The sequence below is a fragment of the Streptomyces sp. NPDC048018 genome (genome assembly GCF_043202995.1).
Taxonomy (GTDB): domain Bacteria; phylum Actinomycetota; class Actinomycetes; order Streptomycetales; family Streptomycetaceae; genus Streptomyces.
Map to the genome: position 1 here is coordinate 170521 of NZ_JBIDBK010000006.1, position 114863 is coordinate 285383.

98 protein-coding genes and 1 tRNA gene (2 of these 99 only partly in view) are annotated in these 114863 nt (G+C 72.1%); 61 read left to right on the forward strand and 38 right to left on the reverse strand.

Annotation, left to right across the window (positions count from 1 at the left end):
* The 5 genes from ACGF1Z_RS24025 to ACGF1Z_RS24045 form a co-directional block, all read left to right on the forward strand.
* Positions 1-2100, forward strand: the 3' portion of a protein-coding gene (locus ACGF1Z_RS24025; RefSeq protein WP_393007213.1) for a type I restriction endonuclease subunit R. 1095 nt of this gene lie to the left of the window's left edge; 2100 of the gene's 3195 nt are visible here — the last part of the coding sequence; the start codon falls outside the window, past its left edge; its stop codon occupies positions 2098-2100.
* A gap of 226 nt (positions 2101-2326) precedes the next feature.
* Entirely contained in the window at positions 2327-3904 is a 1578-nt protein-coding gene (locus tag ACGF1Z_RS24030) for a protein kinase (protein WP_393007215.1), read from the forward strand.
* Between the two features lie 72 nt (positions 3905-3976).
* On the forward strand, positions 3977-6139 hold the full coding sequence (locus ACGF1Z_RS24035) for an AIPR family protein (protein ID WP_393007217.1): 2163 nt from the start codon (positions 3977-3979) through the stop codon (positions 6137-6139).
* Between the two features lie 24 nt (positions 6140-6163).
* A complete protein-coding gene (locus ACGF1Z_RS24040; RefSeq protein ID WP_393007219.1) occupies positions 6164-8296 on the forward strand; it encodes a UvrD-helicase domain-containing protein in 2133 nt (710 codons plus the stop codon).
* Positions 8297-8362: 66 nt separating this feature from the next.
* A complete protein-coding gene (locus ACGF1Z_RS24045) occupies positions 8363-9166 on the forward strand; it encodes a hypothetical protein (protein ID WP_393007221.1) in 804 nt (267 codons plus the stop codon).
* Between the two features lie 44 nt (positions 9167-9210).
* On the opposite strand, the gene ACGF1Z_RS24050 is transcribed toward ACGF1Z_RS24045, so the two are convergent.
* A complete protein-coding gene (locus ACGF1Z_RS24050) occupies positions 9211-9624 on the reverse strand; it encodes a PIN domain-containing protein (protein WP_393007223.1) in 414 nt (137 codons plus the stop codon).
* The gene (locus ACGF1Z_RS24055; RefSeq protein ID WP_142229897.1) at positions 9621-9884 is read right to left on the reverse strand and encodes a CopG family transcriptional regulator; all 264 of its coding nucleotides are present in this window, start codon (positions 9882-9884) and stop codon (positions 9621-9623) included. The genes ACGF1Z_RS24050 and ACGF1Z_RS24055 overlap by 4 nt, the downstream gene beginning before the upstream one ends.
* Before the next feature lie 192 nt (positions 9885-10076).
* Between ACGF1Z_RS24055 and ACGF1Z_RS24060 the strand changes: the two genes are divergently transcribed.
* On the forward strand, positions 10077-11336 hold the full coding sequence (locus ACGF1Z_RS24060) for a tyrosine-type recombinase/integrase (protein ID WP_393007225.1): 1260 nt from the start codon (positions 10077-10079) through the stop codon (positions 11334-11336).
* Positions 11337-11764: 428 nt separating this feature from the next.
* On the opposite strand, the gene ACGF1Z_RS24065 is transcribed toward ACGF1Z_RS24060, so the two are convergent.
* Positions 11765-11836 (reverse strand) — tRNA-Arg (locus ACGF1Z_RS24065).
* A 159-nt stretch (positions 11837-11995) separates the two neighbouring features.
* On the opposite strand from ACGF1Z_RS24065, the gene ACGF1Z_RS24070 reads away from it, so the two are divergent.
* The 25 genes from ACGF1Z_RS24070 to ACGF1Z_RS24190 all read left to right on the forward strand — a co-directional run bounded on the left by ACGF1Z_RS24070 (position 11996) and on the right by ACGF1Z_RS24190 (position 38149).
* Positions 11996-12550, forward strand: a complete 555-nt coding sequence (locus ACGF1Z_RS24070) for a response regulator (protein ID WP_393007227.1) — start codon at positions 11996-11998, stop codon at positions 12548-12550.
* A gap of 298 nt (positions 12551-12848) precedes the next feature.
* Positions 12849-13826, forward strand: a complete 978-nt coding sequence (gene nrtL, locus ACGF1Z_RS24075) for an ArgS-related anticodon-binding protein NrtL (RefSeq protein ID WP_393007229.1) — start codon at positions 12849-12851, stop codon at positions 13824-13826.
* 12 nt (positions 13827-13838) lie between these two features.
* Positions 13839-15230, forward strand: coding sequence for a diaminopimelate decarboxylase (gene lysA, locus ACGF1Z_RS24080; protein ID WP_393007231.1), 1392 nt, complete (start codon positions 13839-13841; stop codon positions 15228-15230).
* A gap of 199 nt (positions 15231-15429) precedes the next feature.
* The gene (locus ACGF1Z_RS24085; RefSeq protein WP_393007233.1) at positions 15430-16722 is read left to right on the forward strand and encodes a homoserine dehydrogenase; all 1293 of its coding nucleotides are present in this window, start codon (positions 15430-15432) and stop codon (positions 16720-16722) included.
* Between the two features lie 7 nt (positions 16723-16729).
* The gene (gene thrC / locus ACGF1Z_RS24090) at positions 16730-17800 is read left to right on the forward strand and encodes a threonine synthase (RefSeq protein ID WP_393007235.1); all 1071 of its coding nucleotides are present in this window, start codon (positions 16730-16732) and stop codon (positions 17798-17800) included.
* A gap of 259 nt (positions 17801-18059) precedes the next feature.
* A complete protein-coding gene (gene thrB, locus ACGF1Z_RS24095; RefSeq protein WP_393007237.1) occupies positions 18060-18977 on the forward strand; it encodes a homoserine kinase in 918 nt (305 codons plus the stop codon).
* A gap of 422 nt (positions 18978-19399) precedes the next feature.
* On the forward strand, positions 19400-21427 hold the full coding sequence (rho, locus tag ACGF1Z_RS24100) for a transcription termination factor Rho (protein WP_393007239.1): 2028 nt from the start codon (positions 19400-19402) through the stop codon (positions 21425-21427).
* A gap of 207 nt (positions 21428-21634) precedes the next feature.
* Positions 21635-22726: an LCP family protein gene (locus ACGF1Z_RS24105; protein ID WP_393007241.1), complete on the forward strand. Its 1092-nt coding sequence runs from the start codon at positions 21635-21637 to the stop codon at positions 22724-22726.
* 208 nt (positions 22727-22934) lie between these two features.
* On the forward strand, positions 22935-23159 hold the full coding sequence (gene rpmE, locus ACGF1Z_RS24110) for a 50S ribosomal protein L31 (RefSeq protein WP_309052006.1): 225 nt from the start codon (positions 22935-22937) through the stop codon (positions 23157-23159).
* A gap of 97 nt (positions 23160-23256) precedes the next feature.
* Complete coding sequence (gene prfA / locus ACGF1Z_RS24115) at positions 23257-24333, forward strand: peptide chain release factor 1 (RefSeq protein ID WP_393007243.1); 1077 nt, start codon at positions 23257-23259, stop codon at positions 24331-24333.
* Between the two features lie 39 nt (positions 24334-24372).
* A complete protein-coding gene (gene prmC, locus ACGF1Z_RS24120; RefSeq protein WP_393007245.1) occupies positions 24373-25218 on the forward strand; it encodes a peptide chain release factor N(5)-glutamine methyltransferase in 846 nt (281 codons plus the stop codon).
* Between the two features lie 34 nt (positions 25219-25252).
* Positions 25253-25900, forward strand: a complete 648-nt coding sequence (locus tag ACGF1Z_RS24125; protein ID WP_393007247.1) for an L-threonylcarbamoyladenylate synthase — start codon at positions 25253-25255, stop codon at positions 25898-25900.
* On the forward strand, positions 25897-26550 hold the full coding sequence (locus tag ACGF1Z_RS24130) for a protein-tyrosine-phosphatase (RefSeq protein WP_393007249.1): 654 nt from the start codon (positions 25897-25899) through the stop codon (positions 26548-26550). Before ACGF1Z_RS24125 ends, ACGF1Z_RS24130 begins: the two co-directional genes overlap by 4 nt.
* Positions 26551-26875: 325 nt before the next feature.
* Positions 26876-28123 (forward strand): serine hydroxymethyltransferase, encoded by a 1248-nt coding sequence (gene glyA / locus ACGF1Z_RS24135; RefSeq protein ID WP_393007251.1) that lies wholly within the window; start codon positions 26876-26878, stop codon positions 28121-28123.
* A gap of 107 nt (positions 28124-28230) precedes the next feature.
* Positions 28231-29529, forward strand: a complete 1299-nt coding sequence (locus ACGF1Z_RS24140; RefSeq protein WP_393007253.1) for an MraY family glycosyltransferase — start codon at positions 28231-28233, stop codon at positions 29527-29529.
* A 261-nt stretch (positions 29530-29790) separates the two neighbouring features.
* Positions 29791-30204 (forward strand): hypothetical protein, encoded by a 414-nt coding sequence (locus ACGF1Z_RS24145; protein ID WP_393007255.1) that lies wholly within the window; start codon positions 29791-29793, stop codon positions 30202-30204.
* 225 nt (positions 30205-30429) lie between these two features.
* Complete coding sequence (gene atpB / locus ACGF1Z_RS24150; RefSeq protein WP_393007258.1) at positions 30430-31239, forward strand: F0F1 ATP synthase subunit A; 810 nt, start codon at positions 30430-30432, stop codon at positions 31237-31239.
* Positions 31240-31329: 90 nt separating this feature from the next.
* On the forward strand, positions 31330-31563 hold the full coding sequence (gene atpE, locus ACGF1Z_RS24155) for an ATP synthase F0 subunit C (RefSeq protein WP_010474382.1): 234 nt from the start codon (positions 31330-31332) through the stop codon (positions 31561-31563).
* 41 nt (positions 31564-31604) lie between these two features.
* Entirely contained in the window at positions 31605-32150 is a 546-nt protein-coding gene (locus tag ACGF1Z_RS24160; RefSeq protein WP_365338264.1) for a F0F1 ATP synthase subunit B, read from the forward strand.
* Positions 32147-32962, forward strand: coding sequence for a F0F1 ATP synthase subunit delta (locus tag ACGF1Z_RS24165; RefSeq protein ID WP_393007261.1), 816 nt, complete (start codon positions 32147-32149; stop codon positions 32960-32962). Before ACGF1Z_RS24160 ends, ACGF1Z_RS24165 begins: the two co-directional genes overlap by 4 nt.
* Before the next feature lie 131 nt (positions 32963-33093).
* Positions 33094-34692 (forward strand): F0F1 ATP synthase subunit alpha, encoded by a 1599-nt coding sequence (atpA, locus tag ACGF1Z_RS24170; protein ID WP_365338260.1) that lies wholly within the window; start codon positions 33094-33096, stop codon positions 34690-34692.
* A gap of 20 nt (positions 34693-34712) precedes the next feature.
* Positions 34713-35630, forward strand: coding sequence for a F0F1 ATP synthase subunit gamma (locus tag ACGF1Z_RS24175; protein ID WP_393007263.1), 918 nt, complete (start codon positions 34713-34715; stop codon positions 35628-35630).
* Complete coding sequence (gene atpD, locus ACGF1Z_RS24180) at positions 35630-37069, forward strand: F0F1 ATP synthase subunit beta (protein ID WP_393007265.1); 1440 nt, start codon at positions 35630-35632, stop codon at positions 37067-37069. Before ACGF1Z_RS24175 ends, atpD begins: the two co-directional genes overlap by 1 nt.
* 113 nt (positions 37070-37182) lie before the next feature.
* Entirely contained in the window at positions 37183-37557 is a 375-nt protein-coding gene (locus ACGF1Z_RS24185; RefSeq protein ID WP_359523352.1) for a F0F1 ATP synthase subunit epsilon, read from the forward strand.
* Between the two features lie 145 nt (positions 37558-37702).
* The gene (locus ACGF1Z_RS24190) at positions 37703-38149 is read left to right on the forward strand and encodes a DUF2550 domain-containing protein (RefSeq protein WP_393007844.1); all 447 of its coding nucleotides are present in this window, start codon (positions 37703-37705) and stop codon (positions 38147-38149) included.
* A 117-nt stretch (positions 38150-38266) separates the two neighbouring features.
* Here the strand turns inward: ACGF1Z_RS24190 and ACGF1Z_RS24195 are convergent, their stop codons facing one another.
* The 3 genes from ACGF1Z_RS24195 to ACGF1Z_RS24205 all read right to left on the reverse strand — a co-directional run bounded on the left by ACGF1Z_RS24195 (position 38267) and on the right by ACGF1Z_RS24205 (position 42074).
* Positions 38267-40117, reverse strand: coding sequence for a glycosyl hydrolase family 18 protein (locus tag ACGF1Z_RS24195; RefSeq protein ID WP_393007268.1), 1851 nt, complete (start codon positions 40115-40117; stop codon positions 38267-38269).
* A 122-nt stretch (positions 40118-40239) separates the two neighbouring features.
* Positions 40240-40878: a response regulator gene (locus tag ACGF1Z_RS24200; protein ID WP_393007270.1), complete on the reverse strand. Its 639-nt coding sequence runs from the start codon at positions 40876-40878 to the stop codon at positions 40240-40242.
* Positions 40875-42074: a sensor histidine kinase gene (locus ACGF1Z_RS24205; RefSeq protein WP_393007272.1), complete on the reverse strand. Its 1200-nt coding sequence runs from the start codon at positions 42072-42074 to the stop codon at positions 40875-40877. Before ACGF1Z_RS24205 ends, ACGF1Z_RS24200 begins: the two co-directional genes overlap by 4 nt.
* 151 nt (positions 42075-42225) lie before the next feature.
* Between ACGF1Z_RS24205 and ACGF1Z_RS24210 the strand changes: the two genes are divergently transcribed.
* A complete protein-coding gene (locus tag ACGF1Z_RS24210; RefSeq protein ID WP_393007274.1) occupies positions 42226-42849 on the forward strand; it encodes a hypothetical protein in 624 nt (207 codons plus the stop codon).
* Here the strand turns inward: ACGF1Z_RS24210 and ACGF1Z_RS24215 are convergent.
* A complete protein-coding gene (locus ACGF1Z_RS24215; protein ID WP_393007276.1) occupies positions 42769-43341 on the reverse strand; it encodes a cob(I)yrinic acid a,c-diamide adenosyltransferase in 573 nt (190 codons plus the stop codon). The two genes, ACGF1Z_RS24210 and ACGF1Z_RS24215, sit on opposite strands and share 81 nt — an antisense overlap.
* Positions 43342-43956: 615 nt before the next feature.
* On the opposite strand from ACGF1Z_RS24215, the gene ACGF1Z_RS24220 reads away from it, so the two are divergent.
* From ACGF1Z_RS24220 to ACGF1Z_RS24230, 3 genes are all read left to right on the forward strand, one after another.
* Entirely contained in the window at positions 43957-44805 is an 849-nt protein-coding gene (locus ACGF1Z_RS24220; protein WP_393007278.1) for a 3-hydroxyacyl-CoA dehydrogenase family protein, read from the forward strand.
* Between the two features lie 193 nt (positions 44806-44998).
* Complete coding sequence (locus ACGF1Z_RS24225) at positions 44999-45322, forward strand: STAS domain-containing protein (RefSeq protein WP_031131104.1); 324 nt, start codon at positions 44999-45001, stop codon at positions 45320-45322.
* A 209-nt stretch (positions 45323-45531) separates the two neighbouring features.
* Entirely contained in the window at positions 45532-48192 is a 2661-nt protein-coding gene (locus ACGF1Z_RS24230; protein ID WP_393007280.1) for an ATP-binding protein, read from the forward strand.
* Between the two features lie 72 nt (positions 48193-48264).
* Here ACGF1Z_RS24230 and nucS read toward each other — a convergent pair whose 3' ends face one another.
* The gene (gene nucS, locus ACGF1Z_RS24235) at positions 48265-48936 is read right to left on the reverse strand and encodes an endonuclease NucS (protein ID WP_393007282.1); all 672 of its coding nucleotides are present in this window, start codon (positions 48934-48936) and stop codon (positions 48265-48267) included.
* A 240-nt stretch (positions 48937-49176) separates the two neighbouring features.
* Between nucS and ACGF1Z_RS24240 the strand changes: the two genes are divergently transcribed.
* Positions 49177-49569, forward strand: a complete 393-nt coding sequence (locus tag ACGF1Z_RS24240) for an SCO5389 family protein (protein ID WP_376632479.1) — start codon at positions 49177-49179, stop codon at positions 49567-49569.
* Positions 49570-49662: 93 nt separating this feature from the next.
* Here the strand turns inward: ACGF1Z_RS24240 and ACGF1Z_RS24245 are convergent, their stop codons facing one another.
* Positions 49663-50697, reverse strand: coding sequence for an LLM class flavin-dependent oxidoreductase (locus ACGF1Z_RS24245; protein ID WP_393007284.1), 1035 nt, complete (start codon positions 50695-50697; stop codon positions 49663-49665).
* A gap of 223 nt (positions 50698-50920) precedes the next feature.
* Between ACGF1Z_RS24245 and ACGF1Z_RS24250 the strand changes: the two genes are divergently transcribed.
* Positions 50921-51247: an ATP/GTP-binding protein gene (locus ACGF1Z_RS24250; protein WP_393007286.1), complete on the forward strand. Its 327-nt coding sequence runs from the start codon at positions 50921-50923 to the stop codon at positions 51245-51247.
* 38 nt (positions 51248-51285) lie between these two features.
* Here ACGF1Z_RS24250 and ACGF1Z_RS24255 read toward each other — a convergent pair whose 3' ends face one another.
* From ACGF1Z_RS24255 to mce, 7 genes are all read right to left on the reverse strand, one after another.
* On the reverse strand, positions 51286-52107 hold the full coding sequence (locus ACGF1Z_RS24255; protein WP_393007288.1) for an ABC transporter permease: 822 nt from the start codon (positions 52105-52107) through the stop codon (positions 51286-51288).
* A complete protein-coding gene (locus tag ACGF1Z_RS24260) occupies positions 52104-53192 on the reverse strand; it encodes an ATP-binding cassette domain-containing protein (RefSeq protein ID WP_393007290.1) in 1089 nt (362 codons plus the stop codon). Before ACGF1Z_RS24260 ends, ACGF1Z_RS24255 begins: the two co-directional genes overlap by 4 nt.
* A gap of 164 nt (positions 53193-53356) precedes the next feature.
* The gene (locus ACGF1Z_RS24265; protein ID WP_393007292.1) at positions 53357-54136 is read right to left on the reverse strand and encodes an ABC transporter permease; all 780 of its coding nucleotides are present in this window, start codon (positions 54134-54136) and stop codon (positions 53357-53359) included.
* Between the two features lie 3 nt (positions 54137-54139).
* Complete coding sequence (locus tag ACGF1Z_RS24270; RefSeq protein WP_393007294.1) at positions 54140-55108, reverse strand: ABC transporter ATP-binding protein; 969 nt, start codon at positions 55106-55108, stop codon at positions 54140-54142.
* A gap of 75 nt (positions 55109-55183) precedes the next feature.
* Positions 55184-56119 carry a cellulose-binding protein gene (locus tag ACGF1Z_RS24275; RefSeq protein WP_393007296.1) on the reverse strand — a complete coding sequence of 312 codons (936 nt, stop codon included), beginning with the start codon at positions 56117-56119 and terminating at the stop codon, positions 55184-55186.
* A 114-nt stretch (positions 56120-56233) separates the two neighbouring features.
* Positions 56234-60724 (reverse strand): polarized growth protein Scy, encoded by a 4491-nt coding sequence (gene scy, locus ACGF1Z_RS24280; RefSeq protein WP_393007846.1) that lies wholly within the window; start codon positions 60722-60724, stop codon positions 56234-56236.
* A gap of 213 nt (positions 60725-60937) precedes the next feature.
* Complete coding sequence (mce, locus tag ACGF1Z_RS24285; RefSeq protein WP_352076229.1) at positions 60938-61390, reverse strand: methylmalonyl-CoA epimerase; 453 nt, start codon at positions 61388-61390, stop codon at positions 60938-60940.
* 137 nt (positions 61391-61527) lie between these two features.
* Here mce and ACGF1Z_RS24290 point away from each other — a divergent pair, with 137 nt between their 5' ends.
* Positions 61528-62730, forward strand: coding sequence for an acetyl-CoA C-acetyltransferase (locus ACGF1Z_RS24290; protein WP_393007299.1), 1203 nt, complete (start codon positions 61528-61530; stop codon positions 62728-62730).
* A gap of 24 nt (positions 62731-62754) precedes the next feature.
* Positions 62755-63711 carry a methylmalonyl Co-A mutase-associated GTPase MeaB gene (meaB, locus tag ACGF1Z_RS24295; RefSeq protein WP_393007301.1) on the forward strand — a complete coding sequence of 319 codons (957 nt, stop codon included), beginning with the start codon at positions 62755-62757 and terminating at the stop codon, positions 63709-63711.
* Between the two features lie 105 nt (positions 63712-63816).
* Here meaB and ACGF1Z_RS24300 read toward each other — a convergent pair whose 3' ends face one another.
* The 4 genes from ACGF1Z_RS24300 to ACGF1Z_RS24315 form a co-directional block, all read right to left on the reverse strand.
* Positions 63817-64293, reverse strand: a complete 477-nt coding sequence (locus ACGF1Z_RS24300) for a MarR family winged helix-turn-helix transcriptional regulator (RefSeq protein ID WP_376632499.1) — start codon at positions 64291-64293, stop codon at positions 63817-63819.
* Positions 64294-64373: 80 nt separating this feature from the next.
* Positions 64374-65159: an AIM24 family protein gene (locus ACGF1Z_RS24305; RefSeq protein ID WP_393007303.1), complete on the reverse strand. Its 786-nt coding sequence runs from the start codon at positions 65157-65159 to the stop codon at positions 64374-64376.
* Entirely contained in the window at positions 65156-65806 is a 651-nt protein-coding gene (locus ACGF1Z_RS24310) for an AIM24 family protein (protein WP_393007305.1), read from the reverse strand. The genes ACGF1Z_RS24305 and ACGF1Z_RS24310 overlap by 4 nt, the downstream gene beginning before the upstream one ends.
* On the reverse strand, positions 65806-66444 hold the full coding sequence (locus tag ACGF1Z_RS24315) for an AIM24 family protein (protein ID WP_376632505.1): 639 nt from the start codon (positions 66442-66444) through the stop codon (positions 65806-65808). Before ACGF1Z_RS24315 ends, ACGF1Z_RS24310 begins: the two co-directional genes overlap by 1 nt.
* Before the next feature lie 107 nt (positions 66445-66551).
* Here ACGF1Z_RS24315 and ACGF1Z_RS24320 point away from each other — a divergent pair, with 107 nt between their 5' ends.
* From ACGF1Z_RS24320 to ACGF1Z_RS24350, 7 genes are all read left to right on the forward strand, one after another.
* On the forward strand, positions 66552-66896 hold the full coding sequence (locus tag ACGF1Z_RS24320; protein WP_393007307.1) for a DUF3817 domain-containing protein: 345 nt from the start codon (positions 66552-66554) through the stop codon (positions 66894-66896).
* Entirely contained in the window at positions 66893-67186 is a 294-nt protein-coding gene (locus tag ACGF1Z_RS24325; protein WP_046909184.1) for an MTH1187 family thiamine-binding protein, read from the forward strand. The genes ACGF1Z_RS24320 and ACGF1Z_RS24325 overlap by 4 nt, the downstream gene beginning before the upstream one ends.
* Positions 67187-67471: 285 nt before the next feature.
* On the forward strand, positions 67472-68194 hold the full coding sequence (locus tag ACGF1Z_RS24330; RefSeq protein ID WP_393007309.1) for a hypothetical protein: 723 nt from the start codon (positions 67472-67474) through the stop codon (positions 68192-68194).
* Positions 68191-68886: a DUF4166 domain-containing protein gene (locus tag ACGF1Z_RS24335; protein ID WP_393007311.1), complete on the forward strand. Its 696-nt coding sequence runs from the start codon at positions 68191-68193 to the stop codon at positions 68884-68886. Before ACGF1Z_RS24330 ends, ACGF1Z_RS24335 begins: the two co-directional genes overlap by 4 nt.
* A complete protein-coding gene (locus tag ACGF1Z_RS24340; protein WP_393007313.1) occupies positions 68883-69530 on the forward strand; it encodes a TetR/AcrR family transcriptional regulator in 648 nt (215 codons plus the stop codon). The genes ACGF1Z_RS24335 and ACGF1Z_RS24340 overlap by 4 nt, the downstream gene beginning before the upstream one ends.
* 72 nt (positions 69531-69602) lie before the next feature.
* Positions 69603-71432 (forward strand): glycosyltransferase family 2 protein, encoded by a 1830-nt coding sequence (locus tag ACGF1Z_RS24345; RefSeq protein WP_393007315.1) that lies wholly within the window; start codon positions 69603-69605, stop codon positions 71430-71432.
* Positions 71433-71435: 3 nt separating this feature from the next.
* Positions 71436-73397 carry a galactose oxidase-like domain-containing protein gene (locus tag ACGF1Z_RS24350; RefSeq protein ID WP_393007317.1) on the forward strand — a complete coding sequence of 654 codons (1962 nt, stop codon included), beginning with the start codon at positions 71436-71438 and terminating at the stop codon, positions 73395-73397.
* Between the two features lie 9 nt (positions 73398-73406).
* Here the strand turns inward: ACGF1Z_RS24350 and ACGF1Z_RS24355 are convergent, their stop codons facing one another.
* The gene (locus ACGF1Z_RS24355) at positions 73407-74423 is read right to left on the reverse strand and encodes a glycoside hydrolase family 6 protein (RefSeq protein ID WP_393007319.1); all 1017 of its coding nucleotides are present in this window, start codon (positions 74421-74423) and stop codon (positions 73407-73409) included.
* A gap of 74 nt (positions 74424-74497) precedes the next feature.
* Entirely contained in the window at positions 74498-75496 is a 999-nt protein-coding gene (locus ACGF1Z_RS24360) for a DUF5937 family protein (protein WP_393007321.1), read from the reverse strand.
* Positions 75497-75574: 78 nt separating this feature from the next.
* On the opposite strand from ACGF1Z_RS24360, the gene ACGF1Z_RS24365 reads away from it, so the two are divergent.
* The 4 genes from ACGF1Z_RS24365 to ACGF1Z_RS24380 all read left to right on the forward strand — a co-directional run bounded on the left by ACGF1Z_RS24365 (position 75575) and on the right by ACGF1Z_RS24380 (position 79603).
* Positions 75575-76912 (forward strand): MFS transporter, encoded by a 1338-nt coding sequence (locus tag ACGF1Z_RS24365; RefSeq protein WP_393007323.1) that lies wholly within the window; start codon positions 75575-75577, stop codon positions 76910-76912.
* 9 nt (positions 76913-76921) lie between these two features.
* Positions 76922-77431 carry a MarR family transcriptional regulator gene (locus ACGF1Z_RS24370; protein ID WP_365338185.1) on the forward strand — a complete coding sequence of 170 codons (510 nt, stop codon included), beginning with the start codon at positions 76922-76924 and terminating at the stop codon, positions 77429-77431.
* A gap of 66 nt (positions 77432-77497) precedes the next feature.
* Positions 77498-77830, forward strand: coding sequence for a DUF3817 domain-containing protein (locus ACGF1Z_RS24375; protein WP_393007326.1), 333 nt, complete (start codon positions 77498-77500; stop codon positions 77828-77830).
* Between the two features lie 72 nt (positions 77831-77902).
* Positions 77903-79603 carry a methylmalonyl-CoA mutase gene (locus ACGF1Z_RS24380; protein WP_393007328.1) on the forward strand — a complete coding sequence of 567 codons (1701 nt, stop codon included), beginning with the start codon at positions 77903-77905 and terminating at the stop codon, positions 79601-79603.
* Between the two features lie 145 nt (positions 79604-79748).
* Here ACGF1Z_RS24380 and ACGF1Z_RS24385 read toward each other — a convergent pair whose 3' ends face one another.
* On the reverse strand, positions 79749-80375 hold the full coding sequence (locus ACGF1Z_RS24385; protein WP_393007330.1) for a TetR/AcrR family transcriptional regulator: 627 nt from the start codon (positions 80373-80375) through the stop codon (positions 79749-79751).
* A 310-nt stretch (positions 80376-80685) separates the two neighbouring features.
* Between ACGF1Z_RS24385 and ACGF1Z_RS24390 the strand changes: the two genes are divergently transcribed.
* The 4 genes from ACGF1Z_RS24390 (at position 80686) to ACGF1Z_RS24405 (ending at position 84875) form a co-directional block, all read left to right on the forward strand.
* The gene (locus tag ACGF1Z_RS24390) at positions 80686-81651 is read left to right on the forward strand and encodes a tetratricopeptide repeat protein (protein ID WP_393007332.1); all 966 of its coding nucleotides are present in this window, start codon (positions 80686-80688) and stop codon (positions 81649-81651) included.
* A 601-nt stretch (positions 81652-82252) separates the two neighbouring features.
* Complete coding sequence (locus ACGF1Z_RS24395) at positions 82253-82906, forward strand: DUF6230 family protein (protein ID WP_376632535.1); 654 nt, start codon at positions 82253-82255, stop codon at positions 82904-82906.
* A 123-nt stretch (positions 82907-83029) separates the two neighbouring features.
* Positions 83030-83620, forward strand: coding sequence for a DUF6114 domain-containing protein (locus tag ACGF1Z_RS24400; protein ID WP_393007334.1), 591 nt, complete (start codon positions 83030-83032; stop codon positions 83618-83620).
* Positions 83610-84875, forward strand: a complete 1266-nt coding sequence (locus ACGF1Z_RS24405) for a hypothetical protein (protein ID WP_393007336.1) — start codon at positions 83610-83612, stop codon at positions 84873-84875. The genes ACGF1Z_RS24400 and ACGF1Z_RS24405 overlap by 11 nt, the downstream gene beginning before the upstream one ends.
* Before the next feature lie 85 nt (positions 84876-84960).
* Here ACGF1Z_RS24405 and pyk read toward each other — a convergent pair whose 3' ends face one another.
* The 3 genes from pyk to pta all read right to left on the reverse strand — a co-directional run bounded on the left by pyk (position 84961) and on the right by pta (position 89842).
* Complete coding sequence (gene pyk, locus ACGF1Z_RS24410) at positions 84961-86391, reverse strand: pyruvate kinase (RefSeq protein ID WP_393007338.1); 1431 nt, start codon at positions 86389-86391, stop codon at positions 84961-84963.
* 74 nt (positions 86392-86465) lie between these two features.
* Positions 86466-87764, reverse strand: coding sequence for an acetate kinase (locus ACGF1Z_RS24415; RefSeq protein WP_393007340.1), 1299 nt, complete (start codon positions 87762-87764; stop codon positions 86466-86468).
* The gene (pta, locus tag ACGF1Z_RS24420) at positions 87761-89842 is read right to left on the reverse strand and encodes a phosphate acetyltransferase (protein ID WP_393007342.1); all 2082 of its coding nucleotides are present in this window, start codon (positions 89840-89842) and stop codon (positions 87761-87763) included. The genes ACGF1Z_RS24415 and pta overlap by 4 nt, the downstream gene beginning before the upstream one ends.
* 269 nt (positions 89843-90111) lie before the next feature.
* On the opposite strand from pta, the gene ACGF1Z_RS24425 reads away from it, so the two are divergent.
* Together ACGF1Z_RS24425 and ACGF1Z_RS24430 are read left to right on the forward strand one after the other, a co-directional pair.
* Positions 90112-91137, forward strand: a complete 1026-nt coding sequence (locus tag ACGF1Z_RS24425; protein ID WP_393007344.1) for an ATP-dependent 6-phosphofructokinase — start codon at positions 90112-90114, stop codon at positions 91135-91137.
* A 291-nt stretch (positions 91138-91428) separates the two neighbouring features.
* On the forward strand, positions 91429-92619 hold the full coding sequence (locus tag ACGF1Z_RS24430) for a helix-turn-helix domain-containing protein (protein WP_393007346.1): 1191 nt from the start codon (positions 91429-91431) through the stop codon (positions 92617-92619).
* Between the two features lie 16 nt (positions 92620-92635).
* Here the strand turns inward: ACGF1Z_RS24430 and ACGF1Z_RS24435 are convergent, their stop codons facing one another.
* The 6 genes from ACGF1Z_RS24435 to ACGF1Z_RS24460 all read right to left on the reverse strand — a co-directional run bounded on the left by ACGF1Z_RS24435 (position 92636) and on the right by ACGF1Z_RS24460 (position 101025).
* The gene (locus ACGF1Z_RS24435; protein ID WP_393007348.1) at positions 92636-95536 is read right to left on the reverse strand and encodes a type 2 lanthipeptide synthetase LanM family protein; all 2901 of its coding nucleotides are present in this window, start codon (positions 95534-95536) and stop codon (positions 92636-92638) included.
* A 219-nt stretch (positions 95537-95755) separates the two neighbouring features.
* Positions 95756-95959 (reverse strand): DUF6229 family protein, encoded by a 204-nt coding sequence (locus tag ACGF1Z_RS24440; protein ID WP_393007350.1) that lies wholly within the window; start codon positions 95957-95959, stop codon positions 95756-95758.
* 645 nt (positions 95960-96604) lie between these two features.
* Positions 96605-97351, reverse strand: coding sequence for a tyrosine-protein phosphatase (locus ACGF1Z_RS24445; protein ID WP_393007352.1), 747 nt, complete (start codon positions 97349-97351; stop codon positions 96605-96607).
* A 161-nt stretch (positions 97352-97512) separates the two neighbouring features.
* Positions 97513-98121 carry a helix-turn-helix domain-containing protein gene (locus ACGF1Z_RS24450; protein ID WP_393007848.1) on the reverse strand — a complete coding sequence of 203 codons (609 nt, stop codon included), beginning with the start codon at positions 98119-98121 and terminating at the stop codon, positions 97513-97515.
* 145 nt (positions 98122-98266) lie between these two features.
* Entirely contained in the window at positions 98267-98977 is a 711-nt protein-coding gene (locus ACGF1Z_RS24455) for a response regulator (RefSeq protein ID WP_393007354.1), read from the reverse strand.
* Positions 98974-101025: an ATP-binding protein gene (locus tag ACGF1Z_RS24460; RefSeq protein ID WP_393007356.1), complete on the reverse strand. Its 2052-nt coding sequence runs from the start codon at positions 101023-101025 to the stop codon at positions 98974-98976. The genes ACGF1Z_RS24455 and ACGF1Z_RS24460 overlap by 4 nt, the downstream gene beginning before the upstream one ends.
* Positions 101026-101364: 339 nt before the next feature.
* On the opposite strand from ACGF1Z_RS24460, the gene ACGF1Z_RS24465 reads away from it, so the two are divergent.
* Positions 101365-102747, forward strand: coding sequence for a cation:dicarboxylate symporter family transporter (locus tag ACGF1Z_RS24465; protein ID WP_393007358.1), 1383 nt, complete (start codon positions 101365-101367; stop codon positions 102745-102747).
* Between the two features lie 167 nt (positions 102748-102914).
* Here the strand turns inward: ACGF1Z_RS24465 and ACGF1Z_RS24470 are convergent, their stop codons facing one another.
* Positions 102915-103793: an aldo/keto reductase gene (locus ACGF1Z_RS24470; RefSeq protein WP_393007360.1), complete on the reverse strand. Its 879-nt coding sequence runs from the start codon at positions 103791-103793 to the stop codon at positions 102915-102917.
* Entirely contained in the window at positions 103793-104686 is an 894-nt protein-coding gene (locus ACGF1Z_RS24475; protein ID WP_393007362.1) for an NAD-dependent epimerase/dehydratase family protein, read from the reverse strand. The genes ACGF1Z_RS24470 and ACGF1Z_RS24475 overlap by 1 nt, the downstream gene beginning before the upstream one ends.
* A gap of 44 nt (positions 104687-104730) precedes the next feature.
* On the opposite strand from ACGF1Z_RS24475, the gene ACGF1Z_RS24480 reads away from it, so the two are divergent.
* The 3 genes from ACGF1Z_RS24480 (at position 104731) to trxA (ending at position 106119) form a co-directional block, all read left to right on the forward strand.
* Positions 104731-105252, forward strand: coding sequence for an Lrp/AsnC family transcriptional regulator (locus ACGF1Z_RS24480; RefSeq protein ID WP_393007364.1), 522 nt, complete (start codon positions 104731-104733; stop codon positions 105250-105252).
* Between the two features lie 97 nt (positions 105253-105349).
* Positions 105350-105775, forward strand: a complete 426-nt coding sequence (locus ACGF1Z_RS24485) for a MerR family transcriptional regulator (RefSeq protein WP_393007366.1) — start codon at positions 105350-105352, stop codon at positions 105773-105775.
* Positions 105772-106119: a thioredoxin gene (trxA, locus tag ACGF1Z_RS24490; RefSeq protein ID WP_393007368.1), complete on the forward strand. Its 348-nt coding sequence runs from the start codon at positions 105772-105774 to the stop codon at positions 106117-106119. Before ACGF1Z_RS24485 ends, trxA begins: the two co-directional genes overlap by 4 nt.
* 171 nt (positions 106120-106290) lie before the next feature.
* On the opposite strand, the gene ACGF1Z_RS24495 is transcribed toward trxA, so the two are convergent.
* Positions 106291-107214 carry a squalene/phytoene synthase family protein gene (locus tag ACGF1Z_RS24495; protein ID WP_393007370.1) on the reverse strand — a complete coding sequence of 308 codons (924 nt, stop codon included), beginning with the start codon at positions 107212-107214 and terminating at the stop codon, positions 106291-106293.
* A gap of 135 nt (positions 107215-107349) precedes the next feature.
* Positions 107350-108597: a threonine--tRNA ligase gene (gene thrS / locus ACGF1Z_RS24500; protein WP_393007372.1), complete on the reverse strand. Its 1248-nt coding sequence runs from the start codon at positions 108595-108597 to the stop codon at positions 107350-107352.
* A gap of 610 nt (positions 108598-109207) precedes the next feature.
* Between thrS and ACGF1Z_RS24505 the strand changes: the two genes are divergently transcribed.
* Positions 109208-111448, forward strand: a complete 2241-nt coding sequence (locus ACGF1Z_RS24505) for a HelD family protein (RefSeq protein ID WP_393007374.1) — start codon at positions 109208-109210, stop codon at positions 111446-111448.
* Here the strand turns inward: ACGF1Z_RS24505 and glgB are convergent.
* Entirely contained in the window at positions 111435-113717 is a 2283-nt protein-coding gene (gene glgB / locus ACGF1Z_RS24510; protein ID WP_393007376.1) for a 1,4-alpha-glucan branching enzyme, read from the reverse strand. The genes ACGF1Z_RS24505 and glgB overlap by 14 nt on opposite strands.
* Positions 113718-114465: 748 nt before the next feature.
* On the reverse strand, positions 114466-114863 hold the 3' end of the coding sequence (locus ACGF1Z_RS24515; protein ID WP_393007378.1) for a maltokinase. Its footprint extends 952 nt past the window's final position; the window shows 398 of its 1350 coding nt (coding positions 953-1350); the start codon falls outside the window, past its right edge; the stop codon is at positions 114466-114468.

The following is a 114863-nucleotide window of genomic DNA, read 5'->3' on the forward strand; positions in this document are numbered from 1 at the left end:
GACCGCCGGAACCTGGACGCCCAGCTCCGCGAGACGGTCGGCGGGTTCTCACAGACCGACGGCCTGGTCGTGAAGATCGACGAGAAACACGGCGCGAAGAGCGAACAGCTCGCCCGCGCGCTCTCCCGTGACACCGGCAAGATCGTCACCGTCACCCTGCACTCGTTCCCCGCGCTGCTCGACTACATGAAGCGCCACCCGACGGAGCTCAGCGGCACGACCTTCGCGATCATCCTGGACGAGGCGCACTCCTCCCAGTCCGGCGACGCTGCCACCGCCGTACGCGCCGCTCTCCGCGAACTCGGCCTCGACTCCGACTCCGAGGAAGCGGGCGCCACCAGCGTCACCGTCACGGACAAGCTCAAGAAGAAGGCCCTGGAGCGCTCCCGGGCCGCGAACCTTTCCTACTTCGCCTTCACCGCCACCCCCAAGGCCAAGACCCTGGAACTCTTCGGGACCCCGGATACGGTGGACGGCAAGGAGGCGTACCGCCCCTTCCACACGTACTCGATGCGTCAGGCCATCGAGGAAGGCTTCATCCTCGACCCCCTGCGCAACTACGTCACGTACAACACGTACTGGAAGCTGGTGAACCAGAACCGCGACGAGGTCGAGGTAGACCCCTCCAAGGCGAACTCCCTCCTCGCCCGGTTCGCGCTCACCCACGACTCCACGGTCTCCCAGCACGCCCAGGTGGTCGTGGAGCACTTCGTCACCCACACCCGCGGCCGCCTCGGCGGCCGGGCCAAGGCCATGGTCGTGACGGCCTCCCGGCAGTCCGCCGTCCAGATGGCCCGCGCGATCAAGAGCTACATCAAGGACCGGGACTACGACACCAGGTATCCCGACCTGGGAGTCCTTGTCGCCTTCTCCGGCTCGCTCACCGTCGACGGCGAGGAGACCACCGAGCCGAAGGAGAACGGCGGCCTGTCCGAGAGCGCGCTGCCCAAGGCGTTCGCGTACACCCGAGCCGACGACAAGGCCGTCCAGGCCGGCGCGAAGGGCCAGCCGGAGTACCGGATCCTGGTGGTCGCAGAGAAGTACCAGACCGGCTTCGACCAGCCCTTGTTGACGACCATGTACGTCAACAAGACGCTGACGGGCATCGCAGCCGTCCAGACCCTCTCCCGCCTCAACCGGACCGCCGACCGCAAGTCCCAGGCCGACCTTGCCGTCCTGGACTTCGTCAACGATGCCGAGGACATCAAGGACTCGTTCCGGCCGTACTTCGAGGAGGCGAACACCCTCCCTTCCGACCCGAACCTCCTCTACACGGCCCAGAGTCGGGTCATGTCCGCGCCGATCGTCTCGGAAGCGGAGATGGACGAGTTCGCCGCCGCGTACTTCGGCGCGAAGGAGAAGGCCGCCGGATCACAGGCCGCGTGGGAGAAGCTGCACGCCGAGCTGTACCGCCGGCTCTCCCCGGCCGTGGCCCGGTACGAGGCCCTGCGCGACAACGACGAGGACGACGAAGCGGTCCAGACCGCGGAGGACTTCCGCGCCGACCTCAACGACTACGTCCGCAAGTACGGCTTCCTCGCCCAGATCGTTCCCTACCACGACCCCGACCTGGAGCGGCTGTACCTCTACGGCCGCTACCTCCTCACCCGGCTGCGCGGCAAGGCCGACGGGGGAGTGGACATCGGCGAGGTCGACCTCAGCCACCTGCGGGTGGAGAAGACCGGCGAGCACGACGTCTCGCTGTCCCCCGAGGGGGCGGCGACGATGCCGGGCTTCGGAGACGGCACGGGCGGCGCCAAGGACGCCGAGAAGTCGCTGCTGTCCGAGCTGATCGAGAAGTTCAACGCCAAGTTCGGCACGGACTTCACCGAACAGGACGTCATCCGTCCCTTCGAGGAGGCGAAGGCCGACCCCAAGGTCAGGAAGGCGGCGGTCGCCAACGACGACGTCGACAACTTCGGGAAGGTCTTCGACAAGGTCTTCGCCGACAAGATGGCCGACCACATCGACTCCATCGCCGGTCTCGGCCGCCAGTACTTCGGCTCCGACCGGAACTTCAAATCCAGTCTCGACCGCAGCGCCCGGCGCGCCGCTTGGCGGATGATCCGCCGCGAGGAGGGCGTGGAAGACGCTGCGTAGTTCTTGTCGGTACCTGCTGAGTCCTGTGCACCTCATCGGTGCACAGGACCGATGAGGACAGGCGATGTCACGACGCACAGACGTTTCTCGGCCAGATCTGACAGACCTTCCCCATCTCCCTGGACGGAAGATCAGCACCCCACCAGACTGGTCCTGACATGTCGGGCCGGCCGACACCACCTGGGGTACCACGTCGGCGACAGCAATACGACGGGGCGGGGGCACGGTGCCGCAGCAGGTGATCGCCGGGCGTTACGAACTCCTGGAGGAGCTCAGCCACGGCGGCATGGGCGATGTCTGGCGCGGCTATGACGCCGTCCTGGACCGGCCGGTCGCCGTGAAGCTCATCCGGGCCCAGGCCGTCACCTCGCCGCAGATGGCGGACGAGCTGGCCAAGCGGTTCCGGCGTGAGGCCCGGATCACGGCCCGGATCCAGCACCCTGGTGTGCCGCAGGTCTACGACGCGGTCCTGGACGACACCCATGACCACCTGTTCCTGGTCATGGAGCTGGTGGAGGGCGTCCCGCTGTCCGCCTACGTGGACCCGGCCCGGCCGCTGCCGGTGAGCTGGGCCGTGGCCGTGGCGGCGCAGGTGGCCACCGTCCTGTCGCACGCCCACGAGGTCCCCGTGATCCACCGGGACCTGAAGCCGGGGAACGTCCTCGTCGCCCACGACGGGACCGTGAAGGTCCTGGACTTCGGCATCGCGGCGATCCTGCGCACCGACGCGACCAAACTGACCGCCACTGGTAGCCCGATCGGGACGTCCCAGTACATGGCGCCCGAGCAGGTGCGGGGCGGGCGCGTCACCCCGCGGACGGACCTGTACGCGCTAGGGTGCGTCCTCCACGAACTGCTCGCCGGGCGGGCACTGTTCCAGGCGGACAGTGAGCTGGCGCTCATGTACCAGCACGTTACCAAGGACCCCACCCCGCTCAGACGGCTGCGCCCCAACGTGCCGGCCGCGCTGGAGGAACTCGTTCTGCACCTGCTCCGCAAAGCCCCCGAGGCGCGGCCCGTCGACGTCCAGGAGGTGTACGAGCGGCTCCGGCCCTTCTTGCCGAAGGCCGGCCAAGAGCCGGTGCCGGGCGAGACCGGCCCGGCCGGAGCCCCGGACCCGACAGGGCTGTTCCGCGACCCGTACGCGCCCCGCTCCCGGCCCCGGCCGGCGGTCACCCCGGCGCCTTCGGGAGAGTCGGCGCCCGCGCCCCTCCCCGTACCGGACGAACTCCGCGCGGACATCAAGGAGGCGTACGCGCACTCCGACGCCCTTCTCGAAGAGGAGCGGTTCGCGCAGGCCGCCGAGGTGCTGAGCGAGGTCATTGAACCGGCCGCCCGCGCCCTCGGCACCGAGAACCGGCAGGTGCTGGAGCTGCGGACCCAGCGGGCGGCGATTCGGTTGCTCGGCGGGGACTACCGGGCCGCACTGCCCGAGTTCACCGCGCTGGCCGACGCGTACGGCCGTATCGCCGGACTCGCCAGCGAGCGGGCCCGCGCCTGCCGGGCCCAGGCCGCCCGCTGCCGTGCCGAACTCGGCCAGGTGACGGAGGCGCTGTCGGCGCTGGAATCGGTGCTGGCTGTCGTCCGATCCGTGGACAGCGACGTCAGCGAGGAAGCCATCGAGCTGCGCCGTGACATCGGCATGCTGCTGCTCGCCCAGGGCCGCGCCGCCGACGCCCTCGTAGTCCTGGAACCGCTGCACGCCGACCTGAACGTCGTCTACGGGCCCACGGACGAGCTGACGGGCGAGGTCGCCGAGGCGCTGGCACTGATACGGCTGGATCCCGGCGGTCAGGAATCCTGAGCCCCCGACTGGGGTCTCGTGCACATCGCTGTGAGCGGCGAGGCCGTCGGCCTGCCGTGGGGAGGGAAAACCATGAAGGCGGAATCGGGCACCGAGCGCGCGACGAAGGTCGCCACTCAGGTGCGCCAGGTCGGCAACGCGCTGAAGAAGGTCTACGAGAGCCTGCTCGACGTCAGCGACCTGGCGCAGTACTCGGGTCAGGACTACGAGAACCGGTTGCTGTCCCGGGCGCTGACCGCGCAGGCCGTACGGATGGTCACCGGCTTCAGCCCCGAGGACGCGGCGGCCACCGTCATCGACGGACACGCCGACCAGGGCATCGACGCGATCGCCGTGGTCGAGGGCGCCGACCCGCACGTCTACCTCGTCCAGGGCAAGTGGAGCCCGGAGGGAAGGGCGGGCGCGGACCGCAAGGCGGTGCTCGAACTGCTCGACGGACTGCGCCTCATCGATTACGAGGAGTACGCGCCGTTCAACCCACGTGGCCGGCAGCTGGCCGAGTACGCCAAGTCCGTCATGAACAGAGGACCGGTGCCGGTCACTCAGGTCGTCGTCCTCATGCGCTCGGACCCGCCGGGCGAGGGCTTCACACAGGCCATCGCCAATGGGGAGAAGCAGTTCAACCAGTACGGTGAGGTGCTCGACCACAAAGTCATCCTGGCGCCCGAGATCTGGCGGTCGGTGCGGGACGACCAGGCCCCCGAACCGGTCGTACTCACCGCCGAACTGTTCCCCTGGTTCGGCATGGGGTCGGACGAGCTCTACGAGTCCTACCAGGGGGTGGTCGATGCCGAACAGGTGGCGGAGTGGGCCCGGAAGGGACCGGACCTCTTCAACCTGAACATCCGCAACCCCCTCGGCCGTACCTCCATCAACAACGCCTTGATGACGACGCTCACCGAGGAACCGGCGCACTTCTGGTACTTCAACAACGGCATCACGGTGCTGTGCGACGCGGTGGACAAGGCCGAACAGTCGACCCTGAGTCCCCATCGCAAGCCGATCAGGCTGACGCTGCACAACGCCAGCGTCGTCAACGGAGCCCAGACGGTTCGGGCCGTCGCCGACGCCCTCGCCCAGGACGCCGCCGCAGCCGAGGCCCGTATCAACGTGCGGATCATCGCGACGAACCGCGCCGCCCACTTCGCCAAGGAGACCACCAAGGCGACGAACCGGCAGAACAGCGTCGAGGCACGCGACTTCATCGCCCTCGACCCGGTCCAGGCCGCGATCATGGACGAGATGCGCGCCGAACTGGACCTGGAGTACGGCGTCAGGCGCAGCGAGCTGGACCCGCCGGAGGAGTCGGGCTGCTCGGTCGTGGAAGCCGCCTGCGCTCTCGCCTGCGCCCATGCCGACAGCCAGTACGCGGCCCGGATCGCCCTCTCGCTGGACCCCCTGTGGGAGCGGGGCAGTCAGGGTGTCTACGACGTCCTGTTCCGGCCCCAGCCGGGCGTCTACCTCCTGTGGAACGCGGTCCAGGTGCTCCGCCAGGTGCGCCGGAGCCTCCTCGACATCCGCAAGCGCTACCAGGGCCGCGGCGCGGCCCTCACGGAACACGGGACGTACTTCCTCACCCATCTGGTGTTCCGGCTGCTCGACACCGAGGCCATCGGCGAACCCGACCCCGAGCTGACCTGGGCCGAGGAAGCCACGAAGCGGACGAAGGACCTGCTGGAGCGGCTGGTGCCGATGACCATGGCAGCCATCGACGAACTGTTCACCGAACGCTCGCAGGTCCGCGCGGTCTGCTCCGATGTCGGTCGGAGCCGGGATCTCGCCGACCATGTGCTCGCTCGCATGGCCAAGGCGGACGGCGACATCGTCACCCCGGACACGTACCGGCGCGTCAATCCCCAGCGGAAGCGCCGACGGCCCAACGCGGTCCACGTCCTGGTGGACAAGAAGATCTTCGACGACGGCGAGCCCCTTGTTCTCTCCGCAGGCTACCCGCTGGAGGCGGAGGCGCTGCGGGACTGGCTCGCCCAGGATGAACGACGGGCACGAGCGACCTGGGTGAACCACCGCACCAAGCCGATCCTGTGGGCCGCCGACGGCAGGCAGTACTCCCCGTCCGGTCTGATCACCCGGATGTGGGAGCTCGCCGAGTGGGCGGAACGCCCCGTCGCCAACCAGGGCACGGCCCGGTGGTCCACCACGTCCGGGGAGACGCTCGCCGAGGTGGCCTGGCGTGTGCTCGGCGCCCTGGAAGAGCCGGACGAGACCGACGAGTAGGACCACCGGGAGAGACACTCCGCCATGCCCCGCCTCGCCTTCGACATCGCCTTCTGCGCCCAGCTCCCCAAACTCCAGGGCACGGTCCGCAAAGGAGTCTTCGACGCCTGGGAGAAATTCGAACGGCTCACCCTGGGGCAGCTGTTCAAGGATCCCGGCCTGAAGCTGGAATCCCTCAAGAACGCCCGGGACCCGCACATCCGGACGATCCGGATCGACCGCGGCACACGGGGGGTCGTGCTGGCACCCGACAGCGGGGACACGTACGTCCTGCTGCGGGTGCTGCCGCACGACGAGGCGAACGCGTGGGCCGTCAAGCAGAAGGCGAGCATCAACACGGTCAGCCGGGCCGTCGAGATCCGCGACATCGCCGTCCTGGAGGAGCTCACCCCGGCGTACGAGCGGACCGCCCCGGCCCCCGAGCAGCGGCTCTTCGCCAGGTTCTCGGACGGAGATCTCGCGGCCCTCGGCATCGACGGCACGACGCTGCGACAGGCCCGGGTCCTGACCACTTCGGAGCAGCTGGAGGCCTTCGCCCCGTTCTTCCCCCAGGACCAGCGGGAGGTGCTGGAGTACCTCGCCGCCGGGTTCACCGTGGAGGACGTGTGGCGCGAGGTGGTAGCGGTCAACCTGGCCGCCGCGGACAGCGCCGGGCCCGTGAACCCCTCCGACTACGACACCGCCATCCGGCACACGCGTACGCGCATCGCCCTGGTCACGGGGCCGGACGAGCTCCGAGAGATCCTAGAAAAACCCTTCGCCGCGTGGCGCGTCTTCCTACACCCGTCCCAGTACAAGGTGGCTTACCGGCCCTCCTACTCCGGCCCGGCGCAGGTCACCGGAGGCCCCGGAACGGGTAAGACGGTTGTCGCCCTGCACCGCGTGCGTCACCTGCTCGGTCATCTGCGCGACGGCGACCGCATCCTCCTCACCACCTACACCAACGCCCTGGTGGCCGCCCTGCGCGCCGGCCTCGCCGAACTCGTCGACGACGAGGCGCTCCGGGACCGGGTGGACATCATGACCGTCGACGCGTTCGCCGGACGGGTGCTGGCCACGTCACGCCGGCCCCTGCGTGCCGACGAGGAGTCGGCCCGCTGGCAGCAGGCCGCCCGGACCGCGGGCTTCACCGGGAGCCCGCAGTTTCTCGCCCAGGAGTACAAGCACGTCGTCCTCGCCCAGAACCTGCGCACCTACGAGGAGTACGAGACCGCCGAGCGTAAGGGGCGCGGCAGCGCGTTGCCGGCGACGGCCCGGCGGCCGGTGTGGCGCGCCGTCGAGGAGTTCACCGCCCGGCTGGCCTCCGACGGGCTGCGGACCTATCTAGGGACCTGCGCGGAGGCCGCGGACCTGCTGGAGCGGACCGGGCCGTGCTGTCGGCACGTCGTCGTCGACGAGGCCCAGGACCTGCACCCCGCCCAGTGGCGCCTCCTGCGCGCTGCCGCCCCGGCACGCCCGGACGATCTGTTCATCGCGGGCGACCCGCACCAGCGGATCTACGACAGCAAGGTCTCTCTGAAGACGGTCGGGATCAGGGTCGCCGGGCGGTCGACGAAGATGCGCAAGAACTACCGCTCCACGCACGAGATCCTGAGCTGGTCCACCGCGCTCCTCGTCGGACGCCCGTTCACCGAGCTCGAGGACGACGGCCGCCACGAAACCCTGCTCGGCTACCGCTCGGCCCTGCACGGGAGTGGCCCCGAGACCCATGCGGCCGCCTCGCACGACGTGGAGCTGACGGCGCTCGTCGCGCGCGTGCGTGGTTGGCTGGACGACGGCATTACCCCCGGTGACATCGGCGTGAGTGCACGCTTCAACCGGACCTGCGACCAGGTGACGGAGCGCCTGTCGGCGGCCGGCATCCCCGCTCGGCGACTGCGGGCGGACCGCCCGTCGACGGCGGACGCCGTGAACGTCGGCACCATGCACTCCTTCAAGGGCCTGGAGTACCGCTGCGTCGCGGTGGTCGGCGTCCATGACGGCGCCGTTCCCTATCCCAAGGCGGTGACGCCAGTGGACGTCGACCGACTCCAGCACGAGGCCGACCTGTTGGCGGAACGCTGCCTGCTGTTCGTCGCCTGCACTCGGGCCCGTGACGGCTTGTACGTGTCCTGGACGGGGGATCCGAGCCCTTTCCTGCTCACGACCGGGATGTGAGCGGCGACGAATTGGCCTGGTCCCGTAACGACCGAGCACGGAGTCACGACAAGACGAGGAGGAGAAATGGGCGAGCTCGCGGACCGCGTAGCGCGACTGGAACGTGATGTCACGGAGGCCCAAGAGGCGTTGCGAGTCGTCGCGAAGATCGACGAGGAGATCGAGAACGCCCTGGAAGAGATTGAGGGTGTGACCGAAGCACTCCTCAATCTCTCAGGGGAACTCGACGGAGAGATCGCCGATCACAACTATCCGGCCGTCGAGCGATGTGCCTATGACCTATGGGATCTCGTCGACAGTGAACAGGTGCGGCGGGCGGTCGACACAGTCGCGTTGTTGACCGCGGTACGCGACGGGCATCCTCTCCCCGCGGCGTCGGTGGACGGGCTGATGGACGGGCTGAAGGACGTCGAGGCATCGCACCCCACCCTTACTCAAGGGGCACTCGACCAAGAGTTTCAGGCGGCGATAGATCGGGCTCAGAGCGCCTGGAAAGATATTTACGACGACGGATCATGGGACAGCGAGGACGAGCGGAACGACCATCTTGCGGACCATATGCACGAGGCGAGGCAAGAGGCGACCTCCGACCGTGCGGCACGGGCGGGCCGCTTTCTGATGGAGCTCTGTGATTACCTCGCGGAGACGGTGTGGCCGGAGGTCACGCGTGCCCTTCGTCGAGCGGACATCGAAACAGTAGCCCGGGCCCTGAAGGAGGCCTCCCTGGCGGGGGAGACGGCTCCGGCGGTGTACAAGCTCTACGAGACCAATCTGTCGGTGCAGTACGAGTCCTCGCCGTACTCGCTGGGGGCCGCGGGCGAACAGTTGATGGCCTTCGAGTCATGGCTGGGGACAGAGGGCAGGGGCTGAAACAGCTGCCCGAATTCGCGATCGCGTTTCGCATGGTCAGGCGGTCAGACCTTGATCACTGTGACGCGTCCACCGCACAGGGCGATGAGGTCCTCGGGGTCGGAGGTGAGGATCGTGACCGGTCCGGGTGCGGCGAGGGCGGTGGCGGCGAGCATGGCGTCGATGGCGTACTTGTGGCCGTGCAGGCCGGCGTCGGCGAGGAGTGCGGCGGCGTGTCGGGCGATCGGTTCGGTGATCGGTTCGACGACGAGGCGGGAGAGTGTCCACTCCAGGGCCGGGCGGTTGATGCGGGGGTGGACCACCTCGACGAGGGTGGCCGCCGAGGTGATCACGCGCAGGTCATCGGCGCGGGCCAGGGCGAGCCAGGCGGTGACCGTGCGGTCGCGCAGGACGGCCTTGGCCAGTCCTTCGCTGTCGAGGACGAGGGTGCCGCCGGGGACCGCAGGGGAGCGGGTCACGCTGCGCTCGCCCCACGCTGGTTCTGCTCGCGCCGGGCCTCGGCGAGCTGGTCGCGCAGGGACTGGATCTCGTCGTCAGTGACGGGACCGTGCTCGGCCTCGGCGACGGTGATGAGTTCGTTGAGGTTGTCGCGTTCGATCTGGCGGGCGACGGCGGCGGCCACGTAGGCAGAAAGACCGGAGGGGCCGCTGCGGGCCTTGGCGGCTTCGGCGATGTCGCGCGGCATGGTGATCGAGTACTTTCCGGTGGGCTCGCTCATGCTACTTATCCTACCCTTCATCCTCCTGATGGGGCTCTCTTCGCTGGCACTGGAACCGCAGGCGGCACGTTGACCTGAAGAGAGGCGGTGGACGCCATGCGGAGTTCGGCAGGCCAGGTACGAAATGCACCCGGACGGCATGGGCCGAGGGTGGTGATGAAGCCCCGGCGGGGGACGGCGGTCGGCGATGGGATGGATGTCAGGGCTCTGGCCGACGAGCTCGGGGCCTCGTTGGTCCGGGCAGTCAGGGAAGCCGCCGCTGACGACTTCGGCCGGGTGAGGAGCGGGCGCGGTGCGACCACCATCAGCTGGTACGCCTTCGCGCTCGAATACCTGGAGGTGCGCTGGGGGCAGGTTTCGGCGAAGACCCGGAGTGAGACCAACGACGCCCTGTGCTCCCTCACCATGGCGATGTTCCGAAGGACGCGAGGACGGCCGGATGACGAGCTGCTGCGGCGGGCGCTGCGGAACTGGGCGTTCGTGATCCCCCGGCCCGATGCGCGCACCGCGCCCACGGAGGTGCGGCTCGCTCTGGACTGGGTCGCCCGGGCTTCGCGCCCCCTGGACGACCTTCTGGACCCGGTCGTGATGCGCTGCGTGCTGCAGGCTCTCCGGCTGAAGCGGGACGGCACGGTCGCGGCTGCCGAAACACAGCGACGCAAGCGCACGACGCTCGTGAACTCGGTGCGGTACGCGATCGAACTGGGACGGCTCCGCGCCGATCCCCTGGCCCACGTCAGCTGGCGCATCACCGAGACCGTCCAACAGGTCGATCCCCGTGTCGTCGTCAACCCTACGCAGGCGCGGAGCCTACTCTGCGCGGTCTCCTACATAGGCGGCTACGAGCGGGCGCGAGGGCGAAGGCTGGTCGGCCTCTTCGCCGGGATGTACTACGCGGGACTGCGGCCGGCCGAAGCCGTGGCCGTCACCCTGCCCGACTGCGACCTGCCCGCGACAGGGTGGGGTACCGCGGTCCTGCACGCCACCCGCCCCTCCGTCGGCAAGAAGTGGACCGACAGCGGACGGAACCACGACCTCCGCGGCCTGAAGAGCCGCCCACCGAGCGACACGCGTGTCGTGCCGCTTCCGCCCGAACTCGTCCGCCTGTGGAGGCAGAGCGTCGACACCTTCGGTACCGCGGACGGCGGTCGGCTGTTCTTCAACGAGAAGGGCGGCATCGTGGGCTCCAGCACGTACGACCGCGCCTGGCACGAGGCCCGCGAACTCGCCCTCCTGCCGGACCTGGTGGCGTCTCCCCTCGCCGTCCGCCCCTACGACCTGCGGCACTCGGCCCTGTCCACCTGGCTGAATGCCGGCGTAGACCCCACCGAGGTCGCCGAACGCGCCGGCAACAGCGTCGAGGTCCTCATGACCCGGTACGCGAAATGCCTCTACGGCCGTCAAGCCCTCGCCAACAGGCGCATCGACGCGCTTCTGGACGAATACGGGTGAGTGGCCGCCAACCTCCTCGCAGGCCACCATTGGCCCACGGTGATCTCATGCCCCGCACGTTCCCAGGTGCGCTGATGCCAGGGTGGGTCCGCGTCGTATCGAGGCAAACGACCAGGTCGGAGAGGTGAGACGCGAAGTGCAACGGCCCCACGTTCCGTACGTGGTGCCCGCCCTGGCGGGAAAGTCGCAGCTCACGGGGCATGAGATGGGGTTCTTCACCCCCTCCGAAGCTTTTCGTCCCGCGCATGTCCCGCGATGCCGATCGTGTGGGATCGGGCATACGGGACACTGTGCGTCCGGCGCCGTGAAGATCCAGGTCAGGGCGACGTCACGCGGAGCAGGAGCGGCAAGGTAGGCCGTTGCTGTTTCAGTCCCATGCGAAGAGGGCCTGACCGGCGTTTCCGCTGGTCAGGCCCTCTTTCCGGAAGTGCCCCCGGCAGGATTCGAACCTGCGCACACGGCTCCGGAGGCCGTTGCTCTATCCCCTGAGCTACGGGGGCGTCCGCCGCGTTCGGCGGCGACGGGTAGAACCCTACCAGCTCGCTGAGGGTGCCTGTGAACAGGTATTTCCGTGGCGTCACCAAGGGGCCGTTCCCTCGCACGGGTCAGAAGTGGGCAAAAGCCGGACGCGGCCCCTTCCGCCGACCTACTCTCGACGTGTGTCGGGCATGTCCGGGCGGGTGCTGGTTGTCGATGACAACCGGGTGATCCGCCAGCTGATCAGGGTCAATCTCGAACTCGAGGGGTTCGAGGTGGTGACCGCGGCCGATGGTGCCGAGTGTCTGGATGTCGTGCATGACGTCTGTCCTGATGTCGTCACCCTCGACGTCGTCATGCCCCGGCTGGACGGGTTGAAGACCGCCGCGCGTCTGCGGTCCGACCCGCGGACCAGCCATCTGCCGGTGGCGCTCATCAGCGCCTGCACCGAGTACGAGACGGACGGCGGCGGCGTCTCCGGGGTCGACGCGTTCCTCGCCAAGCCCTTCGAGCCGGCCGAGCTCGTCCGCGTCGTGCGTCAGCTCATGCACCGCGAACGGCGCGGGCGTCGGGACGGCGCGGCCGGGCAGGACGCCGGCGAGGAGCCGTCCGCAGGCGACGGCAGACACCGCGGCGGACATGACGGTGGCGGACGCGACGGCAGGAGCACGGACACTCGCGGGGCCGGCGCGGCCGGTAGCACCACCGGCGGTGGGCTTCCGCGTCGAGAGCCCTAGTCCAGAGTCCTGGTTCAGAGTCCTGGACCAGAGTCCTGGACCAGAGCCCTGGGCCAGGGCCGACGTCGTCCCACCGCCCGCGCTCCCCAACCTCACTTCCTCGTCTCCGTAGCCATAGCCCTCGCCGAGGCCGTCGCACCCATGTCCGGCCCCTCGCCCGGAGCCGAGGCCGTCTCACCCCCGCCCGGCTTCCACCCCACCCCACCCCACCCCCGCGCCCGGAGGCGAGGCCGGGCCAGCGCCCACATGCCGAAACCGGTTCGCGTTCGTACCCCCCTCCTCCCCTAGGCTTGGTCCCGTGACCCCCGCGGACCTCTCCCTCACCGTGCTGCACGCCGTGCGCCGTGCGGTCGACGAGGGTGCGCTGCTGGTCGACGTGCCCGCGCGGGTCAGGGTCGAGCGGCCTCGTGGCGGGGGTGTCGGGGACTACGCGAGCAGTGTCGCGCTCGGGCTGGCGCGGCCGGCCGGGCGGTCGGCGCTCGATGTCGCCGCGATCCTCCGGGAGCGGCTGCGCGACAGCCCCGGGATCCGGGCCGTCGACATCACCGGGCCCGGTTTCCTCAACTTCACCCTGGACGGCGACAGCGACCGCCGGGTGGTTGCGGACGTGCTCGCCGCCGGGGCCCGTTACGGCTACTCCGACGCCCTGGCCTCCACCCGCGTCCGGCTGTTTCCCGCCGACGAGCCCCGCGCCGCGCTCCTCGTCGAGACGGTGGTGCGGTTGCTGCGCGCGCAGGGGGCCGACGCGGCGGTCGCCGCCGGTCCCGGCGCCGAGCGGCTTGCGGTCGTGCCCGCGCCCGCGGACTTCCGTCCCGATGCGCTCGGGGACGACGCCGCTCGCTGGGCGCTGCTCCGGCCCGCCGCGCACGACCACGTGCTGCCGGGCGCGCCGCTGCTGGTCCAGCACGAGCGCAATGCGCTCTTCCGGGTGCGGTACGCCCACGCCCGGGTGCGCCGGCTGCTGCACAACGCCGCCCGGCTCGGGTTCACGCCCGCCTGCGCGGAGCACGTCGACGCGCCGCTGCTCCTCTCTCTTCTCGGCGACCACCCCGCCGTCCTTCTCTCCGCAGCGCGCCTGCGCGCCCCCGATCGGGTCGCCCGGCAGCTGGAGGCCGTCGCCGACGCGCTCCTCGCGTTCCAGCACACCGTTCTGCCCCTCGGCGACGAGAAACCCTCGGCCGCCCACCGTTCCCGGCTCGCGCTCGCCGAAGCCGCCGGGACGGTGCTCGCCGGTGGCCTCACCCTGCTCGGCATCAGCGCTCCCGACCAGATCTGAAAGACGCAGACCATGAGCCGTTCCGCACACCCCGCCGGGCCCCGTCACGCCGACGTCCTTCCCGAGGGGCACTACTCCGCCCCGCCGGCCGACCTCAACCGTCTCGACCCCAAGGTCTGGGCGCGGACCGTGCGCCGTGACGAGAACGGGGTCGTGACCGTCGGCGGGATGCCCGTCACCGAGCTGCGCGAGCGGTTCGGCACGCCCGCCTACTTCCTCGACGAGGACGACTTCCGCTCCCGCTGCCGTGCCTGGGCGGAGGCCTTCGGCCGGGACGCCGACGTCTTCTACGCGGGGAAGGCGTTCCTGTCGCGGGCCGTCGTCCGGTGGCTCGCGGAGGAGGGGCTGAACCTCGACGTCTGTTCGGGCGGCGAGCTCTCCACCGCACTGTCCGCCGGGATGCCGGCCGAGCGCATCGCCTTCCACGGGAACAACAAGTCCACCGAGGAGATCCGCCGGGCCGTCGAGGCCGGTGTCGGACGGATCGTGCTCGACTCCTTCCAGGAGATCGTCCGGGTCGCCCACATCGCCCAGTCGCTCGGGAAGCGGCAGCGGGTGCAGATCCGGGTGACCGTCGGCGTCGAGGCGCACACGCACGAGTTCATCGCCACCGCCCACGAGGACCAGAAGTTCGGCATCGCCCTCGCCGGCGGGCAGGCCGCCGAGGCCGTGCGGCGGGCGCTCTCCCTGGACGGGCTCGAGCTGATCGGGATCCACTCCCACATCGGCTCGCAGATCTTCGACATGGCCGGCTTCGAGGTGTCCGCGCGGCGCGTCGTGCAGCTGCTCGCCGAGGTGCGGGACGAGCACGGCGTCGAGCTGCCCGAGATCGACCTGGGCGGCGGGCTCGGGATCGCGTACACCAGTGAGGACGACCCCCGCGAGCCGCATCACATCGCCAAGGCCCTCACCGAGATCGTGACGCGGGAGTGCGAGGCCGCCGGGCTGCGGACGCCGCGGATCTCGGTCGAGCCCGGGCGCGCCATCGTCGGCCCCACCGCCTTCACGCTGTACGAGGTGGGGACGATCAAGCCGCTGGAGGGGCTGCGCACGTACGTCTCCGTCGACGGCGGCATGTCGGACAACATCCGCACCGCCCTCTACGACGCCGAGTACAGCGTCGCGCTGGTCTCCCGCACGAGTGACGCGGAGCCCATGCTGTCCCGTGTCGTCGGCAAGCACTGCGAGAGCGGCGACATCATCGTGCGCGACGCGTTCCTGCCCGCCGACGTGGCGCCCGGCGACCTGATCGCCGTGCCGGCCACCGGGGCGTACTGCCGCTCCATGGCGAGCAACTACAACCACGCCCTGCGTCCGCCCGTCGTGGCCGTGCGGGACGGCGAGGCGCGGGTCATCGTGCGGCGCGAGACGGAGGAAGATCTCCTGCGTCTCGACGTCGGGTGACGAAATAGTCGAGTGGTGCAATAGTCGAGTGATGGAATTCATGTCTCACGATCCGGACTCAAGGCGGAATCGGACGTCCGGTGAGTGAGACTGGTTCCCATCGTGGGGAAAGCGGAGCCTCTCCGCCCCCGAGACCGTGGAAGAGCGACCGTAGAGCCACGTGGTCTACGAGGTCGAGTCGTGCGAGAGACGAGGTCGGATGATGCGTACGCGTCCGCTGAAGGTGGCGCTGCTGGGCTGTGGAGTGGTCGGCTCAGAGGTGGCGCGCATCATGACGACGCACGCCGACGACCTCGCCGCGCGCATCGGCGCCCCGGTCGAGCTCGCCGGCGTCGCGGTCCGCCGCCCCGACAGGGCCCGCGGGGGAGTCCCGGCCGAGCTGATCACCACCGACGCGACCGCCCTCGTCAAACGCGGGGACATCGACGTCGTCGTCGAGGTCATCGGCGGCATCGAGCCGGCCCGCGGCCTCATCACCACCGCCTTCGAGCACGGCGCCTCCGTCGTCTCCGCGAACAAGGCGCTGCTCGCCCAGGACGGCGCGAGCCTGTACGCCGCCGCGCAGGAGCACGGGCAGGACCTCTACTACGAGGCCGCGGTGGCCGGCGCCATCCCGCTCATCCGGCCGCTGCGCGAGTCGCTCGCCGGCGACAAGATCAACCGTGTGATGGGCATCGTCAACGGCACGACGAACTTCATCCTCGACAAGATGGACTCCACCGGCGCCGGCTACCAGGAGGCCCTGGACGAGGCGACCGCGCTGGGCTACGCCGAGGCCGACCCGACCGCCGACGTCGAGGGCTTCGACGCCGCCGCCAAGGCCGCCATCCTGGCCGGGATCGCCTTCCACACCCGCGTGCGCCTCGACGACGTGTACCGCGAGGGCATGACCGAGGTGACCGCCGCCGACTTCGCCTCGGCCCGCCAGATGGGCTGCACCATCAAACTGCTCGCCATCTGTGAGCGGGCCGCGGACGGCGAGTCCGTCACCGCGCGGGTGCACCCGGCGATGATCCCGCTCACCCACCCGCTCGCCTCCGTCCGCGAGGCCTACAACGCGGTCTTCGTCGAGGCGGAGGCCGCCGGGCGGCTCATGTTCTACGGCCCCGGGGCGGGCGGCGCGCCGACCGCCTCGGCCGTCCTCGGCGACCTGGTCGCCGTGTGCCGCAACAAGCTCAACGAGGCCAGGGGCCCCGGCGAGTCCGCGTACACCCAGCTGCCCGTGAGCCCCATGGGCGACGTGGTGACGCGGTACCACATCAGCCTCGACGTGGCCGACAAGCCGGGCGTCCTCGCCCAGGTCGCGACGGTCTTCGCCGAGCACGGCGTATCCATCGATACGGTGCGCCAGCAGGGCAAGGACGGCGAGGCCTCCCTCGTCGTCGTCACCCACCGCGCGCCCGACGCCGCCCTCTCCGGGACCGTCGAGGCGCTGCGCAAGCTCGACACCGTGCGCGGTGTCGCCAGCATCATGCGTGTTGAAGGGGAGTAAAGGACCCATGACCAGCAAGGGCACCCACCAGTGGCGCGGCATCATCGAGGAGTATCGGGACCGGCTTCCGGTCACGGACACGACCCCGGTCGTCACTCTTCGTGAGGGCGGCACGCCGCTCGTCCCCGCTCAGGTCCTCTCCGAGCGCACGGGCTGCGAGGTGCACCTCAAGGTCGAGGGCGCCAACCCCACCGGCTCCTTCAAGGACCGGGGCATGACCATGGCCATCTCGAAGGCCAAGGAGGAGGGCGCGCAGGCCGTCATCTGCGCCTCCACCGGCAACACCTCGGCGTCGGCCGCCGCCTACGCGGTGCGCGCCGGGATGGTCTCCGCCGTCCTCGTGCCCCAGGGCAAGATCGCGCTCGGCAAGATGGGCCAGGCCCTCGTGCACGGCGCGAAGATCCTCCAGGTCGACGGCAACTTCGACGACTGCCTGACGCTGGCCCGCGGACTCTCCGAGAACTACCCGGTGGCGCTGGTCAATTCGGTGAACCCGGTCCGCATCGAGGGTCAGAAGACCGCCGCGTTCGAGATCGTGGACATGCTGGGCAACGCCCCCGACATCCACGTCCTCCCGGTCGGCAACGCCGGCAACATCACGGCCTACTGGAAGGGCTACACGGAGTACGCCGCCGACGGCGTCGCCGCCCGCACCCCGCGCATGTGGGGCTTCCAGGCCTCCGGCTCCGCGCCGCTCGTGCGCGGCGAGGTCGTGAAGGACCCGTCGACGATCGCCACCGCGATCCGGATCGGCAACCCGGCCTCCTGGGACTACGCCATCGCCGCGCGCGACGAGTCCGGCGGCTTCATCGACGAGGTGACGGACCGTGAGATCCTGCAGGCCTACCGCCTGTTGGCCGCTCAGGAAGGCGTCTTCGTCGAGCCGGCCTCGGCCGCCTCGGTCGCCGGTCTGCTGAAGGCCGCCGCGCAGGGCAAGGTCGACCCGGGCCAGACCATCGTCTGCACGGTCACCGGCAACGGCCTCAAGGACCCCGACTGGGCCGTCGCGGGTGCCCCGCAGCCGGTCACCGTCCCGGTCGACGCCGCGGCCGCCGCCGAGCGGCTCGGCCTGGCCTGAAATCAGTGCCCGGGTTCCCGGCCGGGTGCGGAACCCGATCAGGAACCTACATCGGCGCACAGGTTGGCGCGCGACACGCATCGTGCGCCTCCTGTGCGCCCTATGTCGCCACAGAACCTTCCTTCGATAGGCTGTAGCGAACCCGCCCACCCGCATATGCGCGGTGTCCTTGCCGTCGTCGCCCGTGAGGCGCGAACGGCCCCCGGGTTCCCCGTACTTCCTTCGAACCACCCCGCAAGTCAAGGAGAGTCATCGAGCGATGGCCGGTCCCGCGTTCCGCGCCGCCGCCGTAAGGGTGCGCGTTCCCGCCACCAGCGCCAACCTCGGCCCGGGCTTCGACGCCTTCGGCCTGTCGCTGGGGCTCTACGACGACGTCGTCGTCCGGGTCGCCGACTCCGGGCTGAACATCGACATCGCCGGAGAGGGCGCCGACAACCTCCCGCGCGACGAGAGCCACCTGCTCGTCCGCTCGATGCGCACGGCCTTCGACCTGCTCGGCGGGCAGCCGCGCGGCCTCGAGGTCGTCTGCGCCAACCGCATCCCGCACGGCCGCGGCCTCGGCTCCTCCTCCGCCGCCATCTGCGCCGGCATCGTCGCCGCGCGCGCCGTGACCATAGGCGGGGACGCCCGGCTCGACGAGGCGGCCCTGCTGGAGCTCGCCACCGAGATCGAGGGTCACCCCGACAACGTCGCCGCCTGTCTGCTCGGCGGCTTCACCCTCGCCTGGACCGAGGCCGGTGCCGCGCGGGCCATCAGGATGGATCCCTCCGATTCCATCGTTCCGGTGGTTTTCGTGCCCGGGAAGCCCGTCCTGACGGAGACCGCCCGCGGCCTGCTCCCGCGCAACGTCCCGCATGTGGACGCCGCGGCCAACGCCGGCCGCGCCGCCCTGCTCGTCGAGGCCCTGACGCGACGCCCCGAACTGCTGCTCGCGGCCACCGAGGACCGGCTGCACCAGGAGTACCGGGCCCCCGCGATGCCGGAGAGCATCGGCCTCGTGAACCGGCTGCGGTCGGACGGCGTGCCCGCGGTCATCTCCGGAGCGGGCCCCACGGTGCTCGCGCTCGCGGAGCCGGGGCAGGCCGACAAGGTCGCCCTTCTGGCGGGCGAGGGCTGGGCCGCGAACCGGCTCGACCTCGACGAGTCGGGCGCGAGCGTCCTGCCGCTCGCACCCTGACGGGGCCTCCCGCACGGTCCCTCCGAGCCGGGGACCGTGCGGACACGAGATTGCCGGTGACGGAGAGGGGGAATGTTTGTTGGAGCCGGTAGTGTTAACCTCAAGTCTGCACCCGACGTCTTTTGGCGCGGTGCTGAGTGTCCCCTTCCGGGACCACACATTCTTCCGGGAGCCTCCTCCACTGCCTGAGCAGCCTGCCTGAGCAGTTTCGAGCACGCTCCGGAACCGGCACGACACCCCTCGCTCTTCTTCTTGGTGAGGGCCGAGCAGGGGGCGCTCGGGCCGGACCCACAGCATTTCTCTCTCCGCCGTACCCGGCGGGACCACCGCCCCGACACGGTCCACCAAGCAGGGCCGCTGCCGGACAGCACAACCGGTCGCCGAGCCAGATGGCCGACGTCCGCTCCAGGGAAGGACCCTTCGTGAGCGACACCACCGATCTGATGGGCGTGACTGCCGACAACAGTGTCGACAACGCCGCGCCCGCCGAAGGTGCTGCCACTGGCACCACCGCACGGCGCCGCCGCTCCGGCACCGGCCTCGAGGGCATGGTCCTGGCCGAGCTGCAGCAGGTCGCGTCCGGCCTCGGCATCAGGGGCACCGCGCGTATGCGCAAGAGCCAGCTGATCGAGGTCATCAAGGAGGCGCAGGCCGGCGGCTCCGCCGCGCCCGCCGCCAAGTCCGGCGACACCGCCGAGACCAAGCCGAAGCGCCGCGCCACGTCGAAGGCGCGTACGGCCGACACCGCTGCCGAGGCCGCGCCGAAGGCCGAGAAGGCCGAGCCGGTGGCCCAGCAGCAGATCGAGATCCCCGGTCAGCCGGCCTCCGACGACGCCCCCGCGGGTGAGCGCCGCCGTCGGCGTGCCACCGCCCCCGCCGGTTCGCCGGAGGGCGTCGAGCCCAAGGCCGAGGCCGCGCAGGCCGTCAAGACCGAGGCCCGTACCGAGGCCCGGACCGACACGCAGGCCGACGCCAAGGCCGAGGGCGCCGTCGACACCGCCGAGGGCCGCGGCCGCCGTGACCGCGGCGAGCGGGGCGAGCGCGGTGACCGCCGCGACCGCCGTGACCGTCAGCGCGACCGCGGCAAGGGCGACGAGCAGCAGGGCGGCGGCCAGGGCGGCCAGCGCAAGGAGCGCCAGGGTCAGGGTCAGGGCCAGGGCGCCCAGGGCCAGCAGGGCGGCCCGCAGGCCGGCCCGCAGGACGACGACGACTTCGAGGGCGGGCGCCGCGGACGTCGCGGGCGCTACCGCGACCGGCGTGGGCGTCGTGGGCGTGACGACTTCGCGGCCGGCGAGCCGCAGGTCTCCGACGACGACGTGCTGATCCCCGTCGCGGGCATCCTCGACATCCTGGACAACTACGCGTTCATCCGGACCTCCGGCTACCTGCCCGGCCCGAACGACGTCTACGTCTCGCTCGCCCAGGTCCGCAAGAGCGGTCTGCGCAAGGGTGACCACGTCACCGGTGCCGTGCGCCAGCCGAAGGAGGGCGAGCGCCGCGAGAAGTTCAACGCGCTGGTGCGCCTCGACTCGGTCAACGGCATGGCGCCGGAGTCCGGCCGCGGCCGCCCCGAGTTCAACAAGCTCACCCCGCTGTACCCGCAGGACCGCCTCCGTCTGGAGACCGACCCGGGCGTGCTGACCACGCGGATCATCGACCTCGTGTCGCCGATCGGCAAGGGCCAGCGCGGTCTGATCGTGGCCCCGCCGAAGACCGGCAAGACCATGATCATGCAGGCGATCGCCAACGCGATCACCCACAACAACCCCGAGTGCCACCTGATGGTCGTCCTGGTCGACGAGCGGCCGGAAGAGGTCACCGACATGCAGCGGTCGGTCAAGGGCGAGGTCATCTCCTCGACCTTCGACCGCCCGGCCGAGGACCACACCACGGTCGCCGAGCTGGCCATCGAGCGCGCCAAGCGTCTCGTGGAGCTGGGTCACGACGTGGTCGTCCTGCTCGACTCCATCACCCGCCTGGGCCGCGCGTACAACCTCGCGGCGCCCGCCTCCGGCCGCATCCTGTCCGGTGGTGTCGACTCGACCGCGCTGTACCCGCCGAAGCGCTTCTTCGGTGCCGCGCGCAACATCGAGGACGGCGGCTCGCTGACCATCCTGGCCACCGCGCTGGTCGACACCGGCTCGCGCATGGACGAGGTGATCTTCGAGGAGTTCAAGGGCACCGGCAACATGGAGCTCAAGCTCGACCGGAAGCTCGCCGACAAGCGCATCTTCCCGGCCGTCGACGTCGACGCCTCGGGCACGCGCAAGGAGGAGATCCTGCTCGGCAGCGACGAGCTCTCCATCACCTGGAAGCTGCGTCGGGTGCTGCACGCGCTCGACCAGCAGCAGGCGATCGAGCTGCTGCTCGACAAGCTCAAGCAGACGAAGTCGAACGCCGAGTTCCTGCTGCAGATCCAGAAGACGACGCCCGGCGGCAGCAACGACTGACGCCGAGACGTCCGTCACAGCGCGAGACACGGATGCTGACCTTGTGACCTCGCCGTGACCTGCGCAAACGACTGCGCCCCCCGTGCCCGGCACGGGGGGCGCAGTCGTGTTCCGGGCCGTCGCTCGTCGAAACCCCCCAGGCTCCCGTGCAACCCTTTCGGGTGCTTTGCCGTCACACAAGGTGAACCATAGGGCTGAGGGAAGACGATGAGCGAGCAGAACAAGAGCGGCCGAATACGGGCCACCGGCCGCCGCCGCAAGCCGGTCGCCAAGGGCCGCCGCGCAGCGACCGCCGCCGCGTGGGGGGCCGCGGCGGTCGTCCTCGTCGGCGGTTCCGGGCTCGGGTACGTCTACTTCAAGCTCAACGGCAACCTCGAGGGCGTCGACATCAACGGGCAGCTCGGCAAGGACCGCCCGGAGAACGTCGACAACGGCTCGATGGACATCCTCGTCCTCGGCTCCGACTCCCGCTCCGGCGCCAACGGCGCGTACGGCAGGGACGAGGGCGCCGCCCGCTCCGACACCGCGATGGTCGTCCACGTCTACGAGGGCCACGAGAAGGCCTCGGTGGTCTCCGTCCCGCGCGACACCCTGATCGACCGCCCCGCCTGCACCGACGGCAAGGGCGGCACCGTCGCCGCCGAGCACCGCGCCATGTTCAACACGGCGTACGAGGTCGGCGGGCCGGCGTGCGCGGTCAAGACGGTCGAGGCCATGTCCGGCATCCGCATGGACCACTACATCGAGGTCGACTTCACCGGCTTCACGAAGCTCATCGACCGCCTCGGCGGCGTCGAGATCACCACGACCAAGGCCATCAAGGACTCCAAGAGCCACCTCGACCTCGAACCGGGCACGCACACCCTCGACGGCGAGCAGTCCCTCGGCCTGGTCCGCACCCGCAAGAGCGTCGGCGACGGCAGCGACCTCGGGCGCATCCAGCTCCAGCAGGCCTTCATGAAGGCCTTCATCGAGCAGGTGAAGAGCGTCGGCGTCCTCACCAGCCCCAAGAAGCTGCTGGACCTCGCGGACACCGCCACCAAGGCCATCACCCCGGACTCCGAGCTCGACTCCGTCAACGAGCTCATGGGCTTCGCCAAGGGGCTCTCCGGCATCGGAGCCAAGGACGTCCACATGGTCACCCTGCCCGTCGAGTACGACCCGCGGGACCCGAACCGCGTCGTGCCCCTGGAGGCCCAGGGCAGGCAGGTCTGGGCGGCCCTGAAGGCGGACCGGGAGATCCCCGCCTCGGCGACGAGGAACGCGGCCACCGGCCAGGCCCAGGGCCTCGTGAGATAGCCCCGGCCGATCCGGAAGCGATCCGCAGGCGGTCCCGAAGCGATCCCGGAGCGGTCCTGACGCTGCCCGGAATCGGTCAGGAATAGTTCCGGCCCGACCCCGGTTTTGGGAGATGCGGCCGGTCCTGGCAGACTGGTACGTCGGCCCCGGTTCACGCATGTGCATCCCGCACGGGCGACCCGGAGCCCTCCCGAAACTAGGAGACACCTTGAAGCGCGAGATCCACCCCGAGTACGTCGAGACCCAGGTCAGCTGCACCTGTGGCGCGTCGTTCACCACCCGTAGCACCCTGACCGACGGCACCATCCGTGCCGAGGTCTGCTCCGAGTGCCACCCGTTCTACACGGGCAAGCAGAAGATCCTCGACACCGGCGGCCGCGTTGCCCGCTTCGAGGCCCGCTTCGGCAAGGCTGCCGGCTCCGCCAAGAAGTAGCGAGCCACTGCGCCGGTCGTCGGCTGCCCCTGCGCGGGGTGGCCGGGACCGGCGCTTTGCCGTCCCGTAGCAACTGACGAAAACCCAGGAGCCCCCGATGTTCGAGGCGGTCGAGGAACTGGTCGGCGAACACGCCGACCTCGAGAAGAAGCTCGCCGACCCTTCGGTTCACGCCGACCAGGCCAACGCGCGCAAGCTGAACAAGCGGTACGCGGAGCTGACCCCGATCGTCGCCACCTACCGCTCCTGGAAGCAGACCGGTGACGACATCGAGACGGCCCGCGAGCTGATGCACGAGGACCCGGACTTCGCCGCCGAGGTCAAGGAGCTGGAGAAGCAGCGCGAGGAGCAGACCGAGAAGCTGCGGCTGCTGCTCGTCCCCCGCGACCCCAGCGACGACAAGGACGTCATCCTGGAGATCAAGGCCGGTGCCGGCGGCGACGAGTCCGCCCTGTTCGCCGGTGACCTGCTCCGCATGTACCTCCGCTACGCCGAGCGCGTCGGCTGGAAGACCGAGATCATCGACTCCACCGAGTCCGAGCTCGGCGGCTACAAGGACGTCCAGGTCGCCGTGAAGACCAAGGGCGGCAACGGGGCCACCGAGCCCGGCCAGGGTGTCTGGGCGCGGCTGAAGTACGAGGGCGGGGTGCACCGCGTGCAGCGCGTGCCCGCCACCGAGTCGCAGGGCCGCATCCACACCTCCGCGGCCGGCGTGCTCGTCACGCCGGAGGCCGAGGAGGTCGAGGTCGAGATCCACGCCAACGACCTGCGCATCGACGTCTACCGCTCGTCCGGCCCCGGTGGCCAGTCCGTCAACACGACCGACTCCGCCGTCCGCATCACGCACCTGCCGACCGGCATCGTCGCCTCCTGCCAGAACGAGAAGAGCCAGCTCCAGAACAAGGAGCAGGCCATGCGCATCCTCCGCTCCCGGCTGCTCGCCGCCGCGCAGGAGAAGGCCGAGGCCGAGGCCGCCGACGCCCGCCGCAGCCAGGTCCGCACCGTCGACCGCTCCGAGAAGATCCGTACGTACAACTTCCCGGAGAACCGCATCTCGGACCACCGCGTCGGCTTCAAGGCGTACAACCTGGACCAGGTGCTCGACGGTGAGCTCGACGCCGTCATCCAGGCCTGCGTGGACGCCGACTCCGCGGCCAAGCTCGCCGCGGCGTAACACCCCGTACAGCCCCCACCCGCACCACGGAGGACCAGCGTGAACCTGCTGCTTGCCGAGGTGGCCCAGGCCACCCAGCGGCTGGCCGACGCCGGCGTTCCCTCACCGCGTTTCGACGCCGAGGAGCTCGCCGCGTTCGTGCACGGCGTCAAGCGGGGGGAGCTGCACAACGTCAAGGACGTGGACTTCGACGCCCGCTACTGGGAGGCCATCGCGCGCCGCGAGGCGCGCGAGCCGCTCCAGCACATCACCGGCCGGGCCTTCTTCCGCTACCTGGAGCTGCAGGTCGGCCCCGGCGTCTTCGTGCCCCGCCCCGAGACCGAGTCGGTCGTCGGCTGGGCCATAGACGCCGTACGGGCCATGGACGTCGTCGAGCCCCTCATCGTCGACCTGTGCACCGGCTCCGGCGCCATCGCGCTCGCCATGGCCCAGGAGGTGCCGCGCTCGCGCGTGCACGCGGTGGAGCTCTCCGACGACGCGCTGGTGTGGACCCGGAAGAACGCCGAGGGCTCGCGCGTCACCGTCCACCAGGGCGACGCGCTGAGCGCGCTGCCGGAACTCGACGGACAGGTCGACCTGGTCATCTCCAACCCGCCGTACATCCCGCTCACCGAGTGGGAGTACGTGGCTCCCGAGGCCCGCGACCACGACCCGGAGATGGCCCTCTTCTCCGGCGAGGACGGCCTCGACACGATCCGGGGCATCGAACGCACCGCTCACCGGCTGCTGCGGCCGGGCGGGCTCGTCGTCATCGAGCACGCGGACACCCAGGGCGGCCAGGTGCCGTGGATCTTCAACGAGGAGGCCGGCTGGACCGACGCCGCCGACCACCCCGACCTGAACAACCGGCCGCGCTTCGCGACCGCCCGCAAGGCCACACCATGACCAGGCACGACGTGTACGAGGAGGACCGGGACTGATGGCTCGGCGATACGACTGCAACGAGGCGACGGACCGGGCGACGGGTCTGCGTGAGGCCGCGTCCGCCGTACGCCGCGGCGAGCTGGTCGTGCTTCCCACCGACACGGTGTACGGGATCGGGGCGGACGCCTTCGGCTCGGAGGCCGTCGCGGACCTCCTCGCCGCCAAGGGGCGGGGCCGCAACATGCCCACGCCCGTCCTCATCGGCTCCCCGAACACCCTCCACGGCCTGGTCACGGACTTCTCCGAGATGGCGTGGGAGCTCGTCGACGCGTTCTGGCCGGGTGCGCTGACGCTGGTGACCAAGCACCAGCCGTCCCTGCAGTGGGACCTGGGCGACACCCGCGGCACCGTCGCGATCCGGATGCCGCTGCACCCGGTCGCCATCGAGCTGCTCACCGAGGTCGGCCCGATGGCCGTGTCCTCGGCGAACCTGACCGGGCACCCGTCCCCGGAGGACTGCGACGCGGCGCAGGGCATGCTCGGCGACTCCGTCTCCGTCTACCTCGACGGCGGGCCCACGCCGGGCATCGTCCCGTCGTCCATCGTCGACGTGACGGGCAAGGTCCCCGTGCTGCTGCGTGAAGGCGCGCTTTCCGCGGAGGAGCTCCGGAAGGTGGTACCCGACCTCGAGGTGGCGAATTGACCGCCCCTGAGGGGCGTGGCATAGCGGGGCACGAGCACGACGGCAGTACCTTCCGCATCCTCCACGTCAGCACCGGCAACGTCTGCCGCTCGCCGATCACCGAGCGGCTGACCCGCCATGCCCTGATCGACCGCCTGGGGGACCCCCTGGGCGGCGGCCTGATCGTGGAGAGCGCGGGCACCTGGGGCCACGAGGGTGCCCCGATGGAGACCAACGCGGAACTGGTGCTCGCGGACTTCGGCGCGGACTTCAGCGGCTTCATGGGCCGCGAGCTCCTCGACGAGCACGTCATCCGTGCCGACCTGGTGCTCACCGCGACCCGCGACCACCGCGCGCAGGTCATCTCGATGGGCCACTCGGCGGGCCTGCGCACCTTCACCCTGAAGGAGTTCACCCGGCTCGTCCGCGCCATAGATCCGGCCACGCTTCCCGACCCGAAGGGCGCCCACGGCACGGTCGACCGCGCCCGCGCCCTGGTGCGCGCCGCCGCCGCTCTACGCGGGTGGCTCCTGGCCCCGTCGGCGGAGGCGGACGAGGTGAACGATCCGTACGGGGCCCCGATCACGTTCTTCCGCTCGATCGGCGAGGAGATCCAGCAGGCGCTGGACCCCGTGGTGACGGCCCTGACGGGGGTGCCGGCGCGGCGGTGAGGGTTCCGTCCGTGTTCGGCGGACGGAGTCCGGCGCAGCGGGCCGATGCCGGTGAGGCCCCCCGGGGCCGAGGCGTGCGAGGGGTGCGTCGGGAGTGGGGTTCCAGCAGGCGCTGGACCCGGTGGTGACGGCCCTGACGGGGGTGCCGGCGCGGCGTTGAGCGGGCCGCTCCGCCGCGCGGCGGAGCAGCCTCCTCAGGGTGTTCCCTGGGCGTCTCGGCGGGGTTTCCCGCCCCGGGTGGTCCGGGTGGGTCACTGGGGGAGCGGGGGCGGTTCTGCGTGCCTACAGTGGGTTTCTGGTCATACTCACCGCTCGGAGTGCCCCCATGCCCGTGACCGCGCCTCCCCAAGACGAGCTCGACGTCCTGCGCCGGCAGGATCCCCAGGTCGCCGACGTGCTGCTCGGTGAGGCGCGGCGGCAGGGGGACAGCCTGCAGCTGATCGCCGCCGAGAACTTCACCTCGCCGGCCGTGCTCGCCGTGCTCGGGTCGCAGCTCGCCAACAAGTACGCCGAGGGGTATCCGGGATCGCGCTACCACGGTGGCTGCGAGTACGCCGACGCCGTGGAGCGGATCGCCGTCGAGCGGGCGACCTCGCTGTTCGGGGCCGAGCACGCGAACGTGCAGCCGCATTCCGGCTCCTCGGCCGTGCTGGCCGCCTACGCCGCGCTGCTGCGGCCCGGGGACACCGTGCTGGCCATGGGGCTCGCGTACGGCGGGCACCTCACGCACGGCTCGCCGGCGAACTTCTCCGGGCGCTGGTTCGACTTCGTCCCGTACGGCGTGGACGCCGAGACGGGGCTCGTCGACTACGAGCAGGTCGCCGCGCTGGCCCGGCACCACCGGCCGAAGGCGATCGTCTGCGGGTCCATCTCGTATCCGCGGCACCTGGACTACGGGATCTTCCGCGACATCGCCGACGAGGTCGGCGCCTATCTCATCGCCGACGCCGCCCACCCCCTCGGACTCGTCGCCGGAGGGGCCGCTCCCAACCCCGTCCCGTACGCGGACGTGGTCTGCGGCACCACCCACAAGGTGCTGCGCGGTCCCCGCGGCGGGCTGATCCTGTGCGGGGCGGAGTTCGCCGAGCGGGTGGACCGGGCCGTGTTCCCCTTCACCCAGGGCGGTGCGCAGATGCACACCATCGCCGCCAAGGCCGTCGCCTTCGGGGAGGCGTCCACCCCGGCCTTCACCGCGTACGCCCATCAGGTGGTCGAGAACGCCCGCGTCCTCGCCGCCGCACTCGCCGCCGAGGGTTTCGCGCTGACCACCGGCGGGACGGACACGCATCTCATCACCGCCGATCCGGCTCCGCTCGGTGTCGACGGACGGTCCGCCCGCTCCCGGCTCGCCGCCGCCGGCATGGTGCTCGACACCTGCGCGCTGCCGTACGGGGACGGGCGGGGCCTCCGGCTCGGCACGGCGGCCGTCACGACCCAGGGCATGGGGGCGCCGGAGCTCGCGCGGATCGCCGCGCTGTTCACCTCCGCGCTGCGGGACGACGCGGAGGAGACGGCCCGGGTACGCGCGGAAGTACGCGAACTCGCCGGGCGATTTCCCCCGTATGGCAGCTGATGAGGACCCCTCCGCAACCGTTCGGGTCACCCGGGTGTCCTCAACCAGGGGGACGGCCCGGCTAGGGTGTGGGGCTGAGATGGCCAGCGATTCCTGTGGGGCAGCCCGTGCGTGATTACCTGCTGACGCTCTGTGTCACGGCCGCGGTGACCTATCTGCTCACCGGTCCGGTGCGGAAGTTCGCCATCGCGACCGGGGCGATGCCGGAGATCCGTGCCCGCGACGTACACCGAGAACCGACTCCGCGGCTCGGTGGCATCGCCATGTTCTTCGGCCTGTGCGCGGGACTGCTCGTCGCCGACCACCTGCAGAACCTCAGCAGCGTCTTCGAGCTGTCCAACGAGCCACGGGCGCTGCTCTCCGGTGCGGCCCTGATCTGGCTGATCGGCGTCCTCGATGACAAGTTCGAACTGGACGCGCTGATCAAGCTCGGCGCGCAGATGATCTCCGCCGGCGTGATGGTGATGCAGGGTCTGACGATCCTGTGGCTGCCGATCCCGGGCGTCGGCACGGTCGCGCTCACGCAGTGGCAGGGCACCCTGCTCACCGTCGCGCTGGTCGTGCTCACCATCAACGCCGTGAACTTCGTCGACGGCCTCGACGGCCTCGCCGCCGGCATGGTGTGCATCGCCGCCGCGGCCTTCTTCCTCTACGCGTACCGGATCTGGTTCGGCTACACGATCGAGGCGGCCGCCCCCGCGACCCTGTTCGCCGCGATCCTCATGGGCATGTGCCTGGGCTTCCTGCCGCACAACATGCACCCGGCGCGGATCTTCATGGGCGACTCCGGCTCGATGCTGATCGGTCTGATCCTGGCGGCCTCGGCCATCTCCATCACGGGACAGGTCGACCCGGACGCGCTGAAGATCTTCGAGGGTTCGACGAAGGCGGCCACGCACGCGGCCCTGCCGGTCTTCATCCCGCTGCTGCTGCCGCTGACCATCATCGCGATCCCCATGGCGGACCTGGTGCTGGCGATCGTGCGCCGTACGTGGAAGGGCCAGTCGCCGTTCGCTGCGGACCGCGGCCACCTGCACCACCGGCTCCTGGAGATCGGGCACTCGCACAGCCGTGCCGTGCTGATCATGTACTTCTGGTCGGCGCTCATCGCCTTCGGCACGCTGGCCTACTCGGTGCACTCGACGTCGATGTGGATCGTCCTCGCCGTGGTCTTCCTGAGCGCGGTCGGTCTGGTGCTGCTCCTGCTGCCGCGGTTCACCCCGCGAGCCCCGCGCTGGGCGGAGGCGGTCGTCCCGCCGCGCTACCGGCGCCGCAGGCCGGCTCCCGAACCGGAGCCGGCCGTCGAGGAGGAGAAGGTGCCCGTCCCGGCCGGGGTCAACGGGGCGACCGCCATCGGTCACCGTTCGCGGTTCTCCGACCGGAGTAAGGCCGGGGCGCGCGGTTGACGAAAGCCCCATCCGGGGCCAATACCCGACAACCCGCCTCGCCGGCGTGCACACACGCGCGGAGTAACTCTCACGTGTGACAGTTGGCACACCCTCTGAGTAAAGACCTATTCAAATAGTTTGTGATACGGTTCACGAGACCCGGCGCCAGTGCCGAAGGACCGTAGTGCGACGGTCCGTTGGCCCCGAGACCCACCTCGGACCGGGCTTACGCTCGTCCATGACGACACCATCGCCCCTCCAGCAAGCGGAGACACCGCCATGCCGTCCAACGACGCCCGCACCCTGCTGCTCACCGCAGTCCCCACCGCCGCCGTAGGCGCTCTCGCCACGGTCGTCAGCGGTGTGGTCGCCGGTGGCAAGGGCGCGCTCGGCGCCGTCGTCGGCACCGCGGTGGTCCTCCTCTTCATGGGTATCGGGCTGGTGGTTCTGCAGCGGACGGCGAAGAAGCTCCCGCAGCTGTTCCAGGCCATGGGGCTGATGCTCTACACGGTCCAGCTGCTGGTGCTCTTCATCTTCCTGGCCTTGCTGAAGGACACCTCGGCGTTCGACTTCAAGGCCTTCGCCTTCACGCTGCTCGCTACGACCATCGTGTGGGTCGCCGCCCAGGCCCGGGCCTACATGAAGGCCAAGATCATGTATGTCGACCCCGAGAACACGGGGTCGAAGTCGTGAAGGGTAGGGCCGGGATAAAGGCGCGTTCGGCTTCCTGCTATCGTCCGGTGCCAACTGCGGCACTGCGGGCGCGGGCATCCGAAGCGGCGCCTGTCCCAGCGCGAGGCTCGATGCCGAACCGCCGCCCCCTTATCCGTAAGACCAGTCCAGTGCCGACCCGCGGCTGCGTGCCGCGCCGACACAACGAGGTTGCCGTACCTATGCGCCACGCTGAAGGAGCCCGCGGTGAGTGCTGACCAGACGCTTGCCTTCGACCCGGATTGCCACATCTTCACCGGATGTGGCTTCCCGGCGCCGGGGCTGCACACGTTCATGTACGAGCCCATCTTCTCCGTGGGCGGCTTCGAGTTCACCAAGCCGATGCTGCTCGCCATCCTGGGCTCGATCGTGGTCGTCGGCTTCTTCTGGGCCGCGTTCAACAAGCCGAAGCTCATCCCGGGCAAGATGCAGATGGTCGGCGAGGCCGGCTACGACTTCGTCCGCCGCGGGATCGTCTACGAGATCATCGGCAAGAAGGACGGCGAGAAGTACGTCCCCTTCATGGTGTCGCTGTTCTTCTTCGTCTGGATCATGAACCTCTGGTCGATCGTGCCGGTCGCCCAGTTCCCGGTCACCTCGCTGATCGCCTTCCCGGCGGCCCTCGCGCTGATCGTGTACGTGACCTGGGTGTCGCTGACGTTCAAGAAGCACGGCTTCGCCGGCGGCTGGAAGAACATCCTGGGGTACGACAAGTCCCTGGGCGCGATTCTCCCCCTGATCATGCTGCTCGAGTTCTTCTCGAACCTGATCATCCGGCCCTTCACGCACGCGGTCCGACTGTTCGCGAACATGTTCGCCGGTCACCTGCTGATCGTGATGTTCTCGCTGGCCACCTGGTACCTCATGAACGGCATCGGCTTCGTCTACGCGGGCGCCTCGTTCGTGATGGTCATCGTGATGACCGCCTTCGAGCTCTTCATCCAGGCTGTCCAGGCGTACGTCTTCGTCCTCCTGGCCTGCAGCTACGTCCAGGGCGCGCTCTCCGAGCACCACTGAGCCGGCCCGGCGACAGCACCACCCACCCCTAACCACAGTCGTCCGGTGGCCAACCCCCACCGGGTCCTTGAAAGAGAAGGAAGAACCGGCATGTCCGCTCTCGAGACTCTCGCCGCTGTCAACGGAAACGTCGCCTCCATCGGCTACGGCCTCGCGGCCATCGGCCCCGGCGTCGGCGTCGGCATCATCTTCGGTAACGGCACCCAGGCCCTCGCCCGTCAGCCCGAGGCGGCCGGCCTGATCCGTACCAACCAGATCATGGGTTTCGCCTTCTGTGAGGCGCTCGCCCTCATCGGCATCGTCATGGGCTTCGTCTACAAGTAAGCCGGACCGACAGCCCGACCCTTTTTACGGAAGGCACTGATGTGAACGCTCTGCTTCTTGCGGAAGCGGCGGAGGAGCAGCCTCCGCTCATCCCGCATCTCGACGAGCTCGTCATCGGCCTGATCGCCTTCGTCATCGTCTTCGGCTTCCTCGCCAAGAAGCTCCTCCCGAACATCAACAAGGTTCTGGACGAGCGTCGTGAGGCCATCGAGGGTGGCATCGAGAAGGCCGAGTCGGCCCAGATCGAGGCTCAGAGTGTGCTGGAGCAGTACAAGGCTCAGCTCGCCGAGGCCCGCCACGAAGCCGCGCGTCTCCGCCAGGAGGCGACGGAGCAGGGCACCGCGATCATCCAGGAGATGAAGGCGGAAGGCCAGCGCCAGCGCGAGGAGATCGTCGCCGCCGGCCACGCCCAGATCGAGGCCGACCGGAAGGCCGCGTCCGCCGCGCTGCGTCAGGACGTCGGCAAGCTCGCCACGGACCTGGCCGCGAAGCTGGTCGGTGAGTCCCTCGAGGACCACGCCCGCCAGAGCCGCACCATCGACCGTTTCCTCGACGAGCTCGAGGAGAAGGCCGAGGCCGTCCGATGAACGGAGCGAGCCGCGAGGCACTGGGTGCCGCACGCGAAGCCCTCGACGCGCTGACCGACAACACGTCGGTCGACGCGGCGAAGCTCGCCGGCGAGCTGGCCGCGGTCACCGCGCTGCTCCACCGCGAGGTGTCGCTGCGCCGGGTCCTGACCGACCCCGCGCAGTCGGGCGAGGCCAAGGCCGCGCTCGCGCAGCGACTCCTCTCGGGTCAGGTGGGCGGCGAGGCCGTCGACGTGGTCTCCGGGATGGTCCGCTCGCGCTGGTCGCAGTCGCGTGATCTGGTGGACGGTGTCGAGGAGCTGGCGAACATCGCCGACCTCACCGCCGCCCAGAAGGCGGGCGTCCTCGACGACGTCGAGGACGAGCTGTTCCGCTTCGGCCGGATCGTCTCCTCCAGCCCCGGGCTCCGCTCGGCGCTGACGGACAAGACCGCCACGGCCTCCGCCAAGGGCGGGCTGCTGAGCAGCCTGCTGGGTGGCAAGGCGAACGCCGTCACCGAGCGCCTGGTCGTCCGTCTGGTGACCCAGCCGCGGGGACGTAGCCTGGAAGCGGGACTCGAGTCCCTGTCCAAGCTCGCCGCGGCGCGTCGGGACCGCATGGTCGCCGTCGTCACCTCGGCGGTGCCGCTGAGCGACGCACAGAAGCAGCGCCTCGGCGCCGTGCTGGCCAAGCTGTACGGCCGCCAGATGCACCTGAACCTGGACGTGGACCCCACGGTCCTCGGCGGGATCACGGTGCGGGTGGGCGACGAGGTCATCGACGGCACCATCGCCGAGCGCCTCGACGAGGCGACCCGGCGACTGGCCGGCTGACCTCGGCCACAAGTCAAAAAGCATCACCAGCGGCCCGGTTGGGCCGTGCAGAGATTGCAGAAGATTCCTGGGGGTCGGCCCCCAGACCCCTTAAGAAACTTCGGGCCCAACAAGGAGAGCAGGGAACCCAGATGGCGGAGCTCACGATCCGGCCGGAGGAGATCCGGGACGCGCTGGAGAACTTCGTCCAGTCGTACCAGCCGGACGCGGCCTCGCGCGAGGAGGTCGGCACGGTCAGCCTGGCCGGCGACGGTATCGCGAAGGTCGAGGGTCTTCCCTCGGCCATGGCGAACGAGCTGCTGAAGTTCGAGGACGGCACCCTCGGTCTCGCCCTCAACCTCGAGGAGCGCGAGATCGGTGCCATCGTCCTCGGCGAGTTCAGCGGCATCGAGGAGGGTCAGTCGGTGCAGCGCACCGGCGAGGTCCTCTCCGTAGGTGTCGGTGAGGGCTACCTGGGTCGCGTCGTCGACCCGCTCGGTAACCCGATCGACGGTCTCGGCGAGATCGCGACCGAGGGCCGCCGCGCCCTCGAGCTGCAGGCCCCCGGCGTCATGCAGCGCAAGTCGGTCCACGAGCCGATGGAGACCGGCTACAAGGCCGTCGACGCCATGACCCCGGTCGGCCGTGGCCAGCGTCAGCTGATCATCGGTGACCGTCAGACCGGCAAGACCGCGCTGTGCATCGACACGATCATCAACCAGCGTGACAACTGGCGCTCGGGCGACGTGAACAAGCAGGTCCGCTGCATCTACGTCGCCGTCGGCCAGAAGGGCTCCACCATCGCCGCGGTCCGCGGTGCCCTGGAGGAGGCCGGCGCCCTCGAGTACACGACCATCGTCGCCGCTCCGGCGTCCGACCCGGCCGGCTTCAAGTACCTGGCGCCGTACACCGGTTCGGCCATCGGTCAGCACTGGATGTACCAGGGCAAGCACGTCCTGATCGTCTTCGACGACCTGTCGAAGCAGGCCGACGCCTACCGCGCCGTGTCGCTGCTGCTGCGCCGCCCGCCGGGCCGTGAGGCCTACCCGGGTGACGTCTTCTACCTGCACTCCCGTCTGCTCGAGCGCTGCGCCAAGCTCTCGGACGAGCTGGGTGCCGGTTCGATGACCGGTCTGCCGATCGTCGAGACGAAGGCCAACGACGTCTCGGCGTTCATCCCGACCAACGTCATCTCCATCACCGACGGCCAGTGCTTCCTGGAGTCCGACCTGTTCAACGCCGGCCAGCGTCCGGCCCTGAACGTCGGTATCTCGGTCTCGCGTGTCGGTGGCTCCGCCCAGCACAAGGCGATGAAGCAGATCTCCGGCCGCCTCCGCGTGGACCTCGCCCAGTTCCGTGAGCTCGAGGCGTTCGCCGCCTTCGGTTCCGACCTGGACGCCGCGTCGAAGTCGCAGCTGGAGCGTGGTCAGCGCATGGTCGAGCTGCTCAAGCAGGCTCAGTACCAGCCGATGCCCACGGAGAACCAGGTCGTCTCGATCTGGGCCGGTACCACCGGCAAGATGGACGACGTCCCGGTGGCCGACATCCGCCGTTTCGAGGCCGAGCTGCTGGCGTACCTGCGCCAGAACCACTCGGGCCTCATGACCTCCATCCGTGAGGGCGGCAAGATGTCGGACGACACGCTGCAGTCCGTCGCCGACGCGATCGCGGAGTTCAAGAAGCAGTTCGAGACCTCTGACGGCAAGCTGCTCGGCGAGGACGCTCCCGCCGCCGTCAACGTCTCGAAGTGACGACGGAAGGGACCTGACTCATGGGAGCGCAGCTCCGGGTCTACAAGCGTCGCATCAAATCCGTCACCGCGACGAAGAAGATCACCAAGGCGATGGAGATGATCGCCGCCTCGCGCGTCGTCAAGGCGCAGCGCAAGGTGCAGGCGTCGACTCCGTACGCGACCGAGCTCACCCGCGCGGTGACCGCGGTGGCCACGGGGGCGAGCGACAAGCACGCGCTGACCACCGAGGCGGAGAACCCGACCCGCGCCGCGGTCCTGCTCCTCACGAGCGACCGCGGCCTGGCCGGCGCCTTCAACTCCAACGCCATCAAGGCGGCGGAGCAGCTCATCAGGAAGCTCGAGGGCGAGGGCAAGGCGGTCGACATCTACGTCGTCGGTCGCCGTGGCGTCGCGCACTTCAACTTCCGTGAGCGCAAGCTGGCCGACACGTGGACCGGCTTCACGGACGAGCCGACGTACGCGGACGCCAAGAAGATCGGCAAGCCGCTGATCGAGGCGATCGAGAAGGACACGGCCGAGGGTGGTGTGGACGAGCTCCACATCGTCTACACCGAGTTCATCTCGATGATGACGCAGACGGCTGTAGAGGCCCGGCTGCTGCCCCTCAGCCTCGACGAGGTCGCGAAGGAGGCCGGCGAGTCGGACACGCTCCGTCCGCTGTACGACTTCGAGCCGTCGGCGGAGGACGTCCTCGACGCCCTCCTGCCGCGCTACGTCGAGAGCCGGATCTACAACGCGCTGCTTCAGTCCTCGGCCTCGAAGCACGCCGCCACGCGGCGCGCGATGAAGTCGGCGACCGACAACGCGGGTGAGCTGATCACCAACCTCACCCGACTTGCCAACGCGGCCCGCCAGGCCGACATCACCCAGGAAATCAGCGAGATCGTCGGTGGCACTGCTGCCCTGGCCGACGCGACCGCGGGGAGTGACAAGTAATGACGACCACTGTTGAGACGGCCGCCGCCACGGGCCGCGTCGCCCGGGTCATCGGCCCGGTCGTCGACGTGGAGTTCTCCGTCGACGCGATGCCGGAGATCTACAACGCGCTGAACGTCGAGGTGCCGGACCCGTCCGGTGAGGGCACCAAGACGCTGACCCTCGAGGTCGCGCAGCACCTCGGTGACGGCATGGTCCGCACCATCTCGATGCAGCCCACCGACGGTCTGGTCCGCCAGGCCCCGGTGACCGACACGGGCTCGGCCATCACGGTCCCCGTCGGTGACGTCACCAAGGGCAAGGTGTTCAACACCCTGGGCGAGGTCCTCAACGAGGACCCCTCCACGGTCGCGTCCGCCGACCGCTGGGCGATCCACCGCAAGGCCCCGGCCTTCGACCAGCTCGAGTCCAAGACCGAGATGTTCGAGACCGGCCTGAAGGTCGTCGACCTTCTCACCCCGTACGTCAAGGGTGGAAAGATCGGTCTGTTCGGTGGTGCCGGTGTCGGCAAGACCGTTCTGATCCAGGAAATGATCATGCGTGTGGCGAAGCTGCACGAGGGTGTGTCGGTCTTCGCGGGCGTCGGCGAGCGCACCCGTGAGGGCAACGACCTCATGGTCGAGATGGAGGAGGCCGGCGTTCTCGACAAGACAGCGCTGGTCTTCGGCCAGATGGACGAGCCCCCGGGCACCCGTCTGCGCGTGGCCCTCGCCGGTCTGACCATGGCGGAGTACTTCCGCGATGTGCAGAAGCAGGACGTGCTGTTCTTCATCGACAACATCTTCCGCTTCACCCAGGCCGGTTCCGAGGTGTCGACCCTGCTCGGCCGTATGCCCTCCGCGGTGGGCTACCAGCCGAACCTGGCCGACGAGATGGGTCTCCTCCAGGAGCGCATCACCTCGACCCGTGGTCACTCGATCACCTCGATGCAGGCGATCTACGTCCCCGCCGACGACCTCACCGACCCGGCGCCGGCGACCACCTTCGCCCACCTCGACGCGACGACGGTTCTCTCCCGTCCGATCTCCGAGAAGGGCATCTACCCGGCCGTGGACCCGCTGGACTCCACGTCCCGGATCCTGGACCCGCGCTACATCGCGCAGGACCACTACGACGCCGCCATGCGCGTCAAGGGCATCCTGCAGAAGTACAAGGACCTCCAGGACATCATCGCGATCCTCGGTATCGACGAGCTGAGCGAGGAGGACAAGCTCGTTGTCCACCGCGCCCGCCGCGTCGAGCGCTTCCTGTCCCAGAACACCCACGCGGCGAAGCAGTTCACCGGCGTGGACGGTTCGGACGTTCCGCTCGAGGAGTCGATCGCCGCGTTCAACGCGATCTGCGACGGTGAGTTCGACCACTTCCCGGAGCAGGCCTTCTTCATGTGTGGTGGTCTCGAGGACCTCAAGAAGAACGCCAAGGAGCTCGGCGTCTCCTGAGCCCCGTGCTCGCCTTGAGGGGGGCGGGATCGGTCCCGCCCCCCTCGTCACGCCCACTAGAATTGATCCCAACACCCGGCAGCACCGCCGGGTGGTGACCCGAGGAGCCAACCTTGGCTGCTGAGCTGCACGTCGAGCTGGTCGCTGCGGACCGGAGTGTCTGGTCCGGCGAGGCCACCCTGGTCATCGCGCGTACCACCTCCGGCGACATCGGCGTCATGCCCGGTCACCAGCCGCTGCTGGGTGTGCTGGAGTCGGGCCCGGTGACCATCCGTACGAGCGAGGGCGGCACTGTCGTGGCCGCCGTGCACGGCGGATTCATCTCCTTCGCCGATGACAAGCTGTCTCTGCTCGCGGAGATCGCCGAGCTGGCGGACGAGATCGACGCCCAGCGCGCCGAGCGCGCGCTGGAGCGGGCGAAGTCGGACGAGGACGCCGCCGCCGAGCGGCGCGCCGAGGTCCGGCTGCGCGCGGTAGCGGTCCGCTAGCGGACCGCGCCCGAGAGTTGTGCCCTCAGCCGCGGCACGGCTGGAATCTTCCAGACCGTGCCGCGGCTGAGGCGATGCATATGCAGGTTGTATTCGGTCTGGCCGGGTCCACCGGTTACGGGAAGCGGCGAGGAGGTCGGTGAAGATGTTCCTCGCGCTGCTGCTGTGCGGGCTGGTCGTCGCACTGCTGGTGATCGGGCTCTTCGTCTTCGGATTGCGCCGCAGACTGATCCAGCGGGCCGGCGGCACCTTTGACTGTTCCCTGCGCTGGAACGTGCCGGAGACCCCGGACACCAGCGGCAAGGGCTGGGTGTACGGGGTCGCGCGGTACAGCGGCGACGAGATCGCCTGGTTCCGTGTCTTCTCGTACGCCCCTCGTCCCAAGCGGGTCCTGGAGCGCTCGGCCATCGAGGTCCTGGAGCGCCGGATGCCGGAGGGCGAGGAGGAGCTGGCGCTGCTGTCGGACTCCGTCATCCAGGGCTGCCGGGTACGCGGTGTCCGGCTGGAGCTGGCGATGAGCGAGGACGCCCTCACCGGCTTCCTGGCCTGGCTGGAAGCGGCCCCGCCCGGCCAGCGTGTGAACGTGGCCTGATCGGCCCTCGCTGGGTGGGGGTGCCCTCGGACGAAGTCTGGGGGAGAGTGAACGTGGCCTGATCGGCCCTGGGAAGCGGGGACGGCGTGCTGCGCCGTCCCCGCTTCCGTGTGCGGGCTAGTTCAGCCCGCTGTTGATGGCGCCGACGAGCTCGCCGTTGCTGCTGTCGCCGCTGAACTCCCAGAAGAAGGCGCCGCCCAGGCCCTGGTTCTTGGCCCAGCCCATCTTCGAGGTGACGGTGGCGGGGGTGTCGTAGCTCCACCAGTTGGTGCCGCAGTGGGCGTAGGCGGTGCCGGCGACGGTGCCGTTGGCCGGGCAGGAGTTCCTGAGGACCTTGTAGTCCTCGATGCCCTGCTCGTAGGTGCCCTGTGCCGGTCCGGTGGCGGTGCCGCCGGGGGCGGACTGGGTGACGCCGGTCCAGCCGCGGCCGTAGAAGCCGATGCCGAGCAGCAGCTTGTTGGCGGGGACGCCCTTGGCCTTGAACTTGGCGATGGCCTCGGCGGAGTTGAAGCCCTGCTGCGGGATGCCGGCGTACGAGGTCAGCGGGGAGTGCGGGGCCGTCGGGCCCTTGGCGTCCCAGGCGCCGAAGAAGTCGTACGTCATCACGTTGAACCAGTTCATGTACTGCGCGGCGCCCGCGTAGTCGGTGGCGTCGATCTTGCCGCCGGACGAGGCGTCGGCGGTGACGGCCGCGGTGACGATGCCGTTGGCGCCGAACTTGGCGCGCATGGCCTGCATCATGTTCTTGAAGGCGTTCGGGCCGCTGGTGTCACAGGACAGGCCGCACGCGTTCGGGTACTCCCAGTCGAGGTCGATGCCGTCGAAGACGTCGGCCCAGCGCGGGTCCTCCACGAGGTCGTAGCAGGACTGGGCGAAGGCGGTCGGGTTCTGGACCGCCTGGCCGAAGCCCCCGGACCAGGTCCAGCCGCCGAAGGACCAGATGACCTTGATGTTGGGGTAGGCCTTCTTCAGCTTGCGCAGCTGGTTGAAGTTGCCGCGCAGGGGCTGGTCCCAGGTGTCGGCGACGCCGTCGACGGACTGGTCGGCGGTGTAGGCCTTGTCGTAGTCGGCGTAGGAGTCGCCGATGGTGCACTTGCCGCCGGTGACGTTGCCGAAGGCGTAGTTGATGTGGGTGATCTTGGCCGCGGAGCCGGAGGTCACGATGTTCTTGACGTGGTAATTGCGCCCGTAGACGCCCCAGTTGGTGAAGTAGCCCATCTTCACCGTGTTGCCGGGCTGTGGGTTGCCTCCGCCGCCGCCGGTGGTGCGGACTCCGACGGAGCCGCTGGCGGGGCCGGTCTGGTCGGCGGTGTCGCGGGCGACGACCGTGTACGTGTAGTCGGTGCCCGCGGTCAGGGCGTTGTCGGTGTACGTCAGTCCGGTGACCGTGGCGACCGTGCTGCCGTCCCGCTTGACGTCGTAGTTCTTGACGCCCTTGTCGTCGGTGGCGGCGGTCCAGGTCAGCTTCGCCGAGGTGTCGGTGATGTTCGAGGCGACCGGGGTGCCCGGAGCGGACGGTGCGTTGTCGCCCGGCTGGGTGGAGCCGTCGCAGGAGCCGCCGTTCACCTTGCAGCCGGAGGGTGAGCCGGAGCCCGTGCCGTTGAAGCCGAAGGAGATGGTGGCGCCGGGGGCGAGGGTGCCGTTCCAGCCGACGTTCTTACCGGTCCAGTGGGTGCCGGAGCCGGTGACGGTGGCGTCCCAGGCGGAGGTGACCGCGGTGCCGGCGGGGAAGTCCCATTCGACGGTCCAGGAGGAGAGGGTCGTGGTGCCGGTGTTCTTCACCGTCCACTTGCCTTCGAAGCCGGAGCCCCAGTCCTGGGTCTTGGTGTACGTGGCGGTCGCGGAGGTGGCGGCCTCCGCCGGGGCCGCGAGGCCGATCATGGCCGCCAGGGGCAGCGCGAGGGCGGTGAGGCCGGCGGCGGCCCGGCGTCTCAACCCTGTTCTGCGCGTCGGTGCTTGAGTGCTCAACGGTGCTCCTCAAGTTGCGGACGGTCTGGTGGGGGTGGTCCGTGAAGGTGCGCGCGCCCCGCGAGCGTAGGAAGGTCTGGACCAATCGTCAAGAGGTCCAGACCTTCGTCGTCGCTCTCCCCTCAGACCCCCAAATCCCGTGCGAGCACCGCGGCTTGCACCCGTGACCGCAGCTCGAGCTTGCCCAGCACCTTCGACACGTGGGTCTTCACGGTCGCCTCCGCCATCTCCAGACGGGTCGCGATCTCCGCGTTGGAGAGTCCCGCGCCGAGCGCCGCGAGCACCTCGCGCTCCCGGGGCGTCAGCGCGTCGAGCACCCCCGAGGGCGGGGCCGGCCGGCTCGGCGCGGCGAACTCGGCGATCAGCCGCCGGGTCACCGCCGGGGCGATCAGCCCCTCGCCGCGGGCCACCGTCCGCACCGCCTCCAACAGGTCCTTCGCGTCCGTGTTCTTCAGCAGGAAGCCCGCCGCGCCCGCGCGCAGCGCCCCGAACACGTACGCGTCCAGGTCGAAGGTGGTCAGCACCAGGACGTCCGCGAGCCCCTCCGCCACCACCTGGCGGGTCGCCGACACCCCGTCCAGTTTCGGCATCTGCACGTCCATCAGGACCAGGTCCGGGCGCAGTTCGCGGGCCAGCTCCACCGCGCGCTCCCCGTCGGCGGCCTCGCCCACCACCTCGATGTCGGACGCGCTGCCCAGGATCAGCACGAGCCCGGCGCGTACCGCGCTCTGGTCCTCGGCGACCACGATCCGGATCGTCATGCCTCCGGTGTCCTCTCCTCGGCGGGCAGCACGGCCCGCACCTGCCAGATCTTCCTGTCGTCCCCGTCCGGGACCGGCCCCGCCTCGAACGTCCCGCCGAGCAGCTGCACGCGCTCCCGCATGCCCACGAGGCCGGCCCCCGAGCCCGGCGCGCGCGGCCCGGGGCGGTCCCCGAAGGGGCTCGTCACCCGCACCGTGAGGGCCCGTGCGTCGCGGGCCAAGGACACCGTGACCGCACCGGCCGGGGCGTGCTTGAGGGCGTTCGTCAGCGACTCCTGCACGATCCGGTACGCGGCGAGCTCGACGGGCGCGGGCAGCTGCTCGGCGGTCTCCGCACGGGTGTCGTCGAGGGCGAACGTCAGGCCGCTCGACGCCCCGTTGGTGCGGGCCTGGGCGATCAGTGCCTCCAGGCCCGAGAGCCGGGGCACGGCCGCCGGCTCGGCGTCGCCGCCGCTGTCCCGGAGCAGCCCGATCAGCCGCCGCATCTCGGCGAGCCCCGCCACGCTGTTCTCCCGGATCACGGTCAGCGCCTGCCGGGTGGTCGCCTCCTCGTCGATCGACAGCGCGGCGGTGGAGTGGATGGCGATCGCCGAGAGGTGGTTGGCGACCATGTCGTGCAACTCGCGGGCCATCCGGGCCCGTTCGGCCACGACCGCCTGCGCCCGGTCCATCTCGGCCAGCAGTGCCGTCTGCTCGGCCCGCAGCGTCGCCGCCTCGGCGGCCTCGCGGTGATTGCGCACGATGGCGCCGGTGAGGGCCGGCAGGAAGGAGAGCATGCCCGAGAGCACACCCACGAGCAGCGCGAGCGCGTTCTGCCACCAGATCAGCAGCGCCGCCGTGATCGCGACGGTGACGAGACCGGTCGTGTACGGGATGCGCCGGGCGGAGGCGGGCGTCCCGTACACCACGGAGGCGTAGACCACGTCCGTGAACATGAGGACGGTGGCCAGGTTGCCCTGGGTGAACTGGTCCGCGGCGATGGCCAGGGTGCCCACGAGCAGCGCGGTGCGCGGTGCGGTGCGGCGCAACGCCTCCGTGGCCGACATGACCACCAGCGGGATCAGCGTGGCCCAGCGCTCCCCGACGATCCGGTCGTCGCCGGTCACGTAGATGCCGAAGGACCACAGGATCAGGCCGCCGGCCAGGCCGATGGAGGCGATCAGCAGATCGTGGCGGTGGGGTCGGGGGAGGCGCACGTCCCCATCCAACACCGGGCGACCGGGCCCGGCGTCAACGCCGGGGCCGAGCCGCCCCTCCGTCGAAGGATGTAGGCGGGGTTCCTCATCGCCGACGAGGTGAGCCGCCCGGACGGACGGGACGCTGGTGGGGCGAGGAGAGGGGACTGCTGTGATCGTCACGCTGATCGTGATCTGCGAGGTCGGCTTCTGGGTGCTGCTCGCCGCGGGACTGGCCGTCCGCTATCTGCTGAGGATGCCGCGCACCGGGCTGGCCCTGCTGCTGTGCGAGCCGCTGCTGGAGGTCCTCCTGCTGGTCGTCACCGCGATCGACCTGAAGAACGGCGCGGATCCGAGCGGGAAGCACGGCCTCGCCGCCCTGTACATCGGTTACACCGCCGGCCATGGCCACCGCACGGTGGCGTGGCTCGACGGCCACGCCGCCCACCGCCTGGCCGGCGGGCCGCCGCCGGTGGGGCCCCCGCGCCACGGCATGGCCCGGGCCCGCCACGAGGGCCGGGTGTGGCTCGGCTCGGTGCTGGCCGCGGCCGTCGCGTCGGGCCTGCTGCTCCTGGCCGTGTGGTACGTCGGCCCCGACGGGGAGACCGGGTCGCTGCGGGGCTGGATCACGATCGCCTGGCAGGCGGCGGGCATCCACGGCCTGATCGCGCTGTCGTACGCGATCTGGCCGAAGAAGGACCCGTCCGCGAAGCGGTCAGCGGTCCCCGCCCGGGACCCAGAGGACGTCGCCGACGTCCCGGTTGGCGGTCCGCGCAAGGATGAAGAGCAGGTCTGACAGGCGGTTGAGGTAGGTGGCGGTCAGCGGGTTCATGGTGTCGCCGTGGACCTCCATGGCCGCCCAGGTGGAGCGCTCGGCCCGGCGGACCACCGTGCACGCCTGGTGCAGGAGGGCCGCGCCGGGCGTGCCGCCGGGGAGGATGAAGGAGCGGAGCTTGTCGAGCCGCTCCAGGAAGAGGTCGCAGTCCGCCTCCAGCTTGTCGACGTACGACTGCTCGACGCGCAGCGGCGGGTACTCGGGGTCCTGCACCACCGGGGTGGAGAGGTCCGCGCCCACGTCGAAGAGGTCGTTCTGGACGCGGACGAGGACCTTCACGACCTCCTCGTCGAGCGCCCCGAGCGCGATGGCCGTGCCGATGACGGCGTTGGCCTCGTTGGCGTCGGCGTAGGCCGAGATCCGCAGATCGGTCTTGGCCGTCCGGCTCATGTCGCCGAGAGCGGTGGTGCCCTTGTCGCCGGTGCGGGTGTAGATGCGCGTCAGATTGACCATGCGTCCAGCGTAGTGACGCGTCGGCCCTTCGGAACGCGCGTGTGCCCACCATCACGGCGGAGAGCGTGACTCCGGCTGCGGCGAGGAACGTGACTCCGGCCGCGGCGAGACCGCGGAGAACGCGACCGGGCTCCTCCGGGAGCACGGCTTCCGGGCCGTGCGGGTGGCGGGGATCGCGGACGCCGGCCCACGGTCCTCCGGCAGGAGGTGCGCCGACCGCCGGCGCCGCCCGCGGGAGGAGGCCGGCGCCGGCCCGACGACCCGGCGCCGCTGCCCGTCGGCGGCCGGACCGCCCGGATCCAGGACACCGGCGCCGGGTTCGTCAGCGCCGGGACGACCGCCGGACGCAAGGCGGCCGACGTCTCCCGGGAAGCCCTCGCCCCCCTCGACGACATCGCGGACATCGGGGACGTGCCCGGCGATGAAGGGCGTCGTGGACGTCGTGCGCACCGCCCGGGCCCTCCGGCGGCGCCCGTCCGCCCTGTCGCGAGTGTGACGTCCGTCAAACAGGACGTGACGCGTCTTACTTCTCGGTCACAACGCCCCCCGGGCCCGCTAATCTCCGCCGGAGAGCCAGAAGTGAAGACTGGTTAAGGGCATTGAGGGGTGGAAGACGTGGCCAGGAAGCTCGCCGTCATCGGGGCCGGACTCATGGGGTCCGGCATCGCGCAGGTCTCGGCCCAGGCAGGCTGGGACGTCGTCCTGCGTGACGTCACCGACGCCGCGCTGACCCGGGGCACCGACGCCGTCAAGGCCTCGTACGAGCGCTTCGTCGCCAAGGGCCGGATGGACGCCGCCGACGCCGAGGCCGCGCTCGGCCGCATCACCGCGACCACCGAGCTCGACGCGGTCGCCGACGCCGACGTCGTCGTCGAGGCCGTCTTCGAGAAGCTCGAGGTCAAGCACGAGATCTTCCGCTCCCTCGACAAGGTCGCCAAGGACGGCGCGGTCCTCGCCTCCAACACCTCCGCCATCCCGATCACCAAGATCGCCGCGGTGACGGAGCGCCCGGAGGCCGTCGTCGGCGTCCACTTCTTCTCGCCGGTCCCGATGATGCAGCTCGTCGAGCTGGTCCGCGGCTACAAGACCAGCGACGAAACCCTCGCCACCGCGCGGGAGTTCGCCGAGTCGGTCGGCAAGACCTGCATCGTCGTCAACCGCGACGTGGCCGGCTTCGTCACCACCCGCCTCATCTCGGCGCTCGTCGTCGAGGCCGCCAAGCTCTACGAGTCGGGCGTGGCCACCGCCGAGGACATCGACATCGCCTGCAAGCTCGGCTTCGGCCACGCGATGGGCCCGCTCGCCACCGCCGACCTGACCGGCGTCGACATCCTCGTCAACGCCACGAGCAACATCTACACCGAGTCCCAGGACGAGAAGTTCGCGCCGCCGGAGCTGATGCGCCGGATGGTGGACGCGGGTGACATCGGCCGCAAGAGCGGGCAGGGCTTCTACACGTACTGATGCGCACCGCTGTCGCGTACGCGTCTCGACCGGAGTCGCGTACGCGCCCGCACAGGGGTCCGACCGCCCCAGCGCCATCGCCCTCACGGGTGAATTTCGATATCGGTTCGCTTACAAGGCGCAACGCTTCTGCCGATGCGGCAGTCAAGCGTTGCGAAGACGGGCACAGACGGAGCACTCTCGGGGAGCGCATATGCATATCAGGGGCGACCACACCGAGCTGGTCGTCGGGGGCCGCCTCGACGTCCGCAGCGCGGCGGACGCCCGAACGGTCCTGCACTCGGCCGTCGACGACGGATCCGGCGATCTCGTGCTCGACCTGACCGGCCTCGACTCCTGGGACGCCACCGGGCTCGGGGTCATCATGGGCGCCCACCGCCGGGCCGGCCGCTGTGGCCGCCGCCTGGTGCTGCGCGGAGTACCACCCCAGATGCAGCGCCTGCTCGTCGCCACCCGACTGCACCGCATCCTCGCCATCGAGGGCGGCCTCGCCGCGGAGTCGCTGCCCCGCGTCTGAGCCGACCGAGGCGGAACGGACATCTGAAAGAACGTCACGTCACGACCGCGACACGTGACGGTGAAGCCACTGTGAGAAACAGGCGTCACACCCAATCCTCACAAGACCGTGACGTCTTGGTCTCCGCCCCACCCCGGCTGTTCCCGGAACCCGCACAACCGCATAGGGTCGGCTCGCCTGCACATCGCCCGTCGCTTGGGAGCTTGACCATGGACCCGACCAACCGGGGACCGGAGGACTACGGTCACGACGCCGAGCCCGAGGACGCCCGCCCCGGACTCGCCGCGCCCGCCCCCGCGTCCACCACTCCCTCCCGGGTTCGCACCGCCCGCCTGGTCTCCGGCGGCCTCCTGCTCACCGTCAACCCGCTCGACGGCAGCGAGATCGAGGTCTGCCCGCCGAACGAGCAGCCCCAGGCCCCGCGCCGCCGCGACGCCCGCGAGCGCGCCGAGGTCGCCCGCGCCGCCGCCCCGCCCGTACCGCCCGGGCCCGCGGCCCCCGCCCTGCCGCTGCTCGAACGGCAGGAACAGCGCGAGCAGCTCGTCCAGCACCTCACCCGCGGGCGCTCCGCCCGGCTCACCGGCCCCTCCGGATCCGGCCGCACCACCCTCCTCGACGCCGTCGCCGGAGACTGCGCCGAGGTCGCCCCCGACGGCGTCGTCCGGCTCTCCGGCCACCACCGCACCCCCACCGACCTGCTGTACGAGCTCTTCCAGGCCGTCCAGTACGCCCCCGGCTTCCGGCCCGACCGCGAGGAACTCCTCCTGGAGGTCCGCCGCATCGGCGCCATCGTCCTCGTCGACGACCTGGAGTTCGGCGGCACCGCCCTCGACGAGCTGCTCGGCGCCACCCCCGACTGCGCCTTCCTCTTCTCCGTCACCCCCGACGTCCCGGCCGCCTCGCCCGAGGCCGCCCTCGAAGAGCTCGCCCTCACCGGCCTCGGCCGCGCCGCCGCCGTCGAGCTCCTGGAAAGCGCCGTCGGCCGCGCCCTCACCGAGGAGGAGGCCAACTGGGCGGGCGACCTGTGGTTCGAGTCCGAGGGACTTCCGCTCCGCTTCGTCCAGGCCGGCGCCCTGCTGCGGCAGCGCGACCGGCTCCGCGTCGGGCCCGCCGAGTTCGACGCCTTCGGCGCGCTGGAGGAGGCCTTCGGACCCTCCGGCCTGCCCGCGCCCTCCCTCGACGACGCCGACGTCGAGGTGCGCGAGATACCCCTGCCCAGCCTCGGCGAGGGCGCCGCCCCCGCCGTCCTGCTCGCCTCCCGGCTCAGCCGCGCCGCCCAGGACGCCCTGCGGTTCGCCGTCGCCCTCGGCGGCGAGGTGCCGCACCAGGCGCACCTGCCCGCCCTGGTCGGCGACACCCACGCCGACGCCGCGATCGGCGAGCTGCTGTCCTGCGGACTGCTCTCCCCGGTCGGGACCCGCTACCGGCTCGCCGCCGGCGTCCTCACCCAGCTGCTCGCCCAGAACTACGAGCCCGACCCCACCGGTCGCGCCCACACCGTCGCCCAGCACTACGCCTGGTGGGCCGGACACCCGTCCGTCACCCCCGAGCGGGCCACCGCCGAGGCCGACTCCCTGCTCGCCGCCCTCGCCGTGCTGCTGCCCGGCACCGCCGCCGAACACCCCGCCACCGCCGTCCTGCTCGCCCGCGCCGCCGCGCCCGCCTTCGCGGCCGGGCTGCACTGGAGCGCCTGGGAGCGGGCCCTGCGCGGCGGCCAGGAGGCCGCGCGACTGGCCGGCGAGGTCGCCGAAGAGGCCTGGTTCCACCACGAGTTGGGTATCCTCGCGCTCTGCCGGGGCAGCCTGCAGCGGGCCCGCGCCGAGCTGGAGGCCTCCGTCGCCATGCGCGGCGCCCTCGCCGACAAGCGCGGCACCGTCGCCGGCCGCCGCGCCCTCGCGCTCGTCGCCGACCTCACCGGTACGAGCGTTCCGGTGGAACCCGTGCCCGCCGCCGCGCCGTCCCCCGCGACCACCACTCCCACCGTGCCGGTCGCCAAGGCCCCCCGGACCACCGCTGCCACCCCGCCGGCCGCCAAGGCCCCCCGGACCGCCGCGCTCCCGCGCCGGGAAGGCCCCGCCTCGCCGCCGCGCGGCATCCCGGCGGCCCCCGCGCTGCCGGCGAAGTCCGCCTTCCCCGAGCTCGCGCCGCCGACCCCGGCGAGGCCGATGCCGCCGGTGGCCTCCAAGGCCTCCCTCGACGCATTCGCCGCCTTCGCGGACGAGCCCCCGACCGTCGCCGGGCCGCGCGTGGACGTCGCCCGCGGTCAGGCCGACGCCGGCCGCCGGCGCGGCGGCCTGGGCGCGGGCATCCTCACCGGGGCGCGACGCAACCTGGCCGCCGTCGGCGCGGGCGCGCTGCTCGTCGCCGTCCTCGGCACGGTGGTCACCCTCGGCGCCACCTCCGGCGAGGGAGAGGACCCGGGCAGCAACCGGGTGACCTCCGACAGCACCGCGAGCCAGGACGACACCCTGGACGGCGCCGGCGACGACACCGAGCCCACCGAGGACTCCACCGACAGCCCCTCGGACCCGGCGGCCCCGAGCGCGACGGGTACGCCCTCTCCGGGGGCGACCGGCACGGCGGGCACCCCCGCGACCCCGTCGGGCTCGCCGTCCGCGACGGACAGCACGCAGCCGACCGCGCCGACGACGACGCAGCCGCCGAAGCCGCCGACGAAGTCCCCCTCGCCGAAGCCGACGTCGACGAGTCCCTCGCCGTCCACGTCGCCGACCTCCACCCAGTCCCCGACGACGTCGCCGAGTACTTCCCCTACGTCCCCTCCCAGCACCGGTACGGGGGAAACCAGCAGCTCCGCCTCGGCCTCCCGGTCCGAGTCCGCCCCCGTGGTCACGGACAGCGCCCCGGCCTGATCCGGCACGGCGAAGGGCCCGGGTGCGTTCCCCGCACCCGGGCCCTTCGCCGTACGGCCGTACCGGCGGCCGTCAGAACAGCCGCAGCTTGTCGTCCTCGATCCCGCGCAGCGCGTCGTAGTCGAGGACCACGCAGCCGATCCCTCGGTCGTTCGCGAGCACCCGGGCCTGCGGCTTGATCTCCTGGGCGGCGAAGACGCCCTTCACCGGAGCCAGGTGCGGGTCGCGGTTGAGCAGCTCCAGGTAGCGGGTCAGCTGCTCGACGCCGTCGATCTCGCCGCGCCGTTTGATCTCCACCGCGACCGTCGCCCCGTCCGAGTCCCGGCACAGGATGTCGACCGGTCCGATGGCCGTCGGGTACTCGCGGCGGATCAGCGTCCAGCCCTCGCCCAGGGTCTCGATGCGGTCCGCGAGCAGCTCCTGGAGGTGCGCCTCGACACCGTCCTTGATGAGGCCCGGGTCGACACCCAGTTCGTGGGAGGAGTCGTGGAGGATTTCCTCCATCGTGATGATCAGTTTCTCGCCCGCTTTGTTGACGACGGTCCAGACGCCTTCCGCACCGTCGGCCCCCTCCTTCAGCGTGCACGGCGGGGACATCCAGTTGAGCGGTTTGTACGCCCTGTCGTCCGCGTGGATGGAGACGCTGCCGTCTGCCTTGACCAGGATCAGACGGGGAGCGGAGGGCAGGTGGGCCGTGAGCCGACCGGCGTAGTCCACGGAGCAACGGGCAATGACGAGACGCATGGTCCGCAACGCTACAAGACGGACGCTCCTCTTCGCGATTCGGGCCGTAACGCCCGCCGGGCGTACGCCCAACACCCGGCACTTATTGGCCGGTTGTGTGCCCAATCTCCTGGTGCGGTCAGGACCCGGCGCTTAACGTGGAGGACAGGAGGTCGTCGCCCGTGCACGCTGCGTGCGCGGACCGCCGGTCCCTGTCCCTGCCCGCAAGACCCCGTCCGCGGGGTCGCGAGAGGAGAACCCATGTCGCTCGACGTCTCACCGGCGCTGTTGGAACAGGCCGAGCGAGGCGAGGTCGACGAAGCCGCCTTCGTCGACTGCGTCCGGACCTCCCTGCCCTTCGCATGGGAGATGATCAGTTCTCTGGTGGCACAGTTGAAGGTCGACGGCGGCGACTTCGCCGACAACCAGACGCCGCCGCCGAGTGAGCAGGCACGTGGTGAGCTGTTGCGTGCACTCGCGAGCGATGCCATCCGCGGTGCGCTGCAGCGGCACTTCGGGGTGCGACTCGCCTTCCAGAACTGCCACCGGGTGGCGGTCTTCCCGCTGGACCCGTCGGTGGACGAGCGGCTCGCCCGCTTCACCTCCGTGCGGGCGCAGCTCCTCAACCAGTCGCCGGAACTGCGCGACTGCTGACAGGCCTGGTGCCGCCGCCCCACGTCGCGGGAGACGAACAGACGCCGGGCGGCGGTACGGTCCGCACCACCACCGATCATGGACCAGCGCGCGTCAGACGAGCAGCGGGAGCACCTCGGCGCCCAGGCGCCGCACGTTCTCCTCGGTGCCGGCGAGATCGCCCGAGCCCTCGGCGAGCAGCGCGAACCGGGTGATGCCCGTCCGCTCCGCGGTCGCCGCGAGCCGGTCCGCCGCGAGCCGGGGCGTGCCCACCGGGTGCAGCCCGCAGAGCAGCTCCGTGTACGCCACCGGGTCGCGCATCGCGCGGTGCCGGCCGTCCACCGTCACATGGGCGTCCAGGCCCTGCCTCAGCCAGCCGGGCATCGCCTTCACCAGAGCCTCCGCCGCGTCCGCGCCGCGGTCCGCGAGCTGGACCACCCCGGCCGAGACATGGCCGGCGCCGATCCGCGCGATCTCGTCGGGCCCGTGTCCGGCCTCCCGCGCGAAGCGCCTCCAGCAGGCCACCATCTCGGCCTTGTCCTCGTCGCCGCAGTGCATGCCCAGAAGCATCGGCAGACCCCGCTCGGCGGCGAGCCGTACGCTCTTCTGCGAGGTGCAGGCGACCACCACCTCCGGGGCCGCGGGCCCGCCGATCAGCTCGCCGGGGGCCGGCACGACCGCCACCTCGCGGAAAGCGAATCGTTCCCCCTCGGCACCGACCCGGGGTTCGCGGAGCCACCGCAGGAGCAGGTCCAGGGACTCGGGGAAGCCCTTCTCGTACGCCGTGAGCCCGGCGCCGAAGACCTCCAGGTCCACCCACGGCCCGCCACGGCCCACCCCGAGGGTGAACCGCCCTCCGGAGGCCACGTGCAGCAGCGCCGCCTGTTCGCCCACCGCGACCGGATGCTGGTTCGACAGGACGCTGACCGCCGTGCCCACCCGGATCCGGCGGGTCCTGCCCAGCAGCAGTCCCGCCAGGGTCGTGGCCGACGGGCACACCCCGTACGGCACGAAGTGGTGCTCGGCCAGCCAGACCGAGTCGAGCCCGGCCTCCTCGGCGACCTCCGCGGTCCGCACCGCCCGGTGCAGCGCCTCTTCCTGGCCCTGGCCCGGGAACTGGGCGGCCAGTACGAACGTACCCACGCGCATCGCTTCTGCCTCCTTGCGGCCGGCGCGTTTCCCCTCGTGACAACTTCCCCACGAGGTCCCCCTCGTACTGGCAACAACGTCTGACACGTGCCAAAGGCAACGGCCCTTCATGAAGTTCTTGCGATTTTCCGCTGATCCGCCACGGGCGGGGGCGGAGCCACCCCGTCGCGGCCCGTACGCTGGAACGAACCGTGCGTGTCCCCCGACCTCGTGAGGTGTCGAAGTGTCCCCGCGCCACAACCGCCCCCGTGGCGGTGCGAATCCCGTACAGCAGGGCGACCCGGGTGACCGGTACGGCGGTGTGCAGCGCACCGAGAGCTGGCAGGGCGAGGAGTGGTACGTCCGCCTCGTCGCCGGCGCGAGTTCCCCGGGCAAGCGCTACCGCTGCCCCGGCTGCGACCAGGAGATCCCCTCCGGCGCCCCGCACGTGGTGGCCTGGCCCGAGTACGGCGGCGTCGACGACCGCCGGCACTGGCACAAGGCCTGCTGGAGCGCGAAGGACCGCCGCACCTCGCGGGTGCAGCGGTCCCGTAACGCGCCCCGCTACTGAAGCGGGCGCGGACGTCCCGGCGCCGGACGGCCCTGCGCTCAGACGTCCCGGCTGTTGAGCAGCGCGAAGGCGCCGCCGAGCACCGCCGCCGTGATCGCGGCGATGATCAGCACCGGCTGCCAGCCGGACGGACCCCGGTCGCTGAACGGCGCCGTCTCGCTGTAGAGCGCGATCATCTGCGAGGGGATCGCGTACATGAACAGCGCCTCCTGCACGGAGCGCAGTGCCTGCGAGAACATGAACAGCGCCGCCACCAGCGGCAGCAGCAGCACGCCGATCATCACCGTGATCGCGCCCGCCGAGTGCCGCACGATCGCGCCGATGCCCATCGACAGCAGACCGAGCAGCGCCAGGAAGAGCCCCACGCCGACCGTGGCGCGCAGCCACTCGCCGGTGGTCGGCTCGGCCGCGTCGACCATGGCCACCTGGGCCGCGCCGACCACGCCCGCCATCACCGTGACGAGGGAGAAGACGAGCACGAAGAAGACGATCGCCTTCGCCGTGAGCACCCGGGAGCGGCTCGGGCAGGCGGTCAGCGTCGTACGGATCATGCCCGTGCCGTACTCGGAGCTGATGCTGAGCACCCCGAGGGTGATCACGCAGATCGAGGCCGGCAGCATGCCGAAGAAGCCGAGGCCGAGCGCGGACTGCTCCGAGGCCTCGGGCCCCGCGGAGGCCGCGACCGCGCCGACCGCGAGCCCGAGGCCGAGCAGGAGGAGCACCATGATCCCCAGCGTCCACATCGTGGAGCGCAGCGAACGGATCTTGGTCCATTCCGAGGCGAGCGCGTCGCCCAGGTGCGCCTTGCGGACGGGGATGGGGGAGACGTACGCGTACGGGGCGGGCGGCGGGGTGGTCATCGGGCGTCCTCGGGGTTCTGGCTCTGAGGCGGGTTCTGCGCGTACGGGTTCTGTCCGGGCGGCGGCGGGGCGTACCAGCCCTGCTGCGGCACCTCCGGGATCACGTAGCCCTGGTCCTGCGGCTGCCGGTGCGGCGGCAGCGGCGGCTGGAGGTGGGCGAGCCGGTCGTCGGTGGACCGGTAGTCCACGGCGCCCTGCGTCATGCGCATGTACGCCTCCTCCAGGGAGGCCTGGTGCGGGGAGAGCTCCCACAGGCGCACGTCCGCCTCGTGCGCCAGGTCGCTGATCCGCGGCAGCGCGAGCCCGGTCACCCGCAGCGCGCCGTCCGGCTCGGACAGCACGCGGCCGCCGGCCTCGGCGAGCACCGCGGTCAGCTTCTCCCGCTGCTGCGGCTCGGTCTGCGGGGTGCGCACCCGGGCGAAGTCCGCGGAGTTCGCCGAGATGAAGTCCTTCACGCTCATGTCCGCGAGAAGCTGCCCGCGGCCGATCACGATCAGGTGGTCCGCGGTCAGCGCCATCTCGCTCATGAGGTGGCTGGAGACGAACACGGTCCGGCCCTCGGCGGCCAGCTTCTTCATCAGGTTGCGGACCCAGAGGATGCCCTCCGGGTCGAGACCGTTGACCGGCTCGTCGAAGAGCAGCACCTGCGGGTCGCCGAGCAGCGCCGCCGCGATCCCGAGCCGCTGTCCCATGCCGAGCGAGAAGCCCTTGGAGCGCCGCTTGGCGACGTCCTGCAGGCCGACCACCCCGAGCACCTCGTCGACCCGCTGGGCCGGGATGCCGGCCAGCTGGGCGAGCGAGAGCAGGTGGGCACGGGCGCTGCGGCCGCCGTGCACGGCCTTCGCGTCGAGCAGCGCGCCGACCTGCCGGGGGGCGTTCGGCAGCTGCCGGAAGGGGTGGCCGCCGATCGTGACGTGCCCCGCGGTCGGCCGGTCGAGGCCGAGGATCATGCGCATGGTCGTCGACTTGCCCGAGCCGTTGGGGCCCAGGAAGCCCGTGACGTGCCCGGGCCTCACCTGGAAGGAAAGGTTGTACACGGCCGTCTTGGCGCCGTAGCGCTTCGTCAGGCCGACTGCCTCGATCATTCTCCAGCCCCATCGACAGGTCAGGTCGTCGTCGGGGCGTGGTGGCCGGTGGCCGGAGCCCCCCGTATGAGCTAGGAGCTTATCGAGCCCTTGACGGTTCCGGCGAAGTCCGGATCGTGATCGGGGGAGGGATCAGGGAAAGACCAGGGTCGGGCGGGGGCCGCTCAGGCGTCCCGCTGCTTCAGCACCAGATAGCCGCCGGCCAGCGCGGCCGCCACCCAGATCGCCATGATGCCGAGACCGCCCCACGGGCCGTACGGAGCCTTCTCCGAGCCCATCGCCTCCGGCACCACCTGCATGATCTTGGATCCGGCCTGGTCGGGGAAGTAGCGCGCGACCTCCTTGGCCTTCGGCACCGCCGACAGGATCTGCGAGATCAGGAAGAAGAACGGCACCAGGATGCCGAGCGACAGCATCGAGGAGCGCAGCATCGTCGCCACGCCCATCGAGAACACCGCGATCAGGGCCATGTAGAGGCCGGCGCCGACCACCGCCCGCAGCACGTTGTCCGCGCCCAGCGTGGTCCGGTGCTCACCGAGGAGGGCCTGCCCGAGGAAGAAGGACAGGAAGCTGGTCGCGAGGCCCACCACCAGGGCGAGGCCGCCCGCCACGGCGATCTTGGAGAAGATGAAGCTCGCCCGCTGCGGGACGGCGGCCAGCGAGGTGCGGATCATGCCCGAGGAGTACTCGGTGCCGACCACGAGCACGCCGAAGACGACCATCGCCAGCTGGCCGAGGACCATCCCGGAGAAGCTGAGGAAGGTCGGGTCGAAGGTGGCCCGCTCGACGTCGGAGAGGTTGTCGAACTGCGACTTCATGAGCGCGCACAGGGCCGCGCTCATCGCCACCGTGACGAGCAGGGCGCTCGCCAGCGTCCACACGGTCGAGGAGACCGTCCGGATCTTGGTCCACTCGGACTGCAGGACCGCCGTTGCCGCTGCCATCGATCAGGCTCCCTCGAAGCTCTCGCCCCAGCGGGGCTCGGCCGGCTGCCCGCCGCCGTGTACGTCCGTCCCGTGCGCGTGGTACTCCACCGCGCCCGCCGTCATCTGCATGAACGCCTCTTCGAGCGAGGCCCGCTGGGAGCTGAGCTCGTGCAGCACGATCCCGCCGGCCGCCGCCAGCTCGCCCAGCTTCTCCGTCGTCGTCCCGTCCACCTCGAGGGTGCCGCCGCCCGCCTCGACCGCGACGAAACCGTTGGCGTGCAGCAGGTCCCGGAGGTCCTCGTGCTGCGGGGAGCGCAGCCGGACGTAACTCCGGGAATTCTGCTGGATGAAATCCGCCATCGACGTGTCGGCCAGCAGCTTTCCCTGCCCGATGACGATGAGATGATCGGCCGTCAGCGCCATTTCACTCATCAGATGGCTGGAAACGAAGATCGTCCGGCCCTCGGCCGCCAAGGCCTTCATCAGATTGCGGATCCAGTGAATTCCCTCGGGGTCCAGACCATTGACGGGTTCGTCGAACATCAGGATCTCGGGATCCCCGAGCAGCGCGGACGCGATTCCCAGCCGCTGCCCCATGCCGAGCGAGAAGCCCTTCGACTTCTTCTTCGCGACCGCCGTCAGACCCACCAGATCGAGGACCTCGCCGACCCGGCGCTCCGGAATGCGGTTCGACTGGGCCAGGCACAGCAGGTTGTTGTACGCCGAGCGGCCGCCGTGCATCGCCTTGGCGTCGAGCAGCGCCCCGATGTACTTCAACGGCTCCTGCAGCTCGCGGTAGTGCCTGCCGTCGATCCGGACCGTCCCGCTCGTCGGGTTGTCCAGGTCCAGCATCATCCGCATTGTCGTCGACTTGCCCGCCCCGTTCGGCCCCAGGAAGCCGGTGACCACTCCCGGCCGCACGGTGAAGCTGAGATGGTCGACCGCCGTCTTCTGTCCGTAGCGCTTGGTGAGGCCCTCAAGCTCGATCATGCGTCCCAACCTACGGGCACGCAAAACCCTCCGCCACCGGAATGACGGAGGGTCTTTTTTACGCCAGGACGCGGGTCAGCGCGACTGCTGCGCCGGGACGCCGGCGGAGCGCTCCTCGTCCAGCGGGGAGCCGGCCGCGGCCACCGCGGCGCCGGTCAGCGTGGCCAGCATCTCGCGGACGTTGGTCAGCTGGGCGTTGATGGAGTCGCGGCGGTTCGTCAGGGCCGCCAGCTCGCGCTCCGATTCGCTGCGGATGCGGTCCGCCTTGGCGTTCGCGTCGGCCACGATGTCCTCGGCCTGGCGCTGCGCGGTCTCCACCGTCTGGCGGGCCCGGCGCTCCGCGTCCGTGCGCAGCTTCTCGGCCTCCAGGCGCAGCTGCTCGGCGCGGTGCTCGATCTCGGCGAGGCGCTTCTCGGCCTTGGCCTGGCGGGAGGCGAGGTCGCGCTCGGACTGCTCGCGGCGCTTGGCCAGGTTGGTCTCGAAGTCCGCGGCGGCCTGGGCGGCCTTCGCGCGGGTCTCCTCGAAGAGGGCGTCCGCCTCCTCGCGCTTCGACTGCGCGTCCTTCTGCGCCTCGGCACGCAGCGAGTTGGCCTCGCCCTGCGCCTTCTCGACGATCCGGACGCCCTCGTCCTCGGCCTTGGACTTGCGCTCGGCCGCGAACGCCTCGGCGTCGTTGCGGACCTGCTGGGCGGCCGACTCGGCGAGCTCGCGGTGCTGCTCGGCGGCGCGACGGGCCTCCTCACGCAGGTCCTTCGCCTCCTCCTCGGCGAGCCGGAGGATCTTCTCGACCCGGGCACCGAGACCGGCGTACGACGGCTCGGCGTCGGTGACCTGGGCCTGGGCGTTCTGGGTCTCGAGGTGGAGTTCCTCGATGCGCTTTTCCAGAGAGGTGATTCGGGCCAGAGCACTGTCTCGGTCGGCGACGAGCTTGGTAATGCGGTCGTCCACCTGACCGCGGTCGTAACCACGCCGCACGAGCTCGAAGCCGAAGGGGGAGGATGTGTCGCTCATGGGGTTCCTGTCGAATGAGACCGGTGAGGTGTTAGAGGGAATCCTAGGGGTCGAAGCGGCGTGTCATCGAGCGTATGCCCGTTTGATCTGGAGAATGTCCAGCCTTTTGAGTGGCTAGCTCTCGGGGGACTTGCCACCCGAACGAGTGGCCCCCGCTGACGCGCCGGCCTTGGCGCCTTCCCGCGCGGTGGACTTCCCGCCGTCGGACTTCCCGCCCGACGGCGTCTCGAAAGACTCCAACGCTTCCAGGACGTCCTGGACACGGGAGATCTCGGCATTGATGTCCTCGCGCCTGCGGACGAGCACGTCCAGTTCCCGCTTTCCCTCGGTCACCGTCTGCTCGGCCTCGCGCTCGGCCTCCGCCCGGATCTTCTCCGCCTCCGCGACGAGCGACGCCTTCTTCTGCTCGGCCTCCTTGAGGAGGGCCTCGGCCCTCTTCACGGCCGCGATCCGGACCTTGCCGGCCTCGGAACTCGCCTCCGAGAGCATCTCCTTGGCCTTCGCCTCGGCCTCGGCGCGCTGCTCCTCGGCGGCCTTCACCAGCTTGTCCACGCGCTCGCCGGCCGTCTTCATCTGCTCGGCCGTCTCGCGCCGGGCCCGCTCGTGCAGCTCCTCGATCTCGCCCTCGACCCGGGACCGCAGCTCCTCCGCCCGGTCCCTTATGGCGGTCGCGTCGCTGCGCGCCCCGACCAGGAGCTCGTCCGCGTCCGTCCGCGCCTTCTCCACCAGCGAGTTGCCCTCGATGGTCGCCTCGGCCACGATCCGCTCGGCCTCCTTGCGGGCCGCGCCGACCATGGTGTCCGCCTGCGTCTCCGCCTCGGTGGTGGCGCGCAGCGCCTCCTCCTGGGCCTTGGCCATGAGCTGGTCGGCCTGCTCGGCCGCGTCCGCGCGCTTCTTCGCCCCGGCCTCCCGGGCCTCGTCGAGCGTACGGTCCGCCTCGGCACGCGCCTGGGAGCGCATCTCCTCGGCCGCCGCCTCGGCGTCCGCGCGCACCCGGTCCGCCTCCGAGGCGATCCGCTCGGCCTCGGCGACGGCCTCGGCGACGAGGGTGTCGGCCTGCTCGGCCGCGTCGGCCCGCCGCTTGTCGGCGGCCTGCCGGGCCTCGTCGAGGACCTGCTCCGCCTCGAAACCGATCCGCTCGGCCTCCGTGCGGGCCTCGCCGACGAGGGCGTCGGCCTGCTCGGCGGCGTCCGCGCGCCGCTTGTCGGCGGCCTTGCGCGCCTCGTCGAGGATCCGGTCGGCGTCCGCGAGCGCGGCGCTGCGCAGCGCCTGGGCGTGCGCCTCGCCGTCCACCTTGACCTGCTCGGCCTCCGTGCGCAGGCGCTGGGCGTCCTGTTCGGTGGAGGTGAGGAGTTCGGCGGCCTCGTTGGTGAGGCGTTCGGCTTCGGCGGTGGCTTCGGCGATGAGGGCGTCGGCCTGTTCGGCGGCGTCGGCGCGGCGCTTGTCGGCGGCCTGGCGGGCCTCGTCGAGGACCTGCTCGCCCTCGGCGCGGGCCGCGGCCCGCAGCGCCTCGGCCTCGGCCTCGCCCTCGGCCTTGACCTGCTCGGCCTCGGAGCGCAGGCGCTGGGCGTCCTGTTCGGTGGAGGTGAGGAGTTCGGCGGCCTCGTTGGTGAGGCGTTCGGCTTCGGCGGTGGCTTCGGCGATGAGGGCGTCGGCCTGTTCGGCGGCGTCGGCGCGGCGCTTGTCGGCGGCCTGGCGGGCCTCGTCGAGGACCTGCTCGCCCTCCGCGCGGGCCGCGGCCCGCAGCGCCTCGGCCTCGGCCTCGCCGTCCGCCTTGACCTGCTCGGCCTCGACCAGGAGACGCTCGGCCTCCTCGGTGAGCCGCTCCGCCTCCGTACGGGCCTCGCCCAGCACGGTCTCCGCCTGCGCGGCCGCCTCCGAACGGATCCGGTTGGCGTCCTCGCGGGCGTCCGCGCGGGTGCGCGCCGCGTCCTGCTCGGCCGAGGCGAGCGCGTCGCTCGCCTCCGTCCGTACCCGCTGCGCGTACTCGGCGGAGTCGGTCCGGAGCTTCTCCGACTCGGCCAGGGCGTCCGTGACCGTCCGCTCGGCCAGCGCCTTCGCGGCGTCGGCCTCCTCCTGGGCGCGCTCGCGGGTGCGGGTCGCGTCCTCGGTGGCCCGCTCCCGCTCCTCGTACGCGTCGGCGCGGACCCGGTCCGCCTCCTCCTGGGCCTCCGTGCGGGTGCGCTCGGCCGCGTGCTCGGCCGCGCTGCGCAGTCCGGCGATCTCCTCCTCGGCCGCCTCGCGCAGGCCCGAGACGGAGTCCCGCACCTCCTGCGCGGTGGCCTCGGCGGCCGACACCATCTCGGTGGCGCGGCTGTCCGCCTCCTCGACCAGACGGTGCGCCTCGGCCTGCGCCTCCTCGACCCGCTTGCGGGCGGAGGCGAGCAGCTCCTCGCTCCGCTCACGGGCCAGCTCGCGCTCGCGGTCGGCCTCGGCACGGGCCGAGTCCAGGGTCTCCTCGGCCTCCCGGCGGCGCCGGTTGGCCTCCTCCTGCGCGGCGGCCAGCGCCTCGGCGGCCTCGGCGGCGACCCGCTCGGCGGCCGCCGCGGCCTCGGCGCGCAGGCGGTCGGCGGTCTCCTGCGCCTCCGCCTTCAGGCGCTCGGCCTCGGCGTCGGCCTCCTCGCGCAGCGCGGTGGCGGCGGCCTCCGCCTCGGAACGGGCGGTGGACGCGTCCGCCGCCGCCTCCCCGCGCAGCCGCTCGGCCTCCTGCTCGGCCTGTGCCTGGAGCGTACGGATCCGCTCCGCGGCCTCGGTCCGCTGCCGCTCGGTCTCCTCGGCGGCCTCGCGGCGGATCCGCTCGCTCTCGGCGCGCGCGTCGGCCAGCTCCTGGCCGGCCGACTCCAGCTTCGACTCGGCCTCGGTGTGCAGCCGGCTCAGCTCGTCGGCGGCCTCCGCGCGCCGGGCCGCGGCGGCCCGCTCGGCCTGCTCGCGCAGCGCGGCCGCGGCGGTCTCCGCGGCCTCCTTGACCGACTCGGCCTGCTCCTCGGCCTCGCTGCGCATCCGCTCGGCCTCGGCACGGGTGCGCTCCAGCGTCTCCTCGGCCTGGGCGCGCAGGGTCTGCGCCCGCTCCATGGCCTCGCCACGGACCCGCTCGCTCTCGGCGGACGCGCCGGCGCGCTGCTCGGCGGCGTCCGTACGGGCCTTGGTGAGCAGCTCCTCGGCGGTCTTCGCCGCCTCCTCGATCTGACCCACGGCCTCGCGCCGGGCCTCGCCGCGGATCCGCTCGCCCTCGGCGATCGCCTCGGCGCGCAGCTGCTCGGCCTCGCCGCGCAGCCGGCGCGCCTCCTCCTGCAGCTCGACCGTCTTGGCGCGGTACTCCTTGGTGTCGTCCTTCGCCGAGCCGAGCAGCTCGTCGGCCTGCTCCTCGGCGGTCGAGCGCAGCCGGTCCGCCTCGGCCTCGGCCTCGCGGCGGATCCGCTCGGCCTCCTCCGCGGCCTTGCGGGTGGTCTCCTGGGCGTCCGCGGAGGCCTTGGTCAGGATCTCCTCGGCGCTGCGGGCGGCCTTGGCGAGCGCGGCGGCGGAATCCTCGGCGGCGACCGTACGGGCCTTGTCGGAGGCCTCCGAGACCAGCTTCTCGGCCTGGGCGGTGGCCTCGCGCAGCTTCTCCTCGGCCTGCTCCTTGAGGGCCTCGGCCTCCTTGGTGGCCTCGCCGACGAGCCGGGCGATCTCCGCCTTGGCGGTGCGGGTGCGCTGCTCGTTGACGGACTCGGCGCCCGCGAGCTGCTTGGCCGCGGCCTCCTTGGCGTCGGCGAGGGTGCGCTCGGCCTCGGCACGGGCCTCGCGGAGCCGCTCCTCGGCCTCCTGCACGCGCACCTCGGCCGCGCGGGACAGCTCGGCGGCCTGGCGACGGGCCTGCTCGGTCTCGGCCGTGGTGCTGGAGCGCAGCTGCTCGGCGTGGCTGGTGGCCTCCTGAGCCTGGCTGGAGGCCGCGTTGAGCATCCGCTCGGCGTCCTTGCGGGCGCGCAGCAGAATCGCTTCCGCCTCGGCCCGGGCCGCCTCGGCCTCGGAGCCGACCCGGCGGCGGGTCTCCTCGGCGATCCGGGTGGCCTCGGCGCGGGCGGCGGCCAGCGACTGCTCCGCCTCGGCGCGCGACTCCTCCATCAGGCGGCGGGCCTGGGACTCGGTGCGGGCCCGGAGCTGTTCGGCCCATGCCACGTTCTCGTTGACGTGCGCCTCGACGGTCTGGCGGCGCTCGCTCAGCTCCTGGTCGAGCTGCTGGCGGCGCTGGACGGCCTCCGTGTGCAGCTCCGACTGCAAGCGGGCCTGCTGCTCGGCGTGCTCCTGGAGGATGCGCTGGGTCTGGGCGCGGGCCTCGCGCAGCTCGCGCTCGGCGTCCTGGCGCAGCTGCTCGGCCTGCATCTGCGCGTTGCGCAGCATCTGTTCGGCCTGGTAGCCGATGTCCGCGCTGTCGTAGGCGGGCCGGGTCGCGATGGTGCGGCGCGCCTCATGGAGCTTGGCGCGCAACACCTCGACCTGGTAACCGAGGTCCTCGGCGTGCTGGACGGCCTTCTCTCGCTCTTTCTTCAGCCGGTCCATCTCGGCTTCGAACCGCGAGAGATGGTCGTCTTCAGCTCGGTGGCTCTCCTGCCGTTCGTAGCCCCGCACTGCGCGGTCCATCCTTCCCCGAGCTCTTCGAGCAGGGGAGACCCCAACCCTGATCGCAACTCCAACGAGCACCGTTCACCCGGACAGAACGGCCCCCCGGGGAATCGTGGCAGATCGGACGACCCCGACATCCCGACTACGGCGCCGTACGCACACGGCACCGACCGGCCCCGGCCCGGAGTGCCCCACTGTACCGGGCCGGGAATCCGGAGGTCAGTGCTCCGCTGAGGAGTGGTCAGCCGAGGGCTTCGCCGAAGTGACCAGTTCGGTCAGGACGCCGTGGCAGTCCTTGGGGTGGAGGAAGGTGATGCGGGAGCCCATGGAGCCGATCCGCGGCTCGTCGTAGAGCACCCGGACGCCCTTGCCGCGGATGGCCTCGGCGTCCCCGTCGACGTCGGCGGTGCCGAAGGCGATGTGGTGGACGCCCTCGCCGTTCTTGGCGAGCCACTTGCCCACCGCCGAGTCCTCCCGGGTGGGCTCCAGGAGCTGGAGGTAGGAGGCCCCGCCGTCCGAGGTCTCGTTGATCTTGAGCATGGCCTCGCGGACGCCCTGCTCCTCGTTGACCTCCTCGTGGAACACCTCGAAGCCGTACGTCGCCCGGTAGAACTCGACGGTCTCGTCGAGGTTCCGGCAGGCGATCCCGATGTGGTCGATACGCGTCAGCATGGCTCCAGTGCAGCGCCCGGGCGATGGTTACGCAACGTGCGCGCGATCACACCGGCAGGGCGATGACCCGGCGCGCCGCGGCTCAGTACATTGGCGGTAAACCCTCGTTCACTCCTCATCCCAAGGGGCCGTGCCTCATGTCTGGAACGACCGGTACCACCTCAGTGATCGTCGCGGGCGCCCGCACGCCCATGGGTCGCCTGCTCGGCTCGCTCAAGTCCTTCTCGGGCGCCGACCTCGGCGGTTTCGCGATCAAGGCCGCCCTGGACCGCGCCGGCATCGGCGGCGACCAGGTGCAGTACGTGATCATGGGCCAGGTGCTCCAGGCGGGCGCCGGGCAGATCCCGGCCCGCCAGGCCGCCGTCAAGGCCGGCATCCCGATGAACGTCCCCGCGCTCACCGTCAACAAGGTGTGTCTGTCGGGTCTCGACGCCATCGCGCTGGCCGACCAGCTGATCCGGGCCGGCGAGTTCGACGTGATCGTCGCCGGTGGCCAGGAGTCCATGACCAACGCCCCGCACCTGCTGCCGAAGTCCCGCGAGGGCTTCAAGTACGGGGCGATCGAGATGCTCGACGCCATGGCGTACGACGGTCTCACCGACTCCTTCGAGGGCATCGCCATGGGCGAGTCCACCGAGAAGCACAACACCCGCCTGGGCATCCCGCGCGACGTCCAGGACGAGATCGCCGCGCTGTCGCACCAGCGCGCCGCGGCCGCCCAGAAGAACGGCGTCTTCGAGGCCGAGATCACCCCGGTCGAGATCCCGCAGCGCAAGGGCGAGCCGGTCGTCTTCTCCCAGGACGAGGGCATCCGCGCCGAGACCACCGCCGAGTCCCTCGGCAAGCTCCGCCCGGCCTTCGCCAAGGACGGCACCATCACCGCCGGCACCTCCTCGCAGATCTCCGACGGCGCCGCCGCCGTGGTCGTGATGAGCAAGGCGAAGGCCGAGGAGCTCGGCCTGGAGTGGATCGCCGAGATCGGCGCCCACGGCAACGTGGCCGGCCCGGACAACTCGCTCCAGTCGCAGCCGTCCAACGCCATCCGCCACGCCCTGAAGAAGGAGGGCCTGGAGGTCGCGGACCTCGACCTGATCGAGATCAACGAGGCCTTCGCCGCGGTCGCCCACCAGTCCATGAAGGACCTGGGCGTCACCCCCGAAAAGGTGAACGTCAACGGTGGTGCCATCGCGCTCGGCCACCCGATCGGCATGTCCGGCGCCCGCGTGGTGCTGCACCTGGCCCTGGAGCTCAAGCGCCGCGGCGGCGGCGTCGGCGCCGCGGCCCTGTGCGGCGGCGGCGGCCAGGGCGACGCCCTGATCATCCGCGTCGCCGGCAAGTAAGCACCCACTCAAGGAGCAGCGCACATGGTGGACGTCCCCGCACTGGTCGCCCAGGCACGGGAGGGCCGGCCGCGCGCCGTGGCCCGGCTGATCTCGCTCGTGGAGGGGGCGTCCCCGCAGCTGCGCGAGGTGATGGCGGCGCTCGCCCCGCTGACGGGCGGCGCCTACGTGGTGGGTCTCACCGGCTCGCCCGGTGTCGGCAAGTCGACCTCGACCTCGGCGCTGGTCTCGGCGTACCGCCGGGCCGGCAAGCGGGTCGGCGTGCTCGCCGTCGACCCGTCCTCGCCGTTCAGCGGCGGTGCGCTCCTGGGCGACCGGGTGCGGATGTCGGAGCACGCCTCCGACCCCGGCGTCTACATCCGCTCCATGGCCACCCGCGGGCACCTGGGCGGCCTCGCCTGGTCCGCTCCGCAGGCCATCCGGGTGCTGGACGCGGCCGGCTGCGACGTGATCCTGGTGGAGACCGTGGGCGTCGGGCAGTCCGAGGTGGAGATCGCCTCGCAGGCCGACACCTCGGTGGTCCTGCTCGCCCCCGGCATGGGCGACGGCATCCAGGCCGCCAAGGCGGGCATCCTGGAGATCGGCGACGTGTATGTGGTCAACAAGGCCGACCGGGACGGCGCCGACGCCACCGCGCGGGAGCTGAACCACATGCTGGGCCTCGGCGAGGCCCGCGGGCCCGGCGACTGGCGCCCGCCGATCGTCAAGACCGTCGCCGCGCGCGGCGAGGGCGTGGACGAGGTCGTGGAGGCCCTGGAGAAGCACCGCGCCTGGATGGAGGAGCACGGCGTCCTGGCGGAGCGCCGGCGGGCCCGGGCCGCCCGGGAGGTCGAGACGATCACCATCACGGCGCTGCGCGAGCGGATCGGCGACCTGCACGGCGACCGCCGCCTCGACGCGCTCGCCGAGCGCATCACGGCGGGCGAGCTCGACCCGTACGCGGCCTCGGACGAGCTGGTCACGAGCCTGACGGGGCAGTGACCCGGCACCTGCCACGCGAACGGGCCCGGGTGTGCGACGCACCCGGGCCCGTTCGCGACGAAGGCCCCGTCCGCCCGGACGGGGCCTTCGTCGTGCGTGCGTGTCCTACGGCTTGCCGCGCCGGCCGCGCAGCTGGTCGGCGACCGGCTTCAGCGACTCGTGGAGGTCACCGAGGGCCTCCGGGCTGAGCTGGTCGATGAAGTGCTTGCGCACCGACTCGACGTGGTGCGGAGCGACCTTGTGCATGGTGTCCATGCCGGCGTCGGTCAGCACCGCGTAGAGCCCGCGCCGGTCGGACTCGCAGTTCTCGCGCCGGACGAGTCCGGCGTTCTCCATCCGGGTGATCTGGTGGGAGAGCCGGCTCTTGGACTGCAGGGTGGCCGCGGCGAGGTCACTCATGCGCAGGCGCCGCTCCGCCGACTCGGAGAGGTTCACGAGGATCTCGTAGTCGTTGATCGTCAGGCCGAAGGGCTGGAGGTCCTTCTCCAGCTGGTACGTCAGCATTCTGTTGACGTCCAGGTAGGTGCGCCAGGCGCACTGCTCGGCGTCGGTGAGCCAGGGGGTGGCCGTGTCGGTCTCCATGTATGGATTCTACCTAAGAAGTTGAAATCTGGACGAACTCTGGGAGTGTGTTCGACGCGTCACTCTCCGCAGACTACCGCTCACAGGCCGAAGCGCCGCTGCAGGTCCCCGAGCTGTCCGGGAAGACGCGGTACGGAACCGAGCGGTCCCTGGCCGGAACCATGCGGTGCCTGCCCGCCCGGAACACCCGGCTGGGCGCCCGGCTCGCCGATGGCCCGCTCGGGCATCAGCAGCTCGGTCGACTGCAGCAGCACCGTACCCGCCCCGACGAACTCGAACTGGTGCTCCTCGCCGGAGGTGCCCCCGATCCCCGTCAGCGCCCGCACGCCGCCCATCACGCCGGTCATGTAGCCGTGGTCGTAGTGGTGGCACGGCGAGGGGCAGTCCGCCCAGCCCACCAGGGCCTGCGGATCGACCCGGAGCGGGGGCTCCATGAACACCACCGGGCCGTTGGAGGCGGCGACGAACTTGCCGGTGCCGATGAGCGTCACGAAGCCCGGCACGATCGACTGCTTGAGCGCGAGGGACGGCTGGTACGCGAGCAGATTTCCCGAACGGATTGTCAGGTTGCCCTCGTCCAGGTCGTAGGAGTTCACGTCGAAGGCCCGGTCGGCGAGCAGCATCTTGCCGCTGCCCTCGGCCACCACCCAGTCGCTCGCGTGCAGCGGGGAGTGGAAGGAGGTGCGCACCAGCCGGTCCAGCCGGCCGTGGCCGATGCCGTTGAAGTCGATCCGCCCGTAATAGGCGATCATCTTGCCCTTCTGCAGGAACCACTGGGAGCCCTTGAGCTCCACGCAGAAGGTGTAGGCGTTGACGTTGTCGTCCGACGGCAGGGTCGTCGGGTCGTGGACCACGGGACCGGTCACAGCTTCTCCTCCGAGGCCTGTACGTACACGGCGCCGCTGCCGCTGAGCTCCAGCTGGAACGCCTCGCCCGAGCCGCGGCCCACCATGTCCCGCCAGCCGAGCGCGGCGGAGAGCTTGTTGCGCACGTCGCCGTGGTGGGCCACGTACGCCTGGGGGTCGACGTGCACCGGGCGGCCGGGCGTGATGGGCAGCTCGATGACCCCGCCGTGGGCCATCACGGCCACCGACCCGTGGCCGCGCAGGGTCGTGGTGAACAGGCCCTGGCCGGTGACCTGGCCGCGCACCATGCCCATGACCCCGCCCTGCGAGCCCATGAACATCGTGCCCTGCTCCAGGGTGCCGTCGAAGGCGAGCAGCCGGTCGGCCTCGACGTAGAGCGTCTCGCCGGTCAGCGCGATCACCTGGATGTGGTGACCGCCGTGCCCGAACATCACGGTGCCGCTGCCCTCGACGGTCATCAGCGGGGTCGCCTCGCCGGCCACCCGGCGCCCGATCATCGACATCAGGCCGCCCTGGCCGCCGGTGATGTTCGGCGTGAAAGTGACGTCGCCGCGATAGGCGAGCATCGCGCCACGCTGGCTGAAGAGTCGCTGCCCGGGGACGACCTGGGCCTCGATCATCTTGGAGTTGATCTCGCGGAACGGCATCAGACGTCGCCCCCGATCGTGTTCCGCTCGCTCGGCTGCACGTAGACGAGTCCGTCGCCCTCGAAGCGGATCTGGAAGGCCTCGCCGCCGCCCTCGCCCAGGAAGGTGCGGAAGGTCACACCCGACTGGAAGTGCTGCTGGAGGTTGCCCTGGTGGGCGATGTACGCGCCGGGGTCGACGGACAGCGGGTACTGCGGGGTCACCCGGAGCACGACCGCCGGGCCGTCGGACATGATCGCGGCCTGGCCGGTGCCCTCGACGGTGGTCGTGAACAGGCCGTTCCCGGTGGCACCGCCGCGCAGACCGGTGAAGGTCGTGCCGGTGCGCAGCCCGGAGTCGGTGCAGAGCAGATTGCTCGCCTCGACCCACAGCTTGTCGCCGTGCAGCTGGACGAGGTTGATCTCGGAGGCGCGGTCGGCGAACCAGCAGGTGCCCTGCCCGCGGGCCTCCATCACCTCCATCTGCTCCCCGGTGAGCCGCCGGGTCACCATGCCCCGCAGGCCCTCACCACCGCCTGTCATCTTCTTGAACGCCATCTGGCCGTCGTAGGCGACCATCGAGCCGTTCTTCGCCTTTACGGCGTCGCCGGTCATGGTCACGGCGAGCACTTTGCTGCCTTGGAGTCGGAACGTTGCCACGAAGGGAAGGTACTGGCCCCCCGGACAAAGGGACAGCAAAGTCGGCGTGCACAATGGGACGGCCCTTGTGCATCCGTTCACAAGATCGAACGAAGGTGACCCCTGTCGTGGACATCAAGACCGCATCCTCGCTGCACCGGCTCCGGCTCGTCTCCGCGCCGGAGGCCGTGTCGTTCCTGCTGCTGCTCGTCTGCTCGGTGCTCAAGCGGACGACGGACTTCAACGCGGTGCCGGTGATGGGCGCGATCCACGGCATCCTCTTCGTCCTCTACGTGCTCTTCTGGCTCGACGCCTGGAACCGCACCAAGTGGAGCTTCGGCACGGCCGCCCTCTACTTCGTCCTCTCCGTCCTGCCCCTCGGCGGCTTCTTCGCCGAGCGGAGGCTGAAGCGTGAGGCCGAGGCGGCCGTCATGGCCTCCCGCGCCCGTCGCGAGGGCGTGGTGAACGCGTGATCGTCGCGTTCTCGGTCACCCCGCTGGGTGTGGGGGAGGAGGTCGGCGCGTACGTCGCCGACGCGGTCCGGGTCGTCCGCGAGTCGGGTCTGCCGAACCGCACCGACGCCATGTTCACCTCGATCGAGGGCGAGTGGGACGAGGTGATGGACGTGGTGAAGCGGGCCGTCGCCGCAGTGGAGGCGCGGGCGCCGCGCGTCTCGGTCGTCCTGAAGGCCGACATCCGCCCCGGCGTGACGGACGGCCTGACCTCGAAGGTCGAGACGGTGGAGCGTCACCTGGGCGCCTGACGCCGCCGTCGGAGCGGAAGGGGCGGCCCCCGGCACTGCCGGGGGGCCGCCCCTTCGGCGTGCCCGGCCGTCGGACGCCGGCCGTGCCGGGCCCGCCCCGCACCCCGGCGCGACCGACGGCGCGGTGGGTCAGCGGTGGGTCAGGCGACGCGGAGCGCCGAGGGCGCCTGCGCGGCCCGTTCGAGAACCTGCCGGAAAAATCTTGAGCGACTGCTCAAAACCGGCTACCGTCCTTTCCGGGCGCCGTTTTGAGCGGTCGCTCAAAACGGGGGAGGGGGCGGAGCCGTGGGGCTCTACGTCGAGGTGCGCGTCCGCGCCGACCTGGACACGCTCTGGGAACGGACCCAGGACCCGGCCGAGCACCAGCGGTGGGACCTCCGGTTCACCGAGATCGCGTACCTGCCGGCCGGGGAGGGCGAGCCCCGCCGGTTCCGGTACGCCGTGCGCGTCCTGCCCTTCCTGGTCGTCGCCGGCACCGGTGTCTCCGCGGGGGAGCGCCACCGGCCCGGCGGCGACCGGGTCTCCGCCCTCCGCTTCGCCTCCCCCGACCCGCTCTCCCTCCTCGCCGAGGGCAGCGGCTACTGGCGCTACGTGCCGGCGGAGGACGGCGTCAGGTTCCTCACCGGCTACGACTACCGGCCGCGCTGGGGCCGCTTCGGCCTGCTCGCCGACCGCCTCCTCTTCCGGCCCCTGATGGGCTGGGCGACGGCCTGGTCCTTCGACCGGCTGCGGCTGTGGTGCGAGGACGGCACCCCGCCCGAGCGCGCCCGCACCCGCTGGCTGCTCGAACTGGCCGCCCGGCTGCTGCTCGTGGCCGTCCCGTTGGCCGCCACCCTGCTGCCGCTCGGCGCGGTCTCGCTCGCCGGGGTGCCGCTCACGGTCCTCGGGCTCGCCGCCGCCCTCCTCGTCCCGCCGGCGCCCGGGACCCCCGCCGCCCGCCGCTGTCTGCGCACCCCGCCCGGCCGGAGCCGGGCGCCCCGCCTCCTCGCCACCCTGGAGCAGCCATGAGCTCGATCTTCCGCACCGCCATGGGTGACGCCGCCTTCGGGCGGCTCCACCCGGAGCTGCGGCGGCGCTTCTCCGTCGGGCTCGACAGCGGCGAGCTCTGCGTCGGGCGGGGCGTGATGGACCGGATCTGGCACGGCAGGGGGCTGGTCGGGCCGCTCGTCCGGCCGTTCCTCGCCCTCGGCGGCACCCGCAACATCCTGCTCCCGCGCACCGGCCGGGACATCCCCTTCACCATCGAGAACGTGCCGTACCTCGATGCGTACGGGCGGGAGACCGTCACCTTCGTGCGGACCTTCCAGCTGCCCGGCGGACCCCGCCGCTTCGACGCGACCATGGTGCACAGCCCCGCCCGGGGCTGCGTGCTCGACTACCTCGGCACCCACCAGCACCTCGCCAGCGAACTGCGCATGACCGCCGAGCCCGACGGCTCGCTGCTCGTCCGCTCCGGTGAACACCGCTTCCGCGAAGGCCCCGTGGACCTCCGGGTGCCCGGACTCGTCGGCGCCGACGCCGAGGTGCGCGAGTCCTTCGACGAGCGCACCGGCCGCTTCCGCATCCGGGTGCGGGTCGTCAACCGCTACCTGGGGCCCCTGTTCGGCTACGAGGGTTCCTTCACCGCCACGTATGCCTCCGTCCGGGAGTGCGGCGTCCGGCCGGGGCTGCGCCCGGTGCGCGAGGAGGCGCGGTCGTGAGTGCGGAGGACACCCGGCACAAGCTCCTGGAGGGCGCGCTGCGCTCGCTCGTCGAGCACGGCATCGCCAAGACCTCGGCCCGCTCCGTGGCCGCCGTCGCGGGCGTCAACCAGGCGCTGATCTTCTACCACTTCGGCTCGGTCGACGAGCTCCTCGCGGCCGCCTGCCGGTACGGCGCCGAGCAGCGGGTGGCCCGCCACCGCGAGCGGCTGCACGCCGTCGGCAGCCTCGCGGAACTGCTCGCGTTCGGCCGCGAGATGCACGTCGAGGAGCGCGAGGCCGGCCATGTCGCGGTCCTCGGGCAGCTGCTCGCGGGCGCCCAGACCCACCGCCAGCTGGCCCCCGCCACCGCGGCCGGGCTCGACCTGTGGATCGAGGAGATCGAGCAGGTGCTGCGGCGCGTGCTGGCCGGCGGGCCGCTCGACGGGCTCGCCGACCCGGCAGGGCTCGCCCGGGCCGTCGCCGCCTCCTTCGTCGGGATGGAGCTGTACGAGGGGGTCGATCCGGCCGGAGCGGGCGCCGCCCTCGACGCGCTCGAACACCTGGGCGGCCTGCTGGCCGCGCTCGACGAGCTGAGCCCCGTCGCGCAGAAGGCCGTGCGCTACACCTTGCGCCGAAAGGGTCAAAAGGGCCGCACGGCCTGAAAACCCTCACTCGGACGCCTCCAGTCGACATGCCGTCGAATCTCCCCTTTCGTGGGGCTATCGATCGGTTCGATGTCAGCTGGAGGCACCGTGCGGCGCGGAGGCTACGACTACGACACCTACAGCCGACTCGCCGGTCCCCTGACGGAGCCGGAGCCGACGGCCGGGGAGTACCGGGTGCGCTACCGGAGCCTCCTCGCGAAGGAGCCGCACCGCATCCGCGCCGTCCTCCTCATGGTGCTCGCCCCGCTGCTCTCGGCCCTGCTCCTGGTCTACCTCGTGTGGCCCAGCCACTGGACCGTCCGCGAGGGCGACGACCGCTGGCGCGTGCCGTACGACACCGTGATGCTCGTGTCGATCGGACTCATCTGCCTCTTCATGCTGGTGAACGTCACCTCGATCGCGCACGCCACCCTCGTCGCCCGCGACCCGATACCCGTGCGACCCGAGTCCGGCACCCGGGTCGCCTTCCTCACCACCTACGTGCCCGGCAAGGAACCGCTCGGCATGGTCCGGGCCACCCTCGAAGGCGCCATGGGACTGCGCCACGACGGCCCCCTCGACGTCTGGCTGCTCGACGAGGGCGACGACGCCGACGCCAGGGCCCTGTGCGAGGAGCTCGGTGTCCGTCACTTCACGCGCGCCGGCGTCCCCGAATGGAACCGCCCCGAGGGGGCCCACCGGGCCCGCAGCAAGCACGGCAACTACAACGCCTGGCTCGCGGCGCACGGCGACGGCTACGCCTTCTTCGCCTCGGTCGACACCGACCACGTGCCGCTGCCGAACTTCCTGGAGCGGATGCTCGGCTACTTCCGCGACCCCGACGTCGCCTTCGTCGTCGGCCCGCAGGTCTACGGCAACTACACCTCCGCCGTCACCAAGGCCGCCGAGTCGCAGCAGTTCCTCTTCCACGCGCTGATCCAGCGGGCCGGCAACCGCTACCGCGCGCCCATGTTCGTCGGCACCAACAACGTCGTACGCATCGCCGCCCTCCGGCAGATCGGCGGCCTGTACGACTCCCTCACCGAGGACATGGCCACCGGCTTCGAGCTGCACCGCCGCAGGAACCCGCGCACCGGACGCTTCTGGCGCTCGGTCTACACCCCCGACGTGCTCGCCGTGGGCGACGGGCCCGCCTCCTGGACGGACTTCTTCACCCAGCAGCTGCGCTGGTCCCGCGGCACGTACGAGACCCTCCTCAGGCAGTACTGGAAGGCGCCCTTCCGGACCCCGCCCGGCCGCCTCCTCCACTACACGCTGATGCTCGTCTACTACCCCATGACCGCGGTCAACTGGTTCCTCGGCGTCCTCTCCTGCGTCCTGTTCCTGTGCCTCGGCGCCTCCGGCACCCAGGTCTCGTCCTCGGTCTGGCTGATGATCTACAGCGACGCCGTCGCCCTCCAGGTCGGCCTCTACCTCTGGAACCGGCGCCACAACGTCTCCCCCCACGAGCCCCGGGGATCCGGCGGCCTGGCCGGCATGGCGATGTCCGCGCTCTCCGCACCGATCTACCTCAAGGCCCTCGGCTCGGCGCTGCTGCGCACCCGCGGCGGTTTCGTGGTCACCCCCAAGGGCGGCGAGTCCAGCCCCGACCGGCTCCGCACCTTCCGCATCCACCTCTCCTGGGCGGCCGTCCTCGCCGCCTCGCTCGCCGTCTCCGTGCCCCTCGGCCACACCCACGCGGCCATGCGCACCTGGGCCCTGCTCGCCCTCGCCGTCACCCTCGCCCCGGTCGCCGTCCGGACCGTCACCGGCCTGCGCGGCCGACGCCGCCTGCGGACCCGCGAGCAGGCCAGGGCCCGGGTCCGCGCCCGCGCGGCCCGGGCCGTCGCCCGGGTCGCCGCCCCCGCGCCCGCCCGGCCCGGCGGCGCGCCCGCGTCCACGCCCACCGGAGGGAACTGAGCCATGGCCTACCGGCCGTCCGAGCAGTTCAAGAAGACCCTGCTGGGCGGCGGCGCCCTCCTCGTCCTCGCCGCCCTCAACGCCCCCGCAGCCGTCTCCTTCGCCACGGACAGGTACCACGCCTACAAGATCGCCCAGCCCGGCTACCAGAAGAGGTACGGCTCCTGGGCGGTGATCGACGTACCCGAGCGGTTCCGCGTCAACGCCATCCACGCCGCCCTGCTGCACACCGGCAAGGTGCTGCTCATCGCCGGCTCCGGCAACAGCCAGAAGAAGTTCGACGCCGGCACCTTCGAGACCGTCCTGTGGGACCCGGCGGACAACACCTTCAAGAAGATCCCCACCCCCGAGGACTTCTTCTGCTCCGGCCACAGCCAACTGCCCGACGGCCGGCTCCTCGTCGCCGGCGGCACCGCCCGCTACGAGGTCCTCGACGGCGAGGTCGAGAAGGCCGGCGGCGGCATGCGGGTCAAGAACGAGAGCCCCGACAAGGCCGTCACACTCAGGAAGGGCACCGTCTTCCGCTCCCCGACCGGGGTCGAGTACGTCTCCCGCTTCGACGTCACCGTCCCCAGGGCCAAGCGCGAGTTCGAGGTCTCGTACGCCGGGAGCGGCCAGATGAAGCCCTGGAAGACCAAGGTCACCGCCGCCGAGGCCCGGGTCTTCGTCGAGGCCCGCGAGGCCGGCCCGCAGGCGCTCACCACCGAGGCCGCGCAGTACGAGGTCGTCGGCCTCAAGGGCGCCGACGCCCGGAACGTCTACGGCCTGGCCCAGAAGCTCACCACCGAGAAGCAGGACTTCCAGGGCATCAAGGCGGCCTACGAGTTCGACCCCAGGGCCGAGCGCTACGTCCCGGTCGCCCCCATGGCGGACGCCCGCTGGTACCCCACCCTCGTCACCCTGGCCGACGGCCGGGTGCTCGCCGTCTCCGGGCTCGACGACGTCGGCGCCGTCCTCCCCGGCGACAACGAGATCTACGACCCGGTGACCAAGACGTGGTCCAAGGGCCCCTTCCGCTACTTCCCCACCTACCCGGCGCTCTTCCTCACCCAGGGCGGCAAGCTCCTCTACACCGGCTCCAACGCCGGCTACGGACCCGCCGACAAGGGCCGCGAACCGGGCCTGTGGGACCTGGAGAAGAACTCCTTCACCCGGCTCCCCGGCATCACCGACCCCGATCAGCTGGAGACCTCCTCCTCCCTCCTGCTGCCGCCCGCCCAGGACCAGAAGGTGATGGTGCTCGGCGGCGGCGGGGTCGGCGAGTCCGAGAAGTCCACCGCGCGCACCGCCGTGGTCGACCTGTCGAAGGCCGAACCCTCGTACACCGAGGGCCCCTCGCTGCCCCAGGGCACCCGCTACCTCAGCAGCGTGCTGCTGCCCGACGACACCGTCTTCACCACCGGCGGCTCACGGAAGTACCGCGGCAGCAGCGGCAGCGACATCCTCAGGGCCCAGTTCTACGACCCCGCCGCCAACGCCTTCGCCGAGGCGGCCGCGCCCACCGTCGGCCGCAACTACCACTCCGAGGCCCTGCTGCTGCCCGACGGCCGGGTCGCCACCTTCGGCTCCGACCCGCTCTACGCCGACGGGGACAACACCAGGCTCGGCACCTTCGAGCAGCGCGTCGAGGTCTTCACCCCGCCCTACCTGCACCGTGCCGGAGCCCGCCGGCCGGTCATCGGCGAGGGCCCGCGCACGCCGGACCGCGACGGGCGCGCCACCTTCCGCACCCGGGACGCCGACCGGATCGTCAAGGCGCGGCTGATGCGGCCCAGCGCCGTCACCCACAGCACCGACGTCGAACAGCGCTCGGTCGCCCTCGGCCTGACGAAGGGAGCGGACGGGCTGACCTTCACCGTCGACGTCCCCCGCGACCGCACGCTGGTCCCGCCCGGCTGGTACATGCTCTTCGTGACGGATGCCGACGGGATCCCGTCCGAGGCCACGTGGATCCAGGTCGGCTGAGGACGGGGCTCAGGCCCCGGCCCGGCGCGCGAGACCGAGCGCGTAGTCGGGCCACCAGGTCCCGGCGGCCGGTCCGCCCCGGCAGGGTCCGTCCGAGTCACCGGGCCGCTTGATCCACAGGTACGCGTCCACCAGCTCGTCCCCGGTCCGGTCGGTCGGCGGCACCCCGAGCGCCCGGCCCGGCGGATTGCACCAGGCCTCCGCGCCGCCTCCCGGCAGCGGCCCGTCGCCGTTGCGGCTGGTGTCCACGGTGAAGTGGGCGCCGCCGAGCAGCCGGGACAGGCCCGCGCCGAAGCCGCGGACCACCTCGGTCCGCTGGAAGTTGGCCACGTTGAGGGCGAAGCCGTCGGCCCGCGCGATCCCCGCCCGGCGCAGCGGCTCCACCAGCTTGGCCGGGTACGGGATCCAGGCCGGGTTGCCCGCGTCCAGATAGACCCGGGTGCGCGGCTGCCGCTTGAACCGGTCCACCGCCTCCGAGAGCAGCCGGAGCCGCTCCGCGTGGTGCTCGCCCGGCGTGCAGCCGTCCACGACGTGCGGCACCGCGTCCGGCTCCAGGACCACCACCGCCGGCGCGTCCCCGATCGCGGAGGCGAAGGCGTCCACCCAGGTCCGGTAGGCCTGCCCGTCGTGCGCCCCGCCCGCCGAGTAGGCGCCGCAGTCGCGGTGCGGGATGTTGTACGCCACGAGGACCACGGTCCGCCGGCCCGGGGCGGCGCCCCGCACCGCCCGGGCGACGTCCGGCACCGGGTCGTCGCCCGCCGGCCATTCGGCGACCGGCCGCTCCGCGATGCGCCGCAGCAGCGCGGCCTCCTCCGTGCGCCCCTCGGACTCGTACCGCCGCACCTGCCGTGCCGCGTCACTGTCCGGGTCGACCCAGAAGGGCGAGCCGCCGGCCGGTGCCGTCCCGCCGGGCGGCGGTACGGAGGACCGGGCGGCGCCGTCCGTACCGCACCCCGACAGCAGCAGCGCGGCGACGAGGGCGAGGACGGGCGGACGGACGGCGGTACGGACGGAGCGACGGGACATCCGGCCCCCAGGTTCGGGTACGGGACGGGCGGAACGGAGCGCACGGGACGAACCGCGCCATCGTCACATGACGGTCAGTCGGCGTCCGGCTGCGACACCGCCAGCGCGATCCCCAGCGGCGTGCGCTCGTACAGCACCTGGTGTCCGTAACGGCGCGAGGTCAGCAGGCCGGCCGCCCGCAGCACCGACAGGTGCGCCGACACCGAGGACGCGGCGAGACCGAGCCGGTGGGCGAGCGCCGAGGTCCCGGCGGGCTCGTCGAGCGCGCACAGCACGTCCGCCCGGGCCCTGCCGAGCAGCCGGGCGAGCGCGTCCGGGGTGCGCTCCCGGGCCTCGGTCCACAGCCCGCCGATGCCCCGGGCCGGATAGGCCACGGTCGGCTGCCAGGGCGGGTCGAAGCCGCTCACGACGTCCGGCCAGGTGAACACCGACGGCATCAGCACCAGACCCTGCCCGCGCAGCGCCCGGACGTGCTCGCCGTGATAGTCCACCGTGAGGGTCGCCGTCTCCTCCGACCAGCCGAAGGCCGGGTGCAGTTCGGTCAGCAGCCGCTCCAGACCGCCCTCGGCGAGCCGGCGCGAGTGATAGGCCACGTCGGCCTCCAGGAGGGCGCGCAGCCGCGGCCAGTCCGGTGCGATCAGCGCCTCCCAGGCCCGCTCCAGCAGATCCGCCAGCCAGTGCAGGGAGCCGGCCGGGTCCGCCAGCATCCGCCGCCCGTGCGCCGTTCCGGCCGCGCCGGGGGTCTCGGCGAGCGCCCGTGCGAAGTCGTCCGCCGCGAGGGCCGGATCGGTCGCGCGGACCGCCGCGACCTCCTCGTGGAAGTCCGCGGCGGGCCTGATCGGCGGCGGGTAGAGGAAGTCGGGACTGTGCCCGTGCAGGGGCATCAGCAGATGCAGCGGCGCCAGGTCCACCCCGCGCGCCGCCTCCGCGATGCGGCGCAGCCACGGCAGGTGGTAGCCCTGCTGCCGCGGCCGCGCGAGCACCCGCACCGCGCAGTGCGTCTCCCAGAGCGGCGAGATCGCGAAGCGGATGCGCAGCGGATCGGCCTCGCCGAAGTGCAGGTGATACGGCACGGGGCCCCCGGGCGCGGCGAAGTTTCGGCTGGAGCCGAAAGTCTAGGACCGCGGCCGGGCCTCGCGCACGCTGCTCGCATGCCCACGAACGACACCCGGGCGCCCGAGGGGGCGCCCGTGCCCACCCCTGCCTCCGCCACCCCGTCACCGACCGTCGGGGGCGACGCACCCGCCCCCGGAGCCGGGGCCGCGCCCGCGGCCGTAACCGGGGCCGGATACCGCGCCGTGTTCTCCGTGCGCGAGTTCCGTTTCGTCTTCGTCGCCCATCTCTTCTCGCTGCTCGGCCTCGTGGTCAGCGAGCTCGCGCTCACCGTGCTCGTCTACGAGCTCACGCGGTCCCCGCTGCTGTCCGCGCTCACCTTCGCGCTCGGCTTCCTGCCCTACCTGCTGGGCGGGACCCTGCTGGCCGGGCTCACCGACCGGCATCCGCCGCGAAGGGTGCTCGTCGTCTGCGACCTGGTCTGCGCCGGGTGCGTGGCGCTCATGGTGCTGCCGGCCACCCCGGTCGCCGGACTGCTGGTGCTGCGCTGCGCGATCGCCGCCGTCGCGCCCGTGTTCCAGGGCACCCGGATGGCGACGCTCGCCGACATCCTCGGTGAGGGCGAGCTGTTCGTCCTCGGGCGCTCGATCCTGCGGATCGTCTCCCAGAGCGCGCTGCTCGCCGGTTTCGGCGTGGGGGGCCTGCTGCTCACCGCGCTCACCCCGCGCGGCGCCATCGCCGTGACGGCCTGCACCTTCCTGGCCTCGGCGCTGCTGCTCCGCTTCGGCACCGCCCGCCGCCCCGCCCGCGCCGCGGGCCGGCGCGAGGGGATCCGCGGCACCTGGGGGGTGCTGCGGGACCGGCGGATCCGGGCGCTGATGCTGCTGTTCTGGGTGCCGCCGCTGTTCGTCGTCGTCCCCGAGGCGCTCGCCGCCCCGTACGCGGCCGAGGCCGGTGCTTCCCCCACCGCGCTCGGGCTGCTCATGTGCGCGATGCCGGTCGGCACCGTCCTCGGCGAGCTGTTCGCCGGGTCGGCGCTGAGCGCCGCCACCCGCTCGCGGATCGTGCTCCCGCTGCTGCTCGCCGGCTTCGCTCCCTTCCTGCTGTACGCACCGCGCCCCGGGCTCGCCGTCGCCGCGCTCGCGCTCTTCCTGTCCGGCGCGGCAGGCGCGTACACCCTCGGTCTCGACGCCTGGTTCGTCGACGCCGTGCCCGAGGAGCTGCGCGGCCGGGCCATGACGCTGACCTCCGCGGGCATGATGACCGTCCAGGGCATCGGCATGGCCGGCGCGGGCCTCGCCGCCGAGTTCGTCCCGGTCCACGCCGTCGTCGCGGGGACCGGCGTCCTGGCCACGCTGTGCCTGGTGGTGCTCGTGCGCGAAGTGCGGGCGACCGAAAGGCGAGACAAGGCTGACCGTCATATGACCAGTGGGTAAGGTCGACGCGTGCCGAAGCCGCTCAGTCTCCCCTTCGACCCCATCGCCCGCGCCGACGAACTCTGGCAGAAGCGCTGGGGACCGGTCCCCTCGATGGCCGCGATCACCTCGATCATGCGCGCCCACCAGATCCTGCTGGCCGAGGTCGACGCCGTGGTCAAGCCGTACGGGCTGACCTTCGCCCGCTACGAGGCGCTGGTGCTGCTCACCTTCTCCAAGGCCGGCGAGCTGCCGATGTCCAAGATCGGCGAGCGGCTGATGGTCCACCCGACCTCGGTCACCAACACCGTCGACCGCCTCGTGCGCTCCGGTCTGGTCGACAAGCGCCCCAACCCCAACGACGGGCGCGGAACGCTCGCCTCCATCACCGAGAAGGGCCGCGAGGTCGTCGAGGCCGCGACCCGCGACCTGATGGAGATGGACTTCGGTCTGGGCGTGTACGACGCCGAGGAGTGCGCGGAGATCTTCGCGATGCTGCGTCCGCTGCGGGTCGCGGCGAACGACTTCGACGAGTCCTGACCCGGTCCCGGGGGAGGGCGGACCCCAGCGGAAGATCGCCCGGAACGTACCGTTACGCTCGACGGCATGAAATCCAGCGTGCTGACCCGCTACCGCGTCATGGCGTACGTGACCGCGGTCATGCTGCTCGTGCTCTGCACGTGCATGATCTTCAAGTACGGGTTCGACATGGGCGAGGACGTGACCTTCGCGGTCTCCCAGGCCCACGGCGTCCTCTACATCATCTACCTGGTCTTCGCCTTCGACCTGGGCTCCAAGGCCAAGTGGCCGTTCGGCCGGCTCCTGTGGGTGCTGCTGTCCGGGACCATTCCCTTCGCCGCTTTCTTCGTCGAGCGCAAGGTCGTCCGCGATACGCTTCCGCTGGTCAGCGGCGCGCGGCCGGAGCCGGTCGAGGCCTGAGGACTCACCCCCGCACTGATGTGCGGGGGTTTGCCATCGACATTTACTAGGACGTCCTAGTAAATTCGAAGCATGGACGCTGACGCCATCGAGGAAGGCCGCCGTCGCTGGCAGGCCCGTTACGACAAGGCCCGCAAGCGCGACGCCGACTTCACCACGCTCTCCGGGGACCAGGTCGAACCGGTCTACGGGCCCCGGCCGGGAGACACGTACGAGGGGTTCGAGCGCATCGGCTGGCCCGGTGAGTACCCCTTCACCCGCGGCCTGCACCCGACCGGCTACCGGGGCCGCACCTGGACCATCCGGCAGTTCGCCGGCTTCGGCAACGCCGAGCAGACCAACGAGCGCTACAAGATGATCCTGGCCGCCGGCGGCGGCGGGCTCTCCGTCGCCTTCGACATGCCCACGCTCATGGGCCGCGACTCCGACGACCCGCGCTCCCTCGGCGAGGTCGGCCACTGCGGTGTCGCCATCGACTCCGCGGCCGACATGGAGGTCCTCTTCAAGGACATCCCGCTCGGCGACGTCACCACCTCGATGACGATCTCCGGCCCCGCCGTCCCCGTCTTCTGCATGTACCTGGTCGCCGCCGAGCGCCAGGGCGTCGACCCGGCCGTCCTCAACGGCACGCTGCAGACGGACATCTTCAAGGAGTACATCGCGCAGAAGGAGTGGCTCTTCCAGCCCGAGCCGCACCTGCGCCTGATCGGCGACCTCATGGAGCACTGCGCGGCCGACATCCCCGCGTACAAGCCGCTGTCGGTCTCCGGCTACCACATCCGCGAGGCCGGGGCGACGGCCGCGCAGGAGCTCGCGTACACCCTCGCCGACGGCTTCGGCTACGTCGAACTCGGTCTCTCCCGCGGCCTCGACGTCGACGTCTTCGCCCCCGGGCTCTCCTTCTTCTTCGACGCGCACCTCGACTTCTTCGAGGAGATCGCCAAGTTCCGCGCCGCCCGCCGGATCTGGGCCCGCTGGATGAAGGAGGTCTACGGCGCCAAGACCGACAAGGCGCAGTGGCTCCGCTTCCACACCCAGACCGCCGGCGTCTCCCTCACCGCCCAGCAGCCGTACAACAACGTCGTGCGCACCGCGGTGGAGGCCCTCTCCGCCGTCCTCGGCGGCACCAACTCCCTCCACACCAACGCCCTCGACGAGACCCTCGCGCTGCCCAGCGAGCAGGCCGCCGAGATCGCGCTGCGCACCCAGCAGGTGCTCATGGAGGAGACCGGCGTCGCCAACGTCGCGGACCCGCTGGGCGGTTCCTGGTACGTCGAGCAGCTCACCGACCGCATCGAGGCCGACGCCGAGAAGATCTTCGACCAGATCAAGGAGCGCGGACTGCGCGCCCACCCGGACGGCAAGCACCCCATCGGCCCGATCACGTCCGGCATCCTGCGCGGTATCGAGGACGGCTGGTTCACCGGCGAGATCGCCGAGTCCGCCTTCCGCTACCAGCAGGCCCTGGAGAAGGGCGAGAAGCGGGTCGTCGGCGTCAACGTGCACCACGGCTCGGTCACCGGCGACCTGGAGATCCTGCGGGTCAGCCACGAGGTCGAGTGGGAGCAGGTCCGCGTCCTCGGCGAGCGCAAGGGCCGCCGCGACGACGCGAAGGTCACGGCCTGCCTGGACGCCATGCTGGCGGCGGCCCGGGACGGCTCCAACATGATCGGCCCGATGCTGGAGGCCGTACGGGCGGAGGCCACGCTCGGCGAGATCTGCAACGTGCTGCGCGAGGAGTGGGGCGTCTACACGGAGCCCGCGGGCTTCTAGCCGGACCGCCACGACCCGCGAAGGGCCCCCGCACAACGGCGTGCGGGGGCCCTTCGGCGCGTTCGGGTGCGAGGCGCGAGCCCGCCGGCCCGGGCCCTGTCGTCCCACTCCCGCCTGCCCCGGCGACGACGGGAGTGGGACGGACCTAGCGCTCCGCCGCCGCCGCGAGGCCGCCGAGGAGCAGGGCGGACAGCCGGGCCACCCAGGCCCCGTCCACCGGCTCGGCGCTCACCAGCGCCCGGTGCACCACCGCGCCCGCGACCACGTCGAAGATCAGGTCGTCGATGGCCTCGACGGTCGCCGGGTCGCGCTCGTCGGGGAGTTCGCCGCGTTCCTGGGCACGGGCCCGGCCGTCGAGGACCAGGCGCTTCTGGCGGTCCACGATCGAGGCGCGGATGCGGCGGCGCAGCGGCTCGTCGCGGGTGGACTCGGCGACCACGGCCATGAGGGCGGTCTTGGTCTCGGGGCGTTCGAGCAGCGTGGCGAACTGCAGGACGACGTTCTCGATGTCGGCCTGGAGGGAACCCAGATCGGGCAGTTCGAGTTCGTCGAAGAGGACGGCGACGGCGTCCACGACGAGTTCGTTCTTGTTGTTCCAGCGCCGGTAGAGGGTCGTCTTGGCGACCCCGGCGCGGACGGCGACGTCCCCCATGGTCAGCTTGGACCAGCCCAGCTCGACCAGGGCCGCCCGGGTCGCCTCCAGAATGGCCGTGTCGGCCTCGGCGGAACGGGGGCGTCCGGTTCGGGCGCGGGAGCTGGTGCGCTTACACATGGGTGACGACCATACCCGCCGGTAGGTATTGCGCCAGGGGCCGGTGATGTGAGCCAGTTCACGGCCCGACTCTTCCCGCGGCGCGGGGCTCGCCATTACGCTACGACTCGTAGCGAAAGGCGTACGGTCACCCGTGGACGAGGTCCTCCGGGGGGCGTCTCCTCGCGACAACCACACTGCGCCGGGTGGGGACCCGGCGCTCATGAGCAACCACCGTGCCGTCCGGCCCCGGACGGCGCGGTCCGGCCATGGACGGCGCGGTTCGGCCACGGCTTACCGGTTACACCCGCGGAGGGGGGAGGATATAGCCATGCAGCCCCGAAACATGTCCATGAGCGGCGTCGTCGACCTCGCCGCGGTGAAGGCGGCCGGTGAGGCCAAGGCGAAGGCGGAGCAGGCCCGCGCCGAGTCCGCCCGGCAGGGCGGGACCGCCGCCGTCGCGCCCTCCTCCCTGGTGATCGACGTCGACGAGGCCGGCTTCGAGCTCGATGTGCTCCAGCGGTCCGCCGAGGTCCCGGTCGTCATCGACTTCTGGGCCGAATGGTGCGAGCCCTGCAAGCAGCTCGGCCCCCTCCTGGAGCGGCTCGCCGTCGAGTACAACGGCCGCTTCCTGCTCGCCAAGGTCGACGTCGACGCCAACCAGATGCTGATGCAGCAGTTCGGCATCCAGGGAATTCCGGCCGTTTTCGCGGTGGTCGCCGGTCAGGCGCTGCCGCTCTTCCAGGGGGCGGCCCCCGAGGCGCAGATCCGGCAGACCCTCGACCAGCTGGTCCAGGTCGCCGAGGAGCGCTTCGGCCTCACCGGTCTCCAGGTCGACGCCGAGGCCGACCCGGGCGCCCCGGCGCCCGCGCAGGCCGGCCCGTACGACGCCCTGCTCGACGCGGCGGTCTCCGCGCTGGACGCGGGCGACCTGGCCGGCGCCGTCCAGGCGTACAAGAACGTGCTCGCGGACGACCCGGGGCACCCGGAGGCCAAGCTCGGCCTCGCCCAGGCCGAACTGCTCGCGCGCGTACAGGCGATGGACCCGGCCGCGGTGCGCAGGAACGCGGCCGACAACCCCCAGGACGTCGCCGCGCAGATCGCCGCCGCCGACCTCGACCTGGCGGGCGGACACGTGCAGGACGCCTTCGGGCGGCTGGTCGACACGGTGCGGCGCACGTTCGGTGAGGACCGGGACGCGGTGCGGCTCCGGCTGCTCGAACTCTTCGAGGTGATCGGTCCCGAGGACCCGCGGGTGACGGCGGCCCGGCAGGCCCTGGCGAGCGCTCTGTTCTGAGTCGCCCCCGGCCCTCCGGGGTGGTCCCGCAACGGGACGATTTGGCGACACAGTGACATTCGGCGGCCGCGCTTTACCAAAACTTGGTAATCGCGGCCGCTGTTACTTGCAGTAAATCGAACCTGGATTCCTGTCCGTATTTCTCCTTCCTCATCACTCTTTGTCGCATCACGCGGTGGCACCCTGCGTCGTCATCCGACGGCAGCCCGTCGTGCCGTGGTTATCAGGCCGTTACTAGCGAGTAACGAACCCCCTTGTGCGGGCGCCCGTAATGGACCACGATCGGCCACGCTCGGTCCGACACCGCACCAGCCCGGCGAACCCGCCGACTGCGCGGCGAAGGGTCCCCACCGAGCGGGCCGGCGGCACTGCCGTCGGTCGTGGACAGGGGGGTTCCTGCTCTGACCGGCAGGGCCTGTCCAATCCCGGTCGCGCACCGCGCGGCCAGTGGTTGTCGCTCGGGGGTGATCGCCGGTGATTCGGACGTGCGTCGTGCCGCCTGAGCCCTCGGCGCTCTCCTTCCCGAGGACGTAGCACTTCTCCCATCCCAGGACGGGCCCTGGGCCCATCCGGAGATGTACGTCCGAGAAGGAGGATTCTCATGAAGTCCCAGGTTCGTGGCGGGACCAGATGGAAGCGGTTCGCCGTCGTCATGGTGCCGAGCGTGGCCGCGACGGCCGCGATCGGCGTCGGCCTGGCCCAGGGCGCGCTCGCCGCGTCCTTCAGCATTTCCGGCCAGGATTTCAAGGTTCGCGCCGACACCCTTGTCGGTAAGGACTTCGTCCAGTACGGCAGCGTCGACGCCGGCAAGGACCTCGAAGGCAAGGACTTCGCGGAGCCCGTGGCGGTGTCCGGCTTCTCCGAGGCCTGGATCTCCAACATGTGCCAGTCCGTCGTGACGCCGAACGTTCCGTTCGTCGGCGACGTGACGCTGGTGCTGCGGGCCGGCACCGAGGACAACAAGCCGGTCTACGCGAAGGGCATCTACCTCGATGTCGCGGAGCTGAAGGCCGACGCCGAGTTCGGCAACATCGACATCGGCGTCGCGGCGGGCAACCTGGCCAAGGCCCCCGGCAAGCCGGGCATCCAGCCGAACACCAAGGCCAACCCGTTCGGCTTCGGTCAGCGTGCCGAGGACGCGAAGCTCAGCAACGTGAAGCAGCGTGCGTGGGCCACCACCGCCGCCACCTTCAAGCTGCCGAACCTCGACCTCTCGCTGAAGCGCGGCAAGGGCGCCGGGGTCGAGTGCTACTGATGCAGACGTCCGTCAAGGACTGACGCGCACGGGTGCGGGGCCGTCCCGTACGGCCCCCACCCGTACCGGTAGTGCCCCTTTCTCCACCATCTCAGCAACACCGCTTCCAGGGAGCTGTTTTCCATGAGCGCCGAGTCCACTGCTTCCCGCGGAGTCCCCCAGGAGAACCGGTTCAAGGTCTGGCGGCAGACCCGGCCCTTCTGGGCGGGCCTCTTCACCATGATCGGCGGCGTACCGATCGCCTATCTCCCGTACGGGGACATGCGGCTCGGCAACATGACGCTCGCCATGCAGACGACGGCCGGAGCCGGTGCGCTGATCATCGGCCTCCTGCTCATCACGCTGGGGCTGACGATGTGGTTCCAGCCCCTCGTCCGGGTCTTCGCCGGCATCGCCGCGATCGTGCTCGCCCTGGTCTCCATCCCCGTGTCGAACTTCGGCGGCCTGGTGATCGGCTTCCTCTTCGCGCTCGTCGGCGGCGGCATGTCCGCGGCCTGGGCGCCGGCCGAGCCGAAGTCCGAAGAGGCCGTCGCGGACGCCCAGGAGCACCCGGACGACGCCGAGGAGCCGGCCGAGCAGGCGCGGGGCGAGGCCGCCCCGGACGAGCACACGCACGACGGCACCACGCAGCCCGTGATCCCGCACCAGGGGCACGAGGCGCCGGTGGCCGGGAAGACCATCGATGCCAACGGCGGGAGGAACAGTGCGGGGTGACGAAACACAGTCGGCCGGGACGACGAGAGGACCGCGCCACGCGGCCCCCCGCAGGTCGCTCCTGAACAAGATCCAGGTGCCCGCAGGCAAGGCGATGGCCCTCGCGGCCATGCCCACCGCGGTCATCATGGGCATGGGGCTCGCGCCCCGGCTCGCCCTCGCCGACGACAGCACGGACATCCCCTTCGCCCCCGGCCCGTGCGTGACCCGCTCCGACGAGCCCACGCCCGAGGCGACGACCAAGCCGGCCGAGACGAAGACCCCCGAGCCCACGGCGAGCGCGAGCGCGACCGACACGCCGGCCCCGGACACCTCGGCCACCGCCGAGCCCAAGCCGACCGGCACCACCGGCACGGCTCAGAAGCAGGCGGCCACCAAGGCCCCCGCGCCCGAGGCGACGCCCGCCGCACCCACGGCGACCCCGACGCCCACCAAGTCGGTCAACCCGCTCGACCCGCTGGGTCTCGGCGACGCGCTCAAGGACCTGTTCGACGGACCGGACAAGACCGCCGCGCCCACTCCCCAGCCCAGCTCCACGACGGCGGCACCCAAGCCGACGGCCACGTCCGGCACCCCGGACGCGCCGAAGGAGACCAAGGCGCCGGCCGCCGGCACCGGCACCACCACCGGCGGCGCGGTCGACAAGACCAAGGACGCCATCAAGTCCGCCGCCGAGAAGGCCGGCGCGACCACCGAGGAGCTGCCCGACTCCGCCAAGGGCCTCGACGCCAAGAAGGACGAGGAGATACCCGACGGCGCGAAGCCCCGCTTCCCGTGCCCCGAGCCCGACCCGGAGGCGCTCGCCGCGGCCGACCTGGAGGCCGGCATGCCGCTGCTCCCGGACGACCCGTGGATCCTCCAGACCTCGATGCTCACCCTGCGCGGTCTGGACTACGCGGGCATCGTCGAGGTCAAGACCGGCAGCGGGAAGATCAAGAAGGTCCTCAAGTTCACCGCGGACGAGGTGGACATCAAGGACCTGCACCAGCTGACGGTCCACTCGGACGGCCTCACCGGCCACGTCCGCTCCGACGCGGGCTCGACCTCCACCATGCGCGGCGGCACGGTGACCATGTACACGGAGGAGCTGAAGGGCAACCTCTTCGGCCTCATCCCGGTCACCTTCAGCCCCGAGACCCCGCCGCCGCTGAACGTCCCCTTCGCGTTCTTCTCCAACGCGACGGTGAAGCAGGCCGGCCAGTTCGGCGGCACGCTCAGGATCCCGGGCCTGCGCAACACGATCGAACCGAGCTGACGCCCACCAGGACCCTTCCGGGAGCCGCACATGACGAGGGCCCCCGTCCGATCCGGACGGGGGCCCTCGTCATGCCGTGACGGGATCAGGCGTGCTCGGCGCCGCCCAGGTGGTGGACCCGGACCATGTTCGTGGTGCCGGGGACGCCGGGGGGCGAGCCGGCGGTGATGATCATGGTGTCGCCGGCGTTGTGGCGCTGGAGCTTCAGGAGCTCCGCGTCGACCAGGTCGACCATGGCGTCCGTGTTGTCCACGAACGGCACCAGGAAGGACTCGACGCCCCAGCTCAGGGTGAGCTGGTTGCGGGTGGACTCGTCCGTCGTGAAGGCCAGGATCGGCTGCTGCGTGCGGTAGCGCGAGAGGCGGCGGGCGGTGTCGCCGGACTGGGTGAAGGCGATGAGCGCCTTGCCGTCCAGGAAGTCGGCGATCTCGCAGGCCGCGCGGGCGACGGAGCCGCCCTGGGTGCGCGGCTTCTTGCCCGGGACCAGCGGCTGCAGGCCCTTGGAGAGCAGCTCCTCCTCGGCCGCGGCGACGATCTTCGACATCGTCTTCACGGTCTCGATCGGGTAGGCGCCGACCGAGGACTCGGCGGAGAGCATGACCGCGTCCGCGCCGTCCAGGATCGCGTTGGCGACATCGCTGGCCTCGGCGCGGGTCGGCCGGGAGTTGGTGATCATCGACTCCATCATCTGGGTGGCGACGATGACCGGCTTCGCGTTGCGGCGGCACATCTCGACGAGGCGCTTCTGCACCATCGGGACGCGCTCCAGCGGGTACTCGACGGCGAGGTCGCCGCGGGCCACCATGACCGCGTCGAAGGCGGCGACGACGGCCGCCATGTTCTCGACGGCCTGCGGCTTCTCCACCTTGGCGATGACGGGGACCCGGCGGCCCACCTCGTCCATCACCTTGTGGACGTCCTTGACGTCGTCGGCGTCGCGGACGAAGGAGAGGGCGACCATGTCGCAGCCCATGCGGAGCGCGAAGCGGAGGTCCTCGACGTCCTTCTCGGACAGGGCCGGGACGTTGACCGCGGCACCCGGCAGGTTGATGCCCTTGTGGTCGGAGATGACCCCGCCCTCGACGACGATGGTCTTGACCCGCGGGCCCTCGACCTCGACGACGCGGAGCTCGACGTTGCCGTCGTTGATCAGGACCTGGTCGCCCTTGGACACGTCGCCGGGCAGGCCCTTGTACGTGGTGCCGCAGATGGACTTGTCGCCGGGGACGTCCTCGGTGGTGATGGTGAACTCGTCACCGCGCACCAGCTCGACGGGGCCCTCCGCGAAGGTCTCCAAACGGATCTTGGGGCCCTGGAGGTCGGCGAGCACGCCGACGGCGCGGCCGGTGTCCGCCACCGCCCTGCGGAGGCGGTCGTACCGCTCCTGGTGCTCTGCCTGGGTCCCGTGGCTCATGTTGAATCGGGCCACGTTCATGCCGGCCTCGATGAGAGCCTTCAGCTGCTCATAGGAGTCGACGGCGGGGCCCAGCGTGCAGACGATTTTGGAACGGCGCATGAGGCGGATCCTATCGGTTTGTTTCGCGGCGGAATATTCCGTCTGGTGGAAAGTACAAATGGGCGGGGGGTCGCTCAGGCGTTCACTCTCTCGGGGCCCGTTTCGCTCACAAGTGCGTAGCTCTGTCGGGCGATCTCCAGCTCCTCGTCCGTCGGCACGACCGCCACCGCGACCCGCGCGTAGTCCGGCGAGACGATCCGGGCCTCGTCGGACCGTACGGCGTTGCGACCGGCGTCCACCGCCAGGCCCAGCTCCTCCAGACCCGCGATCGCCGCCTCCCGCACCGGGGCCGCGTTCTCGCCGACCCCGGCCGTGAACGCCACCGCGTCCACCCGGCCGAGCACCGCGTAGTAGGCCCCGATGTACTTCTTCAGGCGGTGGATGTAGACGTCGAAGGCGAGCGCCGCCCGCGCGTCGCCCTCGTCGATCCGGCGCCGGATCTCCCGCATGTCGTTGTCGCCGCAGAGTCCGACCAGGCCCGACCTCTTGTTCAGCAGGACGTCGACCTCGTCCGCCGACATGCCCGCGTTCCGCATGAGGTGGAAGGTGACCGCCGGGTCCACGTCGCCCGAGCGGGTGCCCATGACCAGGCCCTCCAGCGGGGTCAGGCCCATCGAGGTGTCCACACAGCGGCCACCCGCCACGGCCGAGGCGGAGGCCCCGTTGCCCAGGTGCAGCACGATCACGTTCACCTCCTCCGGCGCCCTGCCGAGCAGCCTCGCCGTCTCGCGGGAGACGTACGCGTGCGAGGTGCCGTGGAAGCCGTAGCGGCGGATCCGGTGCGCGTCCGCGGTCTCCACGTCGATCGCGTAGCGCGCGGCCGCCTCCGGCATCGTCGTGTGGAAGGCGGTGTCGAAGACCGCCACCTGCGGCAGGTCGGGACGCAGCGCCATCGCCGTACGGATGCCGGTGAGGTTCGCCGGGTTGTGCAGCGGGGCCACCGGCACCAGCCGCTCGATCTCGGCGAGCACCTCGTCGTCGACGACCGTCGGCGCGCTGAACCGCAGTCCGCCGTGCACCACCCGGTGCCCGATCGCGGCCAGTTCGGGGGAGTCCAGGCCGAGCCCGTCCGCCGCCAGCTCCTCGGCCACCGCCTTCAGGGCGGCCTGGTGGTCGGCGATCGCGCCCTCCGTCTCGCGCCTGACGCCCCCGCCGCCCTGCAGCGGGGTGTGCACGAGCCGCGAGGTCTCCTCGCCGATCCGCTCGACCAGGCCGAGCGCGAGCCGGCTGCCGTCCTGCATGTCGAGGAGCTGGTACTTCAGTGACGAGGAACCGGAGTTGAGGACGAGCACGCGGGTGGCGCGCGGCTCCCGGGCGGCCGGCGTGCGGCCGGGCTCGCCGTGCGGGGCGGCGGGGGACGGGTGGGCGGTCATCCGATGTGCTCCTGACCCTGGGACTGGATCGCCGTGATGGCGACCGTGTTGACGATGTCGCTGACGAGCGCGCCGCGCGAGAGGTCGTTGACGGGCTTGCGCAGGCCCTGCAGCACCGGCCCGACGGCGACCGCGCCGGCCGAGCGCTGCACGGCCTTGTAGGTGTTGTTGCCGGTGTTGAGGTCGGGGAAGATCAGCACGCTCGCCTGGCCGGCCACCTCCGAGCCGGGCAGCTTGGTCGCCGCGACCGAGGGCTCGACGGCCGCGTCGTACTGGATCGGCCCCTCGATCCGCAGCTCCGGCCGGCTCTCGCGGACCAGCTTGGTCGCCTCGCGCACCTTGTCGACGTCCGCGCCGGAGCCGGAGGTGCCGGTGGAGTAGGAGAGCATCGCGATCCGCGGGTCGACGCCGAAGCGGGCGGCGGTGGCCGCCGACTGCACGGCGATGTCGGCGAGCTGCTCGGCGTTCGGGTCCGGGTTGACGGCGCAGTCGCCGTACACGAGCACCTTGTCGGCCAGGCACATGAAGAAGACCGACGAGACGATCGAGGCGTCCGGCTTGGTCTTGATGATCTCGAAGGCGGGGCGGATCGTCGCGGCCGTGGAGTGCACCGAGCCGGAGACCATGCCGTCGGCCAGGCCCTGCTCGACCATCAGCGTGCCGAAGTAGTTCACGTCCGACACCACGTCGTACGCGAGCTCCACGGTGACGCCCTTGTGGGCGCGCAGCCGCGCGTACTTCTCGGCGAACGAGTCGCGCAGCTCCGAGGTCTGCGGGTCGATCAGCTGGGTGTCGCCGAGGTCCACGCTCAGGTCGGCGGCCTTCTTGCGGATCGTCTCGACGTCGCCGAGCAGGGTCAGGTCGCAGACGTCGCGGCGGATCAGCACGTCGGCGGCGCGCAGCACCCGCTCCTCGGTGCCCTCGGGCAGCACCACCCGGCGGCGGTCGGCGCGGGCCTGCTCCAGGAGCTCGTGCTCGAACATCATCGGGGTGACCCGGCCGCTGCGGGCGACGGAGATCCGGCGCAGCAGGTCGGCGGTGTCGACGTGGCGCTCGAAGAGGCCCAGCGCGGTCTCCGCCTTGCGCGGGGTGGCGGCGTTCAACTTCCCTTCGAGGGAGAAGAGTTCGGTGGCGGTCGGGAAGCTGTTGCCCGCCACGGAGATGACCGGGGTGCCGGGCGCGAGGCGGGCGGCCAGGGTCAGGACCTCGTCGCTGGGGCGCTCGTCGAGGGTGAGCAGCACCCCGGCGATCGGCGGCGTGCCGGCCGAGTGCGCGGCGAGCGCGCCGATCACCAGGTCGGCCCGGTCCCCGGGGGTGACGACGAGGCAGCCGGGGGTCAGCGCGTTGAGGAAGTTCGGCAGCATGGCGCCGCCGAAGACGAAGTCGAGCGCGTCGCGGGCGAGCCCGGCGCCGTCGCCGAGGACCACGGAGGCGCCCAGCGCGTGGGTGATCTGCGCGACGGTCGGCGCGGCGAGGGCCGGCTCGTCGGGCAGCACGTAGCAGGGCACGGGAAGCCGGGCGGCGAGCCGCTCGGCGATCACGGCCCGGTCCTCGCCGGCGACCCGGTTGACGACCATCGCGAGCACGTCGCAGCCGCGCGCCTCGTAGGCGCGGAAGGCGTTGCGGGCCTCGGCCCGTACGGACTCGGCGGGCTGGCCCTTGCCGCCGACCACGGGTATCACGGAGGCGCCGAACTCGTTGGCGAGCCGTGCGTTGAGCGCGAGCTCGTCCGGCAGCTGGGTGGCGGCGAAGTCGGTGCCGAGGACCAGGACGACCTCGTAGTCGCGGGCGACCGCGTGGAAGCGGTCGACGAGCTGGGAGACCAGCTCGTCGGTGCCCCGCTCGGCCTGCAGCGTGGAGGCCTCGTGGTAGTCCATGCCGTAGACGGTCGCGGCGTCCTGGGAGAGCCGGTAGCGGCTGCGCAGCAGGTCGAACAGACGATCGGGTCCGTCGTGCACCAGGGGGCGGAACACCCCCACCCGGTCCACCTGGCGGGTCAGGAGCTCCATGACTCCCAGCTCGACGACCTGGCGGCCGTCCCCGCGGTCGATCCCGGTCACGTACACGCTGCGCGTCACGCCGTCGTCTCCTGTCCGCATCGCTACGGGTTGTCCGTCAAGCGAGTGTGTTCAAAAACCATCGAGGGGGTGGCATTGCCCTCTTGACAATACCCCCGCGGCTCGATACGACGCCCGCTGGGCGAAGGGCCCCGATCCAAGGGACCAAAGGCTCCTGAGGGCCCTCCCGGGGCGGACGCGCGGAGTACCAGCGAGCGCACCCGCGCCGCCGACCGTGTGAGAATCGACGCGGCTCATCCGTACCGCTACCGAGCAGGAGACACAGCACGATGCGCATCGGAGTTCTGACAGCGGGCGGCGACTGTCCCGGCCTGAACGCAGTGATCCGGTCGATCGTGCACCGGGCCGTCACCCACTACGGCGACGAGGTCATCGGCTTCGAGGACGGCTACGCGGGCCTGCTCGACGGGCGCTACCGCACCCTCGACCTCAACGCCGTCAGCGGCATCCTCGCCCGCGGCGGCACCATCCTCGGCTCCTCCCGGCTGGAGCGCGACCGCTTCCGCGCCGCCTGCGACAACGCCAAGGAGCTCATCGAGAAGAGCGGCTTCGACGCGCTCGTCCCGATCGGCGGCGAGGGCACCCTCACCGCCGCCCGGATGCTCCACGAGGCCGGGGTGCCCGTCGTCGGCGTCCCCAAGACCATCGACAACGACATCTCCTCCACCGACCGCACCTTCGGCTTCGACACCGCCGTCGGCGTCGCCACGGAGGCCATGGACCGGCTCAAGACCACCGCCGAGTCCCACCAGCGCGTCATGGTCGTCGAGGTGATGGGCCGCCACGCCGGCTGGATCGCCCTGGAGTCCGGCATGGCCGGCGGCGCCCACGGCATCTGCCTGCCCGAGCGCCCCTTCGACCCGGCCGACCTGGCCAAGATGGTCGAGGAGCGCTTCTCCCGCGGCAAGAAGTTCGCCGTCATCTGCGTCGCCGAGGGCGCCCACCCCGCCGAGGGCACCATGGACTACGGCAAGGGCGCGATCGACCAGTTCGGCCACGAGCGCTTCCAGGGCATCGGCACCGCCCTCGCCTACGAGCTGGAGCGGCGCCTCGGCAAGGAGGCCCGGCCCGTCATCCTCGGCCACGTCCAGCGCGGCGGCACCCCGACCGCGTACGACCGGGTGCTCGCCACCCGGTTCGGCTGGCACGCCGTGGAGGCGCTGCACCGCGGCGACTTCGGCCGGATGACGGCGCTGCGCGGCACGGACATCCAGATGGTGCCGCTGGCGGAGGCCGTCACCCAGCTGAAGACGGTCCCGGCGGACCGGATGCGCGAGGCCGAGTCGGTCTTCTGACGAAGCGGCCGGCGGGCGGGCTCCCGGTCCCGGGTGCACGGCCCGTAACGCCGTACGCCCGCCCGGCAGCCCGGCCCCGGCAACCCGGCCCCGGCGGCCGGACCGGACCGCCCGGCCGTGCGGGACCTCCGTCCCGGCCCCGTCCCGGACCTCCCGTGGCCCGGGGCCCCCGGCGGAGGATCGGGGCCGAATCCCTGCTTGAGTCCCCCGGCCCGATCAACAAGGCTGGGGCCGTCCCGGCGGCGTCCCGGCGTCCGCCGGGCACGGCCCGACGGAGGGGAGCCGCGTGCCATGACCCTGGGGGAGACGCCTCCCGACCCGCGGGAGGCACGCAGCCCGGCCGAGTTCATCGCGCGGCTGCGGGCCCTGAAGGACTGGTCCGGCCTCACCTGCCGCGAGCTGTCGGCCCGCGCCGGGGCGCACGGCTACGTCCTGCCCCGCTCGACCGTCGCCGCCCTGCTGGCGCGGTCCACCGTCCCGCCCGAGGAACTGCTCGGCGCCTTCGTCCGCGCCTGCGGCGCCCGGGCCGAGGAGTGGGAACCCGTACGCCGACAGCTCGCGGTCCACGGGGCCCACGCACTGCGGCCCGCCGCGGACGGCGAGCCGCCCTCGGGGGAGACGGAGGCGTGCACGGGCGCGGGCGCGGAGGTGGTGACCGGGGTGGACCCGAACGCGGACGCGGACGTGGATGCGGGAGCGGACGGGGAGACGGAGGCGGGCGCGGAGGCGGTGGCCGGGGTGGACCCGAACGCGGACGCGGACGCGGACGTGGATGCGGGAGCGGACGCGGAGACCGAGGCGGAGGCGGGCGCGGGGGCGGAGGCGGCGCCCGTCTGGCCCGGGGCCGTGGCGGAGGAGCCCTCCGCCGGGCCGGCGCCCGAACCGCGGCACTCCCGGATCCGCCGCACCCTCGTCGGCGCGATCGCCGTGACGGGCCTGGTCCTCGCCGCCGTCAGCGTCGTCGCGCTCGTACGCGACGGGGACCGGCGGCCCCACCGAGGGCAGCGGCCGCCGGTGCTCACCGCTCCGGCCGAGGGCCCGGTCCGGATCCGGGTGATCGGCTCCGATCTCTGCCTGGACGAGCGGCGGGGCAGTGGTGGCGGGCAGATCTACCAGCGGGCCTGCGCCGGTGCCGACGTCTCCCGCCACGAGCTGGAACGACTCCCCGGGGACGCGTGGCGGATCGTCTCGGTCCGGCCGGACCTCCCCGTCGGCTGCTCGGGGATCCCGGCCGGCGGCAGGACACCCCACGCCGCGCTCGAGGACTCCGCGTGCGGCGACCCCACCCGCGTCGAGCGCTTCACCCTGGAGCCGTACGGCAGCCCGCCCGCCGGCTGGCGCATCCTGCCGGCGGGCTCCGCCACCCCCGGCAGCTGCGTCACCGTCGTCGGGGACCGCGGCGCCGAGTGGTCCCGGCTGGCCCAGGCGCCCTGCACGGCGGACGCCCGGGGCCAGCTCTTCAGCTTCGACCGCCGCGACTGAGGGCGCGACCTCCCGATCAGGCCGGGCTCGCGGTGTCCCGCCCCGGTGCGCCGGACCGCCCCGCGGACGGACCCGGCCCCGGACCCTCGGGGAGGGCCAGGAGAAGGGGGGCGCTCAACCGCGCCTCGGGGTGCATCGCGAGCAGATGGTGCACCACCCCGGACAGCCCCGGGAGCAGCCCGGGCGTGAACGCCTCCTTCGCGAGACCGCCGACCGGGCCGCGCTGCTCGATGCCCGTGATCAGCTCGGCGTCCGCCCGCGCCGCGGACGGGCCCGCGTAGCCCTCCAGGGCGCGCAGGCGGTGGAGGAGCTCCGAGAGCCCGAGGTCGCCGTGGCAGAGGGTGTGGCTCCAGCCGAACCCCTCGCGCAGACCCGCCGGTCCCGAGCGGAGCGCGGTGTCCAGGTGCCGGGGATCGCCCGTGCGGGCGTGGAGGTCGACGGCGGCCAGGCCGATGCCCGTACTGCCGTGGCACCACGCGGTGGGATGGTCGACGTCTCCGCCGATCCGCGCGTCGGTCCAGGCGGCCGCCTCGGGCGCGTACAGCGACTCCTCGAAGTCGTGTGCCAGGGTGCCGAGTTCGTGCCAACGGCGCCGGTCGGCCGGAGTTCCGGCGGCGGAGAGGGAGAGCCGGGTGAGTGCCCACCCGACGCCGGTGGCGCCGTGGGCGAATCCGCCGATGCCCTCCGGGAACATCACCGTGGACCACCTCGCTCCGCGGTCGTTGACGACCGCCGTCCGCTCCAGGCGCCGGCCGGCCTCCGCGGCCACGTCCAACCAGCGTGCCTCCCCGGTCAGTTCGGCGAGACCGAGCAGCGGGACCGGTACGCCGGCGGCGCCGCCGAGCACGTCCAGCGCCCGGTCCCCGGCGAGGGCCTCCCGGGTCAGCAGCGCTGCCCTCGCGCGGGCCCGGTCGAGCAGTCCGGGCGTCCCGAGGAGGCGGTGCAGCGCCGCCCAGGTCCACACCTGCGAGGCGATGCCGGTGAACCCGCCGAGCTGGCGGGTCGGCGTGGTGTCCTCGGTGGCGGCCAGCACCTCCAGGGCGCCGGCCAGCACGGACTCCGCACCGGCCACCGGATCGGCCCGCCCGGCGCGCTGCTCCCGCAGGTACTCCGCGAGCGCGAGGGCGACCCCGCCCTGCCCGGTGTAGAGGTCCGCGCCGAGCGGGCGGATCGCCCAGCCGTAGTCCGTGAGCACCGGGCTGATCCAGGTCGCGGTCGCGTCGGTGCCGCGCACGGCCGCCGCGCAGACCGTCCGCACGGCCTCGGCCGCGAGCGCGCGCCGCCGCCGGTCCAGCTCCCCGGCGTGCGGGGCCACGGCGGGCGTCCTCACCCGGGCGGGAAGCCGGCGTTCGTTCAGGTAGGCACCGACGAGCGCGCTGCGGATGGTGTCCCGCTCACGGTCGAGGTCGGCCCGCCGCCACTGCGCGAGGAAGTCCTGCGGCCGCCGCTCCGCCACCCGCTCCTCGAACACGGGGACGTCCCCGACCAGGAGGTCCGCGATCTCCTCGTCGATCACCGCCGGTTCCCGGGGCGCGCCCGGGGCGGCGAGGGCGTTGCGGTGGAGGATGTCCCGGGCCCGCGCCCGGGCGGCCTCGGGGTCGTGCAGCGAGGCCGGGTGCCAGAGCATCCGGCCGATGTCCGTGTACGTCTGGGTGGGCCGCCGGATCCGGCGGACGCGGCAGCCGACGAACCCGCGCAGCAGCGGGCCGAGACGGCCGGCCGCGTCGAGTTCCGCCAGGGCCCCGGTGACCTCGTCGAAGCCGGCGAGCACCCGGTCCCAGTGACGGATCAGCACCGGCTCGGGGCTGGGGTGGTTGCCGGCCGGCGGCAGGTCCACCTCGCCGATCTCCAGCCGGGCGGTGTCGCGTCCGCCGTCCGTGATGACCGGGACCCGGATGCGCGGCTGCTGACCGGGCAGGCCGCCCGCGGCCGAGAGGTCCACGCCGGCCAGGGCGTAGCCGTCGGTGCGCAGCGGGAGGATGCCGGTGCGCAGCACGGTGGTGCGGATCGTCCGGGCCGCCCGGTCGACGGCGTCGCCGCGCCCGCTCGGCGGGACCTCGACGTCCGGGGTGAACAGCGCCTCGGCGTCGACCACAGTGGGCACCGGACCGTGGGCCACCAGGTTCTCGGCGTGGAGGTCGGTCCCGCCGAGCAGCCGCATCACCGCCAGCCAGCCGCCCAGGGCGCGGTAGAAGCGGGCGAGTTCCGCCTCGTCCCCGCAGTAGCGGTGACCGAGGTGCTCGGCCCAGCCGTAGCCGTCCCGGACCACCACCCTCGGCACGCCCAGGTCCTCGGCGCCGGGGACGGCGGCGACGAAGGCGCGCAGCGCGGCGTCCACCTCGACCGGCCGTGGCTTGTACATGACGTGGGCGGTGCCGAAGACCAGCCGGGCCACCGCCCGCCCGCCGTGGTGGGTGTCGCCGCGGGCGAGCTCCAGGCCGCGCAGCGGTCCCGGGTCGGCGCCGAGCAGCTCGCCGACGGTCCGCCGGTCGGCGGCGAACCTGGCCGCCAGCTCCAGGGCACCCTCGATGAGCAGGCGCCCGGAGGCGAGGGCCCGCGGGTGCAGGGCCGGGTAGCGCCCGCGCAGCGTCGCGGCGAACCCGGGGGCGGAGGCGTGCCGGAGGAAGGCGTCCCAGCGCGCGGACGGATCGTCGCCGGGCAGCTCGCCGGCCAGGGAGGCCGCCCGCAGCTCCAGCAGGAGCACCCGGTTGAGCCGGAGCTGGAGGGTGCGGCGGAGGGCGTCGCGCGTCGCCTGGCGCAGGACCTCCCGTTCCTCGGCGGCCAGCCCGGGAGTGTCCGGGACCCGGCCGTCCAGCTCCGCGAACAGCGGCGCCGCGAAGGCGTCGACCGGACCGGCGAACCATCCCTCGGGAGGCGTTCCTCCGGCCGCGTGGGCCGCTGCCACCGGTTCCACCATGCTGCTGGGTCCTCTCCTGACGGCTGGGGCGGGGTGCCGCGAACCGCGCCGGCCGGACCCCGCGGTCCGGCCGGCGCGGGCCGGGGAACCCGCGGGGTTCCCCGGGTGGTGCGTCCGGTGCGGCGGTGCCGTGGCTCCGGACGGTGCGTCCGGAGCGTCGGGCACCGTGGCTCCGGGAGTGACTCCGGGTGGTGCGTCCGGTGCCTTACGGGCGGCTCGTCAGCAGCAGTAGCTGTGCCACGAACCGGTACAGCTGCTGCACCCGGTGAGCAGGGCCTCGGTGCCGTCGGTCAGCGCGGCCTCGCCGGCGGCGCCGCCGACGTAGAGCGGACCGGCGGGGTTGTCGGCACCGAAGGCGCTCTCGGCGCCCTGGAGCCAGGCGGTGACGATGTCGTCCGTACGCGACGTGGACATGACAGGCATGGATGCCTCCTGTGAATCGCCGGAATTGCGCGGGGCTACAGAATCCACCGGAGGAAGTCCGTCCGGGATCCGCCAGAACCGGCCAATCGGTGCCGGGTTGTCCGGGTGTTCCCGCGCCGGGCCGGAAGCCGCCGCGGCGCGGTCCGCGCGGCCGCGCCGCCGCCCGGCGCGGCGCGGGCGGGCCGTGGTCGCGGGCTGTGTCCCGCCCCCAGGCCGCAGTGGCCGGGCCGACCGCCCCGCGCGCACGTGCCGTACGCGCCCCCGCCCGTCAAGGCCCGCGGCCCGCGCACATCCGGCCAACCGCCGTCCGGACAACGGACGGGACGTACCGCCGCGCGGCGGTACGCGGGGGAGCCGCGCCGGGACCGGTGGGACGCCCGAGCGGGTGCCGGGGCGGGGGGCCGGGCGGGAGCGGGGGAACCCGGCCGCGGGGGGACCCGGCCGTCGGTTCGGGCGGTGGAAGCCGCCGCGGGGGTGGCGCTGTCCGGCGGTGGGACCCGCCGCGAGGGTGGTGGTGTCCGGCCGTGGGACCCGCCGGACAGGCGACATCGTCCGGCGGTGGGTCCCGCCGTGGGACCCGGCGCCGGGGCCCGGCGTCCATGTCCCGTCGCGCGTTGCCCGGCCGCCGCCGGGCATCGCGGGCGACTAGGCGGGGGGCTCCACGAGGCGGGCCCGCAGGGCGTGCACGACGGCCGGGTCGAGGCCCACATGGCCGGTGACGTACGCGTGCACGGAGCCGTACTCCGTGCGCAGGTCCGCGAGGACGAGACGCATGATCTCGGCAGGCGCGCGGCCGTAGCCCGGCCACCGCAGCCGGCGGCCCGGGTGGGCGGCCCTCCAGTCGGCGATCAGCCGTTCCGTGGCCAGTTCGGTGAGCGCGAAGTCGTCGAGTATCTGCTCGTCCGACACGTCGAGCAGGGCGAGGACCAGGGCAGCGAGCAGCCCCGTACGGTCCTTGCCGGACGCGCAGTGGAAGACCAGCGGCCCCTCGGCCGCGGCGATGACCTCCAGGGCCTCGCGCAGTTCGGCCGCCCCGTCGAGGGCGACCTCGGCGTAACGGTCCGCGAGATGGCGCCACGGGTCGACCCCGGGGTCGATCTCGGCCTGGTCGTACGGCCGGTGCTCGATGCTCAGGTTGTGCCAGCTCTGCGGCTCGGTCTCGGGGTGGCGGCCCTTGGCCGCGATCTCCCACGGGTAGCGGAGGTCGATCACGGTGACCACGCCCAGCTCCCGGAAGCGCTCCAGGTCGGCGTGGGCGTCGGCGCCCGCGAGCTTGGCGAGGGAGTCGGAGCGGTAGAGGGTCTCCCACCGCACGGTCCCTCCGTCGGCGGTCCGGTAGCCGCCCAGATCACGGAAGTTGTGAAGCCGTTCGAAAGGCAGGTGTCGTCTCATGCGCCCAATCTACGGACGGACGGCGGGCGTTGGCCTCCGGCTGCGCCCGCGGGACGGACCGCGGGTGTGCCGGACCTCGGTTCCGCCCGGTGGCCGGGCCTGCGGGTCCGCCCTGACCCGGCCCGCCGGTCCGCGGCTCCGCCGGGCGCGCGGAGTGCGGGCTAGCGGCCGACGAGGGCCCAGAAGTGGTCGGAGATCCCGTCGAGGTACGCGCGTCCCGCGTCACCCGTGCCGGCCGAGGCGCCCCAGCTGCTCGTGGCGGCCATCTTCGCGTGGTAGTCGGTGTGCAGGCGCTGCAGCGCGTCCTCCACCGTCCGCTTCGGCAGCGGCAGCAGCTTGACCACCGGTTTCACATAGGCCTGCCAGCGCGTCGTCGCCGCGTCGCGCAGCAGCTCACCCAGCTTCTCGTCGCCGCCGGTCGCGGTGAGCAGGGCGCGAGCGTCGAGGTCGAGGAGCTCGGCGAGGGCCGCGGTCTGGCGCTCGTTGCCGCGCCAGCGGCCCGACTCCTCCATGCGCTGGTACGCCGCCGGTTCGAGGCCGACCCGGCGGGCCAGGTCCTCCGGTGAGAGGCCCCGGCTGATCCGGTGCTCCCGCAGGGTGGTGGCGGAGGCGATGAGCTCGGCGGGGGCACACCAGAGCACCCCCGCGAGGGCGGTCAGCTCCTGGGAGGTGGGGACGAGCCGGCCCCGCTCCCAGGCGACGACCGTCTCGGGACCTATGTGGAGGCCGTACTGTGCCCGCAGGCCGTAGGCGACATGGTCGGGGCCCATGCCGAGCGCTTCGCGCAGACGGCGCGCGGCGAGGGCGTTGAAAGGAGGGGAGGGTTGGTGCACCTCGCCACCGTAGATGCGGAGGGTGATCGTTAGCTACGGTTCGTTCACCCAACGCCGATGGTCGTAGGAACGTGGGAACCGGTCAGTAGCTCCGGGTCGTTCCGTCCGTGGCGCTGAGCCACCGGTACTGCAGCTCGGGGCGCCCGATCTGACCGTACTGCGGGGCCCGGGCGGCCCGCCCCGCACCCACCAGGTGCTCCAGATAGCGGCGGGCGGTGATCCGCGAGATCCCCACGGCCGCACCCGCCTCGGCCGCGGTGAGTCCCTCGGGGGCGGCCCGCAGGGAGCGCGTCACCGCCTCCAGGGTCGGACCGCTCAGGCCCTTGGGCAGGGCGGCGGGCTGGGGGGCGCGCAGCGTCGCGAGCGCCCGGTCCACCTCGTCCTGCCCGGAGGCCTCCCCGGCCGCCGCCCGGAACTCCGCGTACCGGGCGAGCCGGTCGCGCAGGGTCGCGAAGGTGAAGGGCTTGAGGACGTACTGCACGACGCCGAGCGACACCCCCTCGCGCACGATCGCGAGGTCGCGCGCCGAGGTCACGGCGATCACGTCCGCCGCGTGCCCCGCGGCGCGCAGGGCCCGCAGCAGCTGCAGCCCGTGCCCGTCCGGGAGATACAGATCGAGCAGGATCAGGTCCACCGGCGTCCGGTCGAGCACCCGCACCGCCGCGGCCCGCGAGTGTGCCACCCCGACCACGGTGAACCCGGCCACCCGCCCCGCGTACAGCGCGTGCGCGTCGGCGGCGACGGGGTCGTCCTCCACCACGAGCACCCGGATGTCCTGCCCCACGGCACTCACGCGCCCACCTCCACGGAGACGGTCGCGGCGGCCGCGCCCAGCGGCAGGCGGACCGTGAACTCGGCCCCGCCCAGGGGGGATTCGCCCACCGCCAGGGCCCCGGAGGCCCGGGTCACGGCCTGCTGCACGAGGGCGAGCCCGAGCCCCCGTCCCGGCCCCCGTGTGGACCACCCGCGGTCCAGCACGGCCCCCCGGTCCGCCGCCCGCACCCCGGGCCCGCTGTCCCCGACCCGCAGCAGCAGCTCCCCGCCCTCGGCGATCGCCGTCACCAGCACGCGGGCGCCGCGCGCCTTCTCGGGGTGCGGGTCGGCGAGGGAACCGGGGGCGTGGGGGAGCGCCGCCGGGGCGGCCGGGACCGCGTCCGCGGGCGCGGCCGGGGGCGCCGGTACGACCGGGCCGGGGAAGGGGGCGGGGCCGGCCGGGCCTCCGCGTGCGGCGAGGCCCGCGGGTCCGGCAGGCCCGGCGAGGCCCACGGGCCCGGCCAGGCCCCCGGACAGGGCCGGGATTTCGGATGCTGCGACGGCCGAGGGTCTGGTGAGGCCCGCGGGTCCGGCGGTTGCGGCGAGGTCCTCCAAGGGTCCGGCGGCTCCGGCGAGGTCCGCGGCTCCGGCAAGGTCCGCGGCTCCGGTGGCTCCGGAGACGTTCAAGGGTCCGGCGGCTCCGGTGGCTCCGGCCGGGCCCGCCGGGGTCGGGAAGGTGCAGCTGCCGCCCGCCGCCTCGACCGCGTTGTCGATCAGGTTGCCGAGGATCGTCACCAGGTCCCGGGACGGGAGCGACACCGGCAGGACGCCGTCGTCGATCCGGCTGTCCTCCGTCAGGACCAGCTCCACGCCGCGCTCGTTGGCCTGGGCCGCCTTCCCGAGGAGGAGCGCGGCGAGGACCGGTTCGCCGACCGCGCTCACCACGCGGTCGGTCAGCGCCTGCGCCAGCTCCAGTTCGGCCGTCGCGAAGCCGACCGCCTCGTCGACGCGGCCCAGTTCGATGAGCGAGACGACGGTGTGCAGACGGTTCGCGGCCTCGTGGGCCTGGGAGCGCAGCGCCTCCGTGAAGCCGCGCTCCGAGTCCAGTTCGCCCGAGAGGGCCTGGAGTTCGGTCCGGTCCCGCAGCGTCACCACGGTGCCGCGGCGCTCCCCGCCCACCACCGGACGCGTGTTGAGGACCAGCACCCGCTCGTCCGTCAGGTGCAGCTCGTCCACCCGTGGCTCCGCGGACAGCAGGGCCCCCGTCAACGGCGCGGGCAGCCCCAGCTCGGCCGCCGACCGGCCGACCACGTCCTCGCCCGCGAGCCCGAGCAGCTCCCGTGCCCCGTCGTTGATCAGCGCGATCCGGCGCTGCCCGTCCAGCATCACCAGTCCCTCGTGCACGGCGTGCAGCGCGGCCTCGTGGTAGTCGTGCAGGCGGCTCAGCTCCGTCGCGTTCATGCCCTTGGTGTGCCGGCGGAGCCGTGCGTTGATCACGTACGTCCCGGCCCCGCCGAGCGCGAGCGCCGCACCCGCCATCCCCAGCAGTGCCGTGACCTGCTCGCGGACCTGCTCGCTGATCTTCTCGATGGTGATGCCGGCGCTGACGAGGGCGATGACCCGGCCGTGGTCGTCCTTGTCGACGACCGGCGCGACGGTCCGCACGGACGGGCCGAGCACGCCCAGATGCGTCTCGGAGAAGGTCTCGCCGCGCACGGCCGGGTCGATGTGCCCGAGGTAGGTCCGGCCTATCTGCTCCGGCTCGGGGTGCGTCCACCGCGTCCCGTCCGGCGCCATGACCACCACGAACGTGACGCCCGCGTGCCGGCGCAGCCCCTCCGTGTACGGCTGGAGCGCGGCGGTCGGGTCCACGGTGCCCGCGGCGCGTGCCGCCGCCACCACGGCCGGCGACTCGGCGACGGCCGTCGCGGTCGCCGTGGACTGCCGGCGCGCGGTCTCCTCGGCCTGGGCGCGGTCCGTCACGTACGCGAAGACCGCGCACCCCGCGACGACGGCCGCCACGAGCACGACCTGCATCGCGAAGAGCTGACCTGCGAGGCTGCGGGGCCGGGGGAGGGGGAGACGCATGCGAGCAAGTGTGCCTGGCCGGTTTGCCGCCTCGTCCCGCGCGCCCGAATCGTGCCTGGAACGAGACGAACGCTGTTCGCATCGCGCGGGGGCGCGGGCCCGGCCGGGCCGGCCCCGGGGCTCGCGCGGTGCTCGGTCCGCGCTCCTCCGGCCCGGGTCCGTACGGTGCTGGGTCCGTACGGTGCTCGGTCCGCGCTCCGCCGGGGCGGGCCCGGTGCTCGCTCCGCGCTCTGCCCGGTGGCCGTACGGCGCTGCGCCGACGTGCCGCCGTGAACGAAACGCACGCAAGCGTGACCCCGGTCACAGGGGTGGTGGATAGTCGCGGGGATCCACCGGGACGTGGACACCCCTGAGTACGAGGAGGACCCCGTGGCCGCACGTCGGGACCGCACCCACTATCTGTATCTGGCCGTGATCGGCGCCGTCCTGCTCGGCATCGCCGTCGGCTTCCTGGCGCCCGGCGTCGCCGTCGAGCTCAAGCCGCTCGGCACGGGCTTCGTCAACCTGATCAAGATGATGATCTCGCCGATCATCTTCTGCACGATCGTGCTGGGCGTCGGTTCCGTGCGCAAGGCCGCGAAGGTCGGGGCGGTGGGCGGTCTCGCCCTCGGCTACTTCCTGGTCATGTCGACCGTCGCCCTCGCCATCGGCCTCGTCGTCGGCAACATCCTGGAGCCCGGTTCCGGCCTCCACCTCACCAAGGACCTCGCCGAGGCCGGTGCCAAGCAGGCCGAGGGGGCGAGCGAGGGGACGGCCGACTTCCTCCTCGGGATCATCCCCAAGACGATCGTCTCCGCCTTCACGGAGGGCGAGGTGCTCCAGACCCTGCTCGTCGCCCTCCTCGCGGGCTTCGCGCTCCAGGCGATGGGCGCGGCGGGCGAGCCGGTGCTGCGCGGCATCGGGCACATCCAGCGCCTGGTCTTCCGGATCCTCGCGATGATCATGTGGGCGGCGCCGGTGGGAGCGTTCGGTGCGATGGCCGCCGTGGTCGGCGCGACGGGCAGCGCCGCACTGAAGTCGCTCGCCGTCATCATGGTCGGCTTCTACGTGACGTGCGCGCTGTTCGTCTTCGTGGTCCTCGGCACGCTGCTGCGGCTCGTCGCGGGCGTCAACATCTTCTCCCTCCTGAAGTACCTGGGCCGCGAGTTCCTGCTGATCCTGTCGACCTCCTCCTCCGAGTCGGCGCTGCCGCGCCTCATCGCGAAGATGGAGCACCTCGGCGTCAGCAAGCCGGTCGTCGGCATCACCGTCCCGACCGGCTACTCCTTCAACCTGGACGGCACCGCGATCTATCTGACGATGGCCTCGCTCTTCGTCGCCGAGGCGATGGGTGACCCGCTGTCGATCGGCGAGCAGATCTCCCTCCTCGTCTTCATGATCATCGCCTCGAAGGGTGCGGCGGGCGTCACCGGCGCCGGGCTCGCCACCCTCGCGGGCGGACTGCAGTCGCACCGGCCCGAACTGGTCGACGGCGTCGGCCTGATCGTCGGCATCGACCGTTTCATGAGCGAGGCCCGCGCCCTCACCAACTTCGCGGGCAACGCCGTGGCCACGGTGCTCGTCGGCACCTGGACGAAGGAGATCGACAAGGCGCGCGTGACGGAGGTCCTGGCGGGTAACGCCCCCTTCGACGAGACGACGTTCGTCGACGACGCCCACGGTGCGGCCGTGCCGGACCAGCGCGCCGACGACGGCGACGAGAAGGCCCGCGCCGGCGTCTGATGCCCCGGGTCCCGGGTCTTGAGCCGGATCCGGGCCCCGGTCGCGGAACGTCCTCGCCCCACCGGGGTCGGGGGCGTTTCCGTACGCGGGCCCCGCCACTTCGGCAGAGCCGTCCCCGAGGGGGCGCGCTCGCCCTCGCTCCCGCCGCAGCCCGGCTGCGCCGTGGGTCAGGCGTCGAGTGCGCGCAACTCCTCCTGGTTGAGCACCAGTTCGGCCGCGCGTGCCGAGTCCCTGGCCGTCTCCGGGCGGCTCGCGCCAGGGATCGGGAGGACGTGGCCCGGGCGGGTCAGGAGCCAGGCCAGGGCCACCTGTTGCGGGCTGACCCCGCGGGCGGCGGCCACCTGGTGGAAGGCGCCGAGCCGCGGGTCCACGGCCTGGGTGCCGGCGCCGTCCAGGGAGCTGCGGGAGATGCCGCCCAGCGGGCTCCAGGGGAGGAAGGCCAGGCCGAGTTCGGCGCAGAGCCGGAGTTCGGGATCGGCGTCCCGGACCGCCGGTGAGTAGCGGTTCTGGACCGCGACCAGGCGGTCGCCGAGGATCTCGCGGGCCAGGAGGATCTGGTCGCGGCCGACGTTGGACACACCCGCGAGGCGGACCGTGCCGGCGTCCAGCAACTCCCTTATCGCGCCGAGGGATTCCGCGTACGGCACGGCCGGATCCGGCTTGTGGAGCTGGTAGAGCCCGATCGCCCGGACCCCGAGGCGCCGGGCGGACGCCTCGGCCGCGCGGCGCAGGTGCCCGGGGCGGCCGTCGACCGTCCAGCCGCCGTCCGCGCTCCGGCCGCGGCCGCCCTTGGTGGCGACGAGCACCGCGTCCCGGTCGCCGCCGTACGTGGCGAGGGCCCGGGCGACGAGACGTTCGTTGGCGCCGGTCTCGCCGCCCGGCGGGTGGTACGAGTCGGCCGTGTCGAGCAGGGTCACGCCCGCGTCCAGGGAGGCGTGGACGGTGGCGAGGGCGCGGGCCTCGTCGGGACCGCCCTCCAGGGAGAGGGGCATCGCGCCGAGCCCGATGGTGCTGACGACCGTGTCGCCGAGGGTGCGGTAACGCATCAGGCCTCCCGGCTGAGCGTCTCGGAAAGGGCCTTGCGGAGCCATTCCGAGGAATGCGAGAAGGAGTGTCCGAGGGATTCCGCGCGGGAATTGCTCATCGCGTAGGAACGGAAGAAGGAGAAGGGGGAGACCTCGCCCACCTCCACTCCCTGGAAGAGTGTCCGGCCGCCCACGATGTCCTCGATTTCCGCACAGATCTCCGCCGTCGTCAGCGGGCCGTGGGAATGCGCGTTCACCGGTCCGGTGAATTCGGCCTCGACCGCCCAGGCGAGGAACGCCGCGATCTCCTCGACGTAGACGTACGTCGCCGGCCGGTTCACGGCGGGCACGGCGATCGGCTCGCCCGCCCGGATCCGGCGCGCGTAGTGCTCGACGCGTCCGGTGAAGTCGTCGGCGCCGCCCAGCACGTGGGCCACGCGCACCGAGGCCCAGGTGAGGCCGGAGGCCGCGAACACCGCCTCCGCCTGGCGCTTTCCCTCCCCGTAGTGGGAGTTCAGGTAGTCAGGGTCCTCCCAGGGCAGGGTCGTGTCGACCGGTACGCCGGAGAGGTCGAGGGCGTCCTCGGTGACCGGGTCGGCCGAGTCCTCGTACGCGTACACCTCGACCGTCGAGGTCATCACGTAGCGGCGGGTGCGGCCCGCGAAGACCCGGCGGGCGATGTCCGCCTGGCGTGGCGTGTAGCAGACCTGGTCGACGACGACGTCGAAGGTGTGGTCGCCGAGGGCCTTTTCCAGTGCTCTCTCGTCATTCCGGTCGGCCGTGAGGAGAACCGTCCCCTCCGGGGCCGCGGAAGAACCACGATTGAGCACGGTGACCGCATGTCCCGCGTCGAGCAGCCGCCTTGTCAGGCGCTTTCCGAAATAGCGGTTCCCGCCGATGATCAGAATGTCCATGCCTCCAGTGTTACGGTGTGCGTTCGCCAACTGAAGGGGGAAACATGGGAGTCCGGGCCGTCTCGCCGAAGGAACCGCGGTCGCCGCGCCCGGCCGCCGTCGAAACCTCGGCGGGTGCTTTCGACCCCATCGACCGGCAGATCCTGGACCTGCTCCAGAGCGACGGACGCATCAAGCTGAGCGAGCTCGGCCGGCGCGTCCGGCTCAGCCCGGCCGCCGTCACCGAGCGGGTGCGCCGCCTGGAGGCCTGCGGGGCGATCACCGGATACGGCGCGCAGGTCGCCCCGGCCCGGCTCGGCTACGGCATCCAGGCCTTCATCCGCGTGAACCCGCACGGCGGCTACAACCTCAGGCACCCCCGCACCCTGGAGCTGATCGCACGCCCCGAGATCCGGGAGGTGCACCACGTGGTGGGCGAGGACTGCTGGCTCCTGAAGGTCGCCGTGACCGACACGGTCCACCTGGAGGAGATCCTGGAACAGACCTCCGCCCTGGGCCGGACCACGACGTCCGTGGTGCTGACGTCGCCCGTCGAGCGCAAGCCGCTGCTGCCGCCCGGCACGTGACGGGGCCCACCGGAACCCGCTCGGGCCGGAGCGCCCCGAGGCCGGCCGGGCGTCGCTGTTTGCCTTGACGTGGGCGTCAAGGACTACGTTCGAGGACATGCGAATCGGCGAGCTCGCCGAGCGGGCGGGCACGACCACGCGGACTCTGCGCTACTACGAGTCCCGGGGCCTCCTGACCGCTCGGCGTACGGAGAACGGCTACCGCACCTACGACGAGGAGGACCTGCGGGCCCTCCGGCAGATCCGGACCCTGCAGGACTTCGGGTTCGAACTGGAGGAGACCCGGCCCTTCGTCGAGTGCCTCCGGGCCGGCCATCCGGCGGGCGACGCGTGCCCCGCGTCGATCGCCGTCTACCGGCGCAAGCTCGCCGAGCTCGACGGGCTCATCGCACAGCTCCGGACCGTACGGGCCGAGGTCGGCGCGCAGCTGCTGCGCGCGGAGGCGGAACTGCCGGGCGGTCCCGAGCCGCTGTGCGAGCTGGGACGGGCCGAGGACACCGATGAGGAAGGACGAGGACGATGATCCGAGCAGAGGGCGTGGCCGAGGTCACGGACGCCGACTTCGCGGCGCAGGTACTGGAGGCGGAGCTGCCGGTGCTCGTGGAGTTCACCGCGGACTGGTGCGGCCCGTGCCGCCAACTGGCCCCGGTCCTCAGCGCGGTGGCGGCCGAGGAGGCCGGCCGGCTGAAGGTGGTGCAGATCGACGCGGACACCAACCCGGAGACGGTCTCCCGGTACGGGATCCTCTCGATGCCGACCCTGCTGGTGTTCCGGCAGGGCGAGCCGGTGAAGGCGATGGTCGGCGCCCGGCCGAAGCGACGGCTCCTGGCGGAGCTCGCGGACGCCGTGCAGCCGGTGGGCGCGTAACCCCGCCCCCCCACCGGACCACGCGCCCCAGGCGGGGCGCGCCCCCAGGGACGGCGCGCCCCAGGGACGGCGCGCTTCCAGCACGGCGCGCCCCAAGGACCGCGCGCCCCAAGGACCGAGGGCCCCAGGGCCTACGCCCCCCAGGGACCGTGCGGTCCCTCCGCGCCGCGGCTACTCCGAGCGGCCCGCCGGCCCGGAGAGCGCGGCGAAGCGGGCCCGGGCCGCCGTCTCCCGCAGCAGCAGGGCGGCGGCCGCCGGCGCCGACGGCCCGGACTTCCGCACCGCGAGGGAGGCGCCCGCGCGCCGCACGGCGTCGAGGCGGAGCCGCTGGACGCCGGTCAGGGCCCGGACGAAGGGCCGGTACGCCGGCTCCACCAGGCCCGCCAACGGGGCGGCCGCCCTCAGGTCGGCGGCCGCGAGGTCCGCCTGCTCCTCGACGAGCCGGGCCAGCGCCGGGCCGGGCCGCGAGAGGTCCGCGCCGTGGCGTGCCACCGCGTCGGCGGGGATGCCCGGCCGGCCGGCGCGCACGTCCTCGGGCAGGTCCTCCAGGAAGTCGACGCGCTGCATGGCGCGGATGAGCCGGTGGCAGGCCTCCGTGAACGCCTCCCGTGCCGACGCCTCCGCGGGGGCGAGCAGGCAGGCCGTGAGCATCAGCGCGGGCAGCGCGTACTCCCTCACGTACCGCTCCAGTTCCGCCTCGTCCGCGATGGTCCGCCAGGCGACCTCGCGCGCGCAGCCCCGGAGGAAGTCCTCCACGTGCCCGCGCACGTCCGGGTGGCGCTCGGCGGTCCGCACCAGGCAACGCAGCACCGGCAGCGCGGAGTCGCCGTCCGCGAAGGCCTTCCGCACGAGCCCGTCCCACTCCACGAACGCGGCCGCCCGTTCGCCGGGGCTCCCGCGGTCGACCCGGTCGTCGGTGTCGTGCATGAACGCCACGGCGGCGACGACGTGCGGCACCAGCCGGGCGGGCAGCAGCAGCCGCGCGGCCGCGTACTCCGCCGCCGCGAACCTCCTCACGGCGCGCCGCTGTTCCGTGTAGTCCCGCCGCGGCCCGGGCCCCACGACCCCGGCCCGCGCGAGGGCCCGCTTTCCCATCCCCGGCCTCCTGACCTCGTCGCCGCGAGCCTACGGGCCCCGCCGCCCCCCACGCGGACGAACCCCGGCGCCCCGGTTGCGAAGCCCGGTCCCCGGGACGCCGTGGACCGGGCCGGCCGGCTCGCGTCGGTCCGGTCAGGCGGGCACGGCCCGGTCGTCCCACAGCTCGGTGGTGTGCGCCGCCACCGAGGCCGCGATCCGGTCGAGGAGATCCGCCGCCGGCAGGGGTGCCGGGCGGCGGCCGTCGCGGAGGCGGACGGAGACGTGGCCGGTGGCGGACTCCCTGCCGCCGATGACGGCCTGGTACGGGACGAGGCGGGCCTCGCGGACGCGGGCGCCCAGGCTGCCGCGCTCCGGACCGAGGACCTCGGCGCGCAGGCCGAGTCCGGCGCAGCGGTCGGCGAGGCGGGCGGCGGCCTCGTACTCGCTGTCCGAGACCGGCAGGACGGCGAGCTGCACCGGGGCGAGCCACGCGGGGAAGGCGCCGGCGTGGTGTTCGACGAGGTGGGCGACGGCCCGCTCCACACTGCCGATGACGGAGCGGTGGATCATGACGGGCCGGTGCCTGGCGCCGTCGGCGCCGGTGTAGTGCAGGTCGAACCGCTCGGGCTGGTGGAAGTCGACCTGCACGGTGGAGAGGGTCGACTCCCGGCCCGCCGGGTCGGCGACCTGCACATCGATCTTGGGCCCGTAGAACGCGGCCTCGCCCCCGGCCTCCTCGTAGGCGAGCCCCGAGGCGTCCAGGACCTCGCGGAGCAGCGCGATCGACCGCTCCCACTTCTCGGGGGCCGCGACGTACTTGCCGCCGGGGCCGGGCAGCGAGAGGCGGTAGCGCACCGGCTCGATGCCCAGCGCGGTGTGCGCCTTCCGGATCAGGTCGAGGGCGCCCGCGGCCTCCCCGGCGACCTGGTCGAGGGTGCAGAAGATGTGGGCGTCGTTGAGCTGGATGGCCCGGACCCGGGTGAGGCCACCGAGCACACCGGAGAGTTCGGAGCGGAACATGCCACCCAACTCGGCCATGCGGAGGGGCAGTTCGCGGTAGCTGTGCGGGCGTGAGCGGAAGATGACGGCGTGGTGCGGACAGAGGCTCGGCCGCAGCACGAACGGCTCGCCGCCGAGCTCCATGGGCGGGAACATGTCGTCGCTGTAGTGCGCCCAGTGCCCGGAGATCTCGTACAGCTCCCGTTTGGCGAGCACGGGCGAGTACACGTGCCGGTACCCGGCGCGCCGCTCGGCGTCGCGGACGTACTCCTCCAGCACGTGCCGCACGACGGCGCCGTCGGGCAGCCAGTACGGCAGTCCGGCGCCGATGAGCGGATCGGTGTCGAACAGGTCGAGCTCACGGCCCAGTCTGCGGTGGTCGGCGGGGTGCTCGGCGTTCATGGTCACTCCTCGGGGTGCGGGGAGGAGCGAGTGCGCGGCCGGTACGACGAAGCCCCGGGGCACTCGCCCCGGGGCTTCGGACACAGACAGCTGTCAGCGCGCCGGGACCCTCTCCGGCGTCGTCGTGATGACGGCAGCGCGCTTCATGCGGCAGACGGTAGCAAGGGTGCGGAGGTCGTGCGCGGGATTATCGGGGCGGCGGGTCCTTTGCGGCGCGGGAGTTCCGCTCCGGATCGCGGCCGCCGCCCTGACCGCCGACCTCACCACCGCGGGCGGGGAATTCCGTGTCCACCGACGGCGGGTCCCGTGGGCGGCCGCCGTGATTCGGGCGAGGTCCGGGTGGCGCCGGAGGGAGCGGGCTCTTGCCGTGCCGTCGGCGCGGCGTCAGGCGTGCCGGGGCCGGCGAAGCGCAGGTCGGAGCGGGTGGCGCGGGAGGCGCGGCGGGACGCGTGGCGAGGCCGGACGGGTCGCTTTCCCCCGGGCATGAAAAAACCCCGGACTAGAATTGACAGCCGGGGTGGTGTTTCACGTATATTCGTGGATTCCGTGCCTGGGCATAGCGGAGTCACGGGAAGTTCACTAAACGCACTGTATCGCGCCGGGAGTCGAATTGTCAACCGAAGAATTTCGGAAAGAGCAGAGATTCATCACCGAGCTCTACACGCGACTCGACCACCTGAGGGACGAGGCCGAGGCCGGGGTCGAGGCCGCCCTCGCCACCCCCGGAGCCGGCAGTGCCCAGGCACGCCTGGAACGCGACGTCCTCGTGGCCGAACAGTCCGGGCTGCTCTCCGCCCTCAACGCGGGGGAGACCGGACTCTGCTTCGGCCGGCTCGTCTTCCAGGACGGCCGCGACCACCACATCGGCCGGATCGGCATCCGCCGCGACGACCCCGACCGCACCCCGCTCGTCGTCGACTGGCGCGCCGAGGTCGCCCGGCCCTTCTACCTCGCCACCGGCTACGAGCCCATGGGGCTCCGCCGCCGCCGGCACATCACCACCCAGGGCCGCGAGGTCGTCTCCCTCCACGACGAGGTCCTCGACCTCGCCGACGCCACCCGCACCGGCCACGAGAACCGCGACGCCGACGAGGTCCTGCTCGCCGCCCTCGACGCCGCCCGCACCGGCCGCATGCACGACATCGTCCAGACCATCCAGGCCGAGCAGGACGCCATCATCCGCTCCCCGCACCGCGGCGTCCTCGTCGTCGAGGGCGGGCCCGGCACCGGCAAGACCGCCGTCGCCCTGCACCGCGCCGCCTATCTGCTCTATGCCCACCGAGAGCAGCTCGCCCGGCGCGCCGTCCTCATCGTCGGCCCCAACCCGGCCTTCCTCGGCTACATCGGCAACGTCCTGCCCTCCCTCGGCGAGACCGGCGTCCTGCTCGCCACCCCCGGCGAGCTCTTCCCCGGCGTCCACGCCACCGGCACCGACACCCCCCGCGCCGCCGCGGTCAAGGGCTCGGCGCGGATGGCCGTGGCACTGGCGCGCGCCGTCGCCGACCGCCAGCAGGTGCCCGAGCGCGGCGAGCCGCTGGTCGTGCCGCACGAGGACGGCGACCTGGTCATCGACTGGGACACGGCCCTGGAGGCACGGCACAAGGCCCGGGAGACGTTCCTCCCGCACAACCTGGCCCGCCCCTACTTCGTCTTCCACGTCCTCGACGCGCTCGCCGAGCAGCTCGCGGACCGGATCGGCGCCGACCCGTACGGCGGCCCCAACTTCCTCGGCCCCGACGACCGCGCCCTGCTCGCCAAGGGCGTCGCCGCCAACCCCGAGGTGCACGCCGCCCTGGACACCCTCTGGCCGCCGCTCACCCCGCAGGACTTCCTCGCGGACTACCTCGCCGACCCCACCCACCTCGACGACGAGGCGGACCTGGCGGCCATCCGGCGGCCCGCCGGCGCGCCCTGGACCCCCGGCGACGTGCCGCTCCTGGACGAGGCGGCCGAGCTCCTCGGCGAGGACGACTCCGCCGCCCGGGCCGCCCAGGAGGCCGAACGGCAGAAGCAGATCCAGTACGCGCAGGGCGTCCTCGACGTCTCGTACGCCTCGCGGACCTACGAGTTCGAGGACAAGGAGGAGCTCGACAAGGACGCCTCCGAGGTGCTGTCCGCGCACGACATCATCGACGCCGAGCGCTTCGCCGAGCGGCACGAGGAGGCCGACCACCGCAGCGCCGCCGAGCGCGCCGCCGCCGACCGCACCTGGGCCTTCGGCCACATCATCGTGGACGAGGCGCAGGAGCTGTCCGCGATGATGTGGCGGCTGCTCATGCGCCGCAGCCCCACCCGCTCCATGACCCTGGTCGGAGACCCGGCGCAGACCGGCGACCCGGCCGGCGTGGGCACCTGGCAGGAGATCCTCGCTCCGTACGTGGAGGACCGCTGGGAGCTCGTGCGACTCGGCGTCAACTACCGGACCCCGGCCGAGATCATGGCCGTCGCCGCCGAGGTGCGCCGGGCCGCCGACCCCGGCTTCGAGCCGCCGAGCTCGGTCCGCTCCACCGGCGTCGAGCCCTGGCACCGCACGGCCGAGGACCCGGTCAAGGAGACCGCCGACGCGGTCGCCGCCGAACTGCGCCCCCAGGGACGGCTCGCCGTCATCGCGCCCGAGGAGCTGCACCCCGAGCTGATCGCCGCCCTCCCCGACGCGGCGTACGGGCCGAAGCCCGACCTGACGAGCCCGGTCGTGCTGCTCGGCCCGCGTCAGGCGAAGGGGCTCGAGTTCGACACGGTCCTGGTCGTCGACCCCGACGGCATCCGGGCCGGCGCCACGCACGGCATCAACGACCTGTACGTGGCGCTGACCCGGGCCACTCAGCGGCTCGGCGTCATCAGGCGGGCCTGAGCCACACGGTGGCGAGCGGCGGCAGCGTCATCCGGACGCTCGCCGGCCGCCCGTGGCAGGGCACCGACTCGGTCTTCACCGGGTCGGTGCCCACCACGTCGCCGCCCCCGTACCGGGCGGCGTCCGTGTTCAGGACCTCCGCCCAGGCGGCGAAGGCCTCCGGCACGCCCAGCCGGTAGTCGTGCCGCACCACCGGGGAGAAGTTGCAGACCGCGAGGAGCGGGGAGCCGGTCGCGTCGAAGCGGAGGAAGGCGAAGACGTTGTCCTCCGCCGCGTCGCCGACGACCCACTGGAAGCCCTCGGGGGAGGTGTCGCGCTCCCACAGCGACGGCGTCGCCGCGTAGACCGTGTTCAGGTCGCGCACCAGGTCACGCACACCCCGGTGGTCGGCCTCCGCGCCGTACGACGGGTCGAGCAGCCACCAGTCCGGGCCGTGGTCGGCCGACCACTCCCCGCCCTGTGCGAACTCCTGTCCCATGAAGAGGAGCTGCTTGCCCGGGTGGGCCCACATGAAGCCCAGGTACGCACGGTGGTTGGCCCGCTGCTGCCACCAGTCGCCGGGCATCTTCGACACGAGGGCCCGCTTGCCGTGCACGACCTCGTCGTGGGAGATGGGCAGGATGTAGTTCTCGCTGTACGCGTACACCATCGAGAAGGTCATCTCGTGGTGGTGGTACTTGCGGTGCACCGGCTCCTTCCCGACGTAGCCGAGGGAGTCGTGCATCCAGCCCATGTTCCACTTCATGCCGAAGCCGAGCCCGCCGAAACCGCCCGGGCCCACCTGGTCGGTCGGCCGGGTCACCCCGTCCCAGGCGGTGGACTCCTCGGCGAAGGTCACGACGCCAGGGCAGCGCCGGTAGACCGTGGCGTTCATCTCCTGGAGGAAGGCCACCGCGTCCAGGTTCTCGCGCCCGCCGAACTCGTTCGGCAGCCACTCGCCGTGCTCCCGCGAGTAGTCCAGGTAGAGCATCGAGGCGACCGCGTCCACGCGCAGGCCGTCGACATGGAACTGCTCGCACCAGTACACGGCGTTGGCGACCAGGAAGTTCCGCACCTCCTTGCGGCCGTAGTCGAACTCCAGCGTCCCCCAGTCGGGGTGGGCCGAGCGGCGCGGATCCTCGTGCTCGTAGAGCGGACGCCCGTCGAACTCGGCCAGCGCCCAGTCGTCGCGCGGGAAGTGCGCCGGCACCCAGTCCATCAGGACGCCGATCCCGGCCCGGTGCAGCGCGTCCACCAGGAACCGGAAGTCGTCCGGGGTGCCCATGCGGGAGGTCGGCGCGTAGAAGCCGGTGACCTGGTAGCCCCAGGAGCCGTGGAAGGGGTGCTCGGCGACGGCCATGAACTCCACGTGCGTGAAGCCGAGATCGGCGACGTACGCGGGGAGCTGCTCGGCGAGCTGCCGGTACGTCAGGCCGGGCCGCCAGGACGGCAGATGCACCTCGTAGACGGAGAGCGGCGCCTCGTGGTGCGGGCGCGCCCCGCGCCGGGCCATCCACTCCTCGTCCTGCCACACGTGGTGGTCGGCCGTCACCACCGAGGCGGTGTTCGGCGGGACCTCGGCGCGGCGGGCCATCGGGTCGGCGCGGAGGGTGTGCGAGCCGTCCGGGCGGGCGATGTCGAACTTATAGAGCGCGCCCTCGCCGACGCCCGGCACGAACAGCTCCCACACGCCCGTCGAACCCAGCGAGCGCATCGGGAGGGCGCTGCCGTCCCAGTAGGTCCAGTCACCGGTGACGCGGACGCCGCGGGCGTTCGGCGCCCACACGGTGAAGCGGGTCCCGGCCACGCCCTGATGGGTCATGACCCGCGCCCCGAGCGCCGTCCACAGCTCCTCGTGCCGGCCCTCCCCGATCAGGTGCAGGTCGAGCTCGCCCAGCGCGGGCAGGAAGCGGTACGGGTCCTCGACGGCCAGCTCGCCGGCGTCGTAGCGGACGCGGAGCTCGTACGCGGGGACCTTGCGCAGCAGCGGGACGAGGCCGGTGAACAGGCCGTCGCCCTCGTCGTGCAGGTCGACCCGGCGCCCCTTGGGCAGCAGGACGGCCACGCCCTTGGCCCACGGGCGCAGCACCCGGACGACGACTCCGCCCTTCACGGGGTGCGCGCCGAGCAGTCCGTGCGGGTCGTGGTGCTCACCGGCGAGCAGCCGGGCCCGGTCGCCGGGGTCGAGCGGGGGCGCCTTCCGTACGGCGGCCCGATCCGGTACGACCTCGGCGCGGGGCGCGGGCGTCTTCGGCTTGCGGGCGGTCCTGCCTGCGGATCGGGCGGTCACCGGAATGCCTCCTGGAGGGGTGTGAGCGGGTAGGGATGCGGGGCGTCGGGCCCGGCGGTTCCCACGCAAGCGCAACGCGGCGCGGACCGCGCGGGACACTCGGCCGAACGGGCTGCGTCGCGGGGCGCGCAGGCCCCGCGACCGGGCCTCCGGCCGGGACTGCTCCGAACGGGGCCGTCCCCGCCCCCGGCCACGGAGCGGGGGCACGACGCGGCCCCCTGGGCCCGAGCGCGGCCGACCCCGCCGGTCCGTACGGGTGTTCGGTCGTTCCGTTGGGCGGGTGCACGCGACGGCACGTCCGCGGGGGCCTGCGCGCCCCGTCCGTTCCCGCCGCCACGACGGTTCCGCGCCGTCGTGGCGGGGGCCGGGGCGCGGGGAGCCTGGGCGCGGCAGGCGCCGTGTTCCGTTGTGCCCACCCGTTCCGCCCCGGCGGAACGACTGCCCACAACGGGGCGGGCCGCCGGCCCCACGGCGCGGCGGGCGGGGCGCCCCGGGGTGGGGCGGGGCGTGGTCGCGGCGGGGCCGATGCCCGCCGCGGGGCGGGTGCCTGCCCCGGTCGGGGCGCCACGCCTCGCAGTGCGCCGGGCGGGGCGCCCCGGGGTGGGGCGGGGCGTGGTCGCGGCGGGGTCGATGCCTGCCGGGGCCCGGCCGGTGTGCCTCGCGGTGGGCGGGGTGGGGTGGGCCGTGGGTTCCGCCGGGGCGGGGCGGGTGGGGGCCGGCGGGGGTGGGCGTGGGATCCGGGGTGGGGTCACTGCGTGCCCGCCAGGCGTTCGATGGCGGCCATCGGGACCGGCAGCCAGTCCGGCCGATGGCGCGCCTCGTACACGACCTCGTAGACCGCCTTGTCGGTCTCGTAGGCGCGCAGGAGCGCCGGATGGTCCCGCGGATCCGTACCGGAGGCCTCCGCGTAGCCGGCGCAGTAGGCGGCGCGGCAGCGGGCCGCCCAGGCGGCGTTCCAGGGGCGGTGGGTGCGGGCCGCGTAGTCGAAGGAGCGCAGCATGCCGGCGATGTCGCGGACCGGCGGCTGCGCGCTGCGCCGCTCGTCCAGCGACTTCGCCGGCTCGCCCTCGAAGTCGATCACCGCCCACGCGCCGTCGGAGCCCCGGAGGGTCTGGCCCAGGTGCAGGTCGCCGTGGATGCGCTGGA

What these genes read in the sequence shown, in the direction of transcription:
- ACGF1Z_RS24190 (WP_393007844.1), top strand. Translation starts at nt 37,703, where the DNA reads ATGTTCCTCGCGCTGCTGCTGTGCGGGCTGGTCGTCGCACTGCTGGTG.
- ACGF1Z_RS24035 (WP_393007217.1), top strand. Translation starts at nt 3,977, where the DNA reads ATGAAGGCGGAATCGGGCACCGAGCGCGCGACGAAGGTCGCCACTCAG.
- ACGF1Z_RS24145 (WP_393007255.1), top strand. Translation starts at nt 29,791, where the DNA reads ATGCCGTCCAACGACGCCCGCACCCTGCTGCTCACCGCAGTCCCCACC.
- ACGF1Z_RS24460 (WP_393007356.1), bottom strand. Translation starts at nt 101,025, where the DNA reads ATGCGTCTCCCCCTCCCCCGGCCCCGCAGCCTCGCAGGTCAGCTCTTC.
- ACGF1Z_RS24290 (WP_393007299.1), top strand. Translation starts at nt 61,528, where the DNA reads ATGTCTGGAACGACCGGTACCACCTCAGTGATCGTCGCGGGCGCCCGC.
- ACGF1Z_RS24230 (WP_393007280.1), top strand. Translation starts at nt 45,532, where the DNA reads ATGGACCCGACCAACCGGGGACCGGAGGACTACGGTCACGACGCCGAG.
- atpD (WP_393007265.1), top strand. Translation starts at nt 35,630, where the DNA reads ATGACGACCACTGTTGAGACGGCCGCCGCCACGGGCCGCGTCGCCCGG.
- ACGF1Z_RS24270 (WP_393007294.1), bottom strand. Translation starts at nt 55,108, where the DNA reads ATGATCGAGCTTGAGGGCCTCACCAAGCGCTACGGACAGAAGACGGCG.
- ACGF1Z_RS24265 (WP_393007292.1), bottom strand. Translation starts at nt 54,136, where the DNA reads ATGGCAGCGGCAACGGCGGTCCTGCAGTCCGAGTGGACCAAGATCCGG.
- ACGF1Z_RS24395 (WP_376632535.1), top strand. Translation starts at nt 82,253, where the DNA reads ATGAAGTCCCAGGTTCGTGGCGGGACCAGATGGAAGCGGTTCGCCGTC.
- ACGF1Z_RS24425 (WP_393007344.1), top strand. Translation starts at nt 90,112, where the DNA reads ATGCGCATCGGAGTTCTGACAGCGGGCGGCGACTGTCCCGGCCTGAAC.
- lysA (WP_393007231.1), top strand. Translation starts at nt 13,839, where the DNA reads ATGAGCCGTTCCGCACACCCCGCCGGGCCCCGTCACGCCGACGTCCTT.
- ACGF1Z_RS24400 (WP_393007334.1), top strand. Translation starts at nt 83,030, where the DNA reads ATGAGCGCCGAGTCCACTGCTTCCCGCGGAGTCCCCCAGGAGAACCGG.
- ACGF1Z_RS24435 (WP_393007348.1), bottom strand. Translation starts at nt 95,536, where the DNA reads ATGGTGGAACCGGTGGCAGCGGCCCACGCGGCCGGAGGAACGCCTCCC.
- prfA (WP_393007243.1), top strand. Translation starts at nt 23,257, where the DNA reads ATGTTCGAGGCGGTCGAGGAACTGGTCGGCGAACACGCCGACCTCGAG.
- ACGF1Z_RS24390 (WP_393007332.1), top strand. Translation starts at nt 80,686, where the DNA reads ATGCAGCCCCGAAACATGTCCATGAGCGGCGTCGTCGACCTCGCCGCG.
- glyA (WP_393007251.1), top strand. Translation starts at nt 26,876, where the DNA reads ATGCCCGTGACCGCGCCTCCCCAAGACGAGCTCGACGTCCTGCGCCGG.
- ACGF1Z_RS24300 (WP_376632499.1), bottom strand. Translation starts at nt 64,293, where the DNA reads ATGGAGACCGACACGGCCACCCCCTGGCTCACCGACGCCGAGCAGTGC.
- thrB (WP_393007237.1), top strand. Translation starts at nt 18,060, where the DNA reads ATGGCCGGTCCCGCGTTCCGCGCCGCCGCCGTAAGGGTGCGCGTTCCC.
- ACGF1Z_RS24385 (WP_393007330.1), bottom strand. Translation starts at nt 80,375, where the DNA reads ATGTGTAAGCGCACCAGCTCCCGCGCCCGAACCGGACGCCCCCGTTCC.
- ACGF1Z_RS24055 (WP_142229897.1), bottom strand. Translation starts at nt 9,884, where the DNA reads ATGAGCGAGCCCACCGGAAAGTACTCGATCACCATGCCGCGCGACATC.
- ACGF1Z_RS24470 (WP_393007360.1), bottom strand. Translation starts at nt 103,793, where the DNA reads ATGCGTTACCGCACCCTCGGCGACACGGTCGTCAGCACCATCGGGCTC.
- nucS (WP_393007282.1), bottom strand. Translation starts at nt 48,936, where the DNA reads ATGCGTCTCGTCATTGCCCGTTGCTCCGTGGACTACGCCGGTCGGCTC.
- ACGF1Z_RS24475 (WP_393007362.1), bottom strand. Translation starts at nt 104,686, where the DNA reads ATGGACATTCTGATCATCGGCGGGAACCGCTATTTCGGAAAGCGCCTG.
- ACGF1Z_RS24445 (WP_393007352.1), bottom strand. Translation starts at nt 97,351, where the DNA reads ATGAGACGACACCTGCCTTTCGAACGGCTTCACAACTTCCGTGATCTG.
- ACGF1Z_RS24335 (WP_393007311.1), top strand. Translation starts at nt 68,191, where the DNA reads ATGAGCTCGATCTTCCGCACCGCCATGGGTGACGCCGCCTTCGGGCGG.
- thrS (WP_393007372.1), bottom strand. Translation starts at nt 108,597, where the DNA reads ATGAACGCCGAGCACCCCGCCGACCACCGCAGACTGGGCCGTGAGCTC.
- mce (WP_352076229.1), bottom strand. Translation starts at nt 61,390, where the DNA reads ATGCTGACGCGTATCGACCACATCGGGATCGCCTGCCGGAACCTCGAC.
- atpA (WP_365338260.1), top strand. Translation starts at nt 33,094, where the DNA reads ATGGCGGAGCTCACGATCCGGCCGGAGGAGATCCGGGACGCGCTGGAG.
- pyk (WP_393007338.1), bottom strand. Translation starts at nt 86,391, where the DNA reads ATGCGCCGTTCCAAAATCGTCTGCACGCTGGGCCCCGCCGTCGACTCC.
- ACGF1Z_RS24375 (WP_393007326.1), top strand. Translation starts at nt 77,498, where the DNA reads ATGAAATCCAGCGTGCTGACCCGCTACCGCGTCATGGCGTACGTGACC.
- ACGF1Z_RS24085 (WP_393007233.1), top strand. Translation starts at nt 15,430, where the DNA reads ATGATGCGTACGCGTCCGCTGAAGGTGGCGCTGCTGGGCTGTGGAGTG.
- ACGF1Z_RS24225 (WP_031131104.1), top strand. Translation starts at nt 44,999, where the DNA reads ATGCATATCAGGGGCGACCACACCGAGCTGGTCGTCGGGGGCCGCCTC.
- ACGF1Z_RS24480 (WP_393007364.1), top strand. Translation starts at nt 104,731, where the DNA reads ATGGGAGTCCGGGCCGTCTCGCCGAAGGAACCGCGGTCGCCGCGCCCG.
- ACGF1Z_RS24450 (WP_393007848.1), bottom strand. Translation starts at nt 98,121, where the DNA reads ATGGGCCCCGACCATGTCGCCTACGGCCTGCGGGCACAGTACGGCCTC.
- ACGF1Z_RS24380 (WP_393007328.1), top strand. Translation starts at nt 77,903, where the DNA reads ATGGACGCTGACGCCATCGAGGAAGGCCGCCGTCGCTGGCAGGCCCGT.
- ACGF1Z_RS24440 (WP_393007350.1), bottom strand. Translation starts at nt 95,959, where the DNA reads ATGCCTGTCATGTCCACGTCGCGTACGGACGACATCGTCACCGCCTGG.
- ACGF1Z_RS24105 (WP_393007241.1), top strand. Translation starts at nt 21,635, where the DNA reads ATGAGCGAGCAGAACAAGAGCGGCCGAATACGGGCCACCGGCCGCCGC.
- ACGF1Z_RS24040 (WP_393007219.1), top strand. Translation starts at nt 6,164, where the DNA reads ATGCCCCGCCTCGCCTTCGACATCGCCTTCTGCGCCCAGCTCCCCAAA.
- ACGF1Z_RS24125 (WP_393007247.1), top strand. Translation starts at nt 25,253, where the DNA reads ATGGCTCGGCGATACGACTGCAACGAGGCGACGGACCGGGCGACGGGT.
- ACGF1Z_RS24215 (WP_393007276.1), bottom strand. Translation starts at nt 43,341, where the DNA reads ATGGTCAATCTGACGCGCATCTACACCCGCACCGGCGACAAGGGCACC.
- ACGF1Z_RS24060 (WP_393007225.1), top strand. Translation starts at nt 10,077, where the DNA reads ATGGATGTCAGGGCTCTGGCCGACGAGCTCGGGGCCTCGTTGGTCCGG.
- ACGF1Z_RS24200 (WP_393007270.1), bottom strand. Translation starts at nt 40,878, where the DNA reads ATGACGATCCGGATCGTGGTCGCCGAGGACCAGAGCGCGGTACGCGCC.
- ACGF1Z_RS24415 (WP_393007340.1), bottom strand. Translation starts at nt 87,764, where the DNA reads ATGACCGCCCACCCGTCCCCCGCCGCCCCGCACGGCGAGCCCGGCCGC.
- meaB (WP_393007301.1), top strand. Translation starts at nt 62,755, where the DNA reads ATGGTGGACGTCCCCGCACTGGTCGCCCAGGCACGGGAGGGCCGGCCG.
- trxA (WP_393007368.1), top strand. Translation starts at nt 105,772, where the DNA reads ATGATCCGAGCAGAGGGCGTGGCCGAGGTCACGGACGCCGACTTCGCG.
- atpE (WP_010474382.1), top strand. Translation starts at nt 31,330, where the DNA reads ATGTCCGCTCTCGAGACTCTCGCCGCTGTCAACGGAAACGTCGCCTCC.
- ACGF1Z_RS24350 (WP_393007317.1), top strand. Translation starts at nt 71,436, where the DNA reads ATGGCCTACCGGCCGTCCGAGCAGTTCAAGAAGACCCTGCTGGGCGGC.
- ACGF1Z_RS24165 (WP_393007261.1), top strand. Translation starts at nt 32,147, where the DNA reads ATGAACGGAGCGAGCCGCGAGGCACTGGGTGCCGCACGCGAAGCCCTC.
- ACGF1Z_RS24240 (WP_376632479.1), top strand. Translation starts at nt 49,177, where the DNA reads ATGTCGCTCGACGTCTCACCGGCGCTGTTGGAACAGGCCGAGCGAGGC.
- ACGF1Z_RS24175 (WP_393007263.1), top strand. Translation starts at nt 34,713, where the DNA reads ATGGGAGCGCAGCTCCGGGTCTACAAGCGTCGCATCAAATCCGTCACC.
- thrC (WP_393007235.1), top strand. Translation starts at nt 16,730, where the DNA reads ATGACCAGCAAGGGCACCCACCAGTGGCGCGGCATCATCGAGGAGTAT.
- ACGF1Z_RS24045 (WP_393007221.1), top strand. Translation starts at nt 8,363, where the DNA reads ATGGGCGAGCTCGCGGACCGCGTAGCGCGACTGGAACGTGATGTCACG.
- ACGF1Z_RS24355 (WP_393007319.1), bottom strand. Translation starts at nt 74,423, where the DNA reads ATGTCCCGTCGCTCCGTCCGTACCGCCGTCCGTCCGCCCGTCCTCGCC.
- ACGF1Z_RS24485 (WP_393007366.1), top strand. Translation starts at nt 105,350, where the DNA reads ATGCGAATCGGCGAGCTCGCCGAGCGGGCGGGCACGACCACGCGGACT.
- ACGF1Z_RS24275 (WP_393007296.1), bottom strand. Translation starts at nt 56,119, where the DNA reads ATGAGCGACACATCCTCCCCCTTCGGCTTCGAGCTCGTGCGGCGTGGT.
- ACGF1Z_RS24430 (WP_393007346.1), top strand. Translation starts at nt 91,429, where the DNA reads ATGACCCTGGGGGAGACGCCTCCCGACCCGCGGGAGGCACGCAGCCCG.
- ACGF1Z_RS24255 (WP_393007288.1), bottom strand. Translation starts at nt 52,107, where the DNA reads ATGACCACCCCGCCGCCCGCCCCGTACGCGTACGTCTCCCCCATCCCC.
- ACGF1Z_RS24310 (WP_393007305.1), bottom strand. Translation starts at nt 65,806, where the DNA reads ATGCCGTTCCGCGAGATCAACTCCAAGATGATCGAGGCCCAGGTCGTC.
- ACGF1Z_RS24345 (WP_393007315.1), top strand. Translation starts at nt 69,603, where the DNA reads ATGTCAGCTGGAGGCACCGTGCGGCGCGGAGGCTACGACTACGACACC.
- ACGF1Z_RS24260 (WP_393007290.1), bottom strand. Translation starts at nt 53,192, where the DNA reads ATGATCGAGGCAGTCGGCCTGACGAAGCGCTACGGCGCCAAGACGGCC.
- ACGF1Z_RS24245 (WP_393007284.1), bottom strand. Translation starts at nt 50,697, where the DNA reads ATGCGCGTGGGTACGTTCGTACTGGCCGCCCAGTTCCCGGGCCAGGGC.
- ACGF1Z_RS24495 (WP_393007370.1), bottom strand. Translation starts at nt 107,214, where the DNA reads ATGGGAAAGCGGGCCCTCGCGCGGGCCGGGGTCGTGGGGCCCGGGCCG.
- ACGF1Z_RS24365 (WP_393007323.1), top strand. Translation starts at nt 75,575, where the DNA reads ATGCCCACGAACGACACCCGGGCGCCCGAGGGGGCGCCCGTGCCCACC.